The 111,817-nt window shown below is 64.9% G+C and carries 108 protein-coding genes, 1 tRNA gene, 1 pseudogene and 1 riboswitch (1 of these 111 running past the window's edge); of the genes and pseudogenes, 56 read left to right on the top strand and 54 right to left on the bottom strand.

Annotated features, from left to right (window positions below):
• Positions 1-31: 31 nt before the first annotated feature.
• Positions 32-2,545: an outer membrane protein assembly factor BamA gene (gene bamA / locus XI08_RS34990; RefSeq protein ID WP_442869886.1), complete on the bottom strand. Its 2,514-nt coding sequence runs from the start codon at positions 2,543-2,545 to the stop codon at positions 32-34.
• A 297-nt stretch (positions 2,546-2,842) separates the two neighbouring features.
• Between bamA and XI08_RS34985 the strand changes: the two genes are divergently transcribed.
• On the top strand, positions 2,843-3,226 hold the full coding sequence (locus tag XI08_RS34985) for a hypothetical protein (RefSeq protein WP_271570706.1): 384 nt from the start codon (positions 2,843-2,845) through the stop codon (positions 3,224-3,226).
• Between the two features lie 249 nt (positions 3,227-3,475).
• On the opposite strand, the gene XI08_RS34980 is transcribed toward XI08_RS34985, so the two are convergent.
• The gene (locus XI08_RS34980; protein ID WP_271577900.1) at positions 3,476-3,754 is read right to left on the bottom strand and encodes a hypothetical protein; all 279 of its coding nucleotides are present in this window, start codon (positions 3,752-3,754) and stop codon (positions 3,476-3,478) included.
• Between the two features lie 61 nt (positions 3,755-3,815).
• On the opposite strand from XI08_RS34980, the gene XI08_RS34975 reads away from it, so the two are divergent.
• The 7 genes from XI08_RS34975 (at position 3,816) to XI08_RS34945 (ending at position 14,977) form a co-directional block, all read left to right on the top strand.
• Positions 3,816-5,846 (top strand): TonB-dependent siderophore receptor, encoded by a 2,031-nt coding sequence (locus XI08_RS34975; protein ID WP_271577899.1) that lies wholly within the window; start codon positions 3,816-3,818, stop codon positions 5,844-5,846.
• A 1,048-nt stretch (positions 5,847-6,894) separates the two neighbouring features.
• Positions 6,895-8,454, top strand: coding sequence for an efflux transporter outer membrane subunit (locus XI08_RS34970; protein WP_271577898.1), 1,560 nt, complete (start codon positions 6,895-6,897; stop codon positions 8,452-8,454).
• Positions 8,451-9,674: an efflux RND transporter periplasmic adaptor subunit gene (locus XI08_RS34965; protein ID WP_271577897.1), complete on the top strand. Its 1,224-nt coding sequence runs from the start codon at positions 8,451-8,453 to the stop codon at positions 9,672-9,674. The genes XI08_RS34970 and XI08_RS34965 overlap by 4 nt, the downstream gene beginning before the upstream one ends.
• Before the next feature lies 1 nt (position 9,675).
• Positions 9,676-11,631, top strand: coding sequence for a MacB family efflux pump subunit (locus tag XI08_RS34960; RefSeq protein WP_271577896.1), 1,956 nt, complete (start codon positions 9,676-9,678; stop codon positions 11,629-11,631).
• A gap of 90 nt (positions 11,632-11,721) precedes the next feature.
• On the top strand, positions 11,722-12,429 hold the full coding sequence (locus tag XI08_RS34955) for a response regulator (RefSeq protein ID WP_271577972.1): 708 nt from the start codon (positions 11,722-11,724) through the stop codon (positions 12,427-12,429).
• Positions 12,426-13,754, top strand: coding sequence for an ATP-binding protein (locus XI08_RS34950; RefSeq protein ID WP_271577895.1), 1,329 nt, complete (start codon positions 12,426-12,428; stop codon positions 13,752-13,754). The genes XI08_RS34955 and XI08_RS34950 overlap by 4 nt, the downstream gene beginning before the upstream one ends.
• A gap of 62 nt (positions 13,755-13,816) precedes the next feature.
• Complete coding sequence (locus XI08_RS34945; protein WP_271577894.1) at positions 13,817-14,977, top strand: MFS transporter; 1,161 nt, start codon at positions 13,817-13,819, stop codon at positions 14,975-14,977.
• 6 nt (positions 14,978-14,983) lie between these two features.
• Here XI08_RS34945 and XI08_RS34940 read toward each other — a convergent pair whose 3' ends face one another.
• The gene (locus tag XI08_RS34940; protein ID WP_271577893.1) at positions 14,984-15,973 is read right to left on the bottom strand and encodes a Bug family tripartite tricarboxylate transporter substrate binding protein; all 990 of its coding nucleotides are present in this window, start codon (positions 15,971-15,973) and stop codon (positions 14,984-14,986) included.
• Between the two features lie 293 nt (positions 15,974-16,266).
• Here XI08_RS34940 and XI08_RS34935 point away from each other — a divergent pair, with 293 nt between their 5' ends.
• A complete protein-coding gene (locus XI08_RS34935; protein ID WP_271577892.1) occupies positions 16,267-19,101 on the top strand; it encodes an ATP-binding protein in 2,835 nt (944 codons plus the stop codon).
• Positions 19,102-19,120: 19 nt separating this feature from the next.
• Here XI08_RS34935 and XI08_RS34930 read toward each other — a convergent pair whose 3' ends face one another.
• The 3 genes from XI08_RS34930 to XI08_RS34920 all read right to left on the bottom strand — a co-directional run bounded on the left by XI08_RS34930 (position 19,121) and on the right by XI08_RS34920 (position 22,776).
• Positions 19,121-20,059 carry an aldo/keto reductase gene (locus tag XI08_RS34930; RefSeq protein WP_271577891.1) on the bottom strand — a complete coding sequence of 313 codons (939 nt, stop codon included), beginning with the start codon at positions 20,057-20,059 and terminating at the stop codon, positions 19,121-19,123.
• Positions 20,060-20,143: 84 nt separating this feature from the next.
• On the bottom strand, positions 20,144-21,637 hold the full coding sequence (locus XI08_RS34925) for an MDR family MFS transporter (RefSeq protein WP_271577890.1): 1,494 nt from the start codon (positions 21,635-21,637) through the stop codon (positions 20,144-20,146).
• Positions 21,634-22,776 carry an HlyD family secretion protein gene (locus tag XI08_RS34920; RefSeq protein ID WP_271577889.1) on the bottom strand — a complete coding sequence of 381 codons (1,143 nt, stop codon included), beginning with the start codon at positions 22,774-22,776 and terminating at the stop codon, positions 21,634-21,636. Before XI08_RS34920 ends, XI08_RS34925 begins: the two co-directional genes overlap by 4 nt.
• A gap of 140 nt (positions 22,777-22,916) precedes the next feature.
• Here XI08_RS34920 and XI08_RS34915 point away from each other — a divergent pair, with 140 nt between their 5' ends.
• A complete protein-coding gene (locus tag XI08_RS34915; protein ID WP_271577888.1) occupies positions 22,917-23,558 on the top strand; it encodes a TetR/AcrR family transcriptional regulator in 642 nt (213 codons plus the stop codon).
• Positions 23,559-23,585: 27 nt separating this feature from the next.
• Here XI08_RS34915 and XI08_RS34910 read toward each other — a convergent pair whose 3' ends face one another.
• The 8 genes and pseudogenes from XI08_RS34910 to XI08_RS34875 form a co-directional block, all read right to left on the bottom strand.
• Complete coding sequence (locus XI08_RS34910) at positions 23,586-23,960, bottom strand: hypothetical protein (protein ID WP_333928897.1); 375 nt, start codon at positions 23,958-23,960, stop codon at positions 23,586-23,588.
• Between the two features lie 222 nt (positions 23,961-24,182).
• On the bottom strand, positions 24,183-24,695 hold the full coding sequence (gene msrA / locus XI08_RS34905; protein ID WP_271577887.1) for a peptide-methionine (S)-S-oxide reductase MsrA: 513 nt from the start codon (positions 24,693-24,695) through the stop codon (positions 24,183-24,185).
• Positions 24,696-24,731: 36 nt separating this feature from the next.
• Complete coding sequence (locus XI08_RS34900; protein ID WP_271577886.1) at positions 24,732-25,166, bottom strand: cupin domain-containing protein; 435 nt, start codon at positions 25,164-25,166, stop codon at positions 24,732-24,734.
• A 21-nt stretch (positions 25,167-25,187) separates the two neighbouring features.
• The gene (locus XI08_RS34895; protein ID WP_271577885.1) at positions 25,188-25,610 is read right to left on the bottom strand and encodes an OsmC family protein; all 423 of its coding nucleotides are present in this window, start codon (positions 25,608-25,610) and stop codon (positions 25,188-25,190) included.
• Positions 25,611-25,720: 110 nt separating this feature from the next.
• Positions 25,721-26,569: an enoyl-CoA hydratase/isomerase family protein gene (locus tag XI08_RS34890; RefSeq protein WP_271577884.1), complete on the bottom strand. Its 849-nt coding sequence runs from the start codon at positions 26,567-26,569 to the stop codon at positions 25,721-25,723.
• A 62-nt stretch (positions 26,570-26,631) separates the two neighbouring features.
• Entirely contained in the window at positions 26,632-27,945 is a 1,314-nt protein-coding gene (locus XI08_RS34885) for an epoxide hydrolase family protein (protein ID WP_271577883.1), read from the bottom strand.
• 233 nt (positions 27,946-28,178) lie between these two features.
• Positions 28,179-28,866, bottom strand: a pseudogene (locus tag XI08_RS34880) (VOC family protein).
• A 152-nt stretch (positions 28,867-29,018) separates the two neighbouring features.
• A complete protein-coding gene (locus XI08_RS34875) occupies positions 29,019-29,684 on the bottom strand; it encodes a sensor histidine kinase (RefSeq protein WP_271577882.1) in 666 nt (221 codons plus the stop codon).
• A gap of 327 nt (positions 29,685-30,011) precedes the next feature.
• Here XI08_RS34875 and XI08_RS34870 point away from each other — a divergent pair, with 327 nt between their 5' ends.
• From XI08_RS34870 to XI08_RS34860, 3 genes are all read left to right on the top strand, one after another.
• The gene (locus tag XI08_RS34870; protein ID WP_271577881.1) at positions 30,012-32,855 is read left to right on the top strand and encodes an ATP-binding protein; all 2,844 of its coding nucleotides are present in this window, start codon (positions 30,012-30,014) and stop codon (positions 32,853-32,855) included.
• 118 nt (positions 32,856-32,973) lie between these two features.
• Positions 32,974-33,681: a hypothetical protein gene (locus tag XI08_RS34865; RefSeq protein ID WP_271577880.1), complete on the top strand. Its 708-nt coding sequence runs from the start codon at positions 32,974-32,976 to the stop codon at positions 33,679-33,681.
• A 350-nt stretch (positions 33,682-34,031) separates the two neighbouring features.
• Entirely contained in the window at positions 34,032-35,018 is a 987-nt protein-coding gene (locus tag XI08_RS34860) for a helix-turn-helix domain-containing protein (RefSeq protein WP_271577879.1), read from the top strand.
• Between the two features lie 315 nt (positions 35,019-35,333).
• Here the strand turns inward: XI08_RS34860 and XI08_RS34855 are convergent, their stop codons facing one another.
• Entirely contained in the window at positions 35,334-37,655 is a 2,322-nt protein-coding gene (locus XI08_RS34855) for a molybdopterin guanine dinucleotide-containing S/N-oxide reductase (RefSeq protein WP_271577878.1), read from the bottom strand.
• Positions 37,656-38,008: 353 nt separating this feature from the next.
• Here XI08_RS34855 and XI08_RS34850 point away from each other — a divergent pair, with 353 nt between their 5' ends.
• The gene (locus XI08_RS34850; RefSeq protein ID WP_027546172.1) at positions 38,009-38,227 is read left to right on the top strand and encodes a hypothetical protein; all 219 of its coding nucleotides are present in this window, start codon (positions 38,009-38,011) and stop codon (positions 38,225-38,227) included.
• A 305-nt stretch (positions 38,228-38,532) separates the two neighbouring features.
• Here the strand turns inward: XI08_RS34850 and XI08_RS34845 are convergent.
• Positions 38,533-38,607: transfer RNA gene (locus XI08_RS34845), tRNA-Gln, on the bottom strand.
• Positions 38,608-38,862: 255 nt separating this feature from the next.
• Here XI08_RS34845 and XI08_RS34840 point away from each other — a divergent pair.
• A complete protein-coding gene (locus tag XI08_RS34840) occupies positions 38,863-40,641 on the top strand; it encodes an acyl-CoA dehydrogenase (protein WP_271577877.1) in 1,779 nt (592 codons plus the stop codon).
• Positions 40,642-40,827: 186 nt separating this feature from the next.
• On the opposite strand, the gene XI08_RS34835 is transcribed toward XI08_RS34840, so the two are convergent.
• Complete coding sequence (locus XI08_RS34835) at positions 40,828-42,066, bottom strand: MFS transporter (protein WP_271577876.1); 1,239 nt, start codon at positions 42,064-42,066, stop codon at positions 40,828-40,830.
• Between the two features lie 299 nt (positions 42,067-42,365).
• Between XI08_RS34835 and XI08_RS34830 the strand changes: the two genes are divergently transcribed.
• The 9 genes from XI08_RS34830 to XI08_RS34790 all read left to right on the top strand — a co-directional run bounded on the left by XI08_RS34830 (position 42,366) and on the right by XI08_RS34790 (position 52,617).
• Complete coding sequence (locus XI08_RS34830) at positions 42,366-43,124, top strand: enoyl-CoA hydratase-related protein (RefSeq protein WP_027546175.1); 759 nt, start codon at positions 42,366-42,368, stop codon at positions 43,122-43,124.
• Positions 43,125-43,215: 91 nt separating this feature from the next.
• Positions 43,216-44,871: a bifunctional metallophosphatase/5'-nucleotidase gene (locus XI08_RS34825; RefSeq protein WP_271577875.1), complete on the top strand. Its 1,656-nt coding sequence runs from the start codon at positions 43,216-43,218 to the stop codon at positions 44,869-44,871.
• A 134-nt stretch (positions 44,872-45,005) separates the two neighbouring features.
• Positions 45,006-45,935 (top strand): histone deacetylase family protein, encoded by a 930-nt coding sequence (locus XI08_RS34820; protein WP_271577874.1) that lies wholly within the window; start codon positions 45,006-45,008, stop codon positions 45,933-45,935.
• Between the two features lie 75 nt (positions 45,936-46,010).
• Positions 46,011-46,262, top strand: coding sequence for an exodeoxyribonuclease VII small subunit (locus XI08_RS34815; protein ID WP_008132970.1), 252 nt, complete (start codon positions 46,011-46,013; stop codon positions 46,260-46,262).
• Positions 46,263-46,845: 583 nt separating this feature from the next.
• A complete protein-coding gene (gene dxs, locus XI08_RS34810) occupies positions 46,846-48,774 on the top strand; it encodes a 1-deoxy-D-xylulose-5-phosphate synthase (RefSeq protein WP_271577873.1) in 1,929 nt (642 codons plus the stop codon).
• A 39-nt stretch (positions 48,775-48,813) separates the two neighbouring features.
• Positions 48,814-49,368, top strand: a complete 555-nt coding sequence (locus tag XI08_RS34805) for a nucleoside 2-deoxyribosyltransferase (protein ID WP_271577872.1) — start codon at positions 48,814-48,816, stop codon at positions 49,366-49,368.
• Positions 49,369-49,417: 49 nt separating this feature from the next.
• Complete coding sequence (locus tag XI08_RS34800; protein ID WP_271577871.1) at positions 49,418-50,152, top strand: TlyA family RNA methyltransferase; 735 nt, start codon at positions 49,418-49,420, stop codon at positions 50,150-50,152.
• Positions 50,145-51,392 (top strand): class I SAM-dependent RNA methyltransferase, encoded by a 1,248-nt coding sequence (locus XI08_RS34795; RefSeq protein ID WP_271577870.1) that lies wholly within the window; start codon positions 50,145-50,147, stop codon positions 51,390-51,392. Before XI08_RS34800 ends, XI08_RS34795 begins: the two co-directional genes overlap by 8 nt.
• A 136-nt stretch (positions 51,393-51,528) precedes the next feature.
• Positions 51,529-52,617 (top strand): Acg family FMN-binding oxidoreductase, encoded by a 1,089-nt coding sequence (locus XI08_RS34790; protein ID WP_271577869.1) that lies wholly within the window; start codon positions 51,529-51,531, stop codon positions 52,615-52,617.
• Between the two features lie 4 nt (positions 52,618-52,621).
• On the opposite strand, the gene XI08_RS34785 is transcribed toward XI08_RS34790, so the two are convergent.
• Complete coding sequence (locus XI08_RS34785; protein ID WP_271577868.1) at positions 52,622-53,224, bottom strand: hypothetical protein; 603 nt, start codon at positions 53,222-53,224, stop codon at positions 52,622-52,624.
• 254 nt (positions 53,225-53,478) lie between these two features.
• Between XI08_RS34785 and XI08_RS34780 the strand changes: the two genes are divergently transcribed.
• Positions 53,479-54,537, top strand: coding sequence for a class I SAM-dependent methyltransferase (locus XI08_RS34780; RefSeq protein ID WP_271577867.1), 1,059 nt, complete (start codon positions 53,479-53,481; stop codon positions 54,535-54,537).
• 6 nt (positions 54,538-54,543) lie between these two features.
• Here XI08_RS34780 and XI08_RS34775 read toward each other — a convergent pair whose 3' ends face one another.
• Both XI08_RS34775 and XI08_RS34770 read right to left on the bottom strand, forming a co-directional pair.
• Positions 54,544-54,999: a GNAT family N-acetyltransferase gene (locus tag XI08_RS34775; RefSeq protein ID WP_271577866.1), complete on the bottom strand. Its 456-nt coding sequence runs from the start codon at positions 54,997-54,999 to the stop codon at positions 54,544-54,546.
• 44 nt (positions 55,000-55,043) lie between these two features.
• Positions 55,044-55,427, bottom strand: coding sequence for a bleomycin resistance protein (locus XI08_RS34770; protein WP_271577865.1), 384 nt, complete (start codon positions 55,425-55,427; stop codon positions 55,044-55,046).
• A gap of 129 nt (positions 55,428-55,556) precedes the next feature.
• Between XI08_RS34770 and XI08_RS34765 the strand changes: the two genes are divergently transcribed.
• Together XI08_RS34765 and XI08_RS34760 are read left to right on the top strand one after the other, a co-directional pair.
• On the top strand, positions 55,557-56,384 hold the full coding sequence (locus XI08_RS34765) for a nucleotidyltransferase domain-containing protein (RefSeq protein ID WP_271577864.1): 828 nt from the start codon (positions 55,557-55,559) through the stop codon (positions 56,382-56,384).
• A 16-nt stretch (positions 56,385-56,400) separates the two neighbouring features.
• Positions 56,401-57,174 carry an enoyl-CoA hydratase/isomerase family protein gene (locus XI08_RS34760; protein WP_271577863.1) on the top strand — a complete coding sequence of 258 codons (774 nt, stop codon included), beginning with the start codon at positions 56,401-56,403 and terminating at the stop codon, positions 57,172-57,174.
• A gap of 39 nt (positions 57,175-57,213) precedes the next feature.
• Here XI08_RS34760 and XI08_RS34755 read toward each other — a convergent pair whose 3' ends face one another.
• Together XI08_RS34755 and XI08_RS34750 are read right to left on the bottom strand one after the other, a co-directional pair.
• On the bottom strand, positions 57,214-57,849 hold the full coding sequence (locus XI08_RS34755) for a hypothetical protein (protein ID WP_027546187.1): 636 nt from the start codon (positions 57,847-57,849) through the stop codon (positions 57,214-57,216).
• 170 nt (positions 57,850-58,019) lie between these two features.
• The gene (locus tag XI08_RS34750) at positions 58,020-58,883 is read right to left on the bottom strand and encodes a DUF1194 domain-containing protein (protein WP_027546188.1); all 864 of its coding nucleotides are present in this window, start codon (positions 58,881-58,883) and stop codon (positions 58,020-58,022) included.
• 321 nt (positions 58,884-59,204) lie between these two features.
• Positions 59,205-59,282, top strand: a riboswitch (Fluoride riboswitch).
• A 164-nt stretch (positions 59,283-59,446) separates the two neighbouring features.
• On the opposite strand from XI08_RS34750, the gene XI08_RS34745 reads away from it, so the two are divergent.
• The 7 genes from XI08_RS34745 (at position 59,447) to XI08_RS34715 (ending at position 64,664) form a co-directional block, all read left to right on the top strand.
• On the top strand, positions 59,447-60,655 hold the full coding sequence (locus XI08_RS34745; protein WP_271577862.1) for an MFS transporter: 1,209 nt from the start codon (positions 59,447-59,449) through the stop codon (positions 60,653-60,655).
• A 19-nt stretch (positions 60,656-60,674) separates the two neighbouring features.
• A complete protein-coding gene (gene crcB / locus XI08_RS34740; protein WP_442869885.1) occupies positions 60,675-61,064 on the top strand; it encodes a fluoride efflux transporter CrcB in 390 nt (129 codons plus the stop codon).
• 7 nt (positions 61,065-61,071) lie between these two features.
• Complete coding sequence (gene crcB, locus XI08_RS34735; RefSeq protein WP_271577861.1) at positions 61,072-61,497, top strand: fluoride efflux transporter CrcB; 426 nt, start codon at positions 61,072-61,074, stop codon at positions 61,495-61,497.
• A 2-nt stretch (positions 61,498-61,499) separates the two neighbouring features.
• Positions 61,500-61,841 carry a DUF190 domain-containing protein gene (locus XI08_RS34730; protein ID WP_271577860.1) on the top strand — a complete coding sequence of 114 codons (342 nt, stop codon included), beginning with the start codon at positions 61,500-61,502 and terminating at the stop codon, positions 61,839-61,841.
• 44 nt (positions 61,842-61,885) lie between these two features.
• Entirely contained in the window at positions 61,886-62,191 is a 306-nt protein-coding gene (gene clpS, locus XI08_RS34725; RefSeq protein ID WP_092188508.1) for an ATP-dependent Clp protease adapter ClpS, read from the top strand.
• A gap of 122 nt (positions 62,192-62,313) precedes the next feature.
• Positions 62,314-63,324 (top strand): ABC transporter substrate-binding protein, encoded by a 1,011-nt coding sequence (locus tag XI08_RS34720; protein ID WP_271577859.1) that lies wholly within the window; start codon positions 62,314-62,316, stop codon positions 63,322-63,324.
• Positions 63,325-63,359: 35 nt separating this feature from the next.
• Positions 63,360-64,664, top strand: coding sequence for an FAD-dependent oxidoreductase (locus tag XI08_RS34715; protein ID WP_271577858.1), 1,305 nt, complete (start codon positions 63,360-63,362; stop codon positions 64,662-64,664).
• A 74-nt stretch (positions 64,665-64,738) separates the two neighbouring features.
• Here the strand turns inward: XI08_RS34715 and XI08_RS34710 are convergent, their stop codons facing one another.
• The 4 genes from XI08_RS34710 to fabI form a co-directional block, all read right to left on the bottom strand.
• Positions 64,739-65,929: an adenylate/guanylate cyclase domain-containing protein gene (locus tag XI08_RS34710; protein ID WP_271577857.1), complete on the bottom strand. Its 1,191-nt coding sequence runs from the start codon at positions 65,927-65,929 to the stop codon at positions 64,739-64,741.
• Positions 65,930-66,066: 137 nt separating this feature from the next.
• Positions 66,067-67,155, bottom strand: coding sequence for a chorismate synthase (aroC, locus tag XI08_RS34705; protein WP_271577856.1), 1,089 nt, complete (start codon positions 67,153-67,155; stop codon positions 66,067-66,069).
• A 178-nt stretch (positions 67,156-67,333) separates the two neighbouring features.
• On the bottom strand, positions 67,334-67,933 hold the full coding sequence (locus XI08_RS34700; RefSeq protein WP_271577855.1) for a histidine phosphatase family protein: 600 nt from the start codon (positions 67,931-67,933) through the stop codon (positions 67,334-67,336).
• Positions 67,934-67,945: 12 nt separating this feature from the next.
• Complete coding sequence (gene fabI / locus XI08_RS34695) at positions 67,946-68,761, bottom strand: enoyl-ACP reductase FabI (protein WP_011085415.1); 816 nt, start codon at positions 68,759-68,761, stop codon at positions 67,946-67,948.
• Between the two features lie 172 nt (positions 68,762-68,933).
• Here fabI and XI08_RS34690 point away from each other — a divergent pair, with 172 nt between their 5' ends.
• Together XI08_RS34690 and XI08_RS34685 are read left to right on the top strand one after the other, a co-directional pair.
• Complete coding sequence (locus tag XI08_RS34690) at positions 68,934-69,422, top strand: RNA polymerase sigma factor (protein WP_271577854.1); 489 nt, start codon at positions 68,934-68,936, stop codon at positions 69,420-69,422.
• A gap of 106 nt (positions 69,423-69,528) precedes the next feature.
• Complete coding sequence (locus XI08_RS34685; protein ID WP_271577853.1) at positions 69,529-70,299, top strand: anti-sigma factor family protein; 771 nt, start codon at positions 69,529-69,531, stop codon at positions 70,297-70,299.
• A 325-nt stretch (positions 70,300-70,624) separates the two neighbouring features.
• On the opposite strand, the gene XI08_RS34680 is transcribed toward XI08_RS34685, so the two are convergent.
• Positions 70,625-71,587, bottom strand: a complete 963-nt coding sequence (locus tag XI08_RS34680; RefSeq protein WP_027546202.1) for a DnaJ C-terminal domain-containing protein — start codon at positions 71,585-71,587, stop codon at positions 70,625-70,627.
• 110 nt (positions 71,588-71,697) lie between these two features.
• Positions 71,698-72,105, bottom strand: a complete 408-nt coding sequence (locus XI08_RS34675; protein ID WP_271577852.1) for an RT0821/Lpp0805 family surface protein — start codon at positions 72,103-72,105, stop codon at positions 71,698-71,700.
• Between the two features lie 113 nt (positions 72,106-72,218).
• On the opposite strand from XI08_RS34675, the gene pdxH reads away from it, so the two are divergent.
• A complete protein-coding gene (pdxH, locus tag XI08_RS34670) occupies positions 72,219-72,860 on the top strand; it encodes a pyridoxamine 5'-phosphate oxidase (protein WP_027546204.1) in 642 nt (213 codons plus the stop codon).
• Positions 72,861-72,936: 76 nt separating this feature from the next.
• A complete protein-coding gene (locus XI08_RS34665) occupies positions 72,937-73,689 on the top strand; it encodes an SDR family NAD(P)-dependent oxidoreductase (protein ID WP_027546205.1) in 753 nt (250 codons plus the stop codon).
• Positions 73,690-73,940: 251 nt separating this feature from the next.
• Here XI08_RS34665 and XI08_RS34660 read toward each other — a convergent pair whose 3' ends face one another.
• Together XI08_RS34660 and XI08_RS34655 are read right to left on the bottom strand one after the other, a co-directional pair.
• Positions 73,941-74,159 (bottom strand): hypothetical protein, encoded by a 219-nt coding sequence (locus XI08_RS34660; protein WP_074077209.1) that lies wholly within the window; start codon positions 74,157-74,159, stop codon positions 73,941-73,943.
• Between the two features lie 185 nt (positions 74,160-74,344).
• Complete coding sequence (locus XI08_RS34655) at positions 74,345-75,322, bottom strand: magnesium transporter CorA family protein (RefSeq protein ID WP_027546206.1); 978 nt, start codon at positions 75,320-75,322, stop codon at positions 74,345-74,347.
• Between the two features lie 337 nt (positions 75,323-75,659).
• Between XI08_RS34655 and XI08_RS34650 the strand changes: the two genes are divergently transcribed.
• Complete coding sequence (locus XI08_RS34650; RefSeq protein ID WP_027546207.1) at positions 75,660-76,340, top strand: L,D-transpeptidase; 681 nt, start codon at positions 75,660-75,662, stop codon at positions 76,338-76,340.
• Positions 76,341-76,376: 36 nt separating this feature from the next.
• Here the strand turns inward: XI08_RS34650 and XI08_RS34645 are convergent, their stop codons facing one another.
• Complete coding sequence (locus XI08_RS34645) at positions 76,377-77,447, bottom strand: extensin family protein (protein WP_271577851.1); 1,071 nt, start codon at positions 77,445-77,447, stop codon at positions 76,377-76,379.
• 65 nt (positions 77,448-77,512) lie between these two features.
• Here XI08_RS34645 and XI08_RS34640 point away from each other — a divergent pair, with 65 nt between their 5' ends.
• Both XI08_RS34640 and XI08_RS34635 read left to right on the top strand, forming a co-directional pair.
• Entirely contained in the window at positions 77,513-79,141 is a 1,629-nt protein-coding gene (locus XI08_RS34640) for a fatty-acid--CoA ligase (RefSeq protein WP_271577850.1), read from the top strand.
• 225 nt (positions 79,142-79,366) lie between these two features.
• Complete coding sequence (locus XI08_RS34635) at positions 79,367-80,221, top strand: DUF1499 domain-containing protein (RefSeq protein ID WP_271577849.1); 855 nt, start codon at positions 79,367-79,369, stop codon at positions 80,219-80,221.
• Positions 80,222-80,338: 117 nt separating this feature from the next.
• Here the strand turns inward: XI08_RS34635 and XI08_RS34630 are convergent, their stop codons facing one another.
• The 4 genes from XI08_RS34630 to XI08_RS34615 form a co-directional block, all read right to left on the bottom strand.
• Positions 80,339-81,256: an MBL fold metallo-hydrolase gene (locus XI08_RS34630; RefSeq protein ID WP_027546211.1), complete on the bottom strand. Its 918-nt coding sequence runs from the start codon at positions 81,254-81,256 to the stop codon at positions 80,339-80,341.
• Positions 81,257-81,407: 151 nt separating this feature from the next.
• A complete protein-coding gene (locus XI08_RS34625) occupies positions 81,408-82,622 on the bottom strand; it encodes an acyl-CoA dehydrogenase (RefSeq protein WP_271577848.1) in 1,215 nt (404 codons plus the stop codon).
• A gap of 131 nt (positions 82,623-82,753) precedes the next feature.
• A complete protein-coding gene (ribB, locus tag XI08_RS34620) occupies positions 82,754-83,830 on the bottom strand; it encodes a 3,4-dihydroxy-2-butanone-4-phosphate synthase (RefSeq protein ID WP_027546213.1) in 1,077 nt (358 codons plus the stop codon).
• A 189-nt stretch (positions 83,831-84,019) separates the two neighbouring features.
• Entirely contained in the window at positions 84,020-85,750 is a 1,731-nt protein-coding gene (locus tag XI08_RS34615) for a cation:proton antiporter (RefSeq protein ID WP_271577847.1), read from the bottom strand.
• 67 nt (positions 85,751-85,817) lie between these two features.
• Between XI08_RS34615 and XI08_RS34610 the strand changes: the two genes are divergently transcribed.
• The gene (locus tag XI08_RS34610; protein ID WP_271577969.1) at positions 85,818-86,345 is read left to right on the top strand and encodes a DUF3124 domain-containing protein; all 528 of its coding nucleotides are present in this window, start codon (positions 85,818-85,820) and stop codon (positions 86,343-86,345) included.
• A gap of 89 nt (positions 86,346-86,434) precedes the next feature.
• Positions 86,435-87,667, top strand: coding sequence for an aminotransferase-like domain-containing protein (locus XI08_RS34605; protein ID WP_271577846.1), 1,233 nt, complete (start codon positions 86,435-86,437; stop codon positions 87,665-87,667).
• Positions 87,668-87,674: 7 nt separating this feature from the next.
• On the opposite strand, the gene XI08_RS34600 is transcribed toward XI08_RS34605, so the two are convergent.
• Positions 87,675-87,947: a helix-turn-helix domain-containing protein gene (locus XI08_RS34600; protein WP_027546217.1), complete on the bottom strand. Its 273-nt coding sequence runs from the start codon at positions 87,945-87,947 to the stop codon at positions 87,675-87,677.
• Positions 87,948-88,117: 170 nt separating this feature from the next.
• Between XI08_RS34600 and XI08_RS34595 the strand changes: the two genes are divergently transcribed.
• The gene (locus XI08_RS34595; protein ID WP_271577845.1) at positions 88,118-88,558 is read left to right on the top strand and encodes a hypothetical protein; all 441 of its coding nucleotides are present in this window, start codon (positions 88,118-88,120) and stop codon (positions 88,556-88,558) included.
• 95 nt (positions 88,559-88,653) lie between these two features.
• Positions 88,654-88,872: a hypothetical protein gene (locus XI08_RS34590; RefSeq protein ID WP_271577844.1), complete on the top strand. Its 219-nt coding sequence runs from the start codon at positions 88,654-88,656 to the stop codon at positions 88,870-88,872.
• A 66-nt stretch (positions 88,873-88,938) separates the two neighbouring features.
• Here XI08_RS34590 and XI08_RS34585 read toward each other — a convergent pair whose 3' ends face one another.
• The 5 genes from XI08_RS34585 to XI08_RS34565 form a co-directional block, all read right to left on the bottom strand.
• A complete protein-coding gene (locus XI08_RS34585) occupies positions 88,939-89,757 on the bottom strand; it encodes an aldo/keto reductase (protein ID WP_271577843.1) in 819 nt (272 codons plus the stop codon).
• A 300-nt stretch (positions 89,758-90,057) separates the two neighbouring features.
• Positions 90,058-91,623, bottom strand: coding sequence for an alkaline phosphatase D family protein (locus tag XI08_RS34580; RefSeq protein ID WP_271577842.1), 1,566 nt, complete (start codon positions 91,621-91,623; stop codon positions 90,058-90,060).
• 154 nt (positions 91,624-91,777) lie between these two features.
• Positions 91,778-92,197: a hypothetical protein gene (locus tag XI08_RS34575; RefSeq protein ID WP_271577841.1), complete on the bottom strand. Its 420-nt coding sequence runs from the start codon at positions 92,195-92,197 to the stop codon at positions 91,778-91,780.
• Positions 92,198-92,307: 110 nt separating this feature from the next.
• Positions 92,308-93,309 (bottom strand): NAD(P)H-dependent flavin oxidoreductase, encoded by a 1,002-nt coding sequence (locus tag XI08_RS34570; RefSeq protein ID WP_271577840.1) that lies wholly within the window; start codon positions 93,307-93,309, stop codon positions 92,308-92,310.
• A gap of 62 nt (positions 93,310-93,371) precedes the next feature.
• Positions 93,372-94,109 (bottom strand): SDR family oxidoreductase, encoded by a 738-nt coding sequence (locus XI08_RS34565; protein ID WP_271577839.1) that lies wholly within the window; start codon positions 94,107-94,109, stop codon positions 93,372-93,374.
• 160 nt (positions 94,110-94,269) lie between these two features.
• Between XI08_RS34565 and XI08_RS34560 the strand changes: the two genes are divergently transcribed.
• Positions 94,270-94,734: a winged helix-turn-helix transcriptional regulator gene (locus XI08_RS34560; protein WP_271577838.1), complete on the top strand. Its 465-nt coding sequence runs from the start codon at positions 94,270-94,272 to the stop codon at positions 94,732-94,734.
• Between the two features lie 123 nt (positions 94,735-94,857).
• On the opposite strand, the gene XI08_RS34555 is transcribed toward XI08_RS34560, so the two are convergent.
• Together XI08_RS34555 and XI08_RS34550 are read right to left on the bottom strand one after the other, a co-directional pair.
• A complete protein-coding gene (locus XI08_RS34555) occupies positions 94,858-95,016 on the bottom strand; it encodes a hypothetical protein (RefSeq protein WP_271577837.1) in 159 nt (52 codons plus the stop codon).
• A gap of 23 nt (positions 95,017-95,039) precedes the next feature.
• Positions 95,040-95,414, bottom strand: coding sequence for a PRC-barrel domain-containing protein (locus tag XI08_RS34550; RefSeq protein WP_271577836.1), 375 nt, complete (start codon positions 95,412-95,414; stop codon positions 95,040-95,042).
• A gap of 148 nt (positions 95,415-95,562) precedes the next feature.
• Between XI08_RS34550 and XI08_RS34545 the strand changes: the two genes are divergently transcribed.
• Entirely contained in the window at positions 95,563-95,790 is a 228-nt protein-coding gene (locus XI08_RS34545; protein ID WP_027546226.1) for a hypothetical protein, read from the top strand.
• Between the two features lie 190 nt (positions 95,791-95,980).
• On the opposite strand, the gene XI08_RS34540 is transcribed toward XI08_RS34545, so the two are convergent.
• Together XI08_RS34540 and XI08_RS34535 are read right to left on the bottom strand one after the other, a co-directional pair.
• Positions 95,981-96,172 (bottom strand): hypothetical protein, encoded by a 192-nt coding sequence (locus XI08_RS34540; protein ID WP_027546227.1) that lies wholly within the window; start codon positions 96,170-96,172, stop codon positions 95,981-95,983.
• Complete coding sequence (locus XI08_RS34535) at positions 96,156-96,314, bottom strand: hypothetical protein (RefSeq protein WP_167771294.1); 159 nt, start codon at positions 96,312-96,314, stop codon at positions 96,156-96,158. Before XI08_RS34535 ends, XI08_RS34540 begins: the two co-directional genes overlap by 17 nt.
• A 173-nt stretch (positions 96,315-96,487) precedes the next feature.
• Between XI08_RS34535 and XI08_RS34530 the strand changes: the two genes are divergently transcribed.
• Entirely contained in the window at positions 96,488-96,748 is a 261-nt protein-coding gene (locus XI08_RS34530; protein WP_027546228.1) for a hypothetical protein, read from the top strand.
• Between the two features lie 142 nt (positions 96,749-96,890).
• On the opposite strand, the gene XI08_RS34525 is transcribed toward XI08_RS34530, so the two are convergent.
• From XI08_RS34525 to XI08_RS34515, 3 genes are all read right to left on the bottom strand, one after another.
• Positions 96,891-97,112, bottom strand: coding sequence for a hypothetical protein (locus XI08_RS34525; RefSeq protein WP_271577835.1), 222 nt, complete (start codon positions 97,110-97,112; stop codon positions 96,891-96,893).
• 96 nt (positions 97,113-97,208) lie between these two features.
• The gene (locus XI08_RS34520; RefSeq protein WP_256374878.1) at positions 97,209-97,340 is read right to left on the bottom strand and encodes a hypothetical protein; all 132 of its coding nucleotides are present in this window, start codon (positions 97,338-97,340) and stop codon (positions 97,209-97,211) included.
• A 118-nt stretch (positions 97,341-97,458) separates the two neighbouring features.
• Entirely contained in the window at positions 97,459-97,653 is a 195-nt protein-coding gene (locus tag XI08_RS34515; protein ID WP_271577834.1) for a hypothetical protein, read from the bottom strand.
• Between the two features lie 95 nt (positions 97,654-97,748).
• On the opposite strand from XI08_RS34515, the gene XI08_RS34510 reads away from it, so the two are divergent.
• The 3 genes from XI08_RS34510 to XI08_RS34500 all read left to right on the top strand — a co-directional run bounded on the left by XI08_RS34510 (position 97,749) and on the right by XI08_RS34500 (position 106,323).
• On the top strand, positions 97,749-98,258 hold the full coding sequence (locus XI08_RS34510; RefSeq protein ID WP_271577833.1) for a DUF4142 domain-containing protein: 510 nt from the start codon (positions 97,749-97,751) through the stop codon (positions 98,256-98,258).
• 270 nt (positions 98,259-98,528) lie between these two features.
• Positions 98,529-104,819, top strand: coding sequence for a HAMP domain-containing protein (locus tag XI08_RS34505; RefSeq protein ID WP_271577832.1), 6,291 nt, complete (start codon positions 98,529-98,531; stop codon positions 104,817-104,819).
• Between the two features lie 13 nt (positions 104,820-104,832).
• Positions 104,833-106,323, top strand: coding sequence for an HWE histidine kinase domain-containing protein (locus XI08_RS34500; protein ID WP_271577831.1), 1,491 nt, complete (start codon positions 104,833-104,835; stop codon positions 106,321-106,323).
• Here the strand turns inward: XI08_RS34500 and XI08_RS34495 are convergent.
• Positions 106,320-106,748 carry a hypothetical protein gene (locus XI08_RS34495; protein ID WP_271577830.1) on the bottom strand — a complete coding sequence of 143 codons (429 nt, stop codon included), beginning with the start codon at positions 106,746-106,748 and terminating at the stop codon, positions 106,320-106,322. The two genes, XI08_RS34500 and XI08_RS34495, sit on opposite strands and share 4 nt — an antisense overlap.
• On the opposite strand from XI08_RS34495, the gene XI08_RS34490 reads away from it, so the two are divergent.
• Both XI08_RS34490 and XI08_RS34485 read left to right on the top strand, forming a co-directional pair.
• Positions 106,681-106,950, top strand: a complete 270-nt coding sequence (locus XI08_RS34490) for a hypothetical protein (RefSeq protein ID WP_333928863.1) — start codon at positions 106,681-106,683, stop codon at positions 106,948-106,950. The two genes, XI08_RS34495 and XI08_RS34490, sit on opposite strands and share 68 nt — an antisense overlap.
• Before the next feature lie 95 nt (positions 106,951-107,045).
• Positions 107,046-107,285 (top strand): hypothetical protein, encoded by a 240-nt coding sequence (locus XI08_RS34485; protein WP_027546236.1) that lies wholly within the window; start codon positions 107,046-107,048, stop codon positions 107,283-107,285.
• A gap of 93 nt (positions 107,286-107,378) precedes the next feature.
• Here XI08_RS34485 and XI08_RS34480 read toward each other — a convergent pair whose 3' ends face one another.
• Positions 107,379-107,588, bottom strand: coding sequence for a hypothetical protein (locus tag XI08_RS34480; protein ID WP_271577829.1), 210 nt, complete (start codon positions 107,586-107,588; stop codon positions 107,379-107,381).
• Between the two features lie 19 nt (positions 107,589-107,607).
• Complete coding sequence (locus XI08_RS34475) at positions 107,608-107,829, bottom strand: hypothetical protein (protein WP_271577828.1); 222 nt, start codon at positions 107,827-107,829, stop codon at positions 107,608-107,610.
• Between the two features lie 114 nt (positions 107,830-107,943).
• Here XI08_RS34475 and XI08_RS34470 point away from each other — a divergent pair, with 114 nt between their 5' ends.
• Positions 107,944-108,138 (top strand): DUF3072 domain-containing protein, encoded by a 195-nt coding sequence (locus tag XI08_RS34470; protein WP_027546239.1) that lies wholly within the window; start codon positions 107,944-107,946, stop codon positions 108,136-108,138.
• Between the two features lie 93 nt (positions 108,139-108,231).
• Entirely contained in the window at positions 108,232-108,498 is a 267-nt protein-coding gene (locus XI08_RS34465; RefSeq protein WP_271577827.1) for a DUF6496 domain-containing protein, read from the top strand.
• Between the two features lie 12 nt (positions 108,499-108,510).
• Here the strand turns inward: XI08_RS34465 and XI08_RS34460 are convergent, their stop codons facing one another.
• Positions 108,511-108,873, bottom strand: a complete 363-nt coding sequence (locus tag XI08_RS34460; protein ID WP_027546241.1) for a hypothetical protein — start codon at positions 108,871-108,873, stop codon at positions 108,511-108,513.
• 268 nt (positions 108,874-109,141) lie between these two features.
• The gene (locus XI08_RS34455; protein WP_271577826.1) at positions 109,142-110,689 is read right to left on the bottom strand and encodes a Do family serine endopeptidase; all 1,548 of its coding nucleotides are present in this window, start codon (positions 110,687-110,689) and stop codon (positions 109,142-109,144) included.
• 213 nt (positions 110,690-110,902) lie between these two features.
• Here XI08_RS34455 and XI08_RS34450 point away from each other — a divergent pair, with 213 nt between their 5' ends.
• The gene (locus tag XI08_RS34450; protein WP_271577825.1) at positions 110,903-111,739 is read left to right on the top strand and encodes a universal stress protein; all 837 of its coding nucleotides are present in this window, start codon (positions 110,903-110,905) and stop codon (positions 111,737-111,739) included.
• 21 nt (positions 111,740-111,760) lie between these two features.
• Here XI08_RS34450 and XI08_RS34445 read toward each other — a convergent pair whose 3' ends face one another.
• On the bottom strand, positions 111,761-111,817 hold the final stretch of the coding sequence (locus tag XI08_RS34445) for a hypothetical protein (RefSeq protein ID WP_027546244.1). Its footprint extends 156 nt past the window's final position; 57 of the gene's 213 nt are visible here — the last part of the coding sequence; the start codon falls outside the window, past its right edge; the stop codon is at positions 111,761-111,763.

Below are 111,817 nucleotides of genomic sequence, written 5' to 3'. Positions count from 1 at the left end.
TGCCGCGACGTCCCGTGCAGGTACCGCATCGCTAGAACGAGGTTCCGCCGCCGAACCTGAACTCCTGGACGTTGTCGTATTTGCCCTTCGTCAGCGGCACGGCATAGTCGAAGCGCAGCGGCCCGAACGGCGAGGCCCAGATCAGGCCGACGCCGACCGACGAGCGCACCACGTTGCCGTCGTCATATTGCAGGCCGCAGGTCGGGCAGGCCTTGGTGTTGACTTCGCCCGTGGCCGACCATGACGTCGGTCCCTGGTATCCCCAGAGCGAACCGGCGTCGGCGTAGACCGCGCCCTTCAGGCCGACCTCCTTGGGCAGGAACCAGAACGGCATCTGCAACTCCAGGGACGCGCCCCAATATTTCGTGCCGCCGAGCGCATCGCCGCTGGAGCCGTAGTTGAGGTAGGTGATGTCGCGAGGACCGATGCCGTTGGAGGCGAAGCCGCGCACGAGGTTCGGGCCCATCTGGAAATGATCCAGCATGCGCAGATCCTGGTCGCCGATCTTGCTGAGGATACCGCCCTGGAGGTGGATCACGCTGACGATCTCGGAGACGAGCGGCGTGTAGTACTTGGTGTCCACCGCGGTCTTCAGATAGGTCACGTCGCCGCCGACGCCGGCGAAATCCTGCCGGAAGTCGATCAGCAATCCGTCGGTCGGGTTCTTGGTGTTGTCGAGCGTGTTGTAGGTCAGCGTGTAGCCAAGCGACGACGTCCAGGTCCGACCGTCCGCCAATTCCTTCCGGACCGGCAGGCTCGACTCGCCGTCGCCGTAGCAGCCGTAGCCATAGACGCCCGAATCCGTGGAATTGGTCGGGTCCACGCCGCCGAGGACGTTCTTGATGTAAGCCGGTGTCGGATTGTACGCCAGCGACGTATTGGCCGCGTTGTTGTTACAATTGTTATAGGCGCTGGCGAGCGTGATGCTCTGCTGATAGAGCGAGTAGCGCAGCTGGAGCGAGAGATCCTCGCGCAGCGCAAAGCCCAGGCGCGGCGAGAATCCCAGCGTCGTCACGCCGTAGCTGGTGGAGCTGTTCGACAACTGCTGGCGCCAGGTGACGTCCATTCCAAGGGCAAGGCGGTAATCGAGCAGATAGGGTTCGACGAACGACAGCGACATGCCGCGTGCATACTGGCCATAGGTCACTGACGCCTTGGCGAACAGGCCGCGGCCGAGAAAATTGCGCTCGGCGATCGAGACCTCGGCCAATGCGCCGTCGGTGGTGGAGTAGCCGCCCGAGACCGAGAAGTCGCCGGTCGATTTCTCTTCCATATCGACGATCAGGATGACGCGGTCGCTGGAGGAGCCCGGCTCGGTCACGATCTTGACGCTCTTGAAGTAGTCGAGGTTCTTCAGCCGCCGCTCGGCGCGATCGACCAGCGCGCGGTTGTAGGCATCGCCCTCGGAGAGGTCGAACTCGCGACGGATCACGTAGTCGCGCGTGCGGGTGTTACCGCGCAGGTTGATGCGCTCGATATAGGTGCGCGGGCCTTCGTCGATGTTGAACACGACCGACACCGTATGTGCCTCGAAATTGCGGTCGCCGCTCGGCCGTACCACGGCGAACGAATAGCCGCGGCGCGAGGCTTCGATCTGCATCTCTTCGGTCGACTTCTCGACCGATTCGACGTTGTAGAGCGAGCCGGCGCCGACGCGCGAATAGACGCGCAGCGAGCCCGCGTCGAAATTGGGGATGCTGGAACGGAAGTCCACCGATCCGACGCGATATTGCTGGCCTTCGTCGATCTTGAAGGTAACGAGGAAGCCCTTCTTCTCCGGATCGTATTCGGTGAGCGCGGCCACGACCTGGACGTCGGCGAAGCCGTTCTTGAGATAGAAGCGGCGGATCAGGTCGCGGTCGGCCTCGACGCGATCGGGATCGTAGACGTCGTTGTTGCCGAGGAAGCTGAGCAGATTGCTCTCATGCGTCTTGATCACGTCGCGCAGGCGCGCAGCCGAGTAGGCGCTGTTGCCGATGAACTCGACCGACTTGACCGCGGTCTTGGCGCCCTCCTCGACCGTGAAGATGAGATCGACGCGGTTGTTCGGCTGCTCGATGACCTCGGGCGTGACGCGCACGTCGTAACGGCCCGAGCGGCGGTAGATTTCGGCGATGCGCAGCGTGTCCGACTGCACCATGGCGCGCGAGAACGTCCCGCGCGGCTTGGACTGGATTTCGGCCGAGAGCTGCTCGTCCTTGATCTTCTTGTTGCCCTCGAAGGCGATGCGGCCGATCACGGCATTTTCCACCACCGACACCACGATGCGGCCGCCCGCCTGGCTGATCTTCACATCCTGAAACAGACCCGTGCCAATCAGCGCCTTGAGTCCGTCATCGATGGCGGGCTGATCGAGGCGCCCGCCGGGGCCGGGCCTGAAGTAGGAGCGGACCGTCTCGGCCTCGACGCGGCGATTGCCCTCGACGACGATCGTCTCCACCGCCTGCGCGGCCGCCGGCTGCGGCAGCAGCGCAAAGGAAAACGAACTCGCAATCGACACGCCACTCATCACCGCCGCGATCAGCCAGGCTCGCAAAACCGACATTCCACACCTCAAGAGCACATGACCTGCTCTGAAACGGGAAAGCTGTGGCCGCGGTGTGGCCCTGAAGTTGCTGGATATTTCCACGCATTGAATTTGATGAGGCCGATCCGTCGCACCGGCTCGCGCCAGCGTGACAACCGTGACGATCGGAAGGCTCAAGCCAAATGCGCTTGATCCGACGTGGCGGCTCTCATGGGCGCGCCCGCCAGGTCGGGCGCCCAGCAACATCGCGCAAAAACTGAATTGTTTACACGCCGCAAGGCCGATGCGAGAGGCGTCGGCATCAGGAAAAGCCGCATGGAATATTTGCCGATGAATGCGATCGTCATGACCAGACTGACGCTGGTTGCCGTCCTCGTCTCGACCGTCCCCGCTCACGCCGCCACCGCCGGCAAGCGCGATCGACAACCGACGACGCAAAACACCGTCTACGAGTACGGTCCGCGCGGCCCCAACCGGTCCTACCAGTCCGGTTCGCATACGCGCATCTATGTCAGCAAACGATCCTGGCTGGATGGAGGCACCGAGGTGCTTCCCGGCGAGCGCAAGTTCAGCGACTACGCTTTTCCACCCGGCACTTCGTTCGCCCGCGGGAACAACAACCGGCCGCTCGATCGCCAGCCTCTGAGCCCCGACTCGGATCTCGGCGGATTTGCGCAGCGAATCCCGATTTCCTGGTAACTCGCCTTCGGCAACCTCGGCGGTTTCCGCGGCGCGCGAGACGGCCGGCGATGTCATGGCGCATGGGGCAATGCTCCGCCGACGCAAGGCCGCGATCGCGCGCAAAGCAGAGACGACGCCCGCGTGTGCGCATCTGCCGCATGCGACATGCGAGCGACACACGTTTTCCAAACGCATCTTGAACCATTCCAATCTCGCTCACCGCACGTTCAAGCAATTCTATTTTGCGCGTGTGGAATTCCGATCGCTTCACCAATAGAAGTCCGCATCGTTCGACGCGCGCCAGCATGCAGCTGCACGCGTTCGAGCGATGTCAGTTCGACGAAATTGGGGATCATCATCGGTGGGCGTTGCTTTGTGGGAGAGGAAACATCGTTGGTTTGGCACCGCAGTTGCGATCAACATGACGATGCTTGGTTCGGTCGCATTCGTATCTGTTGAACTCTCGCCTTCCCAGGCGCAGGCCCAGAGCAGCAGTTTGCCACCGGTCACCGTCGAGGCGCCGGACGCACCGAAGACGCGCAGCACCGCCGCGTCCAATCAGCGCCCTCGGTCTTCGCGTGCGGTCTCGACGAGCCGGCGCGCCAACGTGGCGACCGATCAGAACCGGACTCCGCAGGCGGCCGGAGGCGCGAATGGTGCGACAACCGGCTATGTCGCGACCAGCAGCGCTGCCGGCACCAAGACCAACACGCCGCTGATCGAGACGCCGCAGTCTCTCTCGGTCGTGACCAGGAAGGAGCTCGAGGATCGCAACGTCCAGACGCTCAAGGACGCCGTCAACTACACGCCCGGCGTCACGACCTCGGCATTCGGATACGATCCGCGCTTCGACAGCTTCTACATTCGCGGCTTTGACGTGACCTATACGGGCATCTATCGGGATGGCCTGCGTCAGGGAGGCGGCAATTTCGCCATTCCCAAGATCGAGCCCTATGGGCTCGAGAGCGTGTCGATTCTCCGGGGGCCGGCCTCCGGCCTTTACGGCCTCGGCTCTCCGGGCGGCATCGTCGATGTCACGACGAAGCGGCCGCCGATGACGGCGTTCGGCGAGGTCCAGTTGCAGGCCGGCAATTACGATCGCTACCAGGGCAATTTCGACGTCGGCGGACCGGTTCCGGGCAGCGACCAATTGTACTACCGGCTGACGGGCCTGCTGCGCGACGCCAAGACCTGGTTTCCCGGCAATGACGACAACCGCGCCTACATTGCACCTGCCCTGACCTGGAAGCCGAACCTCGATACGTCGTTCACGATCCTCGGCGAATATCAGACCAGCCGCACCGCTGCGAGCATCGGAAACGCCCGTACAGCCGATGGAAAGCTGACCAACATCTACTCGAACGACCCGGCGTTCAGCGCCATGGACCAGCAGCAGTTCCGCGTCGGCTATGCGTTCGAGCACAACGTCAACGACACCTGGACCGTACGGCAGAATTTCCGGTTCTATCAGGTCAACACGGACGCGAAATACGTCCAGATTGACAAGATCGACGACGCGACCCACACCGCGACGCGTTCGGCCTGGCGAATCCAGGACAACTTCAGGACGGCGACTCTCGACAACCAGGCCGAAGCCAAGTTCACGCTCGGCTCGGTCAAGAATACCGTCCTGTTCGGCACCGACTACAGTCACTCCTACTACGACGACAGGATCGGATGGGGAGCGGCGCCAGATCTCAACCTTCTGACCATGAACTACGGTGCGCAGGCGATCGCCTCGCCGGCATTCTCGATCTTCACCAAACAGTCGATCGACGAGATGGGGGTCTATGTGCAGGAGCAGGCCAAGCTCGGAGAATTCATTCTGACGCTCAATGGGCGCCAGAGCTGGGTCTCGCAGAGCACGACGACGACTCTCGACGGAACTCCGGTCACCCAGAAGCCTTCGGCCTTCACCGGTCGCGCCGGCCTGAGCTATCTGTTCGACAACGGCGTTGCGCCCTATGTCAGCTACGCCACGTCGTTCAGCCCGCAAACCGGCGTGGACGTTACAGGGGCCACGTTCAAGCCGACCACCGGCGAGCAGACGGAAGCGGGCATCAAATATCAGATGCCTCATGTTCCGCTGCTGCTGACCGGCGCGGTCTTCGACATCAAGCAGGACAATGTTCTGCGCACCGATCCCAGCGCCGCTGCGTTCCTGGCAGCAACCGGACAGATCGAGTCCAAGGGAGTGGAGCTCGAGGCCAAGCTGGCGCTCAAGCCGGGTTTCGATCTCACTGCGGCCTATACCCATCTCAACGTCGTGATCACACGCGGCAATACCGACACGACGGGCAATGAGTATTCCGGCATCCCGAGAGACTCGTTCGCGGCGTTCGGCAAATACACGTTCCAGTCCGGCACGCCGGTGGAAGGACTGGGACTGGGCCTCGGCGTGCGCTACATCGGCGCCAGTTTCGGCGACGACCAGAATACGTTCGAGAACGCAGCCACGACATTGTTCGATGCCGTGATCGACTATGATGTCGGCAAACTCGACCGGAGGTTCCAGGGGGCCTACATGCGCTTGAACGCCACGAATCTGTTCGACAAGAAATATGACACTTGCCAGTCCGGCTATTGCTACGCCAGCGCGCGGCGTCAGGTGATCGGGACGTTGAGCTATCGGTGGTAGCCGAATTCGCCTCACATCGTCATTGCCCACTCTCGTGTCCCGGACAAGCTGCAACGCGTGAAGCGTTGCGGCGCAGAGCCGGGACCCAGATAGCGATGCAACATCGCGGTGGCATCGGCCCCGGCTCAGCAGCGCACCGCTGAAGGAGCGCTGCGCTGCATCCGGGGCACGAGACCATCTTCGCATCCATTTTCATTTCGCAGACACGCCTTCGCAGCCTCGCGGCGCATTCCGCCCGAGCTTTGCTTCGTCGCTCCACCCTCTTTGTCCAAGAGGGCGCAGGGAAGGCCGGGTGCCGGCTGGCACCCGCGGTCTGCTGCGCGAGGTGGTGCGCAGAAGAAACCGCACAGCAGCATACAGGTGTAGCCAATCACTCGGCCTTCCCTGCGCAGTGGTTGGACGGCTTATGCCGAGCTCTCCCGGGAGCCGAGTTCCTTCTGGCCTCCCTCGCCTTTGCGAAATTCACCGGCGCCGCGCCGGTTGACGCGACAGCCGCCTCCGCAAGAGCTTGACCGTAGCAACGACGGCCAGGACCACACGGTTTTGCCGTACGCACGGCCCGCCATTTCGCCGCGGTTTTTCCAGCCTTGTCGACGGAGCCGGAAACTTACGGGCGAGACGAACCTCAGAGCGCCGCTCGTCGGCACGACGTCCTGGGCTCACGGAGAGCAATCCGCCCTGCCCTTGACCTCTCGCGCCCGACGCTGCCGCGTCCACCGCAAGCCCGGCTCGCGAAAATGACGACCACATGATCGCCCCTCAAGGATGAGCCGGGATGGGCGACACATACGCCATTTCCGAATTTCGGTAAAGTGGAATATTTTGCGAGAGGGGGATTGACGGGGCGGCGAAACAGGGCCGGTGTCCTGCCCGACAGGCAATCCGGCGACGCCGAGATAGCCCGCAACATCTGTTTACATTCAGCAACATTCATCCTGCCGAAACGCCACGATCGCCCGGCTAGTGGTTCCAGCCTCGCCCCGCTCGTGGGAGGGCCCTGACCGCCGCCCACCCTCCACGGCCAGACCAATGGATTTCAGCCGATTTGATGCCGTCACACTCGTTCGTCCTAGCCCCCGTGCCATCCGCAAAGGAGAATCATCATCCGACGCCCAGCCTGTCGCGCGCAGCCCTTTCGCGCGCCGGATCGGTCTGCCTCGCGCTGATGCTGATCGGCTCATTGACCGCCTGTGCGGTCGGGCCGGACTATGCCGGGCCGCCCAGGCTGGACTTGCCTTCCCATTGGAGCACCAAGACTGCTTCGCGGCGGGACACCGGCAAGCTTGATCGCTGGTGGCTCCGCCTGCGCGACCCCCTGCTCAACCGCTTCATCGAACAGGCCGTCGAAGCCAACCCTGATGTCGCTAAGGCAAGAGCGGTCGTGCGCGAAGCGCGCGCAACGGTCGAGCAGACCGGCGCGGGCCTGTTTCCATCCGTCAGCGGCTCGGCCTCCGTGACCGACAACAAGACCAGCGCCAGTTCCTCCTCCGTTCTCGCCGACAGCGCGCCCTACACCCTTCACCAGGGGAGCTTCGATTCGAGCTGGGAGCTCGACCTGTTCGGCGGCACCCAGCGGAGCGTCGAGGCTGCGGTGCGCGGAGCGCAATCGGCCGAGGAGGATCTGCGCGACAGCCTCGTCACGCTGATCGGCGACGTTTCCGCCTATTACGTCGAGGCGCGCGGCTATCAGGCCCGGATCGCGCTGGCACAGCGGACCGCGGTCTCGCAGCGCGATACCGAAAAGCTCACCCGCAGCAAATATGACGCCGGCAGCGGCAACGCCGTCGATCTGGCCAAAGCCACCGCGCAAGCCGCCAGCACCGAAGCCAACGTTCCGACCTATCAGGCTGCGCTCGCGGCCGACATTCACCGGCTCGGAATCCTGCTCGGACGGCCGCCCGACGGGGTCGCCTCGCTGATGGCGCGGTCCGCGCCCGTGCCGGCCCCCCGCATGCCATTACCCACGGGACTGCCCGCCGATCTCCTGATGAGCCGGCCCGATGTCGTCAGCGCCGAGCGCAAGCTGGCACAGGCGACCGCAAAGATCGGCGCGGCCGAGGCCGATCGCTACCCGGCGGTGTCGCTGACCGGCTCGGTCGGCACCTCGGCGCTGCGCGCCGGCGATCTCGCCAAATATTCCAGCGTGAGCTGGTCGGTCGGCCCCTCGGTCACGGTGCCGGTGTTCGATGCGGGCAAGCGCGTGGCGACCGTCAGGATCGCGGAGGCGCAACGCGACCAGGCGTTTGCGACGTTCCACTCGACCCTGCTCACTGCGCTCGAGGACGTCGAAAACGCCCTGGTCTCGCTGTCGCGCGAGCGCGTGCGCGCGACCAAGCTGACGGAAGCGGCGAAGAACTACCGCGAGGCAGCAAAGCTGTCGCGATCGCTGTTCGAGACCGGCAGCGCCAGCTTCATCGACGTGCTGGACGCCGAACGCTCGCTGTATTCGGCCGAGGACTCGCTGATCCAGAGCAAGGTGTCGGCAGCCAAGGACTACATTTCCCTCGCCAAGGCCCTCGGCGGCGGCTGGTCCGATCCGGTCGACGCGTCGACGCCGATCATCGTGGACGCCAACACCGGGCCTCACTTGCGGGAGACGATCAAGTGACTGATATCATCACCGCCAAGCGCGTGAAGATCGCCGCCGCCGTGGTTGCGGTCGTGGCGACTGGAGTTGTCGCGGCCACGCGCTTCCCAGGGACATCGAGCAAGGCGCAGTCCTACATCACCACGCCCGTCACCGTCAGCGATTTGCGCGAGGAGGTACTGGCAAGCGGTACGCTCAAGCCGGCGCGGCTGACCGCCGTCGGCGCGCAGGTGTCGGGCCGGATCACGGCGCTCAACGTTCGCGTCGGCGACAGCGTCAAGGCCGGCGACATCATCGCCCAGATCGATCCCGTCACCAAGCAGAACGATTTGCGCAGCTCGGAAGCAACGCTGAAGAACTACCGCGCGCAGAAGGTGGAGAAAGAGGCGGCGCTTGTGCTGGCCGAAGCCAACCTCGCGCGCCAGCAGGCGACGTTGGCGCAGCGCGCCACCTCGCGCAGTGATTTCGACAGCGCGGATTCGACCGTGCGCCAGACCCGCGCCCAGATCGCCGCCCTCGACGCCCTGATCGTGGGCGCCGAAGCCAGCGTCGAGACGGCCAAGGTGAACCTCGACTACACCCGGATCACCGCTCCGATCGATGGGACGGTCCTGGCCACCGTGGCGCAGGAAGGACAAACGGTCAACGCGGTGCAATCCGCGCCGACCATCGTCGTGCTCGGCCAGCTCGAGACCATGACCGTCCGGGCGGAGATTTCCGAGGCCGACATCGTCAAGGTCAAGCCGGGACAATCGCTCTACTTCACCATCCTCGGCGACCAGGATCATCGTTACGAGGCCCGGCTGGACCAGATCGAGCCCGCCCCCGAGTCGATCAAGAGCGATGCGAGCTTCTCCTCGACCACCACGACGTCGAGTTCGAGCTCATCGAGCTCGACCAGCACGGCGATCTACTACATCGGCGTCTTCAACGTCCCGAACAAGGATTTGTCGCTGCGAACCTACATGACCGCCGAGGTGCACATCGTCACCGGCGAGGCCAAGCGGGTGAAGGTCATCCCCACAATCGCGGTGATGCGGAAATCCGACGGCCACAAAATCGTCCGTATCCTCAGCGCGTCGGGTGACGTCCGCGAGCGCGAGGTCAAGACCGGTCTCAACGATCGCACCACCGTCGAGGTCAGATCCGGCCTCGACGAGGGCGAACGTGTCGTCACCGGAGAAGCCAACGAGCAGACCGCGTCGCGCGGTATGCCGAGCGGCCCGGCGGGAAGTCCCTGACATGATCGATCCGATCATCTCGCTTGAAAACGTCCGGCGGGAGTTCTCGGCCGGCGAGACGAGCGTGACTGCGCTCGACGATCTCTCGCTGAGCATCCGGCCTGGCGAGATGGTGGCGATCATCGGCTCGTCCGGCTCGGGCAAATCGACGCTGCTCAACATCCTCGGCTGCCTCGACCGCCCAACGTCCGGAATCTATCGCATCGCCAGCAAGAACGTCTCCGATTTGGATGCCGATAAACTCGCGGCGCTGCGCCGCGAGCATTTCGGCTTCATTTTCCAGCGCTATCACCTGCTCGGCGACCTCTCCGCCGTCGAGAACGTCGAAATCCCCGCCGTCTATGCCGGGATGAAGGCACGGGAGCGCCGCACCCGCGCAGAGCAGCTTCTCGCAAGGTTAGGTGTGAACGACCGGCGCGGCCATCGCCCGAACCAGCTTTCGGGCGGCCAGCAGCAGCGCGTCTCGATCGCGCGCGCGTTGATCAACGGCGCCGAAGTCGTCCTGGCGGACGAGCCGACCGGCGCGCTCGACCGGCGCAGCGGCGAGGAAGTCCTGAAGATCCTGAAGGAGCTGCACTGCGAGGGGCGGACGATCATCATCGTCACCCACGATGCCGAAGTTGCCGCCAGGGCCGAACGCATCATCGAGCTGCGGGACGGCAAGGTCGTCTCCGATCGCCGCACCGAGAGCGTGGATGCTTCGGCGCCGCCTGCCGCCATGTCCAGGACCTCCTGGGACAGCGGTTGGTCTGGCGCATTGCGGCGCCTGAGCGAGGCCTCGCGGATGGCGCTGGTGTCGATGGCCGCGCACCGGCTGCGTGCCTTCCTGACCATGCTCGGCATCATCATCGGCATCGCGGCGGTGTCGTCGGTCGTCGCGCTCGGCAACGCGTCCCAACGCAAGGTCCTGTCCGACATCTCGAGCCTCGGCACCAACACCATCGAAGTCTTCCCGGGCAAGGATTTTGGCGACGCGCGCGCCGGCAAGATCAAGACGTTGGTCCTCGACGATGCCCGCGCGCTCGACCGCCAGGGCTTCATCGCCGGGGTCACGCCGACGGTTTCGACCAGCACGACGGTCCGCTACCGCGGCAACGAGTCCAACGTGCTGGTCAACGGCGTCGGCGAGAGCTATTTCCAGGTCAAGGGCGCCAAGCTCGCGAAAGGACGCCTGTTCGACGCCGACGCCGTTCGTAACATCGAACGGCAGGTTGTCATCGACGACAACACCCGCAAGACCTTCTTCGCCGACGACCAGACCGCGGGCATCGGGCGCGTCATCTGGCTCGGCAAGGTGCCCTGCCGCATCGTCGGCGTCATCGCCCAGCAGCAGGGCGGGTTTGGCTCGAACCAGAATCTGTCGGTCTACCTTCCCTACACCACCGTGCAGGCCCAGTTCACCGGCGACCGTTCGCTTCGGAGCGTCCTGCTCCGGATCAGCGACGAGATCTCGACCACGCTGGCGCAGGACGCCGTGACGACGCTGCTGACGCAGCGGCACAACACCAAGGATTTCGTCATCCTCAACACCGACGATATCCGCCGCACCATCACGAGCACGACACAGACCCTGGCGTTCCTCGTGGCGGCGATCGCGGTCATCTCGCTGGTCGTCGGCGGCATCGGCGTCATGAATATCATGCTCGTGTCCGTCTCCGAACGAATCAGCGAGATCGGCGTGCGCATGGCGGTCGGCGCCAGGCGCAGCGACATCCTTCAGCAGTTCCTGGTGGAGGCGACCCTGATTTCGTCCATCGGCGGCATCGCCGGCATTCTCATCGCGATCCTGGTTGGCGTCGCCATCAACATCGCGGCGCCGGGATTCCAGGTCACCTATTCGATGTTCTCGATCGGCGCGGCGTTCCTGACCTCGACTGGGATCGGGGTCGCTTTCGGCTTTTTCCCCGCCCGCCGCGCCGCCTTCCTCGACCCCGTGGTGGCGCTGAGCCGTGACTGACCCTAGGATTGCACCATGACCGTAGTTCCTCGGGCGAGCCAATCGCCCGCAAATCGATCAACGATCGGCGACCCCGATGCGATCTCAATCATGACCAACGGCACGCAGAACATCCTGATCGTCGAGGACGACCAGCAGACCCGCGACCTGATCGCGCGCTATCTGCGCGGGCAATCGTTCTCGGTCAGCACCGTCACGAACGGCATGGAGATGGACCGCTATCTCTCGCAGAATCGGGCCGATCTGATCGTGCTCGACCTGATGCTGCCGGGTGAGGACGGCCTCAGCCTCTGCCGCCGGCTGCGGATGGATGCAGCGACGCCGATCATCATCCTCACGGCGAAGGGCGAGGATCTCGACCGGATTCTCGGCCTCGAAATGGGCGCGGACGACTATCTAGCGAAGCCGTTCAACCCGCGCGAGCTTCTCGCCAGGATCAACGCGGTCCTGCGCCGGCAATCGAGCGGCCTCCCCCCCACCGCGTCGCGCCTGAAGTTCGAGGGCTGGGCGATCGACCTGCGCCTGCGGGAACTGCGCGACCCTGAAGGCGCGCAGGTACTCCTGACCAGCGCCGAGTTCGACCTGCTGCAAGCCTTCTGCGAGCGCGCCGGCCGCGTTCTCACCCGCGACAGCCTCCTCAACATGACGCGCGGCCGTCCCGGCGCAAGCTTCGGGCGCAGCATCGACGTGCTGGTCAGCCGGCTGCGCCGCAAGCTCGACCGGACGGAAGGCACCTCCATGATCAAGACCATCCGCACCGGCGGCTACATCTTCACGCCGGTGGTCAAGGAAGCATGAGCCGGATTACCGACATCGCGGCGCTGTTCAGCTTCAGGCGGATCAGCGGCCAGATCGCGGCCTTGGTGCTGGGATCGCTGATCCTGATCCATGTTCTGATCGCCGGATATTTCTTGCTCAACCGGCCGATGCTGCTGGCGGACAGGCCGCTGGAGCAGTTCGAGCTGATCGCGCGGATCATCGCCAATACGCCGCAGAAGGAACGCGGTCTCGTCCTGGAAAGCATCAGTCAAACCTTTCCGGGGCTCAAGCTGCAATTGCGGGACGGTGTTTCCACTTCCGTTACGCCGCTGCCGACACGGATGCCCCTGGCTATCCCGTCCGCGCTTGGTGGCCGGGCCGAGTTCATTCGCGGCACCGGCGCAGAACAGGATCGCGTCTGGCTCTATCTCGCCAATGACGACGTGCTCGAAGCGACGATCGGATCACCCAGGATGCCGGCTTTCGTCAGCGGCCTCTGGACCTCTACGCTGCTGTTCCTGGTGGCGAGCATCACGCTGCTCGGCGTCTGGGCCGCGCGCGCGCTCTCCTCGCCCCTGTCGGCCTTCGCGCGCGCTGCAGAAAACTTCAGCTTGAACCGGTCGTCCCCTCCGCTGCCCGAGAACGGCCCTGAGGAGATCAAATCCGCGGCGAGAGCGCTCAACCGAATGCGCGAACGCATCACCATGCTGATGAGCGACCGGACCCGCATGCTGGCGGCCATCAGCCACGATCTGCGCACGCCGATCACGCGCCTGCGGCTGCGCTCGGAATATATCGAGGATCCGGTACAGCGCATGCAAACCGTCCGCGATCTCGACCAGATGCAATCGATGCTCGAATCGGTGCTCTCCCTGCTGCGCAATGAAAGTCCGGTCAGGCCGACACTGGTGGACGTCGCGGCACTGCTTCAGATGGTCTGCGAGCAATTTTCCGATAGTGGCTATGCGGTGACCTATTCCGGCCCCGACCGAGCCGCCTTCATCCTGCGGCCGGATGAAATCATCCGAGCGGTCACCAACCTCGTCCAGAACGCGACACGCTTCGGAACCGAAGTCGAAGTCGCACTGTCGATATCAGGCGATCGGCTCGTCATCGACGTTTCCGACGACGGACCCGGCATCCCCGACGAAAGGAAGGCGGCGATGCTCGAGCCCTTCGTGCGGGGAGAGGAAGCCCGCACCATGGACGAGACGGCCGGATTTGGCCTCGGCCTCTCGATCGCGCAGGCGATCGTGACCGCGCATGACGGAACCCTTCAGCTGCTCGACAACGCGCCGAAGGGCCTGCGCGTCCGCTTGAGGCTCGCCAAGACCGGCGACAGCCCAAGCGGTCCCCGGACATAAAGTCGCGACAATCGTCGGGCTTGTCGATTGCGCCCTCCTTGCCCCTGCTTTCCGGAGTTCTCATGATTTCTGCCGACCGGCCGGCGACACGGCTTGCGACGCGACTTGCCTTCCTCGTCGCGGGCTTCGGCATCGCGTGCTGGGCGCCGCTGGTGCCGTTTGCGAAGGCGCGGCTCGGCGTCGACGACGGCGTTCTCGGCCTGCTGCTGCTCAGCCTCGGCATCGGCTCGGTCGCCGCAATGCTGCTGACCGGAATCATGAGCGCGCGCTACGGCAGCAGGCCGATCATCATCGCCGGCGGGCTCGGTCTCGCCCTGGTCCTGCCTCTGCTGGCCATCGCGAGCTCGCCGGAAGCGCTGGCGCTGGCACTTTTCGGCTTCGGCGCCGCGCTCGGCTCCATCGACGTCGCCATGAACATCCACGCGGTGGAGGTGGAGCGCGCAGCGAGACGCCCGCTGATGTCCGGATTCCATGCGCTGTTCAGCATCGGCGGCTTCGCCGGATCCGCGCTGATGACCGCGCTGCTCTCCTTGCAGCTCGGCGCCCTTACTTGCACGCTGATCTGCTCCGTCCTGATGCTGATTGCGATGCTGGTCACCTGGCCGCGCCTGCTCCGCTCCGTGCAGGTGCAGGACGGGCCGCTGTTCGTGCTGCCGCACGGCTCCGTGCTTCTGCTCGCGCTGCTCGGTGCCATCACGTTCCTGGTCGAAGGCGCGATGCTCGATTGGGGCGCACTGCTCGTCATTGGCGCGGGCCTCGTCTCCGAGGCGCAAGGCGGGATCGGCTACATCGTGTTCTCGATCGCGATGACGATGGGCCGGCTCGGCGGCGACGCCGTGGTCGCGCGCATCGGGGATCGCACGACGCTGTTCTGGGGAAGCATCATTGCGGTCGCGGGCTTTGCGGTGCTGCTCACGGCTCCGGTTGCTGCGGTCGCCATAGCCGGCTTCCTGCTCATCGGCCTCGGCGCCTCGAACCTCGTGCCGGTGCTGTTCCGCCGGGCAGCCCGGCAGACGGTGATGCCCACGGGGCTCGCCGTCGCGGCGATCACGACCGCAGGCTACGCCGGCATCCTCGTTGGTCCCGCCGGTGTCGGCTTTGTCGCGCGACTTGGCGGATTGCCGACGGCGTTCTGGCTCCTGGCTGTGCTGATGGGACTGGTCACGCTGTCGGCGCGCATCGTCACGGCGGAGCAGCGCGAGGTATCACCAGTCGACGCGTGAGCGGCCCTACAGATTGCCCAGTGCGATCGATTTGATGATGGGCGCGAGGCTTGCCGAGGTCGCATCGACGATGCGCTGGAACTTGTCGGGGCTGGAATCGCTGTCCGGCTCCATGCCCTGGGCGCGGTAGCTTGCCTGAAGCGCCGGATCGGCCATGGCGAGCCGCGTCGCCTGCGCGATCCGATCGATGATCGCTTCGTCGGTGAGTTTGGGAGCAAAGATGCCGAACCAGCCCTCATATCTGAGATCCGGCATGCCGGATTCGACGGCGGTCGGAATATCCGGCGCGCCGCTCAGCCGCTTTTCGGTCGTGACCGCAAGCAGCCGGATCTTGCCGGCCTGGCTCAGCTGCTGCAGCTGGACCGACATGACGGCAATGACGAGCGAGATCTGGCCGCTGACGAGGTCGTTGGTCGCCTGCGAGACGCCTCGGTACGGCACATGGACCATGTCCAGCGCGCCCGCCTGCTGCTTGAAGGATTCACCGACCAGATGATTTCCCGTGCCGATGCCGGGCGTCCCGTAGGACAGCTTGCCCGGATTGGCCTTCGCGTAGGCGATCAGCTCGCGCAAATTCGCGGCAGGCACCGACGGATGGACGGCGAAAACCAGCGCACTGCTGATCAGGCGGTAGATGGCGCGGAAATCGTCAGCGGAATAGCCGGGATTTGCCGAGGTCAAGGGAATGATGACCTGCGTGCTGCCGTTTCCGAGCAGCAGCGTGTAGCCGTCGGGCTCCTCGCGCGCCACCGCGGCAGCCCCGATCGCGCCGCCCGCACCGCCGATATATTCCACGAAGGTCGGCCCGAGCAGCGATGACATCTTGTCCACCCAGGGACGCCCGATCTGGTCACCCGCTCCGCCGGCTCCGTACGGCAGCACCAGCCGAATGGGACGAGATGGATAGTCGGCGGTCTGCCCGCTGCGCGGAATCGCCGCCAGCGCCGCTGCGCCTGATAACGCACGGACGAATCGTCGTCGCGAGAAGGAAGGCATGTCCGAATTCCGGAAGTCGGTGGTCATTGTCGAGGCGGGACCGGCTCCCAACCAACCAATCGCAGCAATCCGCCACCGGCGTCAATGCTCCGCCCGGACAAGTCCCGGTACGGTCGCCATGGCATGGCGACCTAACCCCTTACGTTCTAAGTCTTATTTCGGCAAGCCGGTGACGATCCAAGCGATCTGCGCAGGTCTGCCAGCCATGCGGCTTTCGGACAGTTTACTGTACGCTTCGTTCTGGTAGATCAAAAAGTAATACCTTTTGACTCCCGTGGTGGGGGCGATGGCGCGTGCCAGAGCATAACGAAGACTCGGCCATTTCGTTTGGGCCATTTCGGCTGTTCCCCAAGTCCCGGCTCTTGGAGAAGGAGGGCTCGCCGCTTCATGTCGGCGGCCGCGCGCTCGATATTCTCATCTTCCTGGCCGAGCGCCCCGGCGAAGTCGTTGACAAGAGAGAGCTGGTCAAGCGCATCTGGGCCGACGTCAATGTCGACGAGGGCAGCCTGCGCTTCCATGTCGCGGCGCTGCGCAAGGCGCTCGGCGACACCGGCAAGTCGGCCCGTTATGTCGTCAATGTGCCCGGCCGCGGCTATTGCTTCGTCGCCTCGCTCGCCCAAGCGGCCCCTCCGGTCGCGCCTGCTTCCCCCGACATAGCTCCTCCTCGCCTGCCCGTTCAGCTCGCGAAGATGATCGGACGAGAGGAGGTCATCGAGAAGATATCGAACGGACTGTCGCTCTATCGCTTCATGACCGTGGTCGGCCCAGGCGGAATCGGCAAGACCGCGGTCGCCGTCACCGTCGGGCATCGGCGTTCCCAGGATTTCGGCGGCCGCGTCTTCTTTGTCGATTTCGGCCCGCTGAGGGATGCCAGCCACATTGCAACCTGCATGGCTTCCGCGGTCGGGCTGACCATCAACGCGGAAGATCCGACGCCGGCCTTGCTGACATTCCTCAACACCGGCCCGGCCCTGCTGATCCTCGACAGCTGCGAACACGTGCTGGATGATCTGGCCCCGCTGGTCGAGCGCATCGTTCGCGAGGCGCCGCAGCTTCGCGTTCTCGCCACCAGCCGCGAGTCGTTCCGGAGCGAAGGCGAGCGGATCTTCCGGCTGTTCCCGCTGGATTGTCCGCCGGAACGGGAAGACCTTGGTGTCGCCGAGGTCCTCACCTACCCCGCGGCCCAGCTCTTCGTCGAGCGTATTGCCCAGAGCTCGGGTCCGTTCCAGCTCAGCGCAGAAGAGGCGCCACTCGTCGCGAGCATCTGCCGGCGCCTCGACGGCATCGCGCTGGCGATCGAGCTCGCGGCGGGCCGCGTCAATGCCTATGGCATCGCAGGCACGGCTTCCCTGCTCGACAGCCGCTTTTCGCTGCAATGGCGCGGACGGCGCACGGCCGTGCCGCGGCACCAGACGCTCGCCGCGGCCCTCGACTGGAGCTACGACCTGCTGTCCGCGGCCGAGAGCGCCACCTTGCGGCGATTGTCGGTGTTCGCCGGGCCCTTCGCGCCGGAGGCGGCTGCCACAGTCGCGGCCGGCGACGGCCTCGGCGCATCGGAAACGCTGGAGGCGGTCGACAGCCTGGTCACCAAATCGCTGATCTCGCCGTCCGGCTCGCGCACGCTGCGCTACCGCCTGCTCGACACCACGCGCACCTACGCGCATGGAAAGCTCAACGAGCTCGGTGAAACCAGGCTGTTCGCGCGGCGCCACGCCGAGCATTTTCGCGATTTCTTCGAGCGCGCCGAGGCCGACACGTCGACGCCGCTGCCCGAATGGCTGCACGTCTACGGTGCGGAGCTGGACAATGTGCGGGCGGCGCTGAACTGGGCGTTCGGGCCTGACGGCGATCCGGCGCTGGGAATCGCGCTGACGGCGGCCGCGGTCACGTTGTGGGTGCGCCTTTCGCTGTTCGCCGAATGCCGCGAGCGCACGAGAACGGCACTCGCCGCGCTCGGAGACGGCGGCGACGACCGCGTCCGCATGCAGCTCCTGTCGGCGCTCGGCTGGTCGCTGATGTATGGCGAGGGCCGCGCGCGCGAGGCGCGCCCGATCCTCGAGACGACTCTCGAGCTGGCCGACAGGCTCGACGACAAGGATTTCCGCCTGCGCGCGCTCTGGGGCCTGTGCATCGACCAGTTCAACAACGGACAGTTCGGCAAGGCCCGCGCACTCGCCGATCGTTTTGCGAACGCGGCGGCGAATTCTCCCGACAAGTCCGACCTCATGCTGGGCGACCGGCTGATGGCCGTCGCACTGCATTATCTCGGGGACCAGAACGACGCGCGGCTGCGCATCGACCGGGTGAACGCGTCGCTGCATGTGCTGGCGGAGAAGCCGAAGATCTTCCCGCTCGATCTCAGGATCTCGACGCAATATTTCCGGGCCCGCATCCTGTGGCTGCAGGGCCTCGCCGACCAGGCCCAGGCGCTGGCCGCACGAACCATCGAGGAAGGCCTCGCCAACGGCCACGCGCTGACCTTCTGCAGCGTGCTGGGACAGGCGGCCGGCCCGATCGCCTTCTGGGCCGGCGATCTCGACGCCGCGGAGCGCCACGGCACCGAGCTGCTCGAACACACCGAGCGGCACGCGATCCGGCTATGGGGCCTGTGGGCACGCGCCTTCAATGCGGCGGTCATTGCCAGGCGTGGCGACGCTGCGACCGGTCTGCCGCTGCTGCGCGACGAGCTCAACCGCGCCGGCGATGCGCGCTTCCTGCCGCGCTTCCTTCCTTTGCTCGGCGAGCTCGCCGCGTGTTCCGGAGAGGCCGACCAGGTCGATCGCGGCCTCGACGTGATCGAGGACGCCCTGACCCGCTGCAACGACCGGCAGGAGCTCTGGTATCTGCCCGAGCTGATCCGCATCAAGGCAGAATTGATGCGCAGGAGCGCCCGGCATTCGGCGGACGCCGAAGCGCGCTTTCGCGAGGCCATGGAGATCGCCGCCCTGCAGGGCGCGCGCTTCTGGGAGCTGCGTTGCGCGACCAGCCTCGCGCGACTGATGAGCGGGGCCGGCCGGAATGCGGAGGCCCTCACAATTCTGGAACGCGCATGCGAGCCGTTCACCGAAGGCGCCGGCATCGCCGACCTCCGCAGCGCACGCGATTTGATCGCGCAGTTGCGGAGCTGACGGGACTGCCGGCGGCGGTTCATTTTGCCCGCGGAATGAATCCAGGCACGCCGGTCTCGACAACCGAATTGAACCGGATGTTCGTCGTGATCCCGTCTTGCATCTGCCGCATGGCGTCTTCAGGCAGCGCCGAAATATCGAAGTTCTCCCGGATGCGCCGAGGATTGGTCGAGGTCGTCAGGAACGCCGTGCCGCGCTGGACGGCCCATGCCAGCGCAACCTGGGCCGGCGTCTTGTTCAGGCGTTCCGCGATGGCGGTGATCACCGGGTCGGCCAGGAGGTTCGGCTCCATGGCGTGTCCCAGCGCGGCAAACGCCTGCAGGACAATTCCATGCTCCCGGCAAAAATCGAGCAACTCCCATTCGGGAAGATACGGATGCGATTCCACCTGCACCATGGCGGGCCTGATCCGCGCAACGGCAACGATCTCGCGCAGCTTCTCCAGGGTAATGTCCGACAGGCCGATCGACCTGCAGTGCCCCTCGTCGACGAGGCGCTCCAGCGCTCCCCATGTCTCCGCCAGCGTCACACCTGAATCATAGATGACCCGACCGCTTGCGTCGCGCGGGTCCTGCTCGTCGCCGGGCTGAAAGGCAAAGGGCGTATGGATGATATAGCAGTCGATGTCGTCGACTTGCAGCCGCCGGCGGCTGGCGTCGAAGGCAGGCTTGACCCGCTCCGGCCGATGATTGGTGTTCCACAGCTTCGTCGTCACGAACAGGTCCTGACGCCGAAGCGTGCCCGCCCTGAACGCGTCCTGCATTGCATTGCCGACGGCCTCTTCGTTGCGATAGCGCTCCGCACAATCGAGATGTCGAAATCCGGCCTCCAATGCGGCCCTGGTGGCCTGCCTGGTCACCAGCGGATCGGGAATGAGCGTGCCAAATCCGACTGCGGGAATCGTCACGGCCTCATGGGTGGGAATCTTCGTGTCACGAAGCGAATCGGAGGTCGTCATGGGATACTCCTTGTTGACTGCCAGCCGCGCGATGCGGACGAAGCGATTGAGGTTGCGGACACAACGTCATTTGACCCTCCGGCGTCAGCTGGCGGGACGCGGCTTGCGAAGAAAGAACACCAGCGGGATCACGACGAGCATGGCGAACATCAGGATCTCGAACTGATCGATCACCGCGACCGTGGCCGCCTGACGCGTGACCATGCCGTTGAGCGCGGCAAGGCCCGGCTTCCCGATCGGGCCGGCAACGTTCGCCGCGACACGGAACGGCGTGAGATGCTTGGCGAGCGCGACGTGCACGGCCTGCGTGTTGGCATAGAAGAAGAGCTGGACCACCGCGATGCCGATGGTGCTGCCATAAAGGCGCGACAGGTTGATCAGCGCGCTGCCTTCCGGGCGGAGCTTCGGATCGAGCGTACCGAACGCGGCCCTCGCCAGCGCCGGCAGCAACATGCCGATACCCGCGCCCTGGAGGAAGCCGGCCTCGACGACCGGCCGCCAGTCCATCGCCGGCGAATAGCCGAGCATCAGCCAATTGGCATAGACCACCAGCGCCATTCCACCCATGAGGAACGGCCGGTAGTCGACCTGCCCCGGAACCAGGCTGGTCAGCACCAGTGCTCCGACCAGTGCCACGCCGCGCGGAATGGTCATGTAGCCGGTGGTGTCGACGGGATAGTTGAGCAGCTCCTCCAGCATCGGAGATGTCAGGGCCAGGGTCGGCAGCAGGACGAAACCAAGCGCGAAGGAGATCACCGTCGAGAGCAGGAGATTGCGATCCCTGAACAGCGCCGTGCGGAGAAAATGTTCCTTCGTCGTCAAGACGTGCACAATGAAGAGATAGAAGCCCAGGACCGAGGCGCTGGCTTCGACCCAGATCTCGGTCGAGGCGAACCATTCGAGACGCTCGCCGCGGTCCAGCAGCATCTGCAATCCGATCATGCCGACCGAGAAGGTCGTCGGGCCGAAGAAATCGAACGGCTGGCTCCGCTCTGCCCGCTTCTCGCCCATTTGGGCCATCGCCAGAAAGATGAAGGCCGTCATCGGCAGGCTGACATAGAAGATCGACGCCCAGCCGTAATATTCGCTGAGCCAGCCGCCAAGGGCGGGGCCGGTGCTGATGCCGAGCAGCGAGCAGGCCGTCGACGCCAGCCCCATGCGCGCCTGCCGCGCCGGCGGCGTCGCCTCGAGCAGGATCGCCAGGGAAAGCGGCGCAAGCGGTCCGCTCGCCGCGCCCTGGAGAATCCGCGCCAGTACGAACTGGATCGACGTCGTCGCCAGCGTGTCGAGGACAAGACCAAGCGCAAAGACGACAAGCGCCGCCTGATAGACCGCCTTGCGGCCATAGCGTCCGGCGAGCCATTGCGTGATCGACATGGTCACGGCGCTCGCCGCGATATACGAGGAGAACACCCAGCCGACCTCGTCATTGGCCATCGAGAGCGTGGCCTGGATGTGCGGCAACGCGGCGTTCGGTATCGAGATGTTGACGGCCTGCATGTAGGTCGCCATGAGGGCGGCCGCCGATATGGCATGATGGCCGCCGGCCACTTCTGTCGATGGGAGGGGCGTACTCATTTGACCTCCGTCGCAAGCGCGCGTTGGAGCGGAGGCAGCCAGCTGCGGCGATGGCCGGTGTCGACCCGCGCCGTCACGCTGATGCCCGAGAACAGCGGCCGGGCCGGATCGGGCTCGTCGAGCTCGAGGCGCACCGGCAGCCGCTGCACGACCTTGACCCAATTCCCGGTCGCATTCTCCGGCGGCAGGACCGAGAAGTCCGACCCGGTGCCGGGACTCATGCTGACGATATGCGCCCTGAACTTGCGATCCGGGTAGGCGTCGACGTCGATCGTCGCCTCCTGGCCGGGACGCATATGGGTCAGCCCCGTCTCGCGAAAATTTGCCTCGATCCAGACGTCCCGGCTCGACATCAGCGAGAACGTGGGCGCCCCCGCATTGACGAAGCCGCCGATCTGCAGATCGTCCACCTTGGTCACGATACCGTCGTCGGGTGCCCTCACCGTGGCGTAGGAGAGATCGAGGCGCGCACGATCGAGCTGCGCTCTTGCCGCGCGGACGGTCGGATGGCGATCGGCATCGATATCGGGATCGCCATTGAGCGCGACGACCGTGTTGGCGATCTGCTGTTCGATCGATGCCATGCGATGGCGGGCGACCTTGAGATCGGTCTCGGCCCGCTCATAGACCGCGCGCGGCGTGAAGTCGGAGGCGACCAGCATCTTCTTGCGGTCGAACTCGCGCTCGTCGAAAGAGGCGGAGTCCTTTGCCGATTGCAGTTCCGCCTGTTGCTGGCGATAGGTCGCCTTGAGGGAGTCGATCTGGAGCCGCGCGCTGCCGAGCCGCGCTTCGGCCTGATCGACGGCAATCTGATAGGGCTCGGGATCGATCCGGAACAGGACCTGGCCCTGCCGCACGCGCTCGTTGTCGTGCACCGCGATCTCGACGGCCTGGCCTGACACCCGCGCATTGATGGTCACCTTGGCGGCGCGCACGAACGCATCGTCGGTCGAGACAAATTGTTCCTGCGCCAGATACATGAAGGCGCCGAACGCGGCCACCGCGGTCGGCAGCACGAGCATCAAGGGCCGGCGCAGCCGCCTGCCAAGGTTCGCTGCGAACGACTGCGGAGCCTCCTCGCTGCCGCGAAAGCTGCGATCGCCCAGCCAGCCGGCGATTGGCGCAAAATTCAAACCCATCGTCCTCGTCCTTATCTCATTTACTAACGCTCGTTATAGATATTGTACGCCGATGCTGCGATCAAGGCGTCCGGCCATTGATTTTTATAACGATCCATACAAATATATGTGTGGAACATGGCAACCGGGGTCTTGGCGATATGGCACGGAAGAAAAGCGAGACGGGCCCGGCGCGCCGCGGACGGCCGCCTGCCTACGATGCAGAGACGGCCCTCAAGCAGGCCACCGAAACGTTCTGGAGGACCGGCTACTCCGGCACATCCCTGGACAAGGTCGCCGCTGCGACCGGCATGAGCCCACCGAGCCTCTACGCGGTATTCGGCAACAAGCACGCACTCTATCTCGAGGCGCTCGCGCGCTATTGGGAGATGAGTCTTGCCGCAACGCGCGAGGCCCTCGCGGGGGACCATCCCCTGGACGAAGCCCTGATGCTGGCCTACGACGCCGCGCTGTCGATCTATTTTTCCGGCAAGGGAACCGCGCGCGGCTGCTTCGTGGTGGGAACCGCGGTGACCGAAGTGGCAGAAGATGCGGCAATCCGCAGCAGCGTTGCGGCGGGACTGCGCGCGATCGATGCCGATTTCGAGGCCCGCTTCCGTCTTGCCCAGGACAAGGGCGAACTGACGCGCGAGGCCGACCCGGCCGCGCTTGCGATCCTTGCCGCCGCCACGATGCAGACCATCGCCATTCGCGCGCGCGCCGGCGCCCGCCGCGCCGACCTTCGCGAGCTTGCCCGGAAGGCGGTGAATGTGATGCTCGGACGCCGGACGGAGGCGCGCTGAGCCGTAGCGGGTTTCCGAGGCGGCCGTTCATGGCCGTGGATCCGGGGAAGCGTCGTCCTCCTTCACCAGCCTTGCCGGCTCATCGTACCCGGCGCGACTGCTGTAGAAGACCAGCCCCATCAAACCGAAGCCGACAGCAAGGGAGACGATCACGCCGAGGACGAGTGCAACGTAGCCCGAGGCCGGAACGTCCGTGCCGGCCGCACTGGTCCAGCCCAGATAGGACAGGACGGCCGCGCCGACGAGCAATATCAGCAGTGTGGCGACGATCACCCACGAACCTCCGCCCATCGACCTCAGCGAGATGATGATTGAATCCATTGTCGTCGCCCGCTTCACGGGTGCGGTCAGCTCTTTGCCGGCTTCGGGAACAGATTCGTAGAAGTTCGTGTGCGGCTTCATGATCGTTCTCCCTTGTGAAACGGGTTGCCAGCTCTCTGTTGTGCGCCCATGGGTACCGTGAGCCGCGTCAGCGCGGTCGATCAGGCCATGACTGACGAAATATTGCGCGAGCTGCTCGAAACGTTCGCCATGGTCTTCTCCTCGTGACTTTCAAGCGTGACTCAGGGATCGCTGCCGTCCGGTGGACGATGCAGCGTCGTGTCTTCGGCGACGATCTTGCGGCTAGTGGAGCGCGGTCGCCCGCCGCGGCAGCTTCCAGCCGGGCCGGATGAAGTGACAGGTGTAGCCGTCCGGGTAGCGTTCGAGGTAATCCTGATGCTCGGGCTCGGCTTCCCAGAACTCGCCGGCCGGCGTGATCTCGGTGACGACCTTGCCGGGCCACAGGCCCGACGCATCGACGTCGGCGATGGTGTCCTCCGCGATCCGCTTCTGCTCGTCGCTGGTCGTGAAGATCGCGGAACGATAGCTGGTGCCCCAGTCGTTGCCCTGACGGTTGAGCGTGGTGGGATCGTGGATCTGGAAGAAGAACTCCAGCATGGTCCGGTAGCTCGTCTTCGCCGGATCGAAAACGATCTCGATCGCCTCGGCATGGCCCTCATGGTTGCGATAGGTCGCGTTCTTCACCTCGCCGCCGGTGTAGCCGACGCGGGTGGAGATCACGCCCGGCTGCTTGCGGATCAGGTCCTGCATGCCCCAGAAGCAGCCTCCGGCCAACACTGCACGTTCCGTCGTCATTTGATGCTCCATTGGTTCGATCAAGATGCCACCGCCCTACTTAGCAGCTGCATGAAGGCGCGGGTCATCATGGTCGTCGTGATATTCGAGGCCCAGCGGGCCGATGGCGGAGACCTGCGTGACGTATTCGCCTGATTTCGCCCAGTGAAAATGCCAGGTCTCGCCGGGCAGCACGATGACGCTGCCCGGCGGATAGGCCATGACCTTGTCGCCATCAAAGATCTCGCCGAGCCCGATGTAGAACACACCCGACATGACGGTGTAGATGCGGTCCTCGGGATGCTTGTGCGGCATCAGCCTGGTGCCGCCGGGCACCTTGACCCGGACCACGTAAGGTCCGGGTTCATTGGGGTGGCCGACCATGACGGCCAGCCGCGCGCCCGGCGGGAATGCGGGGAACGGCTGCCACGCGACGTCGTCGGGCAGGATCGCCCGGAACCTGTCTTCATCAGGCTGATGTTGGCGAGGCATGGCACTGCTCCCTCTGTTCAGTCAGGTCAGCTTGGCGTCGAGCGTGATCGCGGCGTTGAGCACTTTCGACACCGGACAATTCTTCTCGGCCTCGCCGGCGATGCGGGCGAAGCCGGCATCGTCGAGGTTCGGCACCTTGGCGCGCAAGGTGAGCGCCGACTTGCCGATCTTGAAGCCCTTGCCTTCCGGCTCGAGCGTGACGGCTGCTTCCGTCGAGAGCTCGGTCGGCGTGAAGCCGGCGAGCTGAAGGCCGAAGGCCAGCGCCATCGTGAAACAGCCGGCATGGGCCGCCGCGATCAATTCCTCGGGATTGGTCCCCTTCTCGTTCTCGAAGCGGGTCTTGAACGAATAGGGCGTCTCGGCGAGCACGCCGGATTCGCTCGATATATGGCCGGTACCGTCGCGACCGGTGCCCTTCCAGACTGCTGTTGCCTTGCGGATCATCTCACTTCTCCTTGTTTGTCTTCTGGCACCGGCACTCCGCACCGGAGGAAGGCGACCTTGGCATCGCCGCCTGTCGCCTCTCCAACCGGTCGAGCGCCGCAGCGGTTCCGTCAACTGCCGATCTGTCCGACGTGGAAGCCGAGCCGGTTCTCGACATCGCCGGCGCGGTGGAAGCCGCGCGCCATCAGCGCCTTGATGCGGCTCTGGCTTGCCGGGCGGCCAAGAGCGGCCAGGAACGCGTCCCACTCCGGCCTGATCTCCGCGTCCGGCGGCAGGCTCGCGACATCGACGAGACGCTTGGTCTCGGCAATGGCCTGCTTGTCGAACGAGGCGATGCGCATGGCGAGCGCCTCGACGAAGCCGTCGAGCTCGGCATCCGGCAGGGACCGGTTCACATAGCCGTAGCGTTCGGCGAGATCGCCGTGGATGTCGTCCGCGCCGAGCAGCACTTCGAGCGCGCGGCCGCGGCCCATCAGGCGCGGCAAGCGCGCCATCGGTCCACCGCCGGGCACCAGGCCCGCACCGACCTCCCATTGCGACAGGATCGCCTTCTCGCGGCTGGCAAAACGCATGTCGCTGGCGAGCGCGAGCTCGCTGCCGACGCCGGTCGCGCGGCCCCGGATCGAGGCGATGGAGACAACAGGCGCGCGACTGAGACGCACCAGCATGTCGGGCAGCGCCTGCAGACCGGTCGGCCCGGGCGGGATACTGAGGGAATCCTCCAGCGGCGCGAGGAAGTCGTAATGCGTGATGAAGAAGCCTTCGACGGCACTGTCGAACACGACGACCTTGACGTCCGGATCGGTCTCGATCGCGGTGATGATGTCGCCCAGCAGCGGAAGCTGCTTCGGGCCGAAGATGTTCACCGGCGGCATGTCGAAGGTGACACGCCAGTAGGACGGCAGGCGGCGCTCCAGATGGATGTCCTCGGTCGTGAAGCTGCGTTCGGGGCGGTTCATGGGTTTACTCCTGATGCGTGGATGGAGGACGGGACGCGCGGTGATGCGCGTCCCTGCTCGTCTCAGATCGACTGGCGCAGCGGCCGGAACGCGGTGCGCACTTCCGCGGAGAACAGCGCGGGCTGCTCCCAGGCCGCGAAGTGACCACCCTTGTCGAGCCGGTTGTAGTGCATCAGCTTCGGGTAGGCCTTCTCGGCCCAGCTGCGCGGCGCGGCATAGATCTCGTCCGGGAAGACGCTGACGGCGACCGGGATCTTGATGTGCTTGGGCTCGAAGAACACCAGCTTGTTCTCCCAGTACAGCCGCGCGGAGGAGACCGCGGTGTTGGTGAGCCAATACAGCGTGATGTTGTCGATCACGTCGTCGCGCGACAGGCCTTCCGTCTTGCCGTCAAACACGCGCGCGATCATCGCGGCGCTGCGCGCGTCGTGATCGAGCATCCAGGACGCAAGGCCCGCCGGCGAGTCGACCAGGCCATAGAGCGTCTGCGGCCGGTTCGACATCTCGATCGCGTAGCCGAGACCGTGCTTGTAGAAGTCGTCGAGCTGGTCATAGGCAATGCGCTCGTCGGCCGAGAGGTTTGACGGGCGCGCCCCGCCGGGCTGAAGCGCCTTGGCGATGTCATCAGGGACGGTGGCGGGCATGTTAGTGTGGATGCCGAGCAGCTCCGGCGGCGCGAGCACCGCCATTTGCTCGGTGATGGCATTGCCCCAGTCGCCGCCTTGCGCGACGTAGCGGTTGTAGCCGAGCCGCTTCATCAGCACGATCCAGGCGCGCGCGATGCGCTGGGGATCCCAGCCGAGCGCCGTCGGCTTGCCGGAGAAGCCGTGGCCGGGCAGCGAGGGGATCACGAGATCGAAGGCGTCGGCGGCCTTGGCGCCGTGCGCGGTCGGATCGGTGAGCGGGCCGACGATCTTCATCTGCTCGATGATCGAGCCGGGCCAGCCATGCGTGACGATCATCGGCAGCGCGTTGTCGTGGCGGGAGCGGACGTGGATGAAGTGGATGTCGACGCCGTCGATCTCGGTGACGAATTGCGGCAGCGCGTTGAGCCGCGCCTCCATCTTGCGCCAGTCATAATCGTTCTGCCAGTAGCGCACGAGCTGCTGCACCGTCGTTAGTTGCACGCCCTGCGACTGGTCGGCGACGATCTCGCGATCGGGCCAGCGCGTCGCAGCCAGGCGGCGGCGCAGGTCGAGCAGATCCTCCTCGGGCACGTTGACGTGGAACGGGCGGATTGCGCCGCTCGCGGCCGCCTTTGCGGGGCGCAGCGGCAGCAGGCTTGCAACGCTGGCGGCAACCGCGGTCATCGCGGCCTGGCCCAGCAATTGACGGCGGTCGGGGTTGAGAATGTCGGCGCGTGCTTGCGTGGTCATGTTGAGTCTCCCTTGCTTTGGTCGGTATCGTTGACCGAATTCGAAATCGAGACGTCGGCGCGTCGTGCAAGGAGATTGGCGCAGGCCCTTCCGGTTTGCTCGTTATGGATTGTTAGACTGCGTTAGTCGTTGCGAGTCTGCGCGCTTGAGGCGAGCGATCGATGATCTTGCGATGGGCGTGATACAACGCGAAACGGCGCCATCGCGCGCCGTGAACGGAGAATGCCGCCACTTCAGGACGGCAGTGGCTGACCGGCCTGCTCACGCACGATGTAGTCGGCGTACCAGTCCGCCCAATTGTCGTCGTGTCCGCCGGTTCGCTTCTCGTGCTCGCCATGCGCCACCGCCGCGCGGCGCAGTGCTGCGGCGAGATCAGTTTGCGATGCGAATCTCGTGTCGTCGCCTGCGATGCGTCCGGGATCGTGCGGTGACCTCCTGGAACAGCCAGCCATTGCCGTCGGGATCGCTGAACGAGGCGAAGGAGCTGTAGCTGCCGCGCTTCGGGTCAGCGCCACTGACCCGGACACTGCCGAACAGATATGGCTCGTCCGGCCCGGCGTGAACATCGCCGCCGCCGTGGAATGGTTCACTGACCGCGATGCCGCGGTCGAGCAGATCTCGTCGTGCGGCCTCCAGATCGGAGACGATCAGATACAGGCCGCGCGCCGATCCGGGCGCTGCCGCCGTGACGTTCCTGCCGAAAATCACCGAGCAGGCCGAGCCCGGCGGCGTGAACTGGATCACGCGCCAGTCGTCGCCAGAGGCAAAGTCGGCGTCCAGTCGCCAGCCGAGGCGCATGTAGAACGCCTTGGCGCGGTCGACGTCGGACACCGGGATGACGACGACCTCGAGCTTCAGATCAACGCTACGCGATGGCGAGGACTTGGTCCCGGTTTCGCGATCGATTTCGAGTGTGGCCATGTCGAACTCCCTGGTATGAGGCACGGGTTCGCAACCGAACCCATTCTTTGCAGGCTCAACTTTGCTTTGCAGACTCCACTTTGCGCAGACCGGCGAATGCCGCTCGTTCTCGAATGCTTTCGCTCGTTAGCGGTTCCGGACGCAGTCGAACTTCAAGCAGCCGGCATCACGATGGTCACCCGCGTGCCGCCCTCCCCCGCCTCGCCATGCAACCGCGCGTGGATGCTGCGTGCGAGCCCTTCGAGGATGCGGCTGCCGGTGCCCTCAAGCGGGCCTGTGGCGCCGATCCCGTTGTCGGCCACCGTGCAGACCCAGGCGCCGTCGCGGTTGTCCATGTCGATGCGGATCAGCGCGCCATTCTTGTTCGGGAAGGCGTGCTTTGCCGCGTTCGTGACCAGCTCCGTCAGCATCAGCGCGAGCCGATGACATTGCGATGCCGGCAGCACGCCGCTCTCGATCGCGGCCTCGCAGCGGACGCCCACCGGCTCCAGCACCGCCTCGGAGAGCGCTCCGCAGAGATTTTCGAAGAAGGCCCCGACGGCGACGGCGGATTGATCGTCGTTGTCGGACAGGAGCTGATAGAGCCTGCCGAAGGCAACGACGCGCCGCTCGAACCGATCCACCGCAAGCGACACGTCCCTGGTGCCGGCCCGCGTGAAGTCGCGACGGACTGACGCCCCCAGCAGCGTCAGCGTGTTCTTCATGCGATGATGGGACTCCCGCAGCACGAGTTCCCAATCACGCGACTGATCGTCAAGGCTTGCGCCAAACTGAGATCGGGCAGCGCTGGCGTTCGACATGGAGCCGATAACGGACATGATAGCCTCCCCGTTGGAACAGGACCTAACTCGAAGGCCATACTGGATGCATTGCGCGCGATTTGCCCGTTAGACGTTGCAAGATTCTGTTATGATTGGCGGCTTCACATCCTGGCAGCTGAGGATCTCGTCGCGACGGTCAAGCCTGCTGACGAATTGTCGCAGTCGCATCGTAAACCGCTCGCGTTTAAGCAAAATCTGCGACGGATATGCCGTCTGCGTGCGGCGATCCCCACGCGATTTCGCCACTTTCGGTCCGTTTACTGATAACTTCGCTCTGGTCAATCAAAGCGCAGACGTCAGCCCTTTCATTGGAATCATTGGCCCGTGCCGGACACGAACGACCAGGATTCGACCATTGCCTTCGGTCCATTCCGGCTGCTTGCAAAGTCGCGGCTGCTGGAGAAGGACGGCGCCCCGCTTCACCTTGGCGGCCGCGCGCTCGACATTCTCATTTTTCTCGCCGAGCGCGCCGGCGAGGTCGTTGACAAGCGCGAATTGATCAAGCGCGTCTGGTCCGGCGTGACGGTGGACGAAGGCAGCCTGCGCTTCCACATCACGACGTTGCGCAAGGCCTTAGGGGATGCCGGCGAAGGTGCGCGCTACGTCGTCAACGTCCCCGGACGCGGCTATTGTTTCACCGCCCCGCTGCTTCACACTGCACCTTCGGAGAGCCGGACCAGCCCGCCTGTCGCATCGCCCCACGCGCTGCCCTCACCGCTTGCGAGGATGATCGGGCGGGATGAGGCCGTCGAGAAGATTTCGGCCGAGCTTGCCCTGCATCGCTTCGTCACAATCGTCGGCCCCGGCGGGATCGGCAAGACCTCGGTCGCACTTGCCGTCGCGCATGGCGAGCTCGAGGCCTTCGACGGCCGGGTGAGCTTCGTCGATTTCGGAGCGCTGACGGATGCCCGGCTCGTTCCCGGAACGATTGCGGCCACCTTGGGCCTGACCGTCAATTCCGACGACCCGATGCCGGGCCTGCTGGCGTTCCTGCGCAGCCGGCGGACGCTGCTGCTCTTCGACAGTTGCGAGCACATCCTCGACGAGCTCGCACCGGTGGCCGAGCGCCTCGTCCAGGAGGCGCCGGCGCTGCATATTCTCGCAACCAGCCGCGAATCCTTTCGCAGCGAAGGTGAGCGCGTCCATCGGCTGTTTCCACTGGATTGCCCGCCAGAGCGCGACGGGCTCGGCATCGCCGACATCCTTGCCTATCCCGCAAGCCAACTCTTCGTGGAACGCATTGCCGAGAGCCTGAGCGAATTCGAGCTCAGCGAGGAGGATGCGCCGCTCGTCGCGGAGATCTGCCGGCGGCTGGACGGCATCGCGCTCGCGATCGAGCTCGCGGCCGGACGTGTGAACGCCTATGGCATTGCTGGCACCGCCTCGCTGCTGGACAGCCGCTTCTCGCTGCTGTGGCGGGGACGGCGCAGTGCAATCCCGCGGCACCAGACCCTGAGCGCGGCACTCGCCTGGAGCTACGACTTGCTGCCGGCAGCCGAAAGCGCAACGTTGCGCGGATTGTCGGTGTTCGTCGGGCCCTTCACTCTCGAAGCCGCGCTTGCCGTCGCGTCCTGCCAGGGCATCGGCGAATCCGAGGCGGTCGAAGCCATCTCGAACCTGCTCGCCAAGTCCCTGATCGCGACCTCGCCCGCGGAGCGGCGGCTGCGCTATCGCCTGCTCGACACCACCCGCGCCTTCACCGGCGGCAAGCTCGTCGAGCACGGCGAAGCGGCCCGCGTCGCGCGTGCGCACGCCGAATATTTCCGCGATTTCCTGCGCGACATCGCGCTCAAATCCACGGGCATGCAAAGCGCGGGCGGCTTCCTTCCCTATGCCGACCACCTGCCCAATGTGAGGGCCGCGCTGACCTGGAGCTTCTCGGACGGCGGCGACCGGACGATCGGCGTGGATCTGGCGGCCTCGGCGGCCCAGTTCTTCCTCGAGCTGACATTGCTGACGGAATGCTACCGCTGGACACAGCAGGCGCTGGTGTCTCTCGATACGGGCGCGATCGACAGCCGCCAGGAGATGACGTTGCAGGCCGCGCTCGGCGTCTCCGTGATGTTCACGCAGGGCAATACGGAGGCGGTCCGCTCCGCGTTCACGCGCAGCCTCCAACTTGCCAGAGAGCTCGAGGACCTGCACTGGCAGCTCTGGCTGCTGCGCGGCTTGCACATCTACCTGACCAGGGTCGGAGATTTTCACGGCGCGCTCGGGACCGGCATGCAAGGCGAAGGCGTCGCGCGGAAGCTGAATGATCCGGCCGCCGCACTGAACGTGGAATGGATGCTCGGCGTCGCGCATCACCTGATCGGCAACCAGGACAAGGCCGTGCAGTTCTGCGAGAGCGCGATGGTGCACAATCCCGGCTCGCAGCGGCTGAACATCGGCCATCTCGGTTACGACGACCGTATCGTTGCGCTGGTGGCGCTGGCGCGCGGGCTCTGGCTCACCGGCCGGCCCGATCGTGCCATCGAGGCGGCCAGATACACGGTGCGTGAGGCCGAGCTGCTCGAGCAGCCGCTCACCCTCGGCATTTCCCTGATCTGGACCATCTACGTGTTCCTCTGGGTCGGCGACTGGGCGAGTGCCGAAAGCCTGATCGAGCGGCTGATCGACCATTCGGCGCGCCACTTCCTCGGCCCCTATCACGCGGTCGGCATCGGCCAGAAGGGCGAGCTGCTGCTGCGCCGCGGCGACGTCGCCGGCGGGATCGAGCATCTTCGCCGCAGCCAGGCCACCCTGTACGCCACCCGGCACCGGATCATGACGACGGTGTTTGCGACCGCGCTCGCGGAGGGCCTTGCCTCCCAGGACCAGCCCAACGAGGCCTTGCGCACGATCGATGAGGCGATCGCCCAGATCCCCGATCACGGCGAATCCTTCGACATGCCGGAGATGCTCAGGGTCAAGGGCGACATCCTGGCCCGATCGGGCAATGCCGCGGAGGCCGAGAATTACTTCCGGAAATCGCTTGAGCTATCGCGCCGGCAAAGCGCGCTCGGCTGGGAGCTGCGCGGGGCAATCAGCCTCGGCCGCGTCTGGCGTCATGCCGGAAAGGCTGGCGAGGCACGCGATCTGCTCACGCCGCTCGTCGCGCGGTACCAGGAGGGCCTCCAGACCCGCGATCTGTTAGCTGCCAGGGAGCTCATGGGCGCGCTGAATTGAGAGTATCTTCAACGAGATACCGCCATACTGCCTGCTCGCAAGTCCTAACAACTTCTAACACGCCAAGCCGCATGCGCCCCGCCATGGTGGTGACGTTTCACGGTGGATATGGCGGGACATGGCTCTTCTTGACGATGTAATCGATGCCAGCGGCGGTTTGGACCGCTGGAACGGCTTGGACCGCTTCACGCTCCACCTTTCCGTCGGCGGAACGCTGTTCTCCAGTGCCGGACACGCCAGAGAATTCAAGGATGTGACCGCGGAAGGTTCGACCCGGACGCAATCCGTCCGCTTCACCGGCATCACCGGGGGAGAGCACTCAGGCTCGTTTCAACCGGACGCGATCACGATCGAAAGCCTGGATGGCGAGGTGCTGCGGACCTGGCACAATCCGAGCCTTGCGTTTCCCGAGGCCAGTGCCCCCGCGCTGGCGGACGAACTGCATCTGGTCTTCTTCTGCGGCGTCGCGATCTGGAGCTATTTGACGATCCCGTTCCTGCTCGCTCATCCCGATGTCGTGCTGGAGGAGCTGTCACCCCGGTCTGAAGGCACTGAGACCTGGCGGCGGCTGCGGGCGCAATTCCCCGCGCACCTGATCACGCTCGCGCCCGAGCAGATCTTCTATTTCGACCAGAACGCTTTGCAGCGGCGGACGGATCACGATCTCTTCGGGATGAAGGTCGCGCATCATTCCTGGGCCCATGACAATTTCGACGGCATCGTGGTGCCGACGCTTCGGCGCGTGCAGACGCTGCAGGCTGATGGAACCCAGATTGCCAAGCCCGTGCTGATGGACGTCGAGATCTTCGACGCCGTGTTCGAGTAGCAGCGGCGACACGCCGCCCTCGCAACGTCTACGCGAGGCCCAGTGAACGCAGAGCACGAAACTCACACCAGTGTGTCGATCGCCGCGTCGTGTCCCGCCTGCCCTCGCACTACGCCAATCGGCGCAAAGAATTGAAAAGGCTGACAAAGTCGGCCTCTCTGCGACGGGCTGTCACACCATATTCGCGCACACAAAATCTAACACATCCTAATCATCACTAACGGGCTTCTTGTCCGGCTCATGCCTATCCTGCGAGCATCGAAAACCTTCTTGAAAGCCTTGTTGAAAGCTTTGGGCTTGAGAGTTTGCCGGTCGCCGCCAGCGGCCGTGATGCCAAGAGAGGACGAGCGATGTTTACCGACTTGCAGGCGGCGCCTGCCTGGATTGATCTTCAGGCCGCCCCACGCGATCATCAGGTCCGCCAGGCGGCACAGGCGATCCCCAGGGAACGCGGATGGCGCCGCATCGACCGCAGCCCGGAGGCGGCGGTCGAGGACATCACGATCTCGCGGTGGGAGGATCTCAGAGACAGCTCGTCGCACGACGCGACGACGCCGGAGGATCGCTACTTCGTCGGCATTGCCCTGCAGACCACGCGCGCGAAATTGACCCGCGACCGCCAGGTCATCTTCGACGGCACCATGCCCGCAGGAACACTTTATGTCAGCGCGCCGTCGAAGCCTCTCGCCGCACAATTCCAGGCGCCTTGCGCCTTCCTGCACTTCCACATCTCCGCTGATCATTTCCCGGCGCAAATGCCTGCCGCGGAAGGACTTGGCGACCTCGTCCTGCTGCGCGACCCGCTCGCCGCCGAACTCGCCAGGGCGCTGACCGAGCACAGCAATGCCGCGGACCAGCAGTTCGCACGCTGCATCGGCAAGACCCTTGCGATGCACCTGGCCCGGCTGGAGCCGCCGCGCGCCAGGGTCAACGCCTTGCCGAAATGGCGGCTGCGGCGCGTCGAGCAATACATCGCGGACAATTTCGACCGCTGCATCAGCCTGTGCGAACTCGCCAATGTCGCCGGCCTGTCCAGGATGCACTTTGCAGCGCAATTCCGCGCGGCGACCGGCTACCGTCCGCGCGAATATCTGCTCAATCACCGGATCGAGCACGCGAAGACGCTGCTCGCAACGACCGGGCGGCCCTTGGCCGAGATCGCGCTTGCAGTCGGTTTCAGCACGCAGGCGCATTTTTCGACCGTCTTCAAGCGCATCAGCGGCCAGTCTCCGGCACGCTGGCGCCTCGCCAGCAAGGCCGAGCCTCTCGCAGTCGAAGCGATGCCGCGGCGCCGTCCTGCTGCGGACAGGGATTGGATGGCCAGCGCGGCCGCGTAGCGCGTCCTTATCGACACGCCAGGCGACATTGGAATTGCGGAATACGCGTCTGGATTGGTCTGCAACGTTTCGAACGCAAGTGCCCCTCCACTTGCGCCGGCTCGCGCCCTCCTCCCGGGCCTACGAGCCACTCGGGGCCGTCCCTGCTCCCCCACAGGACGGCCCCCTTTTCTTGTCTGTTGACGGGGATGAAGTTGCGCTCACAGCCTCCACATCGTCATTGCGAGCGCAGCGAAGCAATCCAGACTGCCGCCGCGGAAAGACTCTGGATTGCTTCGCTGCGCTCGCAATGACGGAGCAAGGGCGAACGCCCCGCTACACCGGATCGAACGCCCGGATCGGCGGCAGATTGCCGGTGAACTTCTCCACCTCCACCGTCGTCAGCTGCCCCGTGCAGCCCTGCGCGAAGGACGAGGTGCCGATGTCGCGGGTGAGCACGTTCGGATTGCCGTGGACGCAGAGCGGCGCGTCGTCCTCGGGGTCCATCGGGTCGTACCAGGCGCCGGTCGGGAGCTGGACCACGCCGGGCGCGATGCCGTCGGTGACGTGGACCGCGGCGAGGCAGGCGCCGCGTGCGTTGAACAGGCGGATGATGTCGCCGTCCTTGATGCCGCGCACGTCGGCATCGCGCGGGTTCATGCGCGCGACCTCGCGTCCCCGATGTTTGCTTTGGAGCGAATGTCCGCCGAAGTCGAGCTGGCTGTGCAGGCGCGTCACCGGCTGGTTGGCGACGAGGAAGCACGGCGCGCCGGGCGTGGGCATGTCGGTCTTCTCCAGCCAGACCGGATGGCCCGGACAATCCGCATCGCCATGGCCGGCGATCTTCGTCGAGAAGATCTCGATGCGGCCGCTCGGCGTCGGCAGGGCGTGAGCGACCGGATCTTCGCGGAAGCGGCGCAACCGGCCGCCGTCGTCGGGCTGTTGCGGCACGACCAGGCTGCCGCGCTGCCAGAATTCGTCGAAGCCTGGCGCCTCGAGGCCGCGCGCTTCGAGCGAAGTGCGGGTCGGCTCGTAGAGATGTTTTAGCCACTCCCGCGACGTGCGTCCTTCGGTAAAGGGGTCGCGGGCCCCTAGACGCTCGGCGAGATCGGCGAAGATATCGTAGTCGTCGCGCGCGAGGCCAAACGGCTCGGCGATCCGGTGCATCGCGACCATGAGGGGATCGTTGGTGGAATAGCCGATATCCTCGCGTTCCAGCGTCATGGTCGATGGCAGCACGATGTCGGCGTGCCGCGCGGTGGCGGTCCAGGCCAGCTCGTGCACGACCAGCGTGTCGAGCTTGACGAAGGCCTTGCGCAGGCGGTTGATGTCCTGATGGTGATGGAAGGGATTGCCGCCGGCCCAGTAGACGAGGCGGATGTCCGGATAGGTGCGCGTCTCGCCATTGTAGCGATAGGCGGTTCCGGGATTGAGCAGCATGTCGGCGATGCGCGCGACCGGGATGAAATCGCGGACGCCGTTGCGGCCCTGGCCGAGCGTCGGCCCGGGCACATCGTTGACGCGGCGGCCGTAATAGCCGATCGCCCCCAATGAATAGGCATAGCCGCCGCCGGGCAAGCCGATCTGGCCGAGGGCTGCCGCCAGCACCATGCCCATCCACACCGGCTGCTCGCCATGCTCGGCGCGCTGCAGCGAATGCGAGACGGTGATGAGCGCGCGCTTTCCGGCAAGGCGGCGGGCGAGCGTGCGGATCGTGTCCGCGCCGACGCCGGAGATCGCGGCGGCCCACTCGGCGCTCTTCGGCCGTCCATCGCTGTCCCCGGTGAGATAACGCAGGAAGACGGGCCAGCCCTCGGTGTAGCGATCGAGGAAGGCCTGATCGTGCAGGTTCTCGCTGACCAGCGTGTGGACGATGCCGAGCATCAGCGCGGTGTCAGTGCTGGGCAAGCAGGTCATCCATTCGGCTCCGGCCTCGACCGGCAGGTCTTCACGCAACGGGCTGACCAGGATGAACTCGCAGCCGCGACGGCGCGCCGTTTCCATGGCGCCGCGCTCGACATGCTTGCTGATCGAGCCGCCGGCCACCATGGAGTTCTTCAGCGCCATGCCGCCGAACGCCAGCACGATGTCGGTCTCAGTCGCAATCTGCTCCCAGGTGACGTTGCGCTTGGTGATGTCCTCATAGCCCGCCAAGATCTGCGGCAGCAGCACCGAGGACGCGCCGGAGGAATAGGTGTTCACCGAGCGCACATAGCCGCCCATCGCGATGTTGAGGAAGCGATGCACCTGGCTCTGCGCGTGGTGAAAGCGGCCCGCGCTCGACCAGCCATAGGAGCCGCCGAACACGGCGCCGGGCCCGCGCGTGTCGCGGATGCGGCCGAGCTCGTCGCCGAGGAGGTCGAGCGCCTTCTCCCAGCTCACGGAGACGAATTCGTCGCGGCCGCGGCGATCGTCCGGGCCGGGACCTCGCTCGAGCCAGCCGCGGCGAATCGCGGGCTGGGCGATGCGCGCCTGGTGCCGCAGCGCGCCGGGGAAATTGTCGATGATGCCGTTCGGATCAGGATCGCCCGCATAGGCCCTGACCTCAAGGCCGGCTGCGCCGTTGCGCGCCGAGAACACGCCCCAATGCGAGGTGTGCGGCTTGAAACCGTCGGACAGGTCGAGGCCGGGGTCGGGGAAGCCAATCGTATCGTCCATCGTCTGATCCTTGCTCCGGTGCATGGCGGCAGTATACCGATCTACGTCCCGATGTCGTCGAGATCAGGGTTGACGGAAACGCTGGGCTCCCGCGCGCGACGCAGGCAGGGGGGATCTGTGGCGGAACGAGCGGCGGCGGATCCGAGATGTTCGTGCACTGCCAGTTCGAGCCGATGCTCTAAAGCCCGGGCGGCGCACCAGCGCTCGAGCCTGGGGCCCGCGGAATAAGAGCACGTTCCGGAAATTCTCGCTCCACAGCACGCAGGTATCCGTACTAACATGACAGCCAAGTCGTTGGTTTCGACCGCGGCTTGATATTTATGGATGTACCACCCTCGAGGTCCCGTCGTTGCATGCAAAAGAGCAACATCAAAGAACTTGAAAAGACGGCGCGTGCTTTGGCCGAGGGAGCTTCCGCCGAAACTCGAAATGCCATTGAGACCGTCATTCGAGAAGCCAGGAAGTACGAAACGGTAAGAGAATCCAACCCCGTCCGCTTACCGCTCTACTTGAAGCTATCGTTATGTCTTGCTGCGTTGATTACCGCGTTGCTGCTGATAGTGATGCGGTGAAGCGGGTCTGGCGTCTGCTATGGCGGATCGTTCATCATTCGCGCAGTACGCTTAACCGATGCAAAGGATCGACGGCTCCTTGTCCGCGAACATCAGAGGCGGGAACGCCACGCGCAGATGGCGTTCAGGCGCTCAGTTCGCTTTTTGAGAACTCGCGCCGCGTTGTAATTCGGCGAACGCTTCCATGGGCTCGACGAAAACGAACCCAGCACAGGCTTGCAAAATGGGGCAACATGAATTTCCCACGCATTGCAGCTTCCAATGCGAGTAACGAAATTTACTTAGTCGAATCAGCGCGTTGGCTGTGGCTGGGGCGGGAGGGATCGAACCTCCGAATGGCGGAATCAAAATCCGCTGCCTTACCGCTTGGCTACGCCCCAACAGGCGACCCGGGGTCGGTGGAAGAACTGGCTACCGCAGATTCCCTTCGGTCGCAGCCGGTCTATAGGGTGCGGCGCGGCATTTCAACCGCCTGGAGGCGCAAAATACCACAGCTTCCGGGACCGGGCGCACCACACTCTATTATACCCCGGGCGAAGGCCCGTTCCGGGCCGGAGCCGTCAGGCGTCCAGGCAGTTGAGACCACCTGCGTTTCATGGGAAGACGGCGCCAATATCAGTCCACGGGAGTGAGCCATGACCTACCGCGCGCCGATCTCTGACATGCTGCTGTCGCTCAATCACGGCGCCGGCCTGAAGGCTGCCGTGGAAGCCGGCCATTACGGCGATTTCGACGCCGACATCGCGGCCGCCGTGCTGGAGGAAGCGGGCAAGTTCGCAACCGACGTACTCGCGCCGCTCAACCGTGTCGGCGACGAGCACGGCATCAAGCTCGACGCCGGGAAAGTCACGACCGCGCCGGGCTGGCCCGATGCCTACAAGCGCTGGACCGAGGGCGGCTGGAACGCGGTGTCAGGGCCTGAAGCGTTCGGCGGCCAGGGCCTGCCCGTTGCGATCAACGCCGCCTGCACCGAGATCTGGAGCGCCGCCAACATCGCCTTCGGCCTGTGCCCGCTGCTGACGGCCTCGGCGATCGAGGCACTGGATGCGCATGGCAGCGACGAGCTGAAGAAAATCTATCTCGAAAAGCTCGTCTCCGGCGAATGGACCGGCACCATGCAGCTCACCGAGTCGCAGGCCGGCTCCGACGTCGGCGCGCTGCGCACCCGCGCCGAAAAGCAGGCCGACGGCACCTATCGCATCAAGGGGACGAAGATCTTCATCACCTATGGCGAGCACGACATGACCGACAATATCGTGCATTTCGTCCTCGCGCGTCTTCCGGACGCGCCGGCCGGCACCAAGGGGATTTCTCTCTTTCTTGTTCCCAAGTTCATGGTCAATGCGGACGGCTCGCTCGGTGCACGCAACGACATTTTTGCAAGCGGCGTCGAGCACAAGCTCGGCATGCACGCGTCCCCAACCTGCACCATGACCATGGGCGATCATGGCGGCGCGATCGGCTTCCTCGTCGGCGAAGAGAACCAGGGCATGCGCTGCATGTTCACGATGATGAACCAGGCCCGCCTCGGCGTCGGCCTCGAAGGCGTCGGCGTTGCCGATCGCGCCTATCAGCAGGCCTTGTCCTATGCGCAGGAGCGCAAGCAGGGCCGCGCCATCGGCAAGACGGGCGACGGTTCGGACGTGATCTTCGTCCACCCCGACGTCAAGCGCATGCTGATGCGGATGCGGGCGCAGACCGCGGCGGCGCGCACCATCTGCTACGCGACCGCGGTCGCAATCGACGTTTCGACCCGCGCCAAGGATCCAAAGGTCCGCGCTGACGCGGCCGCGCGCGCGGCGCTGCTGACGCCGATGGCCAAGGGCTATTCCACCGATATCGGCAACGAGGTCGCCTATCTCGGCGTGCAGGTGCATGGCGGCATGGGCTTCATCGAGGAGACCGGCGCCGCGCAGCACTATCGCGACGCCCGCATCACCGCGATCTACGAGGGCACCAACGGCATCCAGGCGATCGACCTGGTCACGCGAAAGCTCGCGGCCAATGGCGGCGCCGCGGTGTGGGCGCTGCTCGACGAGCTCTCGGCCATCGTCAAGCAGGTCGAAGCCTCCAACGATCCCGCTTTCGGCACCACGGGCGCAAAGTTGCGCGAAGGGCTGGACGCGCTGACGCGCACCAGCAAGTGGCTGCTCGAGCGCGTCACGTCCGCGCCGAACGAGGCGCTTGCCGGCGCAACGCCGTACTTGCAGCAGTTCGGCGCCACGCTCGGCGGCTGCCTGCTGGCGTCCGAGGCGCTCGCCGCGAAGGGCGACGGCCTTGCCGATGCGCCGCGCTATGTCTCGCTCGCGCGTTTCTTCGCCGAGAACATCACGGTGCAGGCGGGCGCGCTGGAGCGCACGGTGACGGAAAGCGCGGAGTCGGTTGCGGCGGCGGATGCGGTGTTGCTGGGGTAAGGCAGTCTGCCCTCCTCCCCGGCTGTCATTCCCCGCGAAGGCGGGGAATCCAGTACGCCGCGGCCTCTCGGTAAACTACGGACGTCTCGGAGTACTGGATCGCCCGATCAAGTCGGGCGATGACACCGAATGTTGGGGACGCAGTTGGCCCACAGTCGGTGATCCTGGAGCTTCGCTCCGTCCGGGCTACGAAGCTGCGAGCTTCGCCCGTCTCCCCGGCCGCCACAGCACGATTCCCGCGGCCACGAGATCGAGCACCACGCACATCGCAAACGCCATCGTGTAGTCGCCGGTCAGGCTGCGCACGAGGCCGACGATGCCCGGGCCGAAGGCGCTGACGACGCCGCTGATCGACGTGCCCAGGCCCATCGCGGCGGCAAAGGAGCCGGCGCCGATCTCGCGCTGGATGATCAGGGGCGGGAACGTGATCATGTTGCCGATCGAGAAACCGTAGACGGCACAGCACACCAGCAGCGCCGTCGGGCTCGTGCTCTGCACCAGCACGAACAGCGCCGCCGCCTGGCTCGTCATCGACGCCGCGCAGGCCAGTCGCGGATCGAGCCGGTCGACGAACAGGCCGAGCGACAGGCGCCCGACCACCGCCATCGCGGCCATGATGGTGACGGCAAGGCCGGCGCTGGCGCGCCCGATCAGCGGTTCGAGGAACGTCACCTGGTGGATGATGAATCCCATCTGCGCCAGCAGCGCGATCGCGATCGGCAGCACCATGGTCCAGAACGCCGCGTTGGCGAGCAGCGCCTTGCGGGAATGAGCCGGCGCGGGCGCATCACCATCGGAGGGGCGCTCACCCGATGCCGGCGGCAGCCCGGCCGGCCAGCGGATGAAGCCGACGACCACCGGCAGCACCAGCAGCACCATTACCATCGTGGCCGCCAGCATCGCCGAACGGAAGCCGATGCTGCCGGTCAACGACAGCAGCAGCGGAACGAGGACGATGCCGCCGCAGGTCGCGCCGTTGAAGGCGAGGCTGAGCGCGAGGCCGCGGCGCCGATCGAACCAGGAGTTCAGCACCGTCGCGATGACCACGGTGCCCATGCCGGTCCAGCCGACCGACATCAGCGCATAGGCGAGATAGAGCTGCCAGGGCGTCTCCATCAGCGCCAGCAGCACGGTCGATGCGCCGAGCGCCGACAGGCCGCACAGGATCAGTGAACGCAGCCCGATACGCGCGAGCAGATCGTCGGTGAAGATGACGAGCACGGAGGTCAGGAGAAACGAGAAGGTGCTGGCCGCGGAGACCAGCGTGCCCGGCCAGCCATGGGCGCGCTGAAGCTCGGCGAGATAGACGCCCTGGCCGTAGAGGCCGAAGCCGAACATGAAGAAGGCCATCAGGAAACAGGCCAGCACGACGCGCCAGCCGCGATAATGCAGCGAGGATTCGTCGACACGCGTCGCGGCAATCATCAATCGAGCAATCGGCCAATGGAACGGCGCGATCGTGCACCACAACCACCGGTTTTTCAAATTAAACATTGTAGCCATTTGTTGCATTGCGCAATGGAGCGTGCAAGAGAATACAACCGGCGCGATCTGACGCGATGCGGTTCCGGGACGGAAGTTATGACAGCGGTGTCATCCACCGGGCTCACGGGATCGCTTTCGAAAAGGTCGCGCGGGCGGATTGGCACGCCTGCGAGATGATGTAGGCTGATGTTTGCGAGACTCGCCAAGGTCAAGCGTCGCGGCGAGCGCAGGGGGTCCTTATGCCGAATGGCAATATCATCGTCGCCGAAGAGCGTGGAACGCGCGTGATCACCCTGCGCCGCCCGGGCAAGAAGAACGCGATCACGCAGGACATGTATCGGGAGATGAGCCACGCGATCGACACCGCGCAGAACAACCCGGATATCCGCTGCATGATCATCACCGGCGGCTCCGGCGTGTTCACCGCCGGCGACGACATCGACGATTTTCTGAAGGCCGACACGGCACGCCCGGAGACGCTGTCGAACGGCGCCAGGTTTCTCTATTCGCTCGCCCTCAACGTCAAGCCGATCATCGCGGCCGTCGACGGCGCTTCGATCGGCATGGGCACCGTGATGTTGTTCCATTGCGACTACGTGCTCGCATCGAACGCGGCGACCTTCTCCGCGCCCTATATCCACCTCGGGCTGGTGCCGGTCGGCGCCGCCAGCCTCTTGATGCCGAACACGATGGGTTACCAGCGCGCCTTCGCGATGCTGGTGATGGGACGGACCTTCACCGCCGCGGAGGCGCACGCTGCGGGCTTCGTCAACACTGTGGTCTCGCCGGGGCACACCGAGGTCGAGGCGCGCAAGGTGGCGCGCGAGATCTGCCGGCTGCCCGCCGAGGCGGTCGCGATCTCGCGCAGGCTGCTGCGTACCCCACCAGAGGAACTGACCCGCCGCATCGATCAGGAGACCCATCTGTTCGGCGAGCGTTTGAAGTCGGACGACGCCGTGGCTGCATTCAACGCGTTCGCGAACAGGAAGAAGCGGTAGAGCCCGTCATTCCGGGGCGCGCGAAGCGCGAGCCCGGAATGACGGCGAGAACCTTCGTGAAATCTTCGCGCTGAACGACTAATCTGGTTCCATGCGACATCTTCTCCTGACCGCCTTCGCCCTCGCGCTCGCCGCCCTGCCCGCCTCTGCCCAGACCGCCACACCGGTCGAGCTGCGCATCCTTGCGATCAACGATTTCCACGGCAATCTGCGGCCGCCGCCCGGCGGCATCCGCATCAACGATCCCGAGGATCGAAGCAAGAAGGTCATGGTGGCGGCCGGCGGGGCCGAGTACATGGCGACGCTGGTGAAGCAATTGCGCGACGGGCACAAGAACACGATCTTCGTGGCCGCCGGCGACCTGATCGGCGCGAGCCCGTTCCTGTCGGCGATGTTCCACGACGAGCCTTCGGTCGAGGCGCTCTCGATGATGGGGCTCGCGATCACTTCGGTCGGCAATCACGAGTTCGACGAGGGCAAGGCCGAGCTGCTCAGGATGCAGAACGGCGGCTGCCATCCGGTCGACGGCTGCCAGGGACCGCATCCCTTCACGGGCGCCAAATTCCACTACCTCGCCGCCTCCACCGTGGAGACAGCGACCGGTCAAAGCGTGCTGCCGCCGTTTGAGATCCGTGAGTTCGACGGCATTCCCGTCGCCTTCATCGGGCTGACATTGAAAGGCACCGCCGGCATCGTGTCGCCCTCGGGCATTGCCGGCCTCGAATTCCGCGGCGAAGCCGAAACGGTGAATGCGCTCGTGCCGCAACTGAAAGCGCGCGGAGTGGAAGCGATCGTCGTGCTGATCCACGAAGGCGGCGAGCCCGCCGGCGACTACAATGAATGCCCGGGCATTTCGGGGCCGATCGTCGAGATCGTGAAGAAATTCGATCGCGCCGTCGACGTCGTCGTCAGCGGCCACACCCATCGCGCCTATGTCTGCGATATCGACGGACGGCTGGTGACGAGCGGCGACAAGTACGGCACGCTGGTCACGGCGATCGATCTCAAGCTCGATCCGGCGACGCGCGACATCGTCGGCGCCAAGGCCGAGAACGTCATCGTCGCCAATGCCTCGCTGGCGAAGGACGCGGAGCAGACCGCGCTGATCGAGGCCTATGACAAGCTCGCCGCGCCGATCGCCAACCGGCCGGCCGGATCGGTGACGCAGACGCTGTCGCGCATTCCGAACGAAGCCGGTGAAAGCCCGCTCGGCGACGTCATCGCGGACGCGCAGCTCGCCGCGACGAAGGAGGCCACGAATGGCAGCGCTGTCATCGCGCTCACGAATCCCGGCGGCATCCGCACCGATATCGTTCCGAAGGAGAACGGCGCGGTGTCCTTCGGCGAGCTGTTCGCAAGCCAGCCGTTCCGCAACCGCCTCGTCACCATGACGCTGACAGGCAGCCAGCTCAGGGAGATGCTGGAGCAGCAATGGCTCGATCCGAAGCGGCCGCGAATCCTTCAGGTATCGAACGGGTTCAGCTATGCCTGGGATGCGTCGAAGCCGTTCGGCGAACGCGTGATGGCCGAGAGGATGACGCTCAACGGCAGGCCGATCGAACCTGGAAGCGGCTACCGCGTCACCCTCAACGATTACCTCGCCGTCGGCGGCGACGGTTTTACGGTCGCCAAACAAGGTACGGCCCCGCAATATGGCGGCTACGACGCGGACGCATTGTTCGCGTTCTTCCGGGCGCACGGGCCGATCGGCCCGCTGCCGCCGAGCCGCATCCTGCGCGTGAATTGATTCGGATCAAACGGGCCGGAACGGGACAACCCTTTGCCATTCCCGGTGAAGCGCATAGATTGGGTTTTGCATTGCGTTTTGGCGCCGGATGCGCCAAGCGACGTCAAGAGCCCGTTCCCAGTGAGCCCGACCTGATGAGCACGCTTCTCCTCTCCCACAAGGCCTGCCTCGACCACGTCACGCCGCCGGGACATCCCGAAAGGCCGGACCGCCTGCGCGCAGTGGAGGAAGCGCTGTCGCATGAGCGTTTCCAGTTCCTCGTCCGCGACCAGGCGCCGGAGGGCGATCTCGATCTCGTGACGCTGTGCCACAACGAGCATTACGTCACCGAGCTGCGCCACATCGCGCCGACCAGCGGCCTCGTCTATATCGACGGCGACACCTCGATGTCGCCGGGCACCTGGGAAGCGGTGATGCGCGGCGTCGGCGGCGCGGTCGCGGCGACCGAAGCGGTGATGGCGGGCGAGCACCGCAACGCCTTCGTCGCGGTGCGCCCGCCCGGCCATCACGCCGAGATCGGTAAGCCCATGGGCTTCTGCTTCTTCGACAATGTTGCGATCGCCGCGCGTCACGCGCAGCGCAAATACGGCATCAAGCGCGCGGCCATCGTCGATTTCGACGTGCATCACGGCAACGGCACGCAGGACATCTTCTGGTCGGACCCCACGGTGATGTACTGCTCGACGCACCAGATGCCGCTGTTTCCGGGCACCGGCGCGAAGGGCGAACGCGGCGACCACGACACCATCGTCAACGCGCCGCTGATGTCCGAAGACGGTGGCCCGGAATTCCGCAGCGCTTTCGAGAACCTGATTCTGCCGCAGCTCGAAAAATTCAGCCCCGAGCTCCTCATCATCTCAGCGGGCTTCGATGCGCATTATCGCGACCCGCTGGCCTCGCTGAATTTGCGCGCGGAGGATTATGCCTGGGTGACGCGCAAGCTGATGGACCTTGCCGACAAGTCCGCCGGGGGCCGCATTGTTTCGGTGCTCGAGGGTGGTTACGACCTGCAAGGACTGAAAGAATCTGTTACGGCGCATGTCGGCGCCCTGATGGGCGCCTGACGACACCCGCCACATTAAGCCCGCAAAACCCTGCTTCTTCTGCATATGAAGCGAATCGGGCAATCGGAAACGGATATGGCCGAAAATACCCAAGTCGACGTCTCCAGGCTCACCTTCGAGCGCGCGATCGAGGAACTCGAGACGATCGTAAAACGGCTCGAGGACGGCAAGGTGCCGCTCGAGGAATCCGTGACGATCTACGAGCGCGGCGAAGCGCTGAAGCGCCGCTGCGAGGAATTGCTGCGCCAGGCCGAAGCGCGGGTCGACAAGATCACCACCGATGCGAGCGGCCAAGCCACCGGCACCGCGCCGCTCGACGTCCAGTAAGGGACGACGACCAAAGCCGGGCATCGGACGCCTGCAATTTTTTCATGATCGCACGCTGCTGGGTGTGCCCATGGGGGCGGGACGGCCAGGCACTGCGATCGAAGAGTTCCCGCGCGGGAGCCGTTCGGCCCCGCGAATCGAGCGGAAATAGCCTTCCTCTCGCCCAAAATCCTGCCGGGGGAACCGGGCAAGGCAGGAACCTCCCCGCGGGCGCCGCAGTTAACCACTCTGGCCCGGGGGTTGCAGGTGCATGCCCGTAATCGCCCCAACGGGTTGGCTTTGGCCCAAGCTTTGGTGTAAAGCTGCGCGGAGTGTGGCTTTTTGTTAGCCTTGCGTGGGCACCGATTACCGACGACAAGCGCTTCAAATTGCTAATGAAATTGGCTGGGACGGACGAAGCCGATCTAAGTGACAGGGATCACAGAGACTGAACCGGAGCATACTTAAGCTCACCTAAGCTTGAAGACGGGGCCTTGCCCCATGCAGGTGGCTCCGACGGTTTAAGGACTCGCGCTGCGCCGATATTGTGCAAACCCATCGCGCACCGGAACGACCTTCCGGCGCTGACAAATTGGAAATCGCCGTGAACGCATACAGTAAGACGCCGCTTCTCGACACCATCCGGACACCGGAAGACCTGCGCAAGCTCAAGATCGAGCAGGTTCGCCAGGTCGCCGACGAGTTGCGGCAGGAGACCATCGATGCCGTCTCGGTAACCGGCGGTCACTTCGGCGCTGGTCTCGGCGTGGTCGAGCTCACCACCGCGATCCATTACGTCTTCGACACGCCGCGCGACCGGCTGATCTGGGACGTCGGCCATCAGGCCTATCCGCACAAGATCCTCACCGGGCGGCGCGACCGCATCCGCACCCTGCGCACCGGCGGCGGCCTGTCCGGCTTCACCAAGCGCAGCGAGAGCGATTACGATCCGTTCGGCGCGGCGCATTCCTCCACCTCGATCTCCGCCGGCCTCGGTATGGCCGTGGCGCGCGACCTCTCCGGCGGCAAGAACAACGTTATCGCCGTCATCGGTGACGGCGCTATGTCGGCGGGCATGGCCTATGAAGCCATGAACAACGCCGGTGCGATGAACTCGCGCCTGATCGTCATCCTCAACGACAACGACATGTCGATCGCGCCGCCGGTCGGCGCCATGAGCGCCTATCTGTCGCGCCTGTATTCCGGCAAGACCTATCGCACGCTGCGCGAGGCGGCCAAGCAGATCAACAAGCGCCTGCCCAAGATCATCGCCAACCGCGCCAACCGCGTCGAGGAATATTCGCGCGGCTTCATGATGGACGGCGGCACGCTGTTCGAGGAGCTCGGCTTCTATTACGTCGGCCCGATCGACGGCCATAACCTCGACCACCTCCTGCCCGTGCTGAAGAACGTCCGCGACATGGAGGAAGGCCCGATCCTGGTCCACGTCGTGACGCAAAAGGGCAAAGGTTACGGCCCGGCGGAAGCCTCCGCCGACAAGTACCATGCCGTCGTCAAGTTCGACGTCGCGACCGGCACGCAAGCCAAGGCCAAGCCGAACGCGCCCGCCTACCAGAACGTGTTCGGCCAGAGCCTCGTCAAGGAAGCGCAGAAGGACGAGAAGATCGTCGCCATCACCGCGGCGATGCCGTCCGGCACCGGCGTCGACATCTTCAACAAGGCGTTCCCGGACCGCACCTTCGACGTCGGCATCGCCGAGCAGCACGCGGTGACCTTTGCCGCAGGTCTGGCGAGCGAAGGCTACAAGCCGTTCTGCGCGATCTACTCGACCTTCCTCCAGCGCGGCTACGACCAGATCGTGCATGACGTCGCGATCCAGAATCTCCCCGTCCGCTTCGCGATCGACCGCGCCGGCCTCGTCGGCGCCGACGGCGCGACGCATGCCGGCTCGTTCGACAACGCCTATCTCGGCTGTCTGCCGAACATGGTGATCATGGCGGCGGCCGACGAGGCCGAGCTCGTGCACATGGTGGCAACCCAGGTCGCGATCGACGACCGTCCGAGCTCGCTGCGCTATCCGCGCGGCGAAGGCCGCGGCATCGAGATGCCCGAGGTCGGCATTCCGCTCGAGATCGGCAAGGGCCGCATGATCCGCCAGGGCAGCAAGATCGCCCTGCTCTCGTTCGGCACCCGCCTCGCCGAATGCGAGAAGGCGGCCGACGAGCTCGCCGCGCACGGCCTTTCGACCACGATCGCGGATGCGCGCTTCATGAAGCCGCTGGACACCGAGCTGGTTCTCAAGCTCGCCCGCGACCACGAGATCCTGATCACGATCGAGGAAGGCTCGGTCGGCGGCTTCGGCTCGCATGTCGCGCAGTTCCTGACCGATCAAGGCGCGCTCGACAGCGGCATGGTCAAGTTCCGCACGATGGTGCTGCCCGACGTGTTCCAGGACCACGACACCCCGGCCGCGATGTACGGCCGTGCCGGTCTCGACGCCAAGGGCATCGTCGCCAAGGTGTTCGAAGCGCTCGGCAAGGACGTGAAGACCGAGACGGTCAAGCTCGCCTGAGGGGCGAGCTTCGACCTTCAGCGAAGCAGCGCGACTTTCATGAAAATCTATCTGGCAGGCCCCGACGTGTTCCTGCCGGATGCGGTCGAGGTCGGCCGTCGCAAGGCAGAGATCTGCGCCCGCTTCGGGCTCACCGGCCTCTATCCTCTCGATAACGACATCGACCTCACCGCGCCCGACGCCTCGCGGCAGATCTTCTGCGGCAACGAGGCAATGATGGATGCGGCCGACGCCGTCATCGCGAACCTGACGCCGTTCCGCGGTGCCGGCGCCGATCCCGGGACTGTCTACGAGCTCGGCTATATGGCCGGGCGCGGCAAGGTTTGTCTGGCCTATTCCAACGATGGCGCCGCCTATGCCGACCGCGTCGGCCGCTTCATGGACGTCACCTCCGAGGACGGGCGGCTGGTCGATGCGCAGGGCCTGACGGTCGAGGATTTCGGCCTCGTCGACAACCTCATGATGATCCATGCGCTGGAACTGCACGGCTGCCCGCTGGTGACGCCGGCCACGATGCCGATCGACGTCTGGCACGATCTCGCCGCGTTCGAGGCTTGCGTCCGGATGGCGGCCGCGCGATTGATTGCACCATAAGCGCATCAATCGTCCCAAGAATCGTCAAGAATCGTCTCATGAGAGCATGATGTCCCCTCCCCGCAAGCGCGCGGATATTCTGCTGGTCGAGCGCGGCCTGTTCGAGAGCCGGGCGCGGGCGCGCGCGGCCATCGAGGCCGGCCTCGTCATGGCCGACGACAAGCAGGTGACAAAACCGTCGGAGACCATCGCCGAAGACGCGGTGATCCAGGCCGAGCCCGCGCACCCCTACGTGTCGCGCGGCGGCGTCAAGCTCGCGGGCGCACTGGAACGCTACCCGATCGAGATCGAGGACCATGTCTGCCTCGACGTCGGTGCCTCCACCGGCGGTTTCACCGAGGTGCTGCTGGCCAATGGCGCAAGCCTGGTGTTCGCCATCGATGTCGGCACCAACCAGTTGCATCCCTCGCTACGCGGTCATCCAAAAATCGTGTCGATGGAGGAGACCGACATCCGCGCCTATGAAGGCAGACGCCTGCCGGCGCGGCCCGATATCGTCGTCATCGACGTCAGCTTCATCTCGCTGAAGACCGTGCTGCCCGTGGCGCTCTCGCTGGCGGCTGCACCGATGAGCCTGCTGGCGCTGATCAAGCCGCAATTCGAGGCCGAGCGGAAGCACAACAAGAAAGGCATCATCCGCGACGCCGCCGTGCATCGGGATATCTGCGACGACATCGCGGCCTTCGCCGCCTCGCTCGGCTGCACCGACATCGAGGTGTTCCCCTCGCCGATCACCGGCGGCGACGGCAACAGCGAATTCTTCCTGGGCGCGCGCCGTGGTTGAGCGCCTGAGGATCGATCACGTCGGCCATCGCGGCGACGGCGTCGCGCTCGACGCCGGCGAAGCGATCTATGTGCCATATGCGCTCGGCGGCGAGACCGTCGAGGTCGACCATGTCGCGGGCAATCATCCCGACCGCCGCAAGCTGCTCGCGGTCGATGTCGCAAGCCCCGAGCGCATCGCGCCGTTCTGCCCGCATTTCGGCGTATGCGGCGGCTGCGCGATCCAGCACTGGGCGGCCGAGCCCTATCATGCCTGGAAGCGCAGCATCGTGGTCGAGACGCTGGCGCAGGCCGGCATCGATTGCGAGGTTGCGCCGCTGGTCGATGCCCATGGCGTGGGCCGCAGGCGCGTCACGCTGCACGGCCGGTTCGGCACGCATGACATCCTCAAGGTCGGCTTCTCGGCAGCGAGTTCGCACGACGTCATCCCGATCCATCGCTGCCCGATCCTCGATCCCGCGCTCGACGGCGCGCTCGATGCCGCCTGGGCGCTGGCCGAGCCGCTGACGTCCAAAATGCCGGTGACGAAGCCGCTCGACGTCCAGGTCACGGCGACCGCCAACGGCCTCGACGTCGACGTGCGCGGCTCCGGCCCGCTGCCGACGCCGCTGGTCACGGCGCTGTCGCGTGTCGCCGAGCAGCATCGCCTGGCGCGGCTGACGCGGCACGGCGAGCTGGTGCTGCAACGCCTGCCGCCGACGGTGAAGATGGGGCGCACTGAAGTGACGCTGCCGCCAGGCTCGTTTTTGCAGGCAACCGTCGCCGGCGAAGAGACGCTGGCGTCTCTCGTCGCCGAGCGCGTCGGCAAGGCCAAGGAGGTTCTCGACCTCTTCTGCGGCGTCGGGCCGTTCGCGCTGCGGCTCGCCGAGAAGGCGCGCGTCACCGCCTATGACAACGACGCCGGCGCAGTTGCCGCGCTGGCAAAGGCCGCGCGCGCCCCCGGCCTGAAGCCAATCAAGGCCGAGCCGCGCGACCTGTTCCGCCGCCCCCTGGTGCCGCAGGAGCTGCGCGACTTCGACGCCGTCGTGTTCGATCCCCCGCGCCAGGGCGCACAGGCGCAGGTACTGAAACTCGCCGCAAGCAAGGTACCCGTCATCGTCGCGGTCTCCTGCAACGTCGCAACCTTTGCCCGCGACGCACGGCTGCTGATCGATGGCGGTTACAGGATCGACGGCGTCGTGCCGGTCGACCAATTCCGCCACACGCCGCATGTCGAACTGGTGGCGCGGTTCGCGCGGTAGCCGCAAGCCTCGTGGGACGGCCGCAGCAAGCTCCTCACCAAATTGATCCGGCGCCGATCCGAACCTTGATGCCGGTCAACCGCCCGAGCTTCCGGTGGCGCTAGAAGCGTGGTGCGAAAGGACCGTGGAGCGGATGATGGCGATCGACCGGCGACAACTCATGGCCACCGCGCTCGGACTTTCCGCGGCAACAATCACCGCCCGCCCCTCGGCTGCGGCGACGGCGACCTATGAGGAAACGGTGCGAGCGTCGCGGGCACCGCTGCAACCGGCGCCGCGGGACCGCGAGCTCGTGCGTTTTGCGACGCTCGCCGCCAACAGCCACAATACCCAGCCCTGGATCTTTTCCGCCCGCGGCAATGAAATCGTGATTGCGCCCGACTTCGCGCGCCGCTGTCCGGCGGTCGATCCGGACGATCACCACCTTTTCGTCAGCCTCGGCTGCGCCGCCGAGAACCTCGTCCTCGCGGCATCAGCGCTCGGCTGGCGCGCCAACCCGATCGTCGACGGCGACAGGATCGTGATCACGCTGGAGCAAGCGCGCACCGAAACGTCGGCGCTGGTCGACGCGATTCCCCTCAGGCAATGCACCCGTGCAGCCTTCGACGGCAAGCCGGTGGCGCCCGACATGCTGCGCCAGCTCGAAAACGCCTGCCGGGAGCCGAACGTCTCGGCAATCCTGATGACCGAACGCGCCGCCATCGCCCATGTCACCGACTACGTGCTCGAAGGCAATTCCGCGCAAATGCGCGACAAGGCCTTCATGAGCGAGCTCGTGAGCTGGATGCGCTTCAACGAGACGGATGCCGTCGCGACCATGGACGGGTTGTTCTCGCGGGCCTCGGGAAACCCGTCCCTGCCGGCATGGGTCGCGCGACCGCTGCTCAGGTTCTTCTTCACGGAAACCGGCGAGAACGGGAAATACCGCGCCGGGCTCGACAGCTCCGCGGGAATCGTCGTGCTTGCCGCCGATCGCAGCGACACCTCGCACTGGATTTCGGTCGGCCGTGCCTGTCAGCGGTTCGGCCTGCAGGCGACCGCGCTCGGGCTCAAATATTCCTTCATCAACCAGCCGGTCGAGGTGCCGGCATTAAGGCGGCAGTTCGCAGCCTCGCTCGGACTCGGCGAGCGGCGTCCCGATATCGTGATGCGTTTCGGAACCGGGCCGGACCTGCCAAAATCGCTCCGCCGCGCCCCGGAACTGGTGATGCGGTCTACGCAATAGTCGCCTAGTGCCGAAGGCCGCCGAGCGCCGGTGACTCGCCGGGCAGCATGTTCGATCTGATATCGCTGTCCATGCGGCTGGAGTCCTGCTGGGTGAACCCGGCGCCGAACGACAGGCTGAGGTTGGAGGTTGGCTTGAATTCGACGCCCGCGAACGCACCGTATCCGGGCGCGGCGCCGGAGGTGAGCGGCGCAAGCGAACTGCCAATGCCGTTGCCATATTTCAGTGTGTCGAAACCGGCAAAGAACGTGACGGGCAACCCGCCCGCAGTCTTGGTGTTGTAACCGAACTGTGAGCTGTCATAGGAGAGCGCGCTGAAATTTCCGGCCTGTCCCGCCCGGCCGAGACCGCTCCAATTGAGGTTGCCACGCTGGCTGCCGACAAAGAAGCCGTTCGCAAAATTGGCGCGCCCGCCTGCGTCGCTGGCATTGAAGCTCGGAAAATTGCCGTAAGCGTCGGAGCTCTGGCCGGCACTGTCGCCAAAACCGAAAGGCCCGCCCGGTATCCAATACCGCAAGGGAGCAACTTGCGCATGAGCGGGCGCTCCGCTGAGGCAAAGCGCGGCGAAGAGAACTGCGAGACCGCAAGAACCTGCAAGGCTGGACATTCAGGCTACCGTCAAAATGCCCTCAAATTATACCCTCCGGATAGCGCGATTGCCAGCGAAGCAACGACGGTCCTCACGTCCCCGGTTCCGGGGTAGCGTCTTCCTGACACGTTGAACCTCCCATCCGCCGGATTGACCCACATAGAGGACGCGCAAGCTCGAGCCGTCACCGTGATCGCCGAAGCCTCGCGCGATGCAACAATGCGCAGTTTGCGCTGACCATTGAAAATGCCCGACACAGCATGGAGGCCGTCATGGAGGTCAATTCCGACAGGTTGAACGCGTTCATGGGCAAGATGATTACCGAGGTCGGGGCGGCGATGAACGCTTCGCTGGTCCTGCTGGGCGACAAGCTCGGCCTCTACCGCGCCCTTGCCGCCAAGGGACCGATGAACTCCGCCGAGCTGGCGAGCGCCACCGGAACGAACGAACGCTACGTCCGCGAGTGGCTGGCGAGCCAGGCGGCTTCTGGTTACGTCGAATATGATACCGCTTCAGGAAAATTCTCGATGTTGCCGGAGCAGGCGATGGCGCTTGCCGACGAGGACAGCCCGGTGTTCCTCGGCGCAGTCGGCAATGTCATTGCCGCGGCGTTTCTCGACGAGCCGAAGATTACGGATGCATTCAAGTCCGGCAAGGGCGTCGGCTGGAATCGTCGCAGCGAGTGCCTGTTCTGCGGCACCGCCCGCTTCTTCCGCACCGGCTACATGCATCATCTGGTGCAGGAGTGGCTGCCCGCGCTCGACGGCGTCGTGGACAAGCTCGAGCGTGGCGCCAAGGTCGCCGATGTCGGTTGCGGGCATGGCGTTTCGACGCGGCTCATGGCGAAAGCCTTCCCGAACTCCCGATTCTACGGCTTCGACTATCACGAGGGCTCGATCGAGGCCGCGCGAAAGGCGACCAATGAGGCCAAGCTGGGCGACCGGGTCAGCTTCGCTGTTCACTCGGCCAAGACCTATCCGGCCGAAGGCTACGATCTCGTCTGCTTCTTCGATTGCCTGCACGACATGGGCGATCCCGTCGGCGCCATCAGCCACGTGCGCGAATCCATGGCGAAGGACGGCACCTGCATGCTGGTCGAGCCGTTCGCGGGCGACCGCCTCGAGGACAATCTCAATCCGGTCGGCCGCGTCTACTATGCGGCGTCGACCATGATCTGCACGCCGGCCTCGCTCGACCAGGAGGTCGGCCTCGCGCTGGGTGCACAAGCGGGCGAAGCAAGGCTGCGCAAGGTCGCAAGCGAAGGCGGCCTGTCGCGCTTCCGCCGCGCCGCCGAAACGCCGTTCAATCTGATCCTGGAGGCGCGGATCTGACGTCTCTCACGCCGGGCGCGCGGGCCTGTGCGCGACATAGCCGACCCGCAAGCCCGGCACGAAGCCGCACCCCTCGTAGAAGCGATGCACGCGCGGATCCTTGCGGCCGCTTTGCATCAGCACGTGATGGCAGTCCATCGTCCATGCGGCCTGAAGCGCCGCCGCGACCACAGCCCGTCCATGGCCGCGGCCCTGATATTCTGGATGTGTCGCGACATTCTCGAGAAAGCCGTGGCGCTGGCCGGCGCGCAACAGGTTCGGCGCGGTGATGAGCATGCAGGTGGCGACGATCCTGTCCGCCTCTTCCGAGACCAATACCGCGAGATCATCGCGCGACAAAATCTGCCGCCAGATGTCCGCCGCTCGCTCCAGCGGATCGGCGGCCGCGCTGACCTCCGAGACGCGAAACAATTCGAGCAGGGCGGGAAGATCGGCTTCCCGGGCAGGCCTGGCGGTCGGCATTGGTCACTCTCCTGACTTGAGCCGGTCGCGCACGGCCGACGATGTCAGGTCGAGGCGTCCGTCCCCGTTCCGAATGTAAGCTGATTCCCGTCGAGATCGACGACGTCGAAATCGCGCATGTCGTAGTCGCGGTCCTGCGGCTGGTTGATCAGCTTGGCGCCGCGTCCCGACAATTCGGCATACACCTCGTCGACGTCCCGGACGAAAACGCAAAGACCGCCCTGTCCGGGCAACCGTTTCGTTGCGGCCGCCGCGAGCAAGTGCAGGCCGACCTCATCACGGCAGAGGCAGGCATAAGACGGAGGCTGGCCGTATTCGAAGGTGACCTCGAAGCCGAGCACGTCGCGGTAATAGGCGAGGCTCGCAGTGATGTCGGACACGACGAAGACGGTGGCGGAGCCGGCCATCATCGGGCGTTCGTCAGCCATTGGTCCCTCCCTCTGGAAAGCAATCTCCGGCGCGCAGGCTAACATGCGCGCCGGAGGTCTTGCACGGCCCAAGCCGCACCGTAAGCTGTCGCCCGAACAAGGCGGCGCGAGTCCGCCGGAACGGGAATCATGCCGCACGATCCCCTGCTCACGCGCCTGACATCCACCTTTGCCAAGGTGCCGGGCATCGCTGCCATCGTGCTCGGCGGCTCGCGCGCGCGGGGCAGCGCGCATGCTTCTTCCGACTACGACATTGGATTGTACTTCTCGGCGGCGAGCCCGCTCGATACGGATCGGCTACTCGCCGCCGCGAAGGAGATCGCCGACGATCCTGCCACCACGGCCGTGACGCCGGTCGGCGAATGGGGCCCGTGGATCGTCGGTGGCGCCTGGCTTTCGGTGGAAGGCCGTAAGGTCGATCTGCTCTATCGCAACGCCGACGCAGTCGAAGCTGTGATGGAGTCTTGCCGCGCCGGCGTCGTCACCATGGATTACCAGCCCGGCCATCCGCACGGCTTCTGCTCAGCGATCTGGATGGGTGAGATCGCCTGTTGCCGGCCACTGCACGATCCGCAGGCGCTAATCGCCCGGCTGAAATCGATTGCGCTGCCCTATCCGCCGCCGCTGCGTACGGCGTTGATCCGGCGCTTTCAGTGGGAAATCTCGTTCGGCATCGAGAATGCGGAGCTTGCGGTGGCGCGCGGCGAGCAGACTCATGTCGCGGGATGCCTCTACAGGTCGCTCGCGTGCGTCGCGCAAGTTCTGTTCGCACTGAACGAACGCTATCTCGTCAACGAAAAGGGCGCGCTCCAGGAGGCGGCCGGCCTCCCGCTGACGATCCCGCATCTGGTGCAGCAGGCGGACGCGATCTGGCGGCAGATCGGCAGCGGCGCCTTGGCGCCGGCTTGCGAAGTCTTGCGCAGGATCGACCGACAGCTGAAGCTGCTGACGTCTTGAAAGCACGGAGAACCAGGTGACATCCGACAGTCCCGTCACTTACGAATGCATCGGCAACATCGCCCGCATCACGCTGCGCCGGCCGCCCGTCAATGCGCTGAGCCTCGAAGTCATCCGCTCGGTCGTCGCGGCGCTCCGCCGCGCCGCAGACGATGCGGATGCGCGCGTGGTCGTGCTGGCGAGCGCTATTGCCAGGCGCTTTTCGGCGGGCCTCGATCTCGACATCCTGCTCGGCAAATCGGGCGCCGAGATCCGCGAATTCCTCCAGGCGCTCTATATCGACCTTTACGATGCCCAGTACGGGCTCGGAAAGCCGTCGATCGCAGCGGTCGGCGGCGCGGCCCGCGGCGGTGGCATGACCATGGCGGTGTCCTGCGACGTGGTGCTGGCATCCGAGAGTGCGACGTTCGGCTATCCCGAGATCGACGTCGGGGTCATTCCCGCGATCCACTACGCGCATCTGCCGCGCATCGTCGGCCGCCACCGCGCTTTCGAGCTGCTGTTCACCGGCCGCGTCTTCAGCGCCGCCGAGGCGCGCGAGCTTGGCGTCGTGAACCGCGTGGTCGGAGATACGGAGCTCGAGGCCGAGGTGCTTAAGCTCGCGGCGCAGTTCGCAGGAAAATCGGCGGCGGTGCTGCGGATGGGCCGCGCCGCCTTCATGCGCCAGATCGACCTCGACTATCGGCGCAGCATTGCCAGCGCGGTGGACGATTTCTGCAACGTCGCGACGTCGGACGAGGCGCAGGAGGGCCTGAGGGCGTTCGTGGAGAAGCGGGCACCGAAATGGTGAGGACGGCCGGCCGCCACGCGAGTCGGGAACGCGAAGCGTTCAGGCGGTCTTGTCGACCGAAGACGATGAATCGGCCGGTGGATATTTCGTCACGGGCACCATGAAGGACTTGGTGCCGACCTGGTAGATGATCTTGCCGTTCTTCCCGTCATCGGTCGCGATCTGCGCCTGCCCGAACATGATGACGTTCTTGTAGACGATGCCGGTGCCCTGGCGCGTGATGCCGTCGGTGGTGACGCTGACCTGCGCTTCGTTGCCGTTGACGGCGAGCACCTTGAAGCTCGCGCTTTTGCCGTTGTCGCTGGAATAGCCGCCCCAGCTTCCCATCAGTCGGCTGTCGGAGGCCGGCGGCGCCTGCTTCTCGAGATTGGCGGTCTGCTTGCCAGCGCCCCCCGCGGAGAACAGGAGCACCATGTTCTTACCGTCCTTGGTGCCGACCGTGACCCCGCCGAAAGTGATAAGCGAGCCCTGGACCTCGCCGAAGCCGCGCTCGGTATGCCCGTTATGGGTATACTCGACCTGCGCCCGGGCACCGCGGATGTTCACGACCTTGAAGCCGACGGGCTGGTTGTTGCCCACCCAATTGCCCTTCCAGTCACCGACCAGAGTGCTCTGGTGAAAGATGCGCTCGTTCGCGGGCGAAATCTGGCTGGTGCTCGATGTGACGATGGCCATTGGGTTGCTCGGCGGACAGGTTTGAAAAACCCGCTTTCGTTCGCTCCAACAATGTCAGGATGCTGGCCGGAAATGAACGGAAACCATCCGATTAGGGCCACGCGCCGGTTAATGAGCGGTTAAGTTCAACCGCCGGCTGAGACGGCAAAACGTCTCAGCCGGGGCCAGCCTTAGCGTCCCCAGCGGTCCGACCAGATCTTCTCGCCGATCATGCAGCTGACGCGCGGCTCCTTGTCCGCAACGCGCACCACGGGACGCTCCGGCGTGCGCCCTGCGACCTCCATCAGGAGCTTGGTGCGGATCGCTTCCTTGAACTTCTCGCGGTCCTTGATCGTGATGACGAAGGAGCCGGGGCCGCCGATCACGCAATCCTCGTAGTAGTAGTCGAGATTGTCGATATCCATGGTCGAATAGGACGGCTCCTTGACCATGATCGGCAGGCCGTTGATGACGATGCCTTTCTCGAGCGCGGCGTCGCGCGCCACCGTGACCGGGCCGCCATTGTTGTTGGGACCGTCGCCGGAGATGTCGATGACGCGGCGCAAGCCCCGATAGGGATCCTCGTCGAACAGCGGCATCGCGAACGTGATCGCGCCGGAGATCGAGGTGCGCGAGGCGCGCCGGATCGGCGTCTTCAAGATTTCGGCGGCGACCGCATCTGCGGTCTCCGGTCCATCGATCAACCGCCAGGGAATGATGATCTTCTGGTCGCTGGAAGCAGCCCACTCGAAATAGGTCACCGCGATCCGGCCGTTCGGACCGAGCTTCAGCGCCTGCAAGAACTCCTTCGACTGGATCGCCTGCGCATAACCTTCGCGCTGGATCGCGAGCTCGTCCATGTCCATGGAGTAGGAGACATCGACCGCAAGGACCAGTTCGACATCGACCGTCTGCGCGTCCCTGTCGGTCGCCAGCCGCTGCGGCCGATCCTTGGACGCCTCAAATTTAGGTCCTGGTGCAGCGAAGCCCGCAACATCCCCCCCGGCGAGCACGCCGGCCACCAGCACAGCCCCGATCGAGAACAGCAAGCGCATCGCAGCCTCCCGTCGTATGACGCGATGGTGACATGCAATCGCCTTGCCGCAAAGTGCGAAGATCGCTTGCACTTCACATTCAAGTTAGGAATTTGCGTCGTTGCGGCGACTTGCCGTCGTTTGGCCATAGCGATGACGTCGGAACGCGCGCAATCACCAGCGCCGTCATTCCAGGACTCGCAAAGCACGAAGCTCCGGCGCGCCCCTGCGTCCGGGAATCTCGAGATTTCGGGTTCGATACTGCGCGTCGCCCTGGCATGACGACTCGTGGGATGGAGCGTCCCGCCCACTTGTCCGACGCGATTTCCATGCTAGGCTGGCCGCACAGATGGGGATGGAGTCCCCCGACAACCGCCCGGCGGTCGGTGACCGTGATGGGCTGATGACTCCTGCTTGAGGTGGGGCAATTTTTGAGCCTCTGCCTTTGGCGGGAGCATGGACAAACCCGCCGATGGCGGGTTTTTTGTTGCCTGACGACGAAAGCCGGGAGAAGGCCAGGACGTGAAGGCCAAGGAGAAGTTCAAGGGGAAGCCCAAGAGGAAGTCCAAGGGGAAATCCGAGGCGTGACGACGACGACACCGAATGCTGCGCGTACCGGGCTGCCCAGAGGGATCTGGGTGCTCGGCTTCGTCTCGATGCTGATGGACGTCTCCTCCGAGATGATCCACGCGCTGCTGCCGGTCTATCTCGTCACCGTGCTCGGCGCCTCGACGCTCACGGTCGGCTTCATCGAGGGAATTGCGGAGGCGACGGCCTCGATCACCAAGATCTTCTCCGGCGCGCTGTCGGACTGGCTCGGCCGGCGCAAGCTGCTCGCCGCCCTCGGCTACGGGCTGGCCGCCTTGACCAAACCGCTGTTCCCGCTCGCGCCCAGCGTCGAATGGCTGGTGGCCGCGCGCTTCATCGACCGGGTCGGCAAGGGCATCCGCGGCGCGCCGCGCGATGCGCTGATCGCCGATATCGCCCCCATCGGCCTGCGCGGCGCGAGCTTTGGCCTGCGCCAGTCGCTCGACACCATCGGCGCCTTCGTCGGGCCGCTTGCGGCGATCGGCCTGATGTGGTGGACGGCTGACAATTTTACCGCCGTGTTCTGGGTTGCCGCGCTGCCGGCCTTTCTGTCCTTCGGCCTGATCGCCTTTGCCGTGAGCGAGCCGGAGCCGGACCCAAGCCGGGAATCTGCGAAAAATCCGCTCAATCTCGCTGCGATGCTGCAGCTCGGAGCGGTCTACTGGCGCGTCGTGGCGGTCGGAATCGTCTTCACGCTCGCGCGCTTCAGCGAAGCCTTCCTGATCCTGCGTGCGCAGAACATCGGCCTCAATGCGATGTGGGTGCCTGCGGTGCTGGTGCTGATGAACATCGTCTACGCGCTGTCGGCCTATCCGGCCGGCGTGTTGTCGGACCGCATCAACCGGACCGCCCTGCTCGCGCTCGGTCTCCTCTTTCTCTGCGGCGCCGACCTCGCACTCGCGCTGCTGCCGAACCTTGGCGGCCTGGCGCTCGGCGTCGCGTTGTGGGGGCTGCATATGGGATTGACGCAAGGCCTGCTCTCGGCCCTCGTCGCCGACGCCGCGCCGCCAAGCCTGCGCGGCACCGCATTCGGCTATTTCAACCTGTTCACGGGCCTGGCACTGCTGGCCGCGAGCGTGATCGCAGGTGCGCTGTGGGACGCCTATGGTCCGGCCGGCACGTTCCTGGCAGGGCTCGGCTTCGCGCTGGTGTCGCTCGTGGGGCTGCTCGCCGTCGGCAACGGGCTGGCAGCGGAGGGCAAATGATGACAGGGAGCTGTTCGTCGTGTTGAGCGGGGTGCTTGCCATTGTGATCGGCAGCGTGCTGGGCGGCTGTGCGCGCTATTTCATCTCCGGCGCGATCGCGCGGCGGCTGGGCGAGACGTTTCCGTGGGGCACCATGACCATCAACGTCACCGGCGCCTTCCTGATCGGCATTTTTGGCGCGCTGGCAACCCATCCCGGCTCGATGTTCGCCTCGCCCAATCCATGGCTGTTCGCGGTGACCGGTTTCCTCGGCTGCTACACCACGGTGTCCTCGTTCAGCCTGCAAACGCTGACGCTCGCCCGTAACGGCGAGCCCATGCATGCGCTCGGCAACGTCGTCTTCTCGGTCGGACTGTGCCTCGCCGCCGTCAGCTGCGGTTTCCTGCTCGCTGACGGTCTTGGAGGGTAGCGGCCCGATGAATTCTCCCTCCGCCGAGCGCTGGCGCAGCGCAATGCTCTATGCCTGGGTTTCCGCCGGCAGCGTCCTCGGCGGCCTGACGCGCTATCTGGTCGGGCTCTTGCTCGATACCGGTCCAGGCTTTCCCGTCGCGACACTGTTCATCAATGCCACCGGCTCGCTGATCATCGGCTTCTATGCGACGCTGACCGGCCCGGACGGCCGCATGCTGGCACGACCCGAGCACCGGCAGTTCGTCATGACCGGGTTCTGCGGCGGCTACACCACCTTCTCGGCCTTCAGCCTGGAAACCTTCCGCCTGGTCCATGGCGGCATGAAATACACCGCGCTGGCCTATGTCGCCTCCTCCGTCGTCTGCTGGCTGGTATCGGTCTGGCTCGGCCATATGATGGCGAGCCGCTACAACCGCTTGAGAAGGAGCTGACCATGCAAATTCCCAATCAGGCCGTTTCGCTCCGCATCTTCATCGGCGAGAGCGACCACTTCGACGGCAAGCCGCTCTATGAAGCGATCGTGCTGAAGGCGCGCGAGCTGCACCTCGCCGGCGCCACCGTGCTGCGCGGTCCGATGGGGTTCGGCAAGTCGAGCCGGCTGCACACCTCGAAAATCCTGCGGCTCTCGGAAGACCTGCCGCTGCTGATCGAGATTGTCGACAGCGAGGACAACATCAACGCATTCCTGCCCATCCTGGATGGCATGATGTCGAGCGGGCTGATCACCTTGGAGAAGGTGCAGGTCCTGCAATATGGTGAGAGGGCCGCGAGCTGATCGCTCCGGCAAGGAACCCGAGCCCGCCGTGTCCAGGAGGCGGAATGAACGACGCCGTCACCAAGCCGAAAACCAGGACCAAGACCAAGGTCGAGCGACCGAAGCTGCACAAGGTCATCCTGATCAACGACGACTACACGCCGCGCGAATTCGTCACGATGATCCTCAAGGCCGAGTTCCGCATGACGGAAGATCAGGCCTACAAGGTGATGATCACGGCGCACAAGCTGGGCGCCTGCGTGGTTGCCGTGTTCACGAAGGACGTCGCGGAGACCAAGGCAACGCGCGCCACCGACGCCGGCCGCGCCAAGGGCTATCCGCTGCTGTTCACGACTGAGCCGGAGGAATAGGCCATCCGCCTTCCGACTTTGCATTCCCGCCGGAGATCGCCGACAATGCCGCAAAATCGGCGCAGGCCGGACAATAAGCAAAGCGGGAAACGACGGAAGTGGGCATATCAATAAGAAGCTTCGTGACAAGAGGCCAACTGGTCCTGACGCTGGCGGCGATCGCCTTCTTCACCACCGGCACGGCGCAAGCGGCCGAACGGGTCCGCGTCGGGCTGTTGAAGCTCTCCTCGGCAGCCCCGTTGTTCCTCGCCAAGGAGCGCGGCTATTTCGAGCAGGAAGGGATCGAGGCTGACCTGAAATTCTTCGATGCCGCCGTGCCGATCGCGGTAGCCAGCGTCTCCGGCGATATCGACATCGGCTTCACCGGCTTCACGGCCGCCTTCTACAACCTCGCGGGCAAGGGCGGACTGAAGGTCGTTGCCGGCACGGCGCGCGAGGCACCCGGCTTCCAGAACACGGCCTATGTCGTCTCCAAGCGCGCATATGATTCGGGCCTGAAGACGCTGAAGGACTTGCCCGGTCATTCCGTCGGCATCACGCAAGTCGGCTCGACTTTCCATTATTCGCTCGGCCTGATCGCCGACAAGCTGAAATTCGACGTGACCTCCGTCCGGGTCGTTCCGCTGCAATCGCTGCCGAATGTCGCGGCGGCCATCAAGGGCGGCCAGCTCGACGCGGCGCTCACCGCCACGACCACGATCAGCCCGGTGGTCGCCTCTGGCGACGCGATCGTGCTCGGCTTCGTCGGCGACGAGACGCCCTGGATGCTCGGCTGCGTCGTGGCTTCGACCGCGACGATCGAGAAGAACCGCAAGCTGGTCGAGAAGGTGCTGGCCGTCTATCGCCGCGGCGCCGACGACTATGCGCGCGTGCTGTTGAAGCGCGATGCGGACGGCAAATTCGCCCGCAGCGAGGAAGGTGACGCGATGCTTGCGATCATCTCCAAATACACCGAGCAGAAGATCGAGCAGCTCCGCATCGGGCTGTCGGTCGTCGATCCCGCGCTCGACAGCGCCGACATCTCCCGCCAGATCGCCTGGTTCAAGCGCCAGAAGATGGTCGAACCCGATATCGATGCCGAGAAGATCATCGACAAATCCTTCGTCCCGGACCGGCCGACGGCGCCGAAATGACTGACGACAACGACAACAAGAACACGGAGCTACCCATGAACGCGAGCGAAGTCACCGCGGGCACCAAGATCGTCCGGCGTGCCGCGAACCAAAAGCCGTCGCGCGTCGTCGCCGACATCTGCGTGGTCGGCTCGGGTGCGGCCGGCATGTCGGCGGCGATCGAGGGCGCGCGTGCCGGACGCAAGGTGGTGCTGGTCGACAGCCTGCCCGCGCTCGGCGGCCAGGCGGTCAACTCCATCATCGGCACCTTCTGCGGCCTGTTCTCGAACGGCAGCGACGGCTACCAGTTCACCCACGGTATCGCCGACGATCTCCTGGGCGACCTCGGTGCGCAGGAGAACGCGCTGTTCTACCGCCGCGGACCGCACACCACCGTCGTCTATTACGACGAGGTCGCGCTCGGACGCTGGGTCGAGAAGGCGATGCTTGCGGCCGGCGTCACCGTGATCGTCGGCGCCGTCATGCGCAATGTCCGTGTCGCCGGCCGGCGCGTGACCGGGATCGATCTCTCCACCCGCTACGGTGACGTCGAGGTCGAGGCGAACGGCTTCGTCGACGCCTCCGGCGACGCCGCGCTGGTGTGGCAGGCGGGCTTTGCCTGCCGCGAGCCGGACGACGGCCCGATCTACGGCACGCAAATGCTGATCGTGGAGAATATCGACGAGAACAAGGTGCCGAGCCGCGAGGAATTGCCGGCGCGCATGCGAGAGAAGGCCGGCGACTACGGTCTGTTGCGGCGCGAGGGCCTGTCCTTCGTCATTCCCGGGCGCGGCGTTGCCGCAATGAACATGACCCATGTCGAGACGCCACTGGAGCCGCTGGAGGCGAGCCGCAAGGGCATCGAGGGCAAGGACCAGGCCGACCGCGCCTTCGCCTTCCTCAGGAACGAATTCCCCGCCTGCTTCGGCAAGGCGCGCATCCGCGCCTATGGCTTTCCCGGAATCCGCCAGACGCGCTGGATCGTCGGCCGCCAGCAATTGTCGGTCGACGACGTCCGCGCCGGCACCAAATTCGAAGACGCGATCGGCCGCACGGCGTGGCCGATCGAACTGCACGACCACGGCTCCGGCCATCACTGGCACGTCTTCGACAAGGACCACGTCCACTATGTGCCGTTCGGCAGCCTTGCGCCGCAGGAAGCCGACAACATCGTCGCCGCCGGCCGCTGCATCGATGCCGACAAGGCCGCACTCTCCAGCGTTCGGGTGATGGGCCCCTGCATGGCGATGGGCGCCGCCGCTGCGCACGCGCTCGACCTCGCCGGCAGCGGCAGCGTGCATCAGATCGACATCGATGCGCTGAAGTGGCGCCTGCGCGACAATCTGGAGCGGACGGACTGAGATGCGCAGCAGCCAGGAGCGCTGGCCGTAGCTCTCTGCTCGGCCGACCGCCGCGATTGTCGATCTGGACGCCCTTAGGCCATCACCACCGGCGTCTCCTCGCCGAGCCCGTACACGCGCTGCGCCTTGGAAAATCCCGCGATCGGAAATTCGCCGAGCTCGCGCCAGTCGTGGCGGCAGGCGTTGGCGAAGACCTCCGAGACCACGACGGTGCGGCCAAGCCGGCCGGCGATCTTCTCCAGCCGCGCAGCAAGATTGACGGCGGGGCCGATGCAGGTGAAGTCCAGCCGGTTGCCGCCGCCGATATTGCCGTAGAGGATGTTGCCGACATGCAGCGCGACGCCGAAGCGGAAGCGCTCGACGACTTCGCCGACCGGGTGCGCGAGCGCTTCCACGCTGGCGCGGGACTCGCGCGCGGCTTCCAGCACGCGCGCGCAGACATGCGTGGCATCGCCGACATATTCGTCGATCGGAAACACCGCGAGCAGGCCATCGCCCATGAATTTCAGCACCTCGCCGCCATGGCCGCGGATCGCCGTGACCTGGCAGTCGAAGTAGTTGTTGAGGATATCGACTACGGTCTCGGCCGGCAGCCGATCCGACAATGCGGTGAAGCCGCGCAAGTCAGAGAGCCAGATTGCCGCCTGCATGGTGTCGTTGTGGCCGCGGCGGATCTGGCCGCCGAGGATCCGCGCGCCGGCGTGGTTGCCGACATAGGTGTCGAGCAGCATCTCGGCGGTGCGGCGCAGGCTGATGATCTCGCTGACGCGCGCGAGCGGCGTCACGATGGAGCGGATCGCCGCGATGTCGTCGTCGCTGAAGCCGCCGGGATGGCGCGTGACCCAGCTCGTCGCGTGGATCGAGCCGTCGAGATAGTGCATCGGCATCGCGAGGTAGTCGGTCACGCCTTCGGCGCGCATGTCATCGAGGAACGGAAACCGCTTGCTGTCCGGATCGTCCATCCGTCCCCGGACCTCCAGCCCCTCCTCGAACACGATCCGGAGCGGGCTCCGGGCGAATTCGGGCGTGTCCAGGATATCGAAGTCGACGGTGCCGATCTCGACCTTCTGGCCCTGCCTCCAGATGAAGTTGCGGCCAAAGATTTCCGGATGCAGCGTGCGAATGAAGATGCCGAACCGCGACAGCGGCAGGCCGGCCGCGACCAGATGCTCGCAGACCTCGGCGATCATCTCGGAAGGGGTCCCGGACGACCTCGCACCGTCGATCAGCCAGTTGGTGATGCGCTGGATCTCGGAGTTTTGCATGTCCGCATTTGCGGACGAAGTTTTGGGAACGTCAAGCTGCGCGGTGGGCTAGTACCGCGACATTGTAGCGGGCGCATGATCTGTTCGGAAAACCGCTTCACACTTTTCCCGATCATGCGCTAACGCCTCACCCTGCTCTAGCGGCCGACCTGCCCGCGATCCCGAATGAAATGATCGGCCAGCACGCAGGCCATCATGGCCTCGCCGACGGGGACGGCACGGATGCCGACGCACGGATCGTGGCGCCCCTTGGTGAAGATCTCGGTATCAGCGCCCTTGCGATCCACGGTGAGACGCGGCTGGAGGATCGACGAGGTCGGCTTCACCGCGAAGCGCACCACGATCGGCTGCCCCGTGGAGATGCCGCCCAGCACGCCGCCGGCGTGGTTGGACAGGAAGCGCGTGCCGTCATTGCCGGTGCGCATCTCGTCGGCGTTCTCTTCGCCCGTCAGCTCGGCCGCGCCGAAGCCGGCGCCGATCTCGACGCCCTTCACCGCGTTGATGGTCATCATCGCACCCGCCAGATCGGAATCGAGCTTGGCGTAGATCGGCGCGCCGAGACCCGCGGGCACGCCTTCAGCGACGATCTCGAGCACCGCGCCGATCGAGGAGCCGCTCTTGCGGATGCCGTCGAGATAGGTCTCGAAGAACGCCGCCTTGTCCTTGTCGGGACAGAAGAACGGGTTCCTGGCGATCTCGTCCCAGTCCCACTTCTCACGGTCGATCTTGTGCGGGCCGATCTGCACCAGCGCGCCGCGCACCTTGACGTTGGGCAGCACCTTTCGCGCGATCGCACCGGCGGCAACCCGCGTCGCGGTCTCGCGCGCCGACGAGCGTCCGCCGCCGCGATAGTCGCGCAGACCGTATTTCGCCTCATAGGTGAAGTCGGCGTGCCCGGGGCGAAACTTGTCCTTGATCTCGGAATAGTCCTTCGACCGCTGGTCGGTGTTCTCGATGAGGAGCCCGATCGGCGTGCCGGTCGTCACCTGCACGCCGGTCTCCGGATGCGCCATCACCCCGGACAGGATCTTCACCTGATCCAGCTCCTGGCGCTGGGTGGTGAAGCGCGACTGGCCGGGCCGGCGGCGATCGAGATCGCGCTGGATGTCGGCCTCGGTGAGCGGGATCATCGGCGGGCAGCCGTCGACCACGCAGCCGATCGCCACCCCATGGCTCTCGCCGAAGGTGGTGACGCGGAACATGTGGCCGAAGGTGTTGAAGGACATCCTTAGCTGTCGCCTTACGTTGACTTTTTACATCTACGTTGTTTGTCAACGTCGTAGCGCCGAGGAGCACCCGGTTCAACCCCGTTCCCGTCATTCCGGGGCGATGCGAAGCATCGAACCCGGAATCTCGAGATTCCGGGTTCGCCCTTCGGGCGCCCCGGAATGACGGAGAGTTGGCTTAACTATACTTCTCCACCCGCCCGTCCCGGAACACGTAGACGGCGCCCTGCTCGATATAGAGCTCGGCGGCGCTGGCCGGCGTCTCCAGGCCAAGCGAAACCATCAGGGCCCGGCAGGTCCCGCCATGAGCAACTGCGACGGTGTCGGTCCGGAGCTGGTCGTACCAGGCGCGGACGCGGACCTGCACATCGGCATAGGTCTCCCCGCCTGCGGGGCCCACCGTCCATTTGTCGGCGAGGCGCCTGGCATAGATTTCGGGATCGGCAGCCTCGCTCTCGGCCAGCGTCAGCCCCTCCCAGACGCCGTAGCCGATCTCGCGCAGGCGATCGTCGAGCGAATAGTCGGCCACGGGCAATTCGAGCTTGCCGCGCGCAAGCTCCATGGTCATGCGCGCGCGGCCGAGCGGGCTCGACACATAGGGCAGCGCGGCCTTGTCGCGCCCGTCGCGCTTGAACAGGTCGGCGAGAATGCCGCCGGCCTGCACCGCCTGGCTACGGCCGCGCGCGTTCAGCGGAACGTCCTTGGTGCCCTGAAGCCGCCCGAGCGCGTTCCACTCGGTCTCGCCGTGGCGAAGATAGTAGATCGTGGGCACGGGCATTGCCGGTAAGCGTTAGTCCTTGCCGCCGAGCGAAATGTCCGGCGCGTCCGGGCGCTTCATGCCGAGCACGTGGTAACCGGAATCGACGTGATGCACCTCGCCGGTGACGCCGCGCGAGAGGTCGGAGAGGAAATACAGCGCGCTGCCGCCGACGTCCTCGGTGGAGACGTTGCGCCGCAGCGGCGCGTTGTGCTCGTTCCACTTCAGGATATAGCGGAAGTCGCCGATTCCGGAGGCCGCGAGCGTCTTGATCGGCCCGGCCGAGATCGCGTTGACGCGGATGTTCTTCTCGCCGAGGTCGGCGGCGAGATAGCGCACGCTTGCCTCCAGCGCCGCCTTCGCCACGCCCATCACGTTGTAATGCGGCATCCACTTCTCGGCGCCGTAATAGGAGAGCGTGATGAGCGAACCGCCGTCGGTCATCAGCTTCTCGGCGCGCTGTGCCACGGCGGTGAACGAGTAGCAGGAGATCAGCATCGACTTGGAAAAATTCTCCTGCGTGGTGTCGACGTAGCGGCCGTCGAGCTGCTCGCCATAGGCGATCGCGTGCACCAGGAAGTCGATCTTGCCCCACTTCTCCTTCAGCACCGCGAAGGCAGCGTCGATGGTCGCGGCGTCCGTGACGTCGCAATGGCCGAGCACGAGTCCACCGATCTCGGCGGCGAGCGGCTCGACGCGCTTCTTCAGCGCATCGCCCTGATAGGTGAAGGCGAGCTCGGCGCCAGCTGCGTGGCATGCCTTGGCGATGCCCCAGGCGATCGAGCGGTTGTTGGCAACGCCGAGGACCACCCCGCGCTTGCCTTGCATCAGACCTGAATTCTGCGCCATTTTTGAACGTCCCGTCGAGCTCTCGTTGAGGTCTGGAGGTACACCAGCCCTCCTTCGCGGTACAGTCCTAATACGCGGCGTTAACGCTGTTTCGAGCGCCGGAATAGCCGTTCCGTTCGGGTGTTATGATGGGTAAGGCGCTCGCGCCGAACACCAGGACGTCAAGACCGCAATGAGTGCGTTTCGCCAGAGTGTGGAAGCCATGATCCCGGCGTTGCGCCGCTACGCCCGCGCGCTCACGCGCGATGCGGATGCGGCCGACGATCTGGTGCAGGATACGTTGGTGCGCGCACTGCGTTCGGAGCGCCTGTTTCTCGGTGGCGACGTCAGGAGCTGGCTGTATACGATCCTGACCAACCTCAACAAGAACCGGCGGCGCTCGCTGGCAAGGCGGCCGCAATTCATGCAGCTGACGGAGAACAACCCGGATGCCAGCGGGACCGAAGCCGAGGGACGCGACATCGAGAAGGCGCTGGCAACGCTGGTCGAGGAGCAGCGTTCGGTGCTGCTCCTGGTGATGCTGGAGGGCATGAGTTACCGCGAGGTCGCCGACATCCAGGGCGTGCCGATCGGCACCGTGATGTCGCGCCTGGCACGCGCCCGCGCCCACGTTAAAGCCTCGCTGGAGGATGAGCGCCCGGCGCTCAGGCGAGTGAAATGATGGCGGGATTGATGCATCGCGTAGTGTCCGCCCGCAGTCTGCCGACGAAGCGAGCGAAGTTGAGTCACGAAGGATATTTTGGGCCGCAGAGCCAGAGACGATCGATATGAACGACCGCAATATTCCGATCACCGAAGACGAGCTGCACGCCTATGTCGATGGCGAGCTGCCGGCCGAGCGACGCGCCGACGTCGAGGCCTGGCTTGCCGCCAATCCTGACGATGCCGAGCGGGTGCAGTCCTGGCGCGCCATGGCCGAGATGCTGCACGCCCGCTACGATTCCGTCGCCCAGGAGCCGGTGCCGGCACGGCTGGAGCTCGAACGGCTGGAGCGCCGCCCCCGGCAATGGCTCTATGGCGCCGCCGCGGCTGTGCTGGTTGCCTTTGTCGCCGGCGGCACCGCCGGCTGGGTCGCGCATGGCGCCGCCAGCGCCCCCTCGACTTTCCAGAGCTTCACGGCGGACGCACTCGACGCCCACCGCCTCTATGTCGTCGAGGTCCGCCATCCTGTCGAGGTCGGCGGCAACGAGCGCGACCATCTCCAGGCCTGGCTGACCAGGCGCTGTGGCTGGACCGTGTTCGCACCGAACCTGGAGGCGAGTGGGTTGAAGCTGGTCGGCGGCCGGCTCCTGCCGGGGCCGAACGGGCCGGCGTCGTTCCTGATGTATGAGGGCGCCTCGGGCGAGCGGTACACGATCTACACTGCCAAGACCGAGAATGGTGCAACGCAGATGCGGTACGCCAGGACGGACAAGGACGGCGCGCTGTTCTGGGCCGAGCGCGGCGTCGGCTACGTCGTCAGCGGCGGCGGCGATCGCGACCGGCTGACCAAGGTGGCGCAGGCCGTGTACGACCAGGCAGAGAAAAACGGCACCTAGACAACCGCACAAGCGCGGTGCCTCGATTCCGTCATTGAAAATTTGGAATCAAGACATCGGCGCGTCTCATTATCGCACCGGATGATCACGCGAAAATGAGTAGCGTTCGATCCGCCGATCGACGCGGGCGGCCTCGATTGGGGTTTTTGGTACCGCGCTGGTCCCCCTCTCGAGGCCGCACCTTTTTATCGGCTGCCCCGCCGGACAGCCGACACGTCGAGCATGTGAGCCGAGAAGCGCTGTCACGCCTCAGGCATATGATGAGCATCATCTCCAGGGAGGATGCTGTAGACCTTAGGAAAACCCCTTCACTTCCGATCGCGCCCTAACCAAGCCCGCTACGTGGATTGTAGGGGTGTTGGTCCCGCCACTTCTCCATCAATGCCTCAAGCTCGGCGTCGTTCCCGTCCGGTAGCATAATCCTGACGGTGACGAAGAGATCCCCGGTTCCACCCGCTTTGGGCAGACCCTTGCCCTTCAGCCGGAAGGTGCGGCCGCTGGAGGTGTTTTTGGGGACCGAGAGTTCGACCGCATTGCCAAGGGTCGGCACGCGGACCTTGCCGCCGAGCACCGCCTCGTAGAGCGTAACCGGCAGGTCGATCCGCAGATCCGCGCCCTCGACCTTGAAATACGGGTGCGGCGCAATGCCGATGGTGATCAGGAGATCGCCCGGCGGATGGCCCTGGGCGCTCTCGCCCTGCCCGCGCAGCCGGATCTGCTGACCCTCGGTGACGCCGGCCGGGATCTTGACGTTGAGCTCCTTGCCCGTCGGCAACCGGACGCGCTTCTCGCCGCCCTTGACCGACTCCTCCAGCGAGACGGACATGGCGACGTTCACGTCGAGATCGAGCCCGACCCCGCCGGTGTCGAATTCGAACTGCCCGGCGCTGCCGGCCCCGGGCCGCGCGCCGCGCACCCCGCCGCCGAACATGCTGTTGAGGATGTCCTCAAAGGCGCCGCCACCCTGACCCGGGCCGCCGCCGGAGCGGAACGTATAGCTCTCGAACCCGCCGGGACCCGCGCGGCCACGCGGCCCGCCGCCGCCCGGAAAACCCTGGAAGCGCGGCTTGCCGTCGGCGTCGATCTCGCCGCGGTCGAACTGCTTGCGCTTGTCCTCGTCGCCGAGGATCTCGTTGGCCGAATTGAGTTCGGCGAAACGCTCGGCGGCCTTCGGGTCGTCCTTGTTGCTATCGGGATGGTGCTTCTTGGCAAGCTTGCGATAGGCGCTCTTGATCGCGGCAGCGTTGGCGCTCCGCGGCACCCCCAAGACCTCATAGGGGTCGCGCATCCGTCACGTCTCCTTCAAAGAAATCGAATTGTTCAAAGGGCTCCCCGCCCCACCTGCGAACCATGTGGGGAGAGAGTGGCATTTTTGCAACTAGGATTGCCGGCCGAATCCTAGCTCCGCCACGGCTTTAGCGTATGAATCTCCCAACGGCCACGGCTGCTTTGGCAGCCGGCGCCCTGGAGCCAGCTTTCGGTATTGCCGTTGACGTAGCTCGCGAGGAAATCGCGGCATTTGCGGCCGTCCTCGGCGGCATAGGATTGCGCGATCGGCGTCACCGAGCCGCGCGCCCCGGTATCCGGATTCTCCCAGTGCTGGCTGGAATCCTTGTCGCCCTTGCTCAGCACATCGGACGCAGCGTTGCGGGCGAAGGCAAGATCGGTCTCGGTCGGTGCCGCGTCCCTCGCCGGCCGCATGATCGAGCCGGTGAGGTCGCTGTCGGCGGCCTTGGCATAGGCGCCGGTGTCATTGCGGGAAAAGCTGCAACCGCCGGTGCCGAAGCCGATCAGGATCACCGTCATGGCAAAGCCGGACGGCCGGATCGCCGATAGGCCAACGCGTCCCCATGCCCTATATAGGGCGGTAGCGGACAACAACGCGTTTTGGGCCGCGGAACGCAACTCGGACTCCAGACATGACCGACACGACCTCGATGAAACACCAGACACCCTTAACATCCGGTGATTTCACCGCCGCCGACGAGCCTTTTGCGCTGTTCGAGGCCTGGCTGAACGAGGCGATCAAGAGCGAGCCGAACGATCCGAATGCCATGGCGCTCGCAACCGTCGACCCGGAAGGCCTGCCGGACGTGCGCATGGTGTTGATGAAGGGCTTCGATACCGAGGGTTTTGTCTTCTACAGCCACATCGCAAGCCAGAAGGGCCGTGAACTCGCCGCAAATCCTAAGGCAGCGTTACTTTTTCACTGGAAGTCGCTGCGCCGTCAGGTCCGCATCCGCGGCAACGTGACGCCGGTGACCGACGCCGAGGCCGACGCCTATTTCGCCACCCGTCCCAAGCAGGCGCAGATCGGCGCCTGGGCGAGCAAGCAGTCCGAGGCGCTGGAGAGCCGCTTCGCGTTCGAACAGGCCATCGCAAAAGTCGCGGCCAAGTACGTCATCAGCGAGGTGCCGCGGCCGCCGGGCTGGAGCGGCTGGCGCATCACACCGGTCCGCATCGAGTTCTGGCACGATCGCCCATTCCGTCTGCACGACCGCATCGAATTTCGTCGTGACGCCGCGGGCCAGAAGTGGTCCAAGACGCGGATGTACCCTTAGCATTTTGTTTGAGCATGATCTTTTCGGAGAACCGCTGCACACTTTTCCGGATCATGCTCCAACCTGAAAGACCTTCATGCCGCATTCGTCAAACGCACCGCGACGCACGCTGCTCCTGACCGGAGCCAGCCGCGGTATCGGCCATGCCACCGTGATCCGTTTCTCCTCGGCGGGCTGGCGCGTCATCACCTGCTCGCGGCATCCCTTCCCGGAGGACTGCCCCTGGGATGCGGGTCCTGAGGACCACATCCAGGTCGACCTCGCCGACCCCAAGGACACGACCCGCGCGATCTCCGAAATTCGCGACCGCCTCGAGGGCGGCATGCTGCATGCGCTGGTCAACAACGCCGCGATCTCGCCGAAGGGCCCCGGCGGCTCGCGGCTCGGTTCGGTCGACACCGATCTCGATACCTGGACGCATGTCTTCCACGTCAACTTCTTCGCGCCGATCATGATGGCGCGCGGACTGATCGAGGAGTTGAAGGCGGCCAGGGGCTCGGTCGTGAACGTCACCTCGATCGCGGGCTCGCGCGTGCATCCCTTCGCAGGCGCGGCCTATGCCACCTCCAAGGCCGCGCTCGCATCCCTGACGCGCGAGATGGCCTCGGACTTCGGCCGCGTCGGCGTGCGCGTCAACGCGATCGCGCCGGGCGAGATCGACACCTCGATCCTGTCGCCCGGCACCGAGAAAATCGTGGAGCAGCAGATCCCGATGCACCGGCTCGGCACGCCCGACGAGGTCGCCAAGATCGTCTACGTGCTGTGCACGGATACCTCGTCCTACGTCAACGGCGCCGAGATCCACATCAACGGCGGCCAGCACGTCTAGGCCATCCTTTAGCCGTCGTCATTGCGAGCCACCGGGTCCGCGCAAAGCGCGGCCCGATGACAGGCTCCGCGAAACAATCCAGGTTGCCTCCGCAGAGACGGTCTGGATTGCTTCGTCGCACCAGCGCAAAATTGCTTCGCAATTTTGTCGCTTCGCTTCTCGCAATGACGGAATTGGAAATAGTGCCTAGGGAAGCAAGGCGATCCAGACAAAGCCGCCGCAAGACCTGGATCGCCCTTACCTTCCGTTCCTCAATCGAGTCGAATCCGACGTGACCTCTCGCGCGGCCGTGGCGTGGCCGTGCTGAATGCGGTCGAGCAGTCGTCGTCGTTCTCACCATCGAGCAGCGGAGCACCACAGTGCCGGCACATGCGTGCCGACATCGACGACGCCTTGCCGTTCGCCAGGGCCTGACGATAGTTCGCCAGATCGATGACGTTCCGGGGCGACGTTATGTGTTTTTCAACCATGGCTGTTCCTCGCGGCTACGCACTACTTATCGCAGACAAGTTTCGCGCAAACGTTCAGCTCACCGCTCAAATTTTACCGGAGGAATTGGGGCGGCAGCCACGCATCACCGCGACGCCGCAATCCCGCTCTATTCTGCGACACCAACCACCGTGTCTCGACGAACGGCGTAAGGTCTCGGTAGGTATCAGAGCCACTTCTTCCACTTGAAGATCCAGTACGGAACGATGGCTGCGATCAGCATCAGCACCAGTGCCATCGGATAGCCGTGCGCCCATTCGAGTTCCGGCATCGCCTTGAAGTTCATGCCGTAGATCGAGGCGATCAACGTCGGCGGCATCAGGACAACAGCCATGACCGAAAACAGCTTGATGATGTTGTTCTGCTCGAGATTGACGACGCCGAGCATGGCGTCGAGCACGAAGGTGATCTTGCTGGAGAGATAGGAGGCGTGGTCGGTCAGCGAGGAGACGTCGCGCTGCATGGTCTTGAGCTGCTCGCGCATGTCCTTCGACCATTTCACGCCCTCCACCACCGCCGAGAGGAAGGCGACGACGCGGCCGATCGAGACCAGGCTCTCGCGGACCTTGGAGGTGAGGTCGCCCTTGCGGCCGATCGAGATCAGGATCTGGGAATATTGCTTGGCATGGCCGTGGCGCTCGCTCTCGGGCTCGAAGATGTCGTGCGACACTTGGTCGATCTCGGCGCCGCAGCGCTCCAGAATGTCGGCGCAGCGGTCGATCACGGCGTCCAGCAGTTCCATCAGCACCATCTCGCCGGTGATCGCCGGCGTGCAGGAGCGGCCAAGCTTGGCCTCGACCAGGGCGAACGGCTTCGGCAGGTCGTAGCGCACCGTCACCAGGCGGTGGTCGCCGAGAATGAAGGTCACCGCCGTGGTCCGGGGCATGTCGGTATCGGAGTGGCACATCAGCGTCGCGGTCATGTAGCGCGCGCCGTTCTCGATATAGAGGCGGCTGGAGATCTCGATCTCCTGCATGTCCTCCCGGGTCGGAATGGCGATGCCCGCCAGCCGCTCCACCGCCTTGTCCTCGGCCGCACTCGGACTGAAGAGGTCGATCCAGACCGCACTCTCCGGCAGCGCCGTGAGATCCTCGATGACAGCCTTCTTGAGGGAGGACTCGGAGGGAACAAACACCGAAAACATGAACAACTCCAGAGAACCTGCGACAGAATGACAGCCTTTAGCGCGATTCTGACAAGTTCATCATGACAAGCACATTAACGGAGCGTTTGCATTTGTGGCGACGCCGTGGCCCAACCGTGGCACGGAATCGACAGTTCGGCACGCTTTGCCCCAAAACCCGCGCAAAGTCGAAAAACTTGCGGCAAAAAAGCCACAGCTGAGGTCTCGCAGCGCGGGAAAAGGCCTTGAGTGCTGGAATTGTGGCAGATTTCAACGATAATGGGATTAACGGAGTCGAGGAACTTGGGCGCTAAGCTCAGGCTTTCCCGCGCGGTATTGTTTTGATTGGAACCAAATCATGTCGTCGCTGAGAGTTAAGTTGGGGATTTTGGCCGCCGGCCTGATGCTGTCGGGCTGCATGCAGGCCACGCATTTCGAGGCGACCGACACCAAGGCCTTCAAGCCGAAGGACAAGGAACTGCTCGCCAAGGTCCGGTACGAGAATACTCCGGTCGCGGAGCCGTTCCGCCGCGCTATCGTCGACTACCACCGCAAGGAATCGCCGGGCTCGATCGTGGTCGATTCCGACAACCACTACCTCTACTGGGTGATGGATGGCGGCAAGGCGATCCGCTACGGCATCACCGTCGGTGAAGAAGCCATGGCCTGGTCCGGCATCGCCAAGGTCGGCAGCATGACCGAGTGGCCGGCTTGGCACCCGACCCCGGGCGAGATTTCGCGCCTGGGCGTGCCGACTTATGTTGCGCCCGGCCCGGACAATCCGATGGGCTCCCGCGCGATGTATCTCTACTCGGGTGGCAAGGACACGCTGTTCCGCATCCACGGCACCAACCAGCCGGAATATATCGGCGCCTCGATCTCGTCGGGCTGCATCCGCCTGACCAACGAGGACGCGATCGACCTCTATAACCGGGTCAAGGTCGGCACCATCGTCGTGGTGCTCGAGCCGAAGCACGGCGACTCGCCCTACAATTCGCGCCTTGCGCTCCAGGGCGGCGGCTCCAATTCTTCCTACTAAATCGGCCTTTCCCGAGGCTTTTCAAAAGCGCCGGTTTTACCGGCGCTTTTTTGTTGCGGGCTTGCGTGACGGGACCTTGTCGCCGCCGGCCGCCGACTTGTCCGCAGGCGCGGGGGATTTCTCAGCCGCCTCGTCACCAGCTCCATCCTTTGCCTCAGGCTTGGACGCAACCTCGCGCGGCGGCGCCTCCTCAGGCCGTTCCGCCGGCAGCAGCGGAGCGATCTGCGGCAGGGGATCCCAGACGTTCCACTGGCAGATCCGGTAGTCGTTGCGCCGCTGCGCCAAGTCGAGATGGATATGGTCCTCGTGGTACCAGTCCGAGCCCGGGCCGAGCACGGTGGAAAAGCGCGCGCACACCGAATGCAGCACACGCTCGCGCACGTCACGCGCCATGGTGCGATCGGTGAGGCCAATCGACTGCCCGTTGGCGAGCTTGATGGCGCGGACGTCGAGGGCGTTGGCCTTGCCGTGCTCGGACAGCATCGCGCCGGCGATGCGGTTGCGGCCGCGGCACTCGAAGCTATCAAAATTGTCGAGATCGGCGATGGTCGAGCCGAGGCTGGTGGCCAGCGGCACCATGTCCTTGCGCACCCAGTCGGCGATCGCAGACGCCATGGTGCAGCGAAGGATCGCCGCCGGCTTGACTGCCACCTTGCGCTTGTCCGGCAGCACGATGGCCTCCAGCCGCACCAGATCCTCGCCGCCACAGGCGCCGGGGCCACGGATATCCGGAATGGAGGGGGCAATCGCGATCTCCTCGGTCAGCGCGAGCCGGCAGGCCGAAACCTGCTTCTCGGGCGGCGGCGCGGCCTCGGCCGGCTTGTCCGGGGAAGGCTTGCCGTCGGCCTCCGGTGCCGCCTCGTCCGGTGCTTTGGGGGCATCCGCAGGGCGTGGTTTTGGTAGCGGGATCTTGGCGGCATGAACCGTCGCGCGCGGCCGTGGTGGACCAAAGCCAAAGATATCGAGCGGCGCAGCATATTTTCGCGCCTCCGCCCGGTCCGCGAGCGCAAGCGTTAGCCCGAGCGCGGCGGTAACCATTGCCGCGCCGGCGGACATATAGCCGCGACAAGACCATTTGCGGCGAAAGTCCGGCAGGCTAAAACTCATGACAATTCTTTGGCCCAACGCTGAGAGCGATAACGCGTCCAGCGACTTCTCGGAGGAACGTCGGAATGCTTGGTTTGATGCAAGACTGGCCCCTGCTCTGCCACCGGATCATCGAACACGCCGCCAGGATTCATGGCAAGCAGGAGGTCGTTACGCGATCGGTCGAGGGACCGATCCATCGCACCACCTACGCCGAGATCCACAAGCGGGCGCTCAAGGTCTCGCAGATGCTGGAGCGCGACGGCATCAAGCTCGGCGACCGCGTCGCAACGATCGCCTGGAACACCTGGCGCCATCTCGAGGTGTGGTACGGCATCATGGGAATCGGCGCCATCTGCCATACCGTCAATCCCCGCCTTTTCCCCGAGCAGATCGCCTGGATCATCAACCATGCGCAGGACCGCATCGTGATGACCGACATCACCTTCGTTCCGGTCCTGGAGAAGATCGCCGACAAGCTGCCAAGCGTCGAACGCTACGTCGTGCTCACCGACAAGGCGCACCTGCCGCAGACCACCCTGAAGAATGTCGTCGCCTACGAGGACTGGATCGCGGAGGCCGACGGCAAATTCAAATGGAAGGACTTTGACGAGAACACGGCGGCGGCGATGTGCTACACGTCGGGCACCACGGGCGATCCGAAGGGTGTGCTGTATTCGCATCGCTCCAACGTGCTGCACGCGCTGATGGCCAACAACGTCGATGCGCTCGGTACCAGCGCCTCCGAGACGATGCTGCCGGTGGTGCCGCTGTTCCACGCCAATAGCTGGGGTATCGCCTTCTCCGCGCCCTCGCAAGGCACCAAGCTGGTGATGCCCGGCGCCAAGCTCGACGGCGCCTCGGTCTATGAATTGCTCTCGACCGAGAAGGTGACGCACACCGCGGGCGTGCCCACGGTGTGGCTGATGCTGCTCCAGCACATGACCGCCAACAATCTGAAGCTGCCTGAGCTGAAGATGGTGATCTGCGGCGGCTCGGCGATGCCGCGCTCGATGATCAAGGCCTTCCTCGACATGGGCTCGAACGTCCGCCACGCCTGGGGCATGACCGAGATGAGCCCGATCGGCACCGTCGCGGCGCTGAAGCCGCCGTTCCAGAACGCGACCGGCGACGCGCGGCTCGACGTGCTCCAGATGCAGGGCTATGCACCCTTCGCCGTCGAGATGAAGATCACCGACGATGCCGGCAAGGAGCTGCCCTGGGACGGCAAGACTTTCGGCCGCCTCAAGGTCTCCGGCCCCGCCGTCGCCAAGGCCTATTACCGGGTCGATACCAACATCCTCGACGAGGACGGCTTCTTCGACACCGGCGACGTCTCGACCATCGACGAGGACGGCTACATGCGGATCACCGACCGCTCCAAGGACGTGATCAAGTCCGGCGGCGAGTGGATCTCCTCGATCGACCTCGAAAACCTCGCGGTCGGCCATCCGGCCGTGGCGGAGGCCGCCGTGATCGGCGTGTTCCACCCCAAATGGGACGAGCGGCCGCTGCTGATCGTTCAGCTCAAGCAGGGCCAGCAGGCCAGCCGCGAGGACATCCTGAAGTACATGGACGGCAAGATCGCCAAATGGTGGATGCCCGACGACGTCGCCTTCGTCGACGGCATCCCGCACACCGCCACCGGCAAGATCCTGAAGACCGCGCTGCGCGACCAGTTCAAGGACTACCGCTTCCCGAACGCGGCGGCGTAGGACTTACACGTCATTCCGGGGCGATGCCAACGGCATCGAACTATGGTTCGCAATTGCGAACCTGAGAATCTCGAGATTCCGGGTTCGCCCTTCGGGCGCCCCGGAATGACGGGCAGGAGCAACCCGGTATCCCTTGAATTTGCCGCCGGGGCGTGGTCTCAACGCCTCCTATCGTCGCGCCAGATCGGCGCGGCACCGCCTCCAAAACCCGGCAGAGCTCACCCGATGGCCCGCAGGATTTCCGCTCCCTACCAGTCGGAGCCCGTGTCCAGCCTCGCCAGCTGGGCGCGCAATCTGGCCGTGTTCGCGGTGGTGGCGGTGGCGGTGTCGATCCTCGTCGTCCGGTTCGGCTTTCTGGAGCCGAAGCCCGCGCTCGTCACCTTCTTCGGCGGCCTCGCCATCGCCGCGCTCTCGATCCTGTTCGGCCTCGCCGGCTTCGCCGCGATCTGGCAGAACGGCTCGCGCGGCATGGCGCGCATCCTGCTCGCCTTCCTGATCGACGGCATGATCCTCGCCTACCCCGCCTATCTCGGCCTGCAATACCGCAAGCTGCCGGCGATCCACGACGTCACCACCGACCCGATCGACCCGCCCCGCTTCGACGCGCTGGCGCGCCTGCGCGCCGGTGAAGGCGCCAATACCGCGGTCTATGCCGGCCTCTATTCGGCCGAGCAGCAGCGCCATTTCTATCCCGATATCGAGCCGATCGAACTCGAGATCCCGGTCGACCGCGCCTATGCGATCGCGCTGCAGCTCGTCAACAAGCGCAAATGGCTCGTCATCGACGAGCGCGCGCCGCAGCCGCCGCGCCGCATCGGCCGCATCGAGGCGGTGGCGCGCACGCCGATCATGGGTTTGCGCGAGGACATTTCCATCAGGGTCGTGCCCGACGGCGACGATTCCCGCGTCGATATCCGCTCCGCCTCGCGCTATTTCGATAGCGACCTCGGCAGCAACGCCGCACGCGTCAAGAAATTCATCGACGATCTCAACACCGCCGCCGATGCGGACGCGCTGAAGCCGGTGAAGAAGACCCCGGTGACGCCGCCGAAGGCACCGGCGAAGACGGTGAAGAAGTGACGCGCCAGCGTCATTCCGGGGCGGTCCGCAGGACCGAGCCCGGAATCCATTTCATCCACCAATGCTGCGGCCCGATGGATTCCGGGGTCGCGCTGACGCGCCCCCCGGAATGACGAGCTAAGCCATCCGATACGTCCCACCGATCACGGGATCGCCATCCGTCGCCACCACGCCGCGGGCGACCAGGTCTTCCAGATGCGCCAGCACGGAATAGCCGGCAGCCGTCGTCAGCCTTGGATCGATGCCGATATAGATCGCGCGCACCATGGTCGGGATGTCGGCCTCGCCCTTGGCGAGGCGATGCAGGATCGAGGCTTCGCGCGCCTTGCGGTGGCGGATCAGGAAACGCACGAAGCGCGGGCCGTCCGGGATCTCGGGGCCGTGGCCCGAGAAATAGAGATCCTCCTCGCGGGCGGCCAAGCGGTCGAGCGATTCCATGTAGTCGATCATCGAGCCGTCGGGCGGCGCAACGATCGAGGTCGACCAGCCCATCACGTGGTCGCCGACGAAGTTGAATTTTCGCTCGGGCCAGGCGAAGGCGAGATGGTTGGCGGTATGGCCCGGCGTCGCCACCGCCTCGAGGCGCCAGCCCGCGCCCTCGACGACGTCGCCATGGGCGATCCTGGTATCGGGCGCGAAATCGCGATCGACGCCGGATTCCGGATTGTGCTTCTCGCTCTCGAAGCGCGGGCGCGAGGCGCGGTGCGGGCCCTCGGCATAAACCGGTGCACCGGTCGCCTGCTTGATCCGCGCCGTGTTCGGCGAATGGTCGCGGTGGGTGTGGGTAACGAAGATATGGCTCACCGTCTCGCCGCGAACGGCATCGAGCAGCGCCGCCGCATGCGCCGCATCGTCCGGACCGGGATCGATGATCGCGACGTTGCCCGTGCCGACGATGTAGCTGACCGTACCGGTGAAGGTGAACGGGCTCGGATTGTTACAGAGCACGCGCCGCACGCCGGGGCGGACTTCCTCGACGACGCCGGCTTTGAGTGGAAAGTTGCGGTTGAACGGGACGTCGTCGCTGTCGGACATGGCTTGCTCACACCTTGCTGACTTCGTCATGCCCGGCCTTGTGCCGGGCATCCACGTTCTTCTCACCGGCTAGAACGTGGATGGCCGGGACAAGCCCGGCCATGACGCAATCGGAGAGTTCTATCGTCTCACACGCTCACCGCGCGGCAGCTCAGAAAAACGCCTGAATGCCCGTGATGGCGCGGCCCAGGATCAGGGCGTGGACGTCGTGGGTGCCCTCGTAGGTGTTGACCGTCTCGAGGTTATGGACGTGGCGCATCACGTGGTACTCGATCGAGATGCCGTTGCCGCCATGCATGTCGCGCGCGACGCGGGCGATGTCGAGCGCCTTGCCGCAATTGTTGCGCTTCATGATCGAGATCATCTCGGGGGCGAACTTGCCCTCGTCCATCAGGCGGCCGACGCGCAACGAGCCCTGGAGGCCCAGCGCGATCTCGGTCTCCATGTCGGCGAGCTTCTTCTGCACGAGCTGGGTCGCGGCCAGCGGCTTGCCGAACTGCTTGCGGTCGAGCGTGTACTGACGGGCGCGGTGCATGCAGTCCTCGGCCGCGCCGAGCGCACCCCAGGAAATGCCGTAGCGGGCGCGGTTGAGGCAGCCGAACGGGCCCTTGAGGCCGGAGACGTTGGGCAGCAGCGCGTCTTCCGGAACCACGACGCCGTCCATCACGACTTCGCCGGTGATGGAGGCGCGCAAGCTGAGCTTGCCGCCGATCTTCGGCGCGGAGAGGCCCTTCATGCCCTTCTCCAGCACGAAGCCCCGAATCTGGTTGTCGTGCGCGGCCGACTTGGCCCAGACCACGAACACGTCGGCGATCGGCGCGTTCGAGATCCACATCTTGCTGCCGGTCAGGCGATAGCCGTCCGAGACCTTCTCGGCGCGGGTCTTCATGCCGGCCGGGTCGGAGCCGGCGTCCGGCTCGGTCAGGCCGAAGCAGCCGACCCACTCGCCGCTGGCGAGCTTCGGCAGGTACTTCTTGCGCTGGTTCTCGTCGCCATAGGCGTAGATCGGGTACATCACCAGCGAGGACTGCACCGAATTCATCGAGCGATAGCCGGAATCGACCCGCTCGATCTCCCGCGCGACCAGGCCGTAAGCGACGTAGCTCGCATTGGCGCAGCCATATTCCTCAGGCAGCGTGATACCGATCAGGCCGAGTTCGCCCATCTCGTTGAAGATCTCGCGATCCGTCGTCTCTTCGAGATAGGCCTTGGTGATGCGCGGCATCAGCTTGTCCTGGGCGTAGGCGCGCGCGGTGTCGCGCACCATGCGTTCGTCTTCGGTGAGCTGCTCGTCGAGCAGGAACGGATCGTCCCACTGGAAAGAAGCCGCAGCCGGCTTGTCCTTGGTCTGAGGGCGCACGCTCATGAAACGTCCTTTCGCGTCTGGTTCCGTCAACAATTGCCCGACAAAGTAAAGCGCCGCGGCAACAAGTTCAATTGCATCCTGGTTTCGATCATTCCGGGGCGCGCAACGGCGCGCGTCCGGAAACGACGTCGTCAGATTTCGAGCTGCTCGTTGGCGACGATCTCGATGCCGAAGCCCGACAGGCCCTTGTAGTCGTGCACCGAGGAGGTGAGATGCCGGATCGAGGTGACGCCGAGATCGCGCAGGATCTGCGCGCCGACACCGATCTCGCGCCACTGGCGGTTGCGGTCGGCCTCCGTCGACGTCTCGTCCTCCAGCGGCGAGACGGGCACACCGGCCGCACCGTCGCGCAAGTAGACCAGCACGCCGCGGCCGGTCTTCTTGAAATGCTCGAGCACGACCGCCATGCGCTTGTGGCCGGTAAAGGTGTCCTTCACGATGTTCGGCTTGTGGAAGCGCGTCAGCACGTTCTTGCCGTCACCGACGCCGTTGTAGACGAAGGCGACGTGGGCGATGGAATCGAACGGCGAGCGGTAGGCATAACCCTGCAAGGGGCCGATCGGGCTGTCCGTGACGAAGGTCGAGACCCGCTCGATCAGCTTCTCGCGCGCCTGGCGGTAGGCGATCATGTCCGCGATGGTGACGTGCTTGAGCTTGTGCTGGGCGGCGAAGCGGGCGACCTGCTCGCCCTTCATCACGCTGCCGTCGTCGTTCATCAGCTCACTGATGACGCCGACCGGCGGCAGGCCGGAGAGCTTGCAGAGGTCGACGGCAGCCTCGGTATGGCCGGAGCGCAGCAGCACGCCGCCATCCTTGGCGATCAGCGGAAAGATGTGGCCGGGCCGGGCGAAATCGTTGGCGCCGACATTGGGATTGGACAGCGCGCGGCAGCACGAGGCGCGCTCTTCGGCGGAGATGCCGGTGCCACCGTCGGGCTTGTAGTCGATCGAGACCGTGAACGCGGTGGTGTGCGCGGAATCGTTGTGGGCCACCATGGGATCGAGCCGCAGGCGGCGCGCGTCCTCCGTGGTCACGGGCGCGCAGACGATGCCGGAGGTGTGGCGGATGATGAACGCCATCTTCTCGGCGGTGCAGAGCGAGGCCGCGACGATCAGATCGCCCTCGCCCTCGCGGTCCTCGTCGTCGGTGACGACGACGAGCTCGCCCCTGGCAAAGGCCTGCAAGACTTCCTGGACGGTATCGGGCATTTCCCAATCTCTATCGGTTATGAGCCGGAGGCTCAGCCGGACGCCTTAGCCGGACTTGGCCCCAAGCGCTAGTGTCCTGGACGCAACCGCATATGCCTGATGGCGGGCAGGGCGGCGGGTTTCAGGCTTGCACCGAAGATACCAAGGATATAGGCGCGCAAAGCCCGGAAGGAAGGCGGCCGGACGCCGTCAGGGCAGCACCTCTCGCCGCTCGCCGAGCCGCAGGTCGAGCTCGGCGCGCTTGTCCGCGAGCAGGCCGGCCTGCGCGGCCTCGATCACGGTAAACAGCTCGTGGGCGTCGCTGAGCCGGGTCACTGTGACGTAGCTGGCGCCGGCCTCGTAGAGCTCGCCCACGTCCGACAAAAGATCGGCCGTAGCCACGATCATGGCGGTCGGGTTGAGGGTGCGGACGTGGCGGACCAGCTTCTCGTTGCTGGCGCCCTTGAGAAGCGCATCCGGCACGCTGAGGATGATCATCTCGGACTTGCCGACGCCGGCATGGAGCAGCGTGTCCGCGCTGCTGATGTCGCCATAGATCACGTGCAGGCCGCGCGAAAGCAGGGTCTGGTACACATTGGGGTTGAAATCGACCACGGTGATCTGCTCGAGCAGCACTGGCGCCTGCCGTTCGATCTCGGCCAGCAGCGCGCTCGCCGCGCGGAAAAAGCCGAGGATGACGATGCGGCGGGCCTCGCCATGGCCGCCCTCGTGGCCCTCCTCGGCATGGCCGTTGCCGTGATCGAGATCGCGCAGGCCGATCCGCTTCAACGGGCCGATCGCCCAGCGGGTGATCTCGTCGCTGCGGGTCATCACGAAGGTCGAGAGCACGGCCAGCACCACGAAGGCGAAGGAGGCCGCGTTCGCCGTTTCGGCGGCGATGTGGTTGTCGGTGACCCCGGTCTGGATCACCACCAGCGAGAATTCCGATATCTGGGCGAGGTTGAGGGCCGGCAACAGGCTGGCACGCAGCCCCTGCTTCATCAGGTAGAGCGGCGTGAATGTCGTGACGAGCCGACTAACAACCGTGAACGCCGCGATCATCAAGGCAAGCCCGATCACGGAGAGGCCGGGCACGGGAATGGTCATGCCGAGCGCGACGAAGAACAGCGTGATGAAGAAGTCGCGCAGCGTGGTGACCTTGGCGGTGACGTCGAGTGCATAGGGAAAGGTCGAGAGCGAGACGCCGGCGATCAGGGCGCCCATCTCGCGCGACAGCGACAGCCGCTCCGCAGTCTCGGCGACGAGAAAGCACCAGGCGAGCGCGCCGAGCAGGATCAGTTCGGGCCGGCGGGCGATCTGGTGGAACAGGCGCGGCAGCACATAACGGCTGACCAGCAGCGCCGCTGCGACCAGCACCGCGACGCGGCCGATCGAGAGCAGGATGACGCTCACTTGCAGATTGGCAAGACTCGGCTGCACCGCCAGAAACAGGATGGCGAAGATGTCCTGGAGCACCAGCACGCCGAGCGTGATGCGGCCGGGCAGCGTGTCGAGCTCACGCTTCTCGTAGAGCACCTTGACGATGATGACGGTGCTCGACAGCGCGCAGGCGATACAGAGATAGACGGCATCGAAATGGCCGCCGCCGAACGACAGGCCGATGCCGGCGAAGAACAGGACCCCGAGCAGACAGCCGCCGAGCAGCTGGCCGCCCGCCGCGAACAGGATCACCCTTCCGGCCCGCACGATCTTCTTCAGGTCGATCTCAAGGCCGATCATGAACAGCATGAAGATCAGGCCGAGTTCGGAGATGACACTGATCGATTCCTGCGACTTGACCCAGCCGGCACCGAATGGACCTATGCAAAAGCCGGCGATAAGGTAGGCCAGGATCAGCGGCTGCCGGGAGAAATGGGCGAGCAGGCCCAGCATCCAGGCAAACAGGATACAGAGAGTGATGTCGCGAATGAGCTCGTGCATGCCAAATTGGTCCGTTTTGCCGCACCCTAGAGACGGGTTGCGCCGCGGCAAGCGAGCAATTCGTCACATGCGGATCGTGCTCTGGTTGATACCCCTGCTAGGTTCGTTCGCGTCCGCTTTGCCGGCCGCGGCCCAATCCAAGGTCAATATCGAACAAAACTTTGCCGATTCGCTCACCGCGCTGCCGAAGGAGGAACTGGCCGTCGCCGGCGGGTTCTATGTGCCGGCCTATTCCAGCGTCGCGATGAGCCAGGGCAAGCTGCGCGTCGATTTCTCGGTAACGTTGAGCGTTCACAACGCCTCCGAGACCCAGCCACTGGTGGTCAAACGCATCGCCTATTTCGACACTGCAGGCAAGCAGGTCGAAAGCTATCTGAAGGCGCCGGTGGCCTTGAGGCCCCTCGCCACTGTCTCGATCTTCATTCCGACCGACGACGTGCGCGGCGGGACCGGAGCCAATTTCCTCGTCGACTGGGCGGCAACGGGCGAGATCGCCGAGCCGGTGGTCGAGGCCTTGATGGTTGGCGGCGTCGCCAATGCGCATTACGCTTTCATCAGCCAGGGACGTCCGACCCGGACGGCCACAAAGAAGTAGAGGGCCGTCCGACCCGGACGGCCAGCAAGACGTAAAGCAGGCCGGTGCAAAGCCGGCCGCTCAACAAGAACAAAACGAGGAACGCTCCCATGACGTCCAGCTTCGATTTCGCGCCCCTGTTTCCCGCAGGGTTGCCGGCCCCTTCCGCGCGCTGGACGGGCCTTGCCAAATACAGCTTCGTCGGCGGCAACAATGATTCCGAGCAGGTGCCGCTGGACGAGCTGATCGAGGCGGCCAACCTCGCCCTGCAACGCGAGGGCCGATCGCTCGCCACTTACGGTCTGGCGCACGGGCCGCAAGGCTACCTGCCCTTGCGCGAATTCCTGGTGACAAAACTGAAGCGCGATGCCGGCATCAACTGCACGGTCGACGATCTTCTGATCGTCTCCGGCTCGCTCCAGGCGCTCGACCTCGTCAACAATACGCTGCTCGCCCGAGGCGATACCGTGATCTTCGAGCAGGACAGCTATCAGGGCTCGCTGAACCGCCTGGCACGGCTCGGCGTCAACGTCGTCGGCATTCCGCTCGATGCGGACGGCATGCGCATGGACGTGCTGGCCACGACGCTGGCCGACCTGAAGAGTCGCGGCATCCGCCCAAAATACATCTACACCATCCCCACGGTGCAGAACCCAACCGGCAGCATCATGCCGGAGAGCCGCCGCGCCGAGCTGGTGCGGCTCGCGGCCGAGTATGGCGTGCCGATCTTCGAGGACGATTGCTATGCCGATCTCGTCTGGTCGGGACAGCGGCCGCCGGCGATCCACGCGATGAGCCCGAACGGCGGCGTGATCCATATCGGCTCGTTCTCGAAATCGATCGCGCCGGCGCTGCGCGTCGGCTTCATCGTCGCGCCCTGGGATGTGATGTCGCGGATGCTGTCGCTGAAGACGGATGCCGGCTCCGGCGCGCTGGAGCAGATGGTGCTGGCGGCCTATTGCAAGCCGCATTTCGCAAGCCACGTGCCGGCCCTGACGAAGGTGCTGCGCACCAAGCTCGATACGCTGATGGAAGCGCTCAATGAGCAGTTCGGAACGGCCGCGGAGTTCGAAGAGCCCAAGGGCGGCATCTTCCTGTGGGTGAAGCTGCCAGACCAGGTCGATACGCTAAAGCTGTATCAGGCCGCGCTTGCTGCCGGCGTGTCGATCAATCCGGGCCCGGAATGGTCGACCAACAAGGGCCATTCCAGCTCTCGCCTCAGGCTGTGCTTTGCCAGCCCCTCGCATCAGCAGATCCGCGAGGGCGTCGCTGTGCTGGCCGAGGTCTGCCGCAGGGAGTTCGGCGTGCCCGCCCGCAGCGCCAATGTGGAGAAGCGGGCTTAACGCCTCATCAAGCCGCCTGGGGCTGGCTGCCGTGGATCGCGGAGGCCAGCCGCAGCAACAGGACGATCGAGACGTTGCCCTTGCCGGCCTCGATCTGGGCGATGTAGCGCTCGGAAATCCCGGAGCGGCGGGCCAGCTCCCGGCGCGACAGGTCGCAGCGCATGCGCGAGGACCTCAAGCGGTCGCCCAGCTCGGCCAGAAACGCGGTCTCCGAATAAGGCGGCACGGCACAGCTGCCCGGCAGCACTTCGCCCGCAAAATCCATGACTTGATTCAGCATTGGTCTATCCACGTTCGCCTTCGGGAAGCACCATCCTAGCCTGGAAGCGGCCGGCCTCATTGACGCGGATCAAATTCGCGCGCGATCGGCGGCTGCCGTGGACGACCGCGGGCGGGATGCTACACTTTGGAATTCTTCGAGGTGGGGCTTTTCGGGACATGACGCGTTGTATGAGCCGCTGGACCACGGCCGCGGTGGTGTGGGTCGCGTTCACGTCCACGGCCGGTGCCGAGACGCTTGCGGCGACGGTCGAACAATGGGGCCTGCTCGGCTCATGGGCGGTCGATTGCGCGGCCCGGCCCGACCGCGACAGGGGTGCGCTCCTGACTTACGAAATCCGGAACGACGGCCGGGTGATGTACAGCCGCAATTTCGGCGAGGCCAAGGACGAGAACGAGGTCGTGTCCGCCACGGTCAACGCCGAGGGCCTGCTCAATGTGATGGTGTACTTTCCATCGCTGCATCAGACCCGCGAATTCGGGCTGCTGCTGGCGCAGGATGGCAGCCTGCGCGCGATCTACAATCGCAGCGAGCGCGGCGCGTACACGATCAGGGACGGCAGATACGTCGCCACGGGCGCGCCGACACCTGCGCAGCAACGCTGCGATTGAGCATCTGAACATCCGTTCAGAATTCTCTGCCCGTTCCTCCGGAACGTTCGCACGCACGCGCCGTTCTCATCTGCATTGGATTGGAGGAGGACATCATGAAGAAGCTTGGTTATGTGGTTGCAGCTCTCGGTGCGCTCGTCATCGCGGCGCCGACGCTGGCGAGCGCGGAGACGGTGGTGATCAGGCGCGATCATCACGGCCCTTACGGCGCGCGCGCCGAATTCCGCGAGCATCGCGATCATGGCTGGCATCGCGGCTGGCACCATCGCGATCGTGTCGTCGTGGTCAAGCGCAGCCATCACCACTGGGACTAACGCGCAACGCAACATGGAAATGGCCCCTTGCGGGGCCATTTCTTTGTGTGCGCGACATGCGCTTGGTCAGTCCCATGCCGGTGCAAAGCCGGGATTGACGCAGCGCCTGTCCTTCGGCAGCGCCGCGATCTTCTTGCGGTCGGCATCGTCGAGCGTGATCTTCAGCGCATCGAGATTGGCCTGCTGACTCTCGCGGCGCGAGGCCTTCGGGATCGCCGCGACGCCGCCCTGGTCGAGCAGCCATTTCAACGCAACCTGCGCAGCGGTCGCGTTGTGCTTGGTGCCGATCTCCGCCAGCACCGGATCGGAGGCAACGCGCCCCTGCGCCAGCGGGCAATAGGCGACCAGCGGGATCGACCTGGCATTGAGATAAGCCAGCACCTTCGATTGATCGAGCATCGCGTGATATTCGATCTGGTTGCAGGCGATCGGCGCCCTGATGTCCTCGACCGCGATCTTGAGCAGCGCCGTGGTGAAATTGGCGACGCCAATCGCCCGCGTGCGCCCCTCCTCCTTCAGCTTCATCAAGGTCTCGAACACTGCGCCCCAGTTCGCGGACTTGGACGGCCAGTGCACGAGATAGAGATCGACATGGTCGAGCCGGAGCTTCTCCAGGCTGGCGTCGAAGGCCCGCCGGATCGCATCCGGCGCCAAATTCTCATGCCAGACCTTCGTCGTGACGTGCAACTCGCCGCGCGGCAGCCGGGCCGCGGCGAGTGCGGCGCCGATCGGTTCTTCGTTGGCGTACATCTCGGCCGTGTCGATGTGGCGATAGCCGACCGACAGCGCGCTCTCGACCGCCGCGCGGCAGGCATCGCCCTGCATGCGGAAGGTGCCGAGGCCGAGCTTGGGCATGCTGATGCCCTGTGTCTTCAGATGATCCATGGGTCAACTCCTGACGTATTTCAGCCGCCGAACACACGGTGGGGCCGCGAGGGCAGACTCTTCGGTGATGGAAAAGAGGTGGCGGGAGTGGACAGTATAGCGCGGGGGAAGCGGGGCGGCCAATCAAGATCGGGTTAGCGTCGGCGCACTGAGTGCCTCCCCAACGTCATGGCCGGTCTTGTCCCGGCCATCCACGACTTGCCCCGGGCACGCAGAACGTGGATGCCCGGGACATCTAGCGCGAAGACGCGCTTCGCGCTCCTGCCCGGGCATGACGACTGGGGCGAACAGCTGGCTCTCTCACGAATGCTGCGCGACCACGGTCGGGCGGGCCTGCGACTGCGGCACGATGTCGACCGACCAGAGGTCGCGGTTGTCCACGTCCTTCAGCGTCACGGTCATCACGCCGGTCGCGCCATCGATGTCGACGCGGCCGAAGAACTGCAGTCCGAAGCACGGCGCCAAATTCTCGCCCTGCGCCTCGCTGCAGCCGTTCTGGTACATCGCGACCGGACCAAACGTGTCGTCGAGCTCGCCCGGACCCCAGGTGCCGGCATGCAGCGGGCCGGAGACGAACTCCCAGAACGGCTCGAAATCCTGGAATTGCGCCCTGTTCGGATCGTAGTAATGCGCGGCGGTGTAGTGCATGTCGGCGGTGAGCCAGACGACGTTGCCCACGCCGGCGCGCCTGATGGAGCTGAGCAGATCGGCGATCTCGTGCTCGCGTCTATCGGGCGGCCCATTACCGAGCGCGACCGCATCGAGGCTGATCAGGCCGATCGGCAGGTCGGCCGCGATCACCTTCCAGGTCGCGCGCGAGGCAGCGAGCTCCCGCTTCAGCCAGGCCAGCTGCTCGGCGCCGAGGATCCAGCCGCGATGGTCGTTGCCCTTGTTCCAGGTGTCATCGCGAAAACTGCGCATGTCGATCATGAAGACGTCAAGCAGCGGTCCATAAGCGATCTTGCGATAGACCCGCCCCTGCCGTGCGCCGGCGTCGCGGATCGGCATGAAGTCGAAGAAGGCGCGGCGGGCGCGCGCGACCAGGCGCGGCGTGCCGTCGTCCTCATAACCAGCCTCGTCATAGCTGCCGGACGGCGACCAGTCGTTGCTGACCTCGTGGTCGTCCCACTGAGCGAACATCGGCACATTCGCGTGGAAATCGCGAAAATGCTCGTCGAGATGATTGTATTTGTAGTTGCCGCGAAATTGCGCCAGCGTGTGCGCGACCTCGGATTTTTCTTCCGTGACGATGTTGCGCCAGGTCTCGCCGTTCGGCAGCTTCTGTTCGGATGGTACAGTGCAGTCGGCGTAGATATGGTCACCGGAGTGAATGAAGAAGTCAGGGCGGTTGTCGAGCATGGTGCGATAGCTGCGATAGCCGCCGCGCGAGAGGTCGATGCCCCAGCCCTGCCCCGCGGTATCGCCGGACCACAGGAACGAGATCGATTGGCCTGCGGCCGGCGCAGTGCGGAAATGGCCGACGCGGCTCTCGCCGGCGATGCCGGTTGCGATATCGTCGAAGCGGACGCGATAGAAGATGTCCTGCCCGGGCGGCAGATCGCTCAGCAGCAGCTTCGAGGTGAAGTCGGCGTCGGGCAGCGCGTCGCTCGAGGCCGCCGCAATGATGGTCTTGAAACTCTCGACGGTGGAGCATTCCACCTGCATGCGCGCGGCCCGGTCGGCGCGCGCCCAGATCACGGCGGAGCCGTCCGCGACGTCGCCGGACTGGATGCCGCCGGCGATCCGCGGGCGGTCGGCGGCACGGCTGATGGATGGCTTTGCGAGCGCGGCCAAGGCGAGGCCGGAGGTGGAGCGGACCAGGAATTGCCGCCGGGTCCATGCGCGCGGGGCGCGGAGCGTTGCCATTCAGGAGACCTTCGTCGAATCGCGACGGAAGGTGCCTGCGCTCCTTGACTCCTACCCTTACGGTTTCTTGACTCCGCGCCGACGGTTTTACGACGTGGGGATGACGGCCGATGGTCTACTCCCTCTCCCCGTTCTTACGGGGAGACGCGAAGACTCAACGCTGCCAGTTGCAGATGCCACCGGAGCGGCACGGCCAGGTCTGGATGCGGGTATCCCTCGCCTGCGCATCCAGCGGATTGCCGTGGCGATGCGCGAGCTTGGTCCGGGCCGCACCACGCGGCTGCGCGGGCTTGACGTGCGCGACCTTCGGCTCCGACACATGCACGCGTTCGGCGGCAACCTTCTTCGGCACGTCCACGGGCTCGGCGCGGGCCTGCGCCTCGCTGCCGCCGCGGGCCTCGAGTGCGACCGGTGCGAACCGCGTCTCCGGCCCGAGCCGCTTCGGCGACAACACCGCCTTGGACAGATCGAGACCGAGATATTCATCAGGCTTGTAGTCATCGGCGCGCGCGACGCCGCCCCATGCCAGCACGAGGGCAACGGCGACAGCAAAATGAGCGCTCTTCAGGACCACGGACGCCTCCTGAAATTGATTTATCAAAGGGGTAATTTACCCCTATTTAGGAAGCGTCGCGCGCAATTCCAGCGTTCAAGTGCCGCTGTGGTTAAGAAGTTTGGCGGTGTTCAGGCGACCTTTCGTGTCGCACCCGTCCCGTCCAGGAACCCCATCAGGCGGCTGCGGATGATCTGTTCCGCCTCATTCATAATGCGATCGACGAGTTCCTTGCAGGAGGGGATATCGCGGATGAGGCCCGCGACCATGCCGCAGCTCCAGGCGCCCGCGTCCATCTGGCCGTCCAGCATGATCTTGGGATATACGCCCGCGACCTGGTCGTGGATATCGTCGATGGTCAGCTTGGCGCCCTTCTCGCGCTCGATGTCGAGCAGACGATCGACATTGGCGTTCTTCAGGACGCGTTCGGTATTGCGCAAGCTCCGCATGATCAGACGGGTGTCGAGCTCGGTCGCGGCGACCAGCGCATTCTTCACGTTCTGATGCACAGGTGCTTCCTTGGTCGCGATGAAGCGCGTGCCCATGTTCATGCCGGCCGCGCCCAGCGACAGCGCCGCGACGAGGCTGCGCCCGTCGGCCATGCCGCCGGAGGCGACGAACGGGATCTTCAATTCCTCCGCCGCCCGCGGCAGCAGGATCATGTTCGGAATGTCGTCCTCACCGGGATGGCCGCCGCACTCAAAGCCGTCGACGCTGACGGCATCGCAGCCGATCCGCTCGGCCTTCAGGGAATGGCGGACCGAGGTGCATTTGTGGATCACCTTGATGCCGGCCGCCTTCAGCGCCGGCATATACTGTTCCGGGCTACGGCCTGCAGTCTCCACTGACTTGACGCCACCTTCGACAATGGCCGCGATGTATTCGGGATAAGGCGGTGCCGAGAAGGCCGGCAGGAAGGTGAGGTTCACGCCGAACGGCTTGTCGGTCATGTCGCGGCAGCGCGCGATCTCTTTTGCCAGCAGCTCCGGCGTCCTCTGCGTGAGACCCGTGATGATGCCGAGCCCGCCGGCATTGGAGACGGCCGCGGCCAGCTCGGCAAAGCCGACGAAATGCATGCCGCCCTGGATGATGGGGTGCTCGATGCCGAACAGTTCGGTGATCGCGGTCTTCACGCAGGCTTCCTCCCGGATTTCGGTTTGTATGGGAACAGTCTAGCCGCAGGCTCGTGCCGCGGTCACCATTTCTCTCCGAAGGGCCGGATCTCCATTTCGAAGGTCCAGGCGCTCTTCGGCTGCTGATAGAGCTGCCAATAGGAATCGGCCACCGCCGACGGCGGCATCAGCAGGTCGGGATTATCCAGCGCGTTCGGGCCGAGCGCCTCGAGACGGCGCTGCCGCACCCATTCGGTATCAACGCCGGAATCGATGATGAGATGGGCGACGTGGATGTTCTTCGGCCCAAGCTCGCGCGCCATCGCCTGCGCCACCGCGCGCAGGCCGAATTTGGCGCTGGCGAACGCGGCATAGCCGCTGCCGCCACGCAAGGAGGCCGTGGCGCCGGTGAAGAAGATATTGCCGCCGCCGCGCGGAAGCATCAGCCGCGCCGCTTCCCGGCCTGCGAGGAAGCCGGAATAGCAGGCCATCTCCCAGACTTTGCGGAACACGCGCTCGGTGGTGTCGAGGATCGGAAAATTGACGTTGGCGCCGATATTGAAGATGCAGACTTCCAGCGGCGCATGCCTGTCGGCATCGTCGAGGAAGGAGATGACCTCTTCCTCTTTCCGCGCATCGAGCGAGCGCGCGTGGATTTCGCCGCCGGCGGCCTCGATGTCCTTCACCAGCGGCGCCAGCTTGTCGCCGTTGCGGCGTCCGGCGAAGACCGAAAAACCCTCGGCTGCGAATTTCTTGGCAATCTCGGAGCCGATGAAATCGCCGGCCCCGATCACGGCAGCTGTCGCGTTTCGCTTGGGCAAGGTCGCCTCCTCAGGTGCGCATGTGTTTGAAGCGAAGGCTATAGTTCTAAAATAGAACTGTCAAATTGCGGGGCTGGATGCTAGCTTCACGGACAAATTGCATTGATCGTTCAAGTCAGTTCCTTTTTCTGACTGACTGAGCCGCGCCGGAGACCGAATCATGAAGTGGGACACGCTGGACGAAGAGCCCTGCTCGCTCTCCCGTACCGTCGCCGTGGTCGGCGATCGCTGGACGCTTCTGATCCTGCGCGAATGCTTTTTGCGCGTGCGACGGTTCGAGGGATTTCAGTCCTCGCTCCAGATCACCAGGCATCTTCTGTCGGAACGGCTGAAGAAGCTGGTCCGCTTCGGCATCCTGCGCCGCGTCCCCTATTCCGAGGCGCCCAAGCGCTACGAATATATCCTGACGCAGAAGGGCCTCGACCTCTACCCGATCATCATGGCGATGGTGCATTGGGGCGACACCCACATGGGCGACGAGCGCGGTCGCCCGCTGCTGCATGAGCACAAGACGTGCGGCAAGCTGTTCGACCCGGTGCTGGTGTGCTCGGAATGCGGCGAGGTACTGCATGCGAAGCAGGTGCATGTGCATGCGGGGCCGGGGCGGAGGGAAGCGGTGGGGTGAGTGGCGCTGACGCGCGCAGCATCGCCGCCGTGGATCGTCGGCACGGCTGACGATCGCGGGCGAAACCGCAGTGCCGATGCCCCAATCTTCGTTCGTGATACTTTCAGCCTCTGCGCACCTTGGTCAGTGCGTCTTGGTGGTTTGCCACTTTTCCAGATCGGGCTTCGCCTCGCCCGATCGCTGCTCCTTCTCCGGATTGCCCTTCCAGGGCTTGTCCGTCTGGGCGTGCGATCCCCAATCGTTCTGCTGTCGGGGATCGTCGGTGGGCTTTTCCTTGCTCATTGGATCTCCTTAAGGTGCGGAGCCTACGCGAAGGGAACGCCATAGTAGGAGTTGATGCCGCGCACCGCCGCATCGTCACCCCAGTTCCAATCGCTCTGCTCACCATATTTCGGCGCGCCTTGCAGCTCCTTGGTGGTAATCCCCGTCACGTAGCCACCGAGTTCGGTGTCGTACTTCAAGGACTGCCAAGGCAAGGGATAGTGGTCGTTTCCGACGCCCAGAAATCCGCCGAAGCCGAGCACGGCGTAGGACACCTTGCCGCTGATCTTGTCGATCATCACCCGCTCGATCGAACCGATCTTGTTGCGATCCGCGCCATAGACCGACGTTCCCTCGACCCTGTCGCTGCCGATCAACCGGCCCATTTCGCTGCGGTCCAGTTCGCGTTGATTCAACATCGCAATTCTCCACTCAGCCAGTGAGTGGACCAACCTGTTCCGATTGTGATCGTTCCAACGATGGTGATCGTTCCAAAGCGGGTTCGGCGACTCATCAGGAACATCGCTGGAAACGAGGGGTTCTCTGAGTCCTCAGAGGACATGAACCATGAGCGACTTTCGCGACATCCAGCACGGCGTCAACGATCCCGTCGACGGGCTCGACGTGAAGCGCCACATCAACTCCACCCAGACACCGCATGAGCGCGCGCAGCATCATGCCGACGTACGGTCAGCGCCGTCGGCCTCGCCGGAAGAACCGTTCCTGCCGGAGCGATTGCGGCGCAAGCCGACCGACCCCATCAATCCGCGCACCGGCCGCAATCCGGCCGACTAGCCGCTTGGAATATCGGCTCCGGCGCTGCGCAGCACGCGGCTCGGCAGCCGGCCTGCCGCTTGCGCCGCGCCGGCTTGTACGCTCCGTCGCAGCCGTCGCAACCTGGGCCGCGGTCCCGGTGTCGATCTGGTGGCTGAGGCAAAAGCTGCGCATCGTCTCCCGATGCTCATCGTCCTGACGCTGGCCGCCGTCAGCGAGGCGCCAGAGCTTCCCGAGGCATCAGGAATTCAAACATCTCGGCCGCGGTCTGAAGCTGCTCGATGCGCGCGGCGACGGAATCGCGCTGAACGCCGACCGGCAAGCTCGCAAGCTCATGCTCGAGCCGCAGCCGCTGCGCGTCGAGGCGTTGCTCGAATGTGTGGGGCTCAGACCGTCTTCGCATCGTCCGTCCTCGGGGGTTGCAGGCCCGGGCTGTTGGCCCAGCGCTCGACCTGCTCAATGACCTTCTGATGGCTTGGACGCACCGGCCTTGGTGCTTCGCGTTCCTCGGAAAGCTTGCGGGGTAACCTGACCTCGTCCGTCATGGCGGATCTCCCTTTCCCTATGAGAATGCGTCTCCGCGCGAATAGTTTCAATTAACCTATTGATTTATTTAGACTATATTGCTCAACCGACGCTTTTTGGGACTCCTGTGGAACTCTCGGCAAATTGGCTGGTTTAGCAAATTACTCATCTTGCTCAATTTGCGTGATTGACCATGAACGACCTTCGCGACGAGCGGCTCCAAGTCATGCTTTCGCCGGAAGAGCTGGCCGCAGTGGATGATTTCCGGTTCAAGCACCGCATGCCAACGCGTGCCGCGGCGGTCCGCGAGCTGCTCAAGTTCGGACTCGCGGCCGCGGGCATCGAGACGAGCATCGATCCGTCAACGGGCGTCAAATCAAGCGAGTTTGGTGTATTTGGCCGGGGGCCAGACGGACACACGCCGGGAAAATCCGAGAACGACGCCGAGGATTGATTTCATCGGCCTCGCAAACCGAACGACCCCGGCACAGTGGGGTGCCAGGGCCGTCCTTGGAGATTGCTTCCGGCGCACCGGGGGCATGACAACCGAAAGCAATCCGTCGACTCTTCCCGCAGGGAATCGTTCCTTGCGAGAGCTAGCCCGTCGGGGCGTCGCCGGAATCGTCCGGCATCACGCCGGATCCCGGCGTCTTGTTGTTGTCGTTGAGCTTGGGATCGCGGGTCGCCTCACGCGACGGCGAGCCCCTTGAGCCTGTCTTGTGCGAGCCCGTCTTGTGCGCGGTCTGCGCGCGCTGCTTGTCGCGCGGTTGATCCTCCGCGCGCTCATCCCTGATGATACCGTGGTCGGAATGCGCCATGATGTCCTCTCGCCTCTCCAGTTGTCCTGCCAGATGTCCCGAAGCGCTTACGCGCCGGCGCATCGAATGTTCCGGTTCAGACGAGAGGCCGCTGCGCTAGCTATGCGCCGCATGGATCGGGGCCGATGCATTTTCCAGATGCACCTGCCGCACCGTCGTCACCGTCGCGAACGCTACGGAGACGCCAAAAGCGAGAATGAGCGAAAGAAGAGCAAGACGTGGAGCCATTGCAAAATCTCCTTCTGGAATCGAAAATCAACGCGATTGACTGTTCCCGAATGATCCTGGATTGGACGCTTGCATTCCGTGCGCCGTCTCACACTCCGATTCACGAGAACGAAAGCGCCTATGCATCCTGCTTTTGGGAGGTACGGACCGTTACGGGCGGAATTTCACCATCGAGCCAGTCCTGTTCTGTCGCGAGCGCGGTCCAGGCGTCCGCCATGCGCGAATAGCGCTTATGGGCAGGCTTTCCTTCCGCTCGCTCGGCGAGCTGCAGGCAGTTGTCGGCGTTGTCTCTGAAGATGTCGGACTGTTTCATGAATCAGACGTGGGGACGGAACTGTCGCGTCGCAACCGCCCCTTACCGGATCGTAACGTTCGCGGAACTTTGCATGCCATCCGTCATTGATATCGATGCGAGTTCTTGTCGCGATCATCCTGATGTTCATCAGCACCGCAGCGCTTGCCGACAGCACCGGCGAGCGAAAGCCGGGCGACCGCACGCCGACGGCGAGCGACGTCATCAACGGCCTGTACGCGTTCAGCTGCTTCCAGCAGGGTCTTCTCGAAAGCACCGATCTGAAGGGCAATGCGGAGGTGAAAAACCTCGCCGTCCTGCGCGCCGAGGAAGCGGCGAAGCGCGACAAGGTCTTGAAGGACATTCAACAGGCGCTCGGCGCCGAGCCGCGCGTCGGCAAGACAACGGCGAGTGCAAGCCTCGGCGAACCCGACAATTCGGAGGGACCAGCCTTTGTGCGAACCTTCTACGCCGCGCAGATCCCCGAATATGAATCCACCATCGCCCTGCTCGAGCACTATCTGAAAGCTCCCGACAATGCCGTCCTTGCCGCCTTTGCCCGCGACCAACTGCCGGTGCTGCGTTCGCAGGTGAAGGATGCGGAGCGGACGATGGCAGACAAATAGTCCCCCGTTCGTCCGCCGGGCGGCCGCCCCGCCCGCGGTGCCCGCCCGCTTGGCATGGACGTGGCCGCAGAGGCGGCGAATCAGTCCAAAATTCTTTGGAACCGGTTGGAACTAATCGCCTTTATCGTCGTTGTTGCGGTCGGGCTGAGCAAAGCAGGTTCCATTTCCCGGCGTCGCAACCTTGGCGCTTGATTTCGAATTTGGCTGACGCTCTAGTTTGACTAATTGCGTCACGCCTTAGATTCGGCCGACGCCTGCGGGGGAATCAGTATGAGCGACCTCGATCCCGGATCTGCATCACGCTCCGGTCGTCGCGTCCCAAAGCCAAGAACTAACGGTACGTCAGAGCCGGATTCCCGGCCGGAATTGCTACTCGCCTTGCAGGCCATGCGTAGCGGCGATTTCTCGGTGCGTATGAGCGGCGATTATCTCGGTATCGACGGCAAGATCGCCGACACTTTTAATGAAATCATCGCCGCCAACCAGCGCATGGCGCAGCAGCTCGAGCTGGTCGGCCAGGTGGTCGGACGCGAGGGCAAGACCCGGCAGCGTGTGAAGTTCGGCCTCGCCTCCGGCTCCTGGGCCGACATGGAAGGCTCCGTCAACACGCTGATCGACGATTTGTTGTGGCCGACGCGCGAGGTGACCCGCGCGGTCGCGGCGGTGGCGCAAGGCGACCTGCTCCAGACCGTCAAGCTCGACGTCGACGGCCGTCCGCTGCGCGGTGAATTCCTGCAGTCGGCGAACATCGTCAACACCATGATCAAGCAGCTGGGCGTGTTCACCTCCGAGGTGACGCGCGTGGCGCGCGAGGTCGGCACCGAAGGCAAGCTCGGCGGCCAGGCCCAGGTGCCCGAGGTGACCGGCGTCTGGAAAGATCTGACCGAGAGCGTCAACTCGATGGCGAACAACCTGACCAACCAGGTTCGCAACATCGCCGAGGTCACGATCGCGGTCGCCAACGGCGACTTGTCCAAGAAGATCACCGTCGACGTCCGCGGCGAGATCCTTCAGCTCAAGGAAGCCATCAACACGATGGTGGACCAGCTCCGCTCCTTCGCCTCCGAAGTGACGCGCGTGGCGCGCGAGGTCGGCACCGACGGCAAGCTCGGCGGCCAGGCGATCGTGCCCGGCGTCGCCGGCACCTGGAAGGATCTCACCGACTCCGTCAACGCGATGTGCGGCAACCTGACTGCACAGGTCCGCAACATCGCCAACGTCACCACCGCCGTGGCGCGCGGCGACTTGTCCCGCAAGATCACGGTGGACGTGCGCGGCGAAATCCTGGAGCTGAAGGACACCATCAACACCATGGTGGACCAGCTCAACTCCTTCGCCTCCGAAGTGACGCGCGTCGCACGCGAGGTCGGCACCGAAGGCAAGCTCGGCGGCCAGGCCCAGGTGCCCGGCGTGGCCGGCACCTGGAAGGACCTCACCGACAACGTCAACTTCATGGCGTCGAACCTGACCGCGCAGGTCCGCAACATCGCCGACGTCGCCACCGCCATCGCCGGCGGCGACCTCTCCAAGAAAATCACCGTGAACGTGTCGGGCGAGATTCTTCAGCTGAAGGAAACGCTCAACACCATGGTCGACCAGCTCAACGCCTTCGCCGGCGAAGTCACGCGCGTCGCGCGCGAGGTCGGCACCGAGGGGCGTCTCGGCGGTCAGGCCAACGTGCTCGGCGTCGCCGGCACCTGGAAGGACCTTACCGAGAGCGTCAACTCGATGGCGTCGAACCTGACCGCACAGGTCCGCAACATCGCCGAGGTGACGACCGCGGTCGCGGGCGGCGACTTGTCGAAGAAGATCACCGTGGACGTCCGCGGCGAGATCCTCGAGCTGAAAGATACCATCAACACCATGGTGGACCAGCTCAACGCCTTCGCCGGCGAAGTCACGCGCGTCGCGCGCGAAGTCGGCACCGAAGGCAAGCTCGGCGGCCAGGCCCAGGTGCGCGGCGTCGCCGGCACCTGGAAGGACCTCACCGACAGCGTCAACTCGATGGCCTCGAACCTGACGGGTCAGGTCCGCAACATCGCCGAAGTCGCCACCGCCGTGGCCAAGGGCGATCTGTCGAAGAAAATCACCGTGAACGTGTCGGGCGAAATCCTTCAGCTGAAGGAAACGCTCAACACCATGGTCGACCAGCTCAACGCCTTCGCCGGCGAAGTCACGCGCGTTGCGCGCGAGGTCGGCACCGAGGGCAAGCTCGGCGGCCAGGCCGAGGTGCCCGGCGTCGCCGGCACCTGGAAGGACCTCACCGACAGCGTCAACTCGATGGCCGGTAACCTCACCGCCCAGGTCCGCAACATCGCCGAGGTCGCAACTGCGATTGCCGGCGGCGACCTGTCGCGCAAGATCACGGTGGACGTGCGCGGCGAGATCCTTCAGCTCAAGGACACGCTGAATACGATGGTCGACCAGCTCAACCGCTTCGCGGGTGAGGTGACGCGCGTGGCGCGCGAGGTCGGCACCGAGGGTCGTCTCGGCGGCCAGGCCAACGTGCCCGGCGTCGCCGGCACCTGGAAGGATCTCACCGACAGCGTGAACTCGATGGCGGGCAACCTCACCGCCCAGGTCCGCAACATCGCCGAAGTCACCACGGCCGTGGCGCGCGGCGACCTCTCGCGCAAGATCACCGTGGACGTGCGCGGCGAAATCCTCGAGCTGAAAAACACCATCAACACCATGGTGGACCAGCTCAATGGCTTTGCCGGCGAAGTGACGCGCGTCGCGCGCGAGGTCGGCACCGAAGGCAAGCTCGGCGGCCAGGCCGAAGTGCCCGGCGTCGCCGGCACCTGGAAGGACCTCACCGACAACGTCAACTTCATGGCCTCGAACCTGACGGCCCAGGTCCGCAACATCGCCGAGGTCGCGACCGCGATCGCCGGCGGCGACCTGTCGAAGAAGATCACGGTGGACGTGCGCGGCGAGATCCTGCTGCTCAAGGACACCCTGAACACCATGGTCGAGCAGCTCCGCTCCTTCGCCGCCGAAGTGACGCGCGTGGCGCGCGAGGTCGGCACCGAGGGCCGGCTCGGCGGTCAGGCCGTCGTGCCCGGCGTCGGCGGCACCTGGAAGGACCTCACCGACAACGTCAACCTGCTGGCCGCGAACCTCACCACGCAGGTCCGCAACATCGCCGAAGTGACCACCGCCGTGGCTCGCGGCGACTTGTCGCGCAAGATCACCGTCGACGTGAAGGGGGAAATCCTCGAGCTGAAGAACACCATCAACACCATGGTGGACCAGCTCAACGCCTTCGCCGGCGAAGTGACGCGCGTCGCGCGCGAGGTCGGCACCGAAGGCGAGCTTGGCGGCCAGGCCCAGGTGCCCGGCGTCGCCGGCACCTGGAAGGACCTCACCGACACCGTGAACTTCATGGCGGCCAACCTGACCGAACAGGTCCGCGGCATCGTCAAGGTCGTGACCGCCGTCGCCAACGGCGACCTGAAGCAGAACCTCACCGTGAAATCGAAGGGCGAGGTCGCAGCACTCGCCGACACCATCAACAACATGACCGAAACGCTCGCGACCTTCGCCGACCAGGTGACGTCGGTGGCGCGCGAGGTCGGCGTCGAGGGCCGGCTCGGCGGCCAGGCCGACGTGCCCGGCGCCGCCGGCACCTGGAAGGACCTCACCGGTAACGTCAACCTCCTGGCGGCCAACCTCACCTCTCAGGTGCGCGCGATCGCGGAGGTGGCGACCGCGGTGACCAAGGGCGACCTGACGCGGTCGATCCAGGTCGACGCCCGCGGCGAAGTCGCGGAATTGAAGGACAACATCAACACGATGATCACGAACCTCCGTCTCACGACGGACGTGAACACCGAGCAGGACTGGCTCAAGACCAACCTCGCGAAATTCACCAACATGCTTCAGGGCCAGCGCGACCTCGCCACCGTCGGCCGGCTGCTGCTGACCGAACTGTCGCCGCTGGTGAATGCCCATACCGGCGTGATCTACCAGGTCGAGAACGAGGACAATCCACAGCTCCTGCTGCTCGCCTCCTACGCCGGCGACGGCGTCTACCCCTACCAGCGCGTACTGCCGTTCGGCGACGGCCTGATTGGCCAATGCGCGCTCGACCGGCGGCCGCGCGTGGTCGCGGATATTCCCTCCGACGTGGTGCCGATCAACTCGGCGCTGTTCCGCGTGGCCCCGAAGAACCTCGTGGTGCTGCCGGTGCTGTTCGAGGGCCAGGTCAAGGCTGTGATCGAGCTCGCCTCGCTGACCTCGTTCACGACCTCGCAGATGACCTTCCTGGAGCAGCTCACCGACTCCATCGGCATCGTGCTCAACTCGATCGAGGCGACGATGCAGACCGAAGGCCTGCTCAAGCAGTCGCAGCAGCTGGCCGGCGAGCTTCAGACCCAGCAGCGCGAATTGCAGCAGACCAACGATCAGCTCGAACAGAAGGCGCAGCAGCTCGCCGAGCGCAACGTCGAGGTCGAGCGCAAGAACCAGGAAATCGAGCAGGCCCGCCGTGCGCTCGAGGAGAAGGCGACGGAGCTCGCGCTCACCTCGAAGTACAAGTCCGAATTCCTCGCCAATATGAGCCACGAGCTGCGCACGCCGCTGAACTCGATCCTGATCCTGGGGCAGCAGCTCACCGACAATCCGGACGGCAACCTCTCGGCCAAGCAGGTCGAATTCGCCCGCACCATCCACGGCGCCGGCACCGACCTGCTCAACCTCATCAGCGACATTCTCGATCTCTCCAAGATCGAGTCCGGTACGGTGACGGTGGACGCCGAGGAAATCCTGACTGCGAATCTGCTCGAAACCGTCGGGCGGCCGTTCCGGCACGAGGCGGAGAACCGCAACTTGTCGTTCAAGATCGACGTCGACCCGAACCTCGCGCGCAGCATCGTCACCGACTCCAAGCGCCTGCAACAGGTCCTGAAGAACCTGCTCTCCAACGCCTTCAAGTTCACCGCCGAAGGCGAAGTGCGCCTGAAGGTCGGCGGCGCGCTCGGCGGCTGGGGAACGGATCACCCGGTGCTGAACTCCGCGCCGGCCGTGATCGCGTTCGAGGTGTCCGATACCGGCATCGGCATTCCCCTGGAGAAGCAGAAGCTGATCTTCGAGGCGTTCCAGCAGGCAGACGCCGGCACCAGCCGCAAATATGGCGGCACCGGCCTTGGCCTCGCCATCAGCCGCGAGCTCGCCAGCCTGCTCGGCGGCGAAATCCATCTGCGCAGCGCACCGGGCAAGGGCTCGTCCTTCATCCTTTACCTGCCGTTGAAATATTCCGGCCCGACACTTGCGCCGCGCGCCACGCCACAGCAATACAGCCAGCCACCTGCGCTGCAACCGACGGCGCCCGAGCAGCAGCGCGTCATCGAGCAGCTTCCCGACGACCGTCTCAACCTCGAACCCGGCGACAGCATCCTCCTGATCGTCGAGGACGACCCGCATTACGCACGCGTGCTGGTCGATCTCGCGCGCGACAAGGGTTTCAAGGTGCTGGTCGCGGCTCGCGGTGCCGAGGCGCTGGAACTTGCCAAGCAATACCAGCCGAGAGCGGTCTCGCTGGACGTGTTCCTGCCGGACATGCTCGGCTGGACGGTGCTGAGCCAGCTCAAGCACAATCCGCTGACGCGCCACATCCCCGTGCAGATCATCACGCTCGACGAGGACCGCCAGCATGCGCTGGCGCGCGGCGCGTTCTCCTTCGTCAACAAGCCGACGACGACCGAGGGGGTCTCGGCCGCGCTGGCGCAGATCAAGGAATATGCGCGGCCGCGGCGCAAGCGGCTCCTGATCGTCGAGGACAACGAGGCCGAGCGGCTCTCGATCCGCGAGCTCCTGCATCACGACGACATCGAGATCGTGACGACCGACACCGGCGCCGGCGCACTCTCGACGCTGCGCGAAGCGCCCTGCGATTGCGTGGTGCTGGACCTGCGCCTGCCCGACATGAGCGGTTTCGAGGTGCTGGACCAGATCCGCCACGACGAAGCACTTTCGAACATTCCGGTGGTGGTGTTCACCGGCCGCGAGCTCTCGGCGGAGGAAGATGCCGAGCTCCACACCATGGCGCGCAGCATCGTGGTCAAGGGGGTGGAATCGCCCGAGCGCCTGCTCGACGAGACCGCATTGTTCCTGCACCGCGTGATCACGGAACTGCCGGTCGAGAAGCAGCGCATGCTGGAGAAACTGAACAGTTCCGACGAGGACCTGATCGGCAAGACCGCGCTGCTCGTCGACGACGACGCCCGGAACATCTTCGCGCTGTCGAGCGTGCTGGAACGGCGCGGCATGAAGGTGCTGACGGCGACGACCGGCCGCGAGGCGGTGACGCTGGTCGAGTCCAATCCGGAAATCGCCATCGTGCTGATGGACATCATGATGCCCCAGATGGATGGCTATCAGACCATCGGCGTGATCCGCGAAAATCCGGCCTTCGCGCGCCTGCCGATCATCGCGTTGACCGCCAAGGCAATGAAGGGCGACCGCGAGAAATGCCTGGAAGCCGGCGCGTCCGACTACCTCGCCAAGCCCGTCAACACCGATCAATTGCTGCTTGCGATCCGCATGTGGCTGCACCGCTGAGCTGGACGCGCGAATGGACCACGAAAAGGTCAACATCCTCCTCGTCGACGACCAGCCGGCCAAGCTGCTCGCCTACGAGGTGATCTTGAAGGAACTGGGCGAGAACCTCGTGATCGCCTCATCCGGCCGCGAGGCGCTGGAGGTGCTGCTCAAGACCGAGATCGCGGTGATCCTGGTCGACGTCTGCATGCCCGAGCTCGACGGCTTCGAACTCGCGGCGATGATCAGGGAGCATCCGCGCTTCCAGAAGACGGCGATGATCTTCATCTCGGCCATTCAAGTGAGCGACATCGACCGGTTGCGCGGCTATGAGATGGGCGCGGTCGACTATGTTCCGGTGCCGGTCGTGCCAGAGGTGCTGCGCGCCAAGGTCAAGGTGTTTGCCGAGCTGTACCGGAAGACCCGCGAGCTCGAACGGCTGAACCAGGATCTCGAAGACCGGGTCCGTGCACGCACCGCGGAATTGGAGAACTCCACGGCAAAGCTGCGCGAGAGCGAAGAGCGTCGCAGTATGGCGATCGCCGCCGGCAAGATGGGATCATGGGACTGGGACTGGGTCAGCGGCGACTGGATGTGGGACGAGGGGCAGTATCGCATCTTTGGCGTGAGCCCGGAGAGCTTCGAGGTCAATCCGGCCAACGTTCAGGCACTGTTGCATCCCGATGACGTCGACCAACTGCGCAAGGCGATCGCCGAATTCAGCAAGGGCACACGCGCCTATGAGACGGAATTCCGCATTGTGCGGCCCGACGGCGATGTGCGCTGGTGTGTCGGCACGGCTGCCGCCACCGCCGACAATAGCGGCCGCGTGGTGCGCGTGAGCGGTGTCACCGTGGACATCACCGAGCGCAAGCGAGCCGAGGAGCGGCAAAATCTGCTGGCGCGGGAGGTCGATCATCGCGCCAAGAATGCGCTGGCGCTGGCGCAATCGATCGTGCGGCTCACCCGTGCCGACGAGGTCAAGGCCTATGTCAACGCCGTCGAGGGGCGCATCAACGCGCTGGCGCGCGTGCATACGATCCTGTCGCTGTCGAGCTGGCAGGGTGCCGAGCTCTCGAAGCTGATCGAGGAGGAGCTCGCGCCCTACTCGCTCGGCGGCCAGATCAAGCTGGCGGGGCCCGAGGTTCAGTTGCTGCCGGCAACCGCCCAGACGCTTGCTCTCGCGCTGCACGAGCTTTTCACCAACTCGGCCAAGTATGGCGCGCTCTCGACGCGGTCGGGCCGGCTCATGATCGGCTGGCAGGTCGAGGAGGACCACCTCGCACTGATCTGGGAGGAATCCGGCGGTCCGCTGGTGAGGACGCCGAAATCTCGCGGCTTCGGCACGCGGAGCCTGCTTGCGAGCGTCGAGTCCCAGCTCGGCGGAAAGGCGCAATTCGATTGGCGCGCCGAGGGTCTGTTGTGCCGCCTGGAAGTGCCGTTGACCCGGAAGACCCCGACCGCGGCCGCGCATGGCAAGTTCGACGCCACCACCGTCCTCGCGCTCCAGCGCGCGTCGGGTTAACCCGACGCGGCGACCTTCATGCGCCGCACCGGCCGAGGTTCATGGCCGATGCGCCCTTCGAGCCAGGCTTCCGTTTGCGCGAGATCGCGTAACGCCATCGCATAGCGGCGGGCCGCGCTTCGCTCGGCACCGCGCGGCAGCTTGCGCGCCTTGCGCAGCATATCGGCGGCCGCGTTTCGATAGGCCAGTGAGCGATAGAGAAAGACAACCTTACCCATATCGAATGTTCCCGTGTTGACGGCTTCCATGGTCGCAAGGTCGGCATGAACGTCGGATGAAGCCCGACGTGACAAATCGTTCATGCCGATGGAACCCGAAATCGCCGGCTGCGTTGCACGGATGAACGAGGTCGGTTCCATGCGTGCGAGAAAGTCGCCGAAAAAGTCGCCAAGTCTGATCTCTCCTACCGGCATCATCACGATCATGACGCATGCGATGATGGGCGCGGCGCTCGGCCTCGCCTTCGGTCTCGCGCTCATTCTATCCAACCCGCCGGTCGCAAATTTGCTGAAACACGGCGGAGATTCGGCCGCTGCCGTTTTCGTCGTCACGTTAGTGACGACATTCGCAATCGGCGCGATGCTCACAGGCATCGTGTTCATCATCGCCGAGGACAAGGAATCTTGAACCGCGCGTGAAACCTGGGAGTTGCTTTGTCGGGAACTCCGCGGGGGGATGGCAGTTGGCTGCCTGCGTCATTTTAACTCAGGGAGTTCCCGCGCATGAAGACGACCAAGCTCGCCCTCGCCATGATGTTGGCAACCGGCCTCGCCGCCGCCCCGTTCGCCGCGCAGGCGAAGTCGCACAAGGCGAAACATGAATCCTCGACGTCGTCCTCGCAGACGACGGGCGCCAACACGAAATCCAAGAGCGCCGATCCCTCCGGTCAGGGCGGCTCCGGTCCCGGCTCCGACCAGGGCGGCACCATGACGAACAACAAGGGCACGACCAACGCCAAGTAGGCTCGCCGCCGTTCATCGAAGGCCCCGCGATCGCGGGGCCTTCTTGCTTTGGTGTTCGGTGCAATCCTTCTCACGCCATCGTCCGCGCACGCCTTAGCTGCGCCGGATGTCGGCGATGTTCAGGCCACTGCCCGCGGAGTTCGTCTTCACGAGATGATCGAGCTGCGCCCGCTTGCGTGCGATCAGAAGCTGGGCCGCAGCATCGTCGAGACCCTCGCGCTGCAATTGCCGGATCGCGGACCCCAGTTCGAGGATCTCGGCGCGCAGTCTCAAGATCCGGTACGTGTCCGGGTCTTCCTCCATGGCGCGCTCCCAAAATGTCTCAGCGGCGCGCGATTGCGCGCACGGGACCCGCGGCTTTCTTGAGGGAACGAAGACGTACACGATCGCGAACATCCGGCAGGACATCGCCACCGCCAGCCGCCTTCCATTCGCCGATCAGCAGATTGATTTTCCGGCGCAGATCCATCTGCGCCAGGGCCTTTTCTGAGCAGTCGCGATCGCGGTCGACGAGACCGCGCACGGTCGCCTCGACATCGGCCATTTCCAGCCTCAAGGCGCTGATCTTACGTCGAATTTCATTAATTCTGTTGTCCATGGCTTGTTAGAACAAAATAAGAACATATAGTCAAGTCACATTTCAGAACGGAGAAGCCAGATGCAGGTTCAAGGTAAATACGACGCCAGGGTTTTCCTCGCGGAGCAGATGACGAGGTCACAGGGCCTGAGGTTGAAGCGGCTCAGCGAGGAGGCCTATCAGCCCGCGCAATATGATCGCGATCTGTCCTTCACTGAAGCTGCGCGCCGCATCCAGGTGCTCGAGGCGGAGATCGAACTGGCGAACTCCTTCTAGCCAGGCTGCATTGCGCATCCGGAACGTTGCGGGCGCGCTTTCGGAACCATGCTTATGCCGAATGGGTTTTCTCCCGGCCAAGGGAGAATCCGAATGGCACGGAAGGCAAAGAAACGCCGCTACTCGCGCAGCGCCGGCAGCGACGTCGAAAGCGAAATGCGGCGCTACAAGAAGGGCACGGCAAAGAGCGGCCCCGGTGGTCGCGGCGGACGTGTGAAGAGCCGCAAGCAGGCGATCGCAATCGGCCTGTCGAAGGCGCGCAAGAAAGGCAAGAAGGTCCCGAAGAAGGCCTCGAAGCGGAAGGCATCCAAGAAAAAGACGAGCAAGAAAACGTCCAAACGCAAATCCGTCAAGCGATAGCGGCAATCGGCGCTAGATCATGCTGCCCGGCATGAAGCAGCGGATCGAGATGCCAAACGCGGTCTTCACCGGCCACACCATGGTGCGGCCGGCGCGGTTCGGCTCGGTGATGACGGCTTCATCGGGCACATCGACCCACTGCCCATCGAGGCGCACGCGATAGTGCCCGTCATGCGACTCCCAATCCGGATCGGAGACGGCAAATCCGTCGGCGTCCGAGCAGCACGGGCCGAGATGGCTGCGCAGGCTGTCGAACCAGGGCTTGAGCGGCGAATTGGCGTAGCGGCCGTCATCGCGCCCCAGGGCACTTCCAGCCGACAGCACGAGCGGCGCCACGAGCAGCGCAAGTCTCAGCGAGAGCTTCAATCGATCCATGTTGGCACCGATCAAATACGAACCGCCGGTTCCACAAGACGGCCGGACGTCCGAAGTTCCACTCTTGCAATCGCCTGGGCGCCTTCATTGCCGCCAAGGCGACACGCGATTTCGAACTCTGACGAGCGAACGCGGCTTTTTCGGACGAACCTGTCACCAATGCTGCCGTTGACGAGAATGTTATCGGCGGCCTGTGGGTATCTCGGATGCCAACGAGAAAAGGCGGCCCGAAGGCCGCCTTTTTGGATTTGCGCTGGAAGAACTCGACTTACGCGAGTGGCACCGCGACAAACCGGGTCGCGTCCGCACTTTTGACCTGCAACAGCACGCTGGTCTTGCCGGACGATTTGGCCTGCGCCAGCTCGGAGCGGACGTCGCCGACATTGGCGACGGGCTTGCCGCCGACATTGAGGATGACATCGCCGGTCTGAATGCCGCGCTGCGCCGCCGGCCCTCGCGGATCGACCTCGGTGACGACGACGCCCTTCTGGCCGGCGCCCTGCACGTCGCCGGCCGGCGCCAGGCTGAGCCCGAGGCGCGGCGTCCCGTTGCCCGGCTGCGCCTTGCCCTCGTCGGCTTTTCCGCTTCCTTGGGCCTGCCGCTCGTTCGGCAGTTCGCCGAGCGCGAGGGTCACCGTCTTGCTCGCACCCTTGTGGAAGACGTCGAGCTTCACGGACGTACCGGGCGCCAGCGTGGCGATGGTGCGGGCGAGATCGCGGGAGTCCTTGATCGCGGTACCGTTGACGGCGGTGATGACGTCGCCCGCCTCGATGCCGGCCTTTGCCGCCGGGCTATTGTCCTGCGGATTGTCGACGATCGCGCCGCGCGCCTCCTTCAGGCCGAGGCTGTCGGCGATCTCTGACGTCACCGGCTGCACCTGCACGCCGAGCCAGCCGCGGGTGACCGCACCCTTGTCCTTCAACTGCGCGACGACGAGCTTTGCGGTCGTGGCCGGAATGTCGAAGCCGATGCCGACCGAGCCGCCCGACGGCGAGAAGATCGCGGTGTTCACGCCGATCACGTTGCCGTTCATGTCGAAGGCCGGGCCGCCGGAATTGCCCTTGTTGATGGGCGCGTCGATCTGGATGAAGTCGTCATAGGGCCCGTTGCCGATGTCGCGGCCGCTGGCCGAGACGATGCCGGCGGTCACGGTGCCGCCGAGGCCGAAGGGATTGCCGACCGCGACCACCCAGTCGCCGATCCGCGGCTTCTGGTCGGAGAACTTGACGAAGGGAAAATCCTTCTTGCCATCGACCTTGATCAGCGCGAGATCGGTTTTCGGATCGGTGCCGACCACCTTCGCGGTGTAGCTCGTTCCGTCATCCATGGTGACCTGCACGGACTCGGCGTGGTCGACGACGTGGTTGTTGGTCACGGCATAGCCGTCGGCTGAGATGAAGAAACCGGAGCCTTCGCCCGTGACCATCTGGTGACGCTGGCGCGGCATGCCGTTCATGCCCCCCTGGCCGCGGAAGCCGAACTGCCGCGAAAACTGGTCGAACGGGGAGTCCTCGTCCGAATCCATCCGGTTCTGTTGCAGCATCGCGCTCTTGTCGTTGTCCTGGTCGATCTTGACCCGCACCGAGATGACGGCAGGCTTGACCCTGGCGACGAGGTCGCCGAAGCCCGGCGGAGTCGCAGCGCTTTCCGCGGCCTGGGCCGGCGCAATGAAGGAGGTTACGCCGAGCGGCGAAGCGCCGGGAGAAGCAGCCAGCACGGCCGCGCCAAGCGCGGCCACGGTGCCAAGCAGCGCCAGCCGGCGCGGCTTCAAGATCGTGCGGGACGTGGTGATGTCGGAATTGACGCGGTCATTCATGTCGAAATGTCCATGTTGGGTCAGGTGTCGCCTTGCACGCAACATGGCCGCTCGCACCTTACGGTGTCCCGTCCACGCGATTAAATCTTGGCAAAGGTGGTGTGGTCGGCGGCACGGACGGAAATCACGGCTGCACATTTGATGCAGCTCAACGCTGCGCCCCCGCGCGGTGAAAGACTGCGACCACCGAACGATGTCCATCGGAGGCGCACCATGTACAAGGATATTCTCGTCCACATCCCGACCGAGCGCCCGATGCGTCCCGTGATCGACGGCTCGGTCTCGCTCGCAGCGCATTTCAACGCCCATCTCGACGCGGCCGCGGTCGGCTATGTCGCAGCCGGTGCAGCTTATGTCATGGACGGCGGGGCCGCCCTGGCGGCCGTGTTCGAACTGGAACGGGAGCGCGCAGTTGAGCGGGCCGAGACTGCGCTCGCGGTGTTCGGAAGCGAGGCGGCGAACGCCGGCATTTCCTACACATGCCACCCGCTCGGCGCGATCCCGGTGGATGCGGCCAGGTCACTCGGCGAGATGGCGCGGCTGCACGACCTCAGCATCGTGCTTCAGCCGGATCCGGCGCAAAGCTCGTTCGACAACGAGGTGCCCGGCGAGATCCTGTTCCAGGCGGGCGGCCCGGTGCTGTTCCTGCCGTACACTTTCCGAGGAGCCTTCAAGGCGAGGCGGATCGGCATCTGCTGGGACGGCAGCCGGCTCGCCGCCCGCGCGATGCGCGACGCGGCACCGTTCCTGGCGCGCGCCGAAGAGATCGTGATCATCACGATCAACGAAGCCGACGTGGTGCCCGGCGAAGTGTCGGCAAGCAATCTGGCAAGACATCTCGGCCGGCGCGGGCTCTCGACCCGCACGGTCGGCCTGTCAGCCACCCGCTCCGAGATCCAGCCGACCATCCTGTCGCTGGCGGCCTACGAGAGCCTCGATCTCCTGGTAATGGGCGGCTACGGCCATTCGCGATTGCAGGAGCGCGTCCTCGGCGGCGTCACCCGCGCCATGCTGGAAGCCATGACGGTGCCGACGCTGATGTCGCATTGATCGAAGCTGGCCCTGGCCCTCTCACGCCGCAGCGGGGGTCTCCCATCCAGCGGTCGCGGTGGCGTTCTCGTCGCGTTG

The organism is Bradyrhizobium sp. CCBAU 11361, assembly GCF_028128935.1.
Lineage (GTDB): Bacteria > Pseudomonadota > Alphaproteobacteria > Rhizobiales > Xanthobacteraceae > Bradyrhizobium > Bradyrhizobium niftali.
Note: the sequence above shows the minus strand (reverse complement) of the source record. Positions and strands in the feature narration are given on the sequence as shown.

What these genes read in the sequence shown, in the direction of transcription:
- bamA (WP_442869886.1), bottom strand. Translation starts at nt 2,545, where the DNA reads ATGTCGGTTTTGCGAGCCTGGCTGATCGCGGCGGTGATGAGTGGCGTG.
- XI08_RS34985 (WP_271570706.1), top strand. Translation starts at nt 2,843, where the DNA reads ATGGAATATTTGCCGATGAATGCGATCGTCATGACCAGACTGACGCTG.
- XI08_RS34970 (WP_271577898.1), top strand. Translation starts at nt 6,895, where the DNA reads ATGCCGTCACACTCGTTCGTCCTAGCCCCCGTGCCATCCGCAAAGGAG.
- XI08_RS34960 (WP_271577896.1), top strand. Translation starts at nt 9,676, where the DNA reads ATGATCGATCCGATCATCTCGCTTGAAAACGTCCGGCGGGAGTTCTCG.
- XI08_RS34955 (WP_271577972.1), top strand. Translation starts at nt 11,722, where the DNA reads ATGACCAACGGCACGCAGAACATCCTGATCGTCGAGGACGACCAGCAG.
- XI08_RS34950 (WP_271577895.1), top strand. Translation starts at nt 12,426, where the DNA reads ATGAGCCGGATTACCGACATCGCGGCGCTGTTCAGCTTCAGGCGGATC.
- XI08_RS34945 (WP_271577894.1), top strand. Translation starts at nt 13,817, where the DNA reads ATGATTTCTGCCGACCGGCCGGCGACACGGCTTGCGACGCGACTTGCC.
- XI08_RS34940 (WP_271577893.1), bottom strand. Translation starts at nt 15,973, where the DNA reads ATGCCTTCCTTCTCGCGACGACGATTCGTCCGTGCGTTATCAGGCGCA.
- XI08_RS34930 (WP_271577891.1), bottom strand. Translation starts at nt 20,059, where the DNA reads ATGACGACCTCCGATTCGCTTCGTGACACGAAGATTCCCACCCATGAG.
- XI08_RS34925 (WP_271577890.1), bottom strand. Translation starts at nt 21,637, where the DNA reads ATGAGTACGCCCCTCCCATCGACAGAAGTGGCCGGCGGCCATCATGCC.
- XI08_RS34920 (WP_271577889.1), bottom strand. Translation starts at nt 22,776, where the DNA reads ATGGGTTTGAATTTTGCGCCAATCGCCGGCTGGCTGGGCGATCGCAGC.
- XI08_RS34915 (WP_271577888.1), top strand. Translation starts at nt 22,917, where the DNA reads ATGGCACGGAAGAAAAGCGAGACGGGCCCGGCGCGCCGCGGACGGCCG.
- XI08_RS34910 (WP_333928897.1), bottom strand. Translation starts at nt 23,960, where the DNA reads ATGAAGCCGCACACGAACTTCTACGAATCTGTTCCCGAAGCCGGCAAA.
- msrA (WP_271577887.1), bottom strand. Translation starts at nt 24,695, where the DNA reads ATGACGACGGAACGTGCAGTGTTGGCCGGAGGCTGCTTCTGGGGCATG.
- XI08_RS34900 (WP_271577886.1), bottom strand. Translation starts at nt 25,166, where the DNA reads ATGCCTCGCCAACATCAGCCTGATGAAGACAGGTTCCGGGCGATCCTG.
- XI08_RS34895 (WP_271577885.1), bottom strand. Translation starts at nt 25,610, where the DNA reads ATGATCCGCAAGGCAACAGCAGTCTGGAAGGGCACCGGTCGCGACGGT.
- XI08_RS34890 (WP_271577884.1), bottom strand. Translation starts at nt 26,569, where the DNA reads ATGAACCGCCCCGAACGCAGCTTCACGACCGAGGACATCCATCTGGAG.
- XI08_RS34885 (WP_271577883.1), bottom strand. Translation starts at nt 27,945, where the DNA reads ATGACCACGCAAGCACGCGCCGACATTCTCAACCCCGACCGCCGTCAA.
- XI08_RS34875 (WP_271577882.1), bottom strand. Translation starts at nt 29,684, where the DNA reads ATGTCCGTTATCGGCTCCATGTCGAACGCCAGCGCTGCCCGATCTCAG.
- XI08_RS34865 (WP_271577880.1), top strand. Translation starts at nt 32,974, where the DNA reads ATGGCTCTTCTTGACGATGTAATCGATGCCAGCGGCGGTTTGGACCGC.
- XI08_RS34860 (WP_271577879.1), top strand. Translation starts at nt 34,032, where the DNA reads ATGTTTACCGACTTGCAGGCGGCGCCTGCCTGGATTGATCTTCAGGCC.
- XI08_RS34855 (WP_271577878.1), bottom strand. Translation starts at nt 37,655, where the DNA reads ATGGACGATACGATTGGCTTCCCCGACCCCGGCCTCGACCTGTCCGAC.
- XI08_RS34850 (WP_027546172.1), top strand. Translation starts at nt 38,009, where the DNA reads ATGCAAAAGAGCAACATCAAAGAACTTGAAAAGACGGCGCGTGCTTTG.
- XI08_RS34840 (WP_271577877.1), top strand. Translation starts at nt 38,863, where the DNA reads ATGACCTACCGCGCGCCGATCTCTGACATGCTGCTGTCGCTCAATCAC.
- XI08_RS34835 (WP_271577876.1), bottom strand. Translation starts at nt 42,066, where the DNA reads ATGATTGCCGCGACGCGTGTCGACGAATCCTCGCTGCATTATCGCGGC.
- XI08_RS34830 (WP_027546175.1), top strand. Translation starts at nt 42,366, where the DNA reads ATGCCGAATGGCAATATCATCGTCGCCGAAGAGCGTGGAACGCGCGTG.
- XI08_RS34825 (WP_271577875.1), top strand. Translation starts at nt 43,216, where the DNA reads ATGCGACATCTTCTCCTGACCGCCTTCGCCCTCGCGCTCGCCGCCCTG.
- XI08_RS34820 (WP_271577874.1), top strand. Translation starts at nt 45,006, where the DNA reads ATGAGCACGCTTCTCCTCTCCCACAAGGCCTGCCTCGACCACGTCACG.
- XI08_RS34815 (WP_008132970.1), top strand. Translation starts at nt 46,011, where the DNA reads ATGGCCGAAAATACCCAAGTCGACGTCTCCAGGCTCACCTTCGAGCGC.
- XI08_RS34805 (WP_271577872.1), top strand. Translation starts at nt 48,814, where the DNA reads ATGAAAATCTATCTGGCAGGCCCCGACGTGTTCCTGCCGGATGCGGTC.
- XI08_RS34800 (WP_271577871.1), top strand. Translation starts at nt 49,418, where the DNA reads ATGTCCCCTCCCCGCAAGCGCGCGGATATTCTGCTGGTCGAGCGCGGC.
- XI08_RS34790 (WP_271577869.1), top strand. Translation starts at nt 51,529, where the DNA reads ATGGCGATCGACCGGCGACAACTCATGGCCACCGCGCTCGGACTTTCC.
- XI08_RS34785 (WP_271577868.1), bottom strand. Translation starts at nt 53,224, where the DNA reads ATGTCCAGCCTTGCAGGTTCTTGCGGTCTCGCAGTTCTCTTCGCCGCG.
- XI08_RS34780 (WP_271577867.1), top strand. Translation starts at nt 53,479, where the DNA reads ATGGAGGTCAATTCCGACAGGTTGAACGCGTTCATGGGCAAGATGATT.
- XI08_RS34775 (WP_271577866.1), bottom strand. Translation starts at nt 54,999, where the DNA reads ATGCCGACCGCCAGGCCTGCCCGGGAAGCCGATCTTCCCGCCCTGCTC.
- XI08_RS34770 (WP_271577865.1), bottom strand. Translation starts at nt 55,427, where the DNA reads ATGGCTGACGAACGCCCGATGATGGCCGGCTCCGCCACCGTCTTCGTC.
- XI08_RS34765 (WP_271577864.1), top strand. Translation starts at nt 55,557, where the DNA reads ATGCCGCACGATCCCCTGCTCACGCGCCTGACATCCACCTTTGCCAAG.
- XI08_RS34755 (WP_027546187.1), bottom strand. Translation starts at nt 57,849, where the DNA reads ATGGCCATCGTCACATCGAGCACCAGCCAGATTTCGCCCGCGAACGAG.
- XI08_RS34750 (WP_027546188.1), bottom strand. Translation starts at nt 58,883, where the DNA reads ATGCGCTTGCTGTTCTCGATCGGGGCTGTGCTGGTGGCCGGCGTGCTC.
- crcB (WP_271577861.1), top strand. Translation starts at nt 61,072, where the DNA reads ATGAATTCTCCCTCCGCCGAGCGCTGGCGCAGCGCAATGCTCTATGCC.
- XI08_RS34730 (WP_271577860.1), top strand. Translation starts at nt 61,500, where the DNA reads ATGCAAATTCCCAATCAGGCCGTTTCGCTCCGCATCTTCATCGGCGAG.
- clpS (WP_092188508.1), top strand. Translation starts at nt 61,886, where the DNA reads ATGAACGACGCCGTCACCAAGCCGAAAACCAGGACCAAGACCAAGGTC.
- XI08_RS34715 (WP_271577858.1), top strand. Translation starts at nt 63,360, where the DNA reads ATGAACGCGAGCGAAGTCACCGCGGGCACCAAGATCGTCCGGCGTGCC.
- XI08_RS34710 (WP_271577857.1), bottom strand. Translation starts at nt 65,929, where the DNA reads ATGCAAAACTCCGAGATCCAGCGCATCACCAACTGGCTGATCGACGGT.
- aroC (WP_271577856.1), bottom strand. Translation starts at nt 67,155, where the DNA reads ATGTCCTTCAACACCTTCGGCCACATGTTCCGCGTCACCACCTTCGGC.
- XI08_RS34700 (WP_271577855.1), bottom strand. Translation starts at nt 67,933, where the DNA reads ATGCCCGTGCCCACGATCTACTATCTTCGCCACGGCGAGACCGAGTGG.
- fabI (WP_011085415.1), bottom strand. Translation starts at nt 68,761, where the DNA reads ATGGCGCAGAATTCAGGTCTGATGCAAGGCAAGCGCGGGGTGGTCCTC.
- XI08_RS34690 (WP_271577854.1), top strand. Translation starts at nt 68,934, where the DNA reads ATGAGTGCGTTTCGCCAGAGTGTGGAAGCCATGATCCCGGCGTTGCGC.
- XI08_RS34685 (WP_271577853.1), top strand. Translation starts at nt 69,529, where the DNA reads ATGAACGACCGCAATATTCCGATCACCGAAGACGAGCTGCACGCCTAT.
- XI08_RS34680 (WP_027546202.1), bottom strand. Translation starts at nt 71,587, where the DNA reads ATGCGCGACCCCTATGAGGTCTTGGGGGTGCCGCGGAGCGCCAACGCT.
- XI08_RS34675 (WP_271577852.1), bottom strand. Translation starts at nt 72,105, where the DNA reads ATGACGGTGATCCTGATCGGCTTCGGCACCGGCGGTTGCAGCTTTTCC.
- pdxH (WP_027546204.1), top strand. Translation starts at nt 72,219, where the DNA reads ATGACCGACACGACCTCGATGAAACACCAGACACCCTTAACATCCGGT.
- XI08_RS34665 (WP_027546205.1), top strand. Translation starts at nt 72,937, where the DNA reads ATGCCGCATTCGTCAAACGCACCGCGACGCACGCTGCTCCTGACCGGA.
- XI08_RS34660 (WP_074077209.1), bottom strand. Translation starts at nt 74,159, where the DNA reads ATGGTTGAAAAACACATAACGTCGCCCCGGAACGTCATCGATCTGGCG.
- XI08_RS34655 (WP_027546206.1), bottom strand. Translation starts at nt 75,322, where the DNA reads ATGTTTTCGGTGTTTGTTCCCTCCGAGTCCTCCCTCAAGAAGGCTGTC.
- XI08_RS34650 (WP_027546207.1), top strand. Translation starts at nt 75,660, where the DNA reads ATGTCGTCGCTGAGAGTTAAGTTGGGGATTTTGGCCGCCGGCCTGATG.
- XI08_RS34645 (WP_271577851.1), bottom strand. Translation starts at nt 77,447, where the DNA reads ATGAGTTTTAGCCTGCCGGACTTTCGCCGCAAATGGTCTTGTCGCGGC.
- XI08_RS34640 (WP_271577850.1), top strand. Translation starts at nt 77,513, where the DNA reads ATGCTTGGTTTGATGCAAGACTGGCCCCTGCTCTGCCACCGGATCATC.
- XI08_RS34635 (WP_271577849.1), top strand. Translation starts at nt 79,367, where the DNA reads ATGGCCCGCAGGATTTCCGCTCCCTACCAGTCGGAGCCCGTGTCCAGC.
- XI08_RS34630 (WP_027546211.1), bottom strand. Translation starts at nt 81,256, where the DNA reads ATGTCCGACAGCGACGACGTCCCGTTCAACCGCAACTTTCCACTCAAA.
- XI08_RS34625 (WP_271577848.1), bottom strand. Translation starts at nt 82,622, where the DNA reads ATGAGCGTGCGCCCTCAGACCAAGGACAAGCCGGCTGCGGCTTCTTTC.
- ribB (WP_027546213.1), bottom strand. Translation starts at nt 83,830, where the DNA reads ATGCCCGATACCGTCCAGGAAGTCTTGCAGGCCTTTGCCAGGGGCGAG.
- XI08_RS34615 (WP_271577847.1), bottom strand. Translation starts at nt 85,750, where the DNA reads ATGCACGAGCTCATTCGCGACATCACTCTCTGTATCCTGTTTGCCTGG.
- XI08_RS34610 (WP_271577969.1), top strand. Translation starts at nt 85,818, where the DNA reads ATGCGGATCGTGCTCTGGTTGATACCCCTGCTAGGTTCGTTCGCGTCC.
- XI08_RS34605 (WP_271577846.1), top strand. Translation starts at nt 86,435, where the DNA reads ATGACGTCCAGCTTCGATTTCGCGCCCCTGTTTCCCGCAGGGTTGCCG.
- XI08_RS34600 (WP_027546217.1), bottom strand. Translation starts at nt 87,947, where the DNA reads ATGCTGAATCAAGTCATGGATTTTGCGGGCGAAGTGCTGCCGGGCAGC.
- XI08_RS34595 (WP_271577845.1), top strand. Translation starts at nt 88,118, where the DNA reads ATGAGCCGCTGGACCACGGCCGCGGTGGTGTGGGTCGCGTTCACGTCC.
- XI08_RS34590 (WP_271577844.1), top strand. Translation starts at nt 88,654, where the DNA reads ATGAAGAAGCTTGGTTATGTGGTTGCAGCTCTCGGTGCGCTCGTCATC.
- XI08_RS34585 (WP_271577843.1), bottom strand. Translation starts at nt 89,757, where the DNA reads ATGGATCATCTGAAGACACAGGGCATCAGCATGCCCAAGCTCGGCCTC.
- XI08_RS34580 (WP_271577842.1), bottom strand. Translation starts at nt 91,623, where the DNA reads ATGGCAACGCTCCGCGCCCCGCGCGCATGGACCCGGCGGCAATTCCTG.
- XI08_RS34560 (WP_271577838.1), top strand. Translation starts at nt 94,270, where the DNA reads ATGAAGTGGGACACGCTGGACGAAGAGCCCTGCTCGCTCTCCCGTACC.
- XI08_RS34555 (WP_271577837.1), bottom strand. Translation starts at nt 95,016, where the DNA reads ATGAGCAAGGAAAAGCCCACCGACGATCCCCGACAGCAGAACGATTGG.
- XI08_RS34550 (WP_271577836.1), bottom strand. Translation starts at nt 95,414, where the DNA reads ATGTTGAATCAACGCGAACTGGACCGCAGCGAAATGGGCCGGTTGATC.
- XI08_RS34545 (WP_027546226.1), top strand. Translation starts at nt 95,563, where the DNA reads ATGAGCGACTTTCGCGACATCCAGCACGGCGTCAACGATCCCGTCGAC.
- XI08_RS34540 (WP_027546227.1), bottom strand. Translation starts at nt 96,172, where the DNA reads ATGCGAAGACGGTCTGAGCCCCACACATTCGAGCAACGCCTCGACGCG.
- XI08_RS34535 (WP_167771294.1), bottom strand. Translation starts at nt 96,314, where the DNA reads ATGACGGACGAGGTCAGGTTACCCCGCAAGCTTTCCGAGGAACGCGAA.
- XI08_RS34530 (WP_027546228.1), top strand. Translation starts at nt 96,488, where the DNA reads ATGAACGACCTTCGCGACGAGCGGCTCCAAGTCATGCTTTCGCCGGAA.
- XI08_RS34525 (WP_271577835.1), bottom strand. Translation starts at nt 97,112, where the DNA reads ATGGCGCATTCCGACCACGGTATCATCAGGGATGAGCGCGCGGAGGAT.
- XI08_RS34520 (WP_256374878.1), bottom strand. Translation starts at nt 97,340, where the DNA reads ATGGCTCCACGTCTTGCTCTTCTTTCGCTCATTCTCGCTTTTGGCGTC.
- XI08_RS34515 (WP_271577834.1), bottom strand. Translation starts at nt 97,653, where the DNA reads ATGAAACAGTCCGACATCTTCAGAGACAACGCCGACAACTGCCTGCAG.
- XI08_RS34510 (WP_271577833.1), top strand. Translation starts at nt 97,749, where the DNA reads ATGCGAGTTCTTGTCGCGATCATCCTGATGTTCATCAGCACCGCAGCG.
- XI08_RS34505 (WP_271577832.1), top strand. Translation starts at nt 98,529, where the DNA reads ATGAGCGACCTCGATCCCGGATCTGCATCACGCTCCGGTCGTCGCGTC.
- XI08_RS34500 (WP_271577831.1), top strand. Translation starts at nt 104,833, where the DNA reads ATGGACCACGAAAAGGTCAACATCCTCCTCGTCGACGACCAGCCGGCC.
- XI08_RS34490 (WP_333928863.1), top strand. Translation starts at nt 106,681, where the DNA reads ATGCGTGCGAGAAAGTCGCCGAAAAAGTCGCCAAGTCTGATCTCTCCT.
- XI08_RS34495 (WP_271577830.1), bottom strand. Translation starts at nt 106,748, where the DNA reads ATGATCGTGATGATGCCGGTAGGAGAGATCAGACTTGGCGACTTTTTC.
- XI08_RS34485 (WP_027546236.1), top strand. Translation starts at nt 107,046, where the DNA reads ATGAAGACGACCAAGCTCGCCCTCGCCATGATGTTGGCAACCGGCCTC.
- XI08_RS34480 (WP_271577829.1), bottom strand. Translation starts at nt 107,588, where the DNA reads ATGGAGGAAGACCCGGACACGTACCGGATCTTGAGACTGCGCGCCGAG.
- XI08_RS34475 (WP_271577828.1), bottom strand. Translation starts at nt 107,829, where the DNA reads ATGGCCGATGTCGAGGCGACCGTGCGCGGTCTCGTCGACCGCGATCGC.
- XI08_RS34470 (WP_027546239.1), top strand. Translation starts at nt 107,944, where the DNA reads ATGCAGGTTCAAGGTAAATACGACGCCAGGGTTTTCCTCGCGGAGCAG.
- XI08_RS34465 (WP_271577827.1), top strand. Translation starts at nt 108,232, where the DNA reads ATGGCACGGAAGGCAAAGAAACGCCGCTACTCGCGCAGCGCCGGCAGC.
- XI08_RS34460 (WP_027546241.1), bottom strand. Translation starts at nt 108,873, where the DNA reads ATGGATCGATTGAAGCTCTCGCTGAGACTTGCGCTGCTCGTGGCGCCG.
- XI08_RS34455 (WP_271577826.1), bottom strand. Translation starts at nt 110,689, where the DNA reads ATGAATGACCGCGTCAATTCCGACATCACCACGTCCCGCACGATCTTG.
- XI08_RS34450 (WP_271577825.1), top strand. Translation starts at nt 110,903, where the DNA reads ATGTACAAGGATATTCTCGTCCACATCCCGACCGAGCGCCCGATGCGT.